Genomic DNA, 82,448 nt, shown 5'->3' with positions numbered 1-82,448 from the left:
GAGGCGAAGGGAAACCGAGTCTGAATAGGGCGAATAGTCTCTGGCAGTAGACCCGAAACCGAGTGATCTATCCTTGGCCAGGTTGAAGGTGCGGTAACACGCACTGGAGGACCGAACCCACATCTGTTGCAATAGATGGGGATGAGCTGAGGATAGGAGTGAAAGGCTAAACAAACTCGGAGATAGCTGGTTCTCCTCGAAAGCTATTTAGGTAGCGCCTCGTGCGAACACTGTTGGGGGTAGAGCACTGTTATGGCTAGGGGGTCATTGAGACTTACCAAACCATGGCAAACTCCGAATACCAACACGTGATACACGGGAGACACACGGCGGGTGCTAACGTCCGTCGTGAAAAGGGAAACAACCCAGACCCGCAGCTAAGGTCCCCAAGTTATAGCTAAGTGGAAAACGATGTGGAAAGGCATAGACAGCCAGGAGGTTGGCTTAGAAGCAGCCATCCTTTAAAGAAAGCGTAATAGCTCACTGGTCGAGTCGGTCTGCGCGGAAGATTTAACGGGGCTAAGCTATACACCGAAGCTCGGGGTGCACAACTTTTAAGATGTGCGCGGTAGAGGAGCGTTCCGTAGGCCTGTGAAGGTGGATTGTAAAGTCTGCTGGAGGTATCGGAAGTGCGAATGCTGACATGAGTAACGATAAGGGGGGTGAAAAGCCCCCCCGCCGAAAGCCCAAGGTTTCCTCGCGCAACGTTCATCGGCGCAGGGTGAGTCGGCCCCTAAGGCGAGGCAGAAATGCGTAGTCGATGGGAAGCAGGTTAATATTCCTGCACTTTTCTATAGTGCGATGTGGGGACGGAGAAGGTTAGGTCTACCAGGCGTTGGTTGTCCTGGGGAAAGGCGGTAGGCATGTATCTTAGGCAAATCCGGGATACTTTATGCCGAGCACCGAGACGAGTCCTATGAGGACGAAGTGACTGACACCACGCTTCCAGGAAAAGCCACTAAGCTTCAGCTATAGAAAAACCGTACCGCAAACCGACACAGGTAGGCAGGGTGAGAATCCCAAGGCGCTTGAGAGAACTCGGGTGAAGGAACTAGGCAAAATGGCACCGTAACTTCGGGAGAAGGTGCGCCTCTTGGTGTGGTCACGTGCGTGACTGAGCATCGAGGGGTCGCAGTAACCTGGCCGCTGCGACTGTTTATCAAAAACACAGCACTCTGCAAACACGAAAGTGGACGTATAGGGTGTGACGCCTGCCCGGTGCTGGAAGGTTAATTGATGGGGTCAGCCGCAAGGCGAAGCTCTTGATCGAAGCCCCAGTAAACGGCGGCCGTAACTATAACGGTCCTAAGGTAGCGAAATTCCTTGTCGGGTAAGTTCCGACCTGCACGAATGGCGTAACGACAGCGGCGCTGTCTCCACCCGAGACTCAGTGAAATTGAAATCGCTGTGAAGATGCAGCGTTCCCGCGGCAAGACGGAAAGACCCCGTGAACCTTTACTATAGCTTTACATTGAACGTTGAGTTCTTCTGTGTAGGATAGGTGGGAGGCTATGAAACCCGGACGCTAGTTCGGGTGGAGCCATCCTTGAAATACCACCCTGAAGTGCTTGACGTTCTAACCTAGGTCCGTAATCCGGATCGGGGACCATGTATGGTGGGTAGTTTGACTGGGGCGGTCTCCTCCCAAAGAGTAACGGAGGAGCACGAAGGTACGCTCAGCGCGGTCGGACATCGCGCACTGTGTGCAAAGGCATAAGCGTGCTTGACTGCGAGATCGACGGATCAAGCAGGTACGAAAGTAGGTCTTAGTGATCCGGTGGTTCTGTATGGAAGGGCCATCGCTCAACGGATAAAAGGTACTCCGGGGATAACAGGCTGATACCGCCCAAGAGTTCATATCGACGGCGGTGTTTGGCACCTCGATGTCGGCTCATCACATCCTGGGGCTGTAGCCGGTCCCAAGGGTATGGCTGTTCGCCATTTAAAGTGGTACGCGAGCTGGGTTCAGAACGTCGTGAGACAGTTCGGTCCCTATCTGTCGTGGGCGTTGGAGATTTGAGGGGGGCTGCTCCTAGTACGAGAGGACCGGAGTGGACGTTCCGCTGGTGTTCGGGTTGTCATGCCCATGGCATTGCCCGGTAGCTACGAACGGAAGTGATAACCGCTGAAAGCATCTAAGCGGGAAGCACGCCCCAAGATGAGATCTCCCGAGAGCTTGACTCTCCTAAAGGCACCATCAAGACTAGGTGGTTGATAGGCACGGTGTGGAAGTGCAGCAATGCATTGAGCTTACGTGTACTAATGAGCCGTGAGGCTTGACCATATAACCCCAAGACGCTTCGTTCGTCTTAGCCTTATCCCGAGACATTTCACCTCGACGCTTGTCACTCGTTTACACCCTATGTGGAGCCGGCGCTTACGCGCTGCTCCCACCCCTTCCCTGGCGGCCATAGCGGCGTGGTACCACCTGATCCCATCCCGAACTCAGCAGTGAAACGCGCATGCGCCGATGGTAGTGTGGCTTAAGCCATGCAAGAGTAGGTCACCGCCAGGGGCTTTATCTAGAAGGCCTCCCCAATCGGGGAGGCCTTCGTCTTTGCGGCTGTTGCCGGTGCGCGCTTCGCGCGCGACCCGCAACAGGTCACCGCCAGGGGCTTTATCCTGAAACACCCGCTACGAGCCATCGTGGCGGGTTTTTCTTTGCCTGCGTTTCCATCGGAAACGACCCGCAACAGGTCACCGCCAGGGGCTTTATCTTGAAACACCCGCTACGAGCCATCGTGGCGGGTTTTTCTTTGCCTGCGTTTCCACGGAGAACCGGTTTACCGCGTTGCTTCTCCACAATAAAACCGCAAGAATTTACGCTCACCCGTTATCATCAGAGATTACCCAGAAACACGAGATACCGAATGCAACGCTCCAACCGCCTAGGCCTGATGTCTTACCTGATCTTCTCTTCGCGCTGGCTGCAGCTGCCGCTCTATCTCGGATTGATCCTTGCTCAGGCCATCTACGTCGTGCAGTTCCTGCGTGAGCTCTGGCACCTGATCGAAACCTCGCTTCTGCATGGCGGTATCGATGCCGCGGTTGCCGACCAGAGCGCCGAAACGACGATCATGCTCACGGTCCTCGGCCTGATCAATGCCACCGTCCTGAAAGTAAAGTTGGCGATGGCGATCATCGGCATCTCCTCGATCCATCTCCTGGCCACATTCATCAAGGCGAAAAACCTCGATGGCAGCGTGATCATGTGACAGATTCTGCTACACCTGACCTTCGTGGTTTCCGCGCTTGCCCTCGGCTTCATCGATCGCGTCATGCAGCCAGCAGCGAGTCGCTCTGGCGCACCGCACTAAGTCCCGGGAATGACATGGCGAGCCGCAGCGGTCATGATGTCGCTGCGGTTCGCACCTATCTCTGAGAACGATGGATCCAACACTCAATCGCCGCCAGGAAGAACTGATTGCTCTCGTTCAACGCGAGGGCTTCGTTGCCGTCGAGCAACTGGCGGTGCATTTCGACGTAACGGCTCAGACGATCCGCCGCGACCTCGCGATGCTGTGCGACGCCGGGTTGCTACGTCGCTATCACGGCGGTGTAAGTCCGCCCTCGAGCGTCGAGAATCTGGCCTACAACGCACGAAAAGGCCTCCTGCAAGCCGAGAAGCAACGCATCGCCGCGCTACTTGCGCGGCACATTCCCGATGGCGCATCGCTCTTCATCAATCTCGGGACGACCAACGAAGACGTAGCGCGCGCATTGCTCGCGCACAAAGGTCTTCGCGTCATTACCAACAACCTCAATGTCGCGATCATGCTGAGCGACAACCCGTCGTTCGAGGTGATCGTCGCGGGCGGTGTCGTTCGGGGAAGGGACCATGGCGTGACGGGCGAAGCGACGATCGAGCTGATCCGTCAGTTCAAGGTGGACTTCGGCATCGTCGGCATTTCCGGTATCGACCTGGACGGAACGCTCCTCGATTTCGACTACCAGGAAGTTCGCGTGGCCCAGGCGATCATCGAGCATTCGCGCCAGGTCTATCTGGCCGCCGACCACACGAAGATAGGACGCAACGCCCTTGTGCGACTCGGATCGCTCTCGCGCGTGGACGCCTGGTTCACTGATCAGGCCCCGCCAGAACCGCTCGCGGCGTTTCTCGAGACCGCAGGAACGCACCTGTATATCGCCGACTGAAGTCGGCGCCTCTCCCTCTCCGCCAGCCATCCCGCCCGGCGCCACCCGTGGCTCCGCTGCACTGCAGCGTGCGATGTTTGTAAATGTTCGAATATGATCGATAACGTTCGGTCATGGCGAAATATGCGTGTCATACGCAAATATTGCCGCTTACAATTTTCATTTATCTCATAAATCGAACGTTCCCTGGCGTATGGTTCTCCCGGTCGACGGCCTTCTCCGTCGTAAGCCTTGCCTTCGGAGTGGTGAATGATCGAGCAGGTCGATGTACTGGTAGTCGGTGGCGGCATCAATGGCGCCGGCATCGCGCGCGATGCGGCGGGACGAGGGATGTCGGTCGTCCTTTGCGAGCGTGACGACCTCGCGTCGCATACGTCGAGCGCAAGCACCAAGCTGATCCACGGTGGTTTGCGCTACCTCGAACAGTTCGAGTTCGCACTGGTAGGCAAGGCCCTCGCCGAGCGCGAAGTATTGCTACGTGCGGCGCCACACATTATCTGGCCGCTGCGTTTCGTCCTGCCGCATCAGCCCCACCTGCGTCCGGCCTGGATGATTCGCATCGGCCTGTTCCTTTACGACCATCTCGGTCGTGGCCGCCGCACGTTGCCGGGTTCGCGGCGCATTCGCTTCAGTAAGCACGTCGCCGGCGAACCGCTGCGCGACGAGTTCCACGTGGGTTTTGTTTACTCCGATGCCTGGGTGCAGGATGCGCGGCTCGTGGTTCTCAACGCGATGGATGCCTCACGGCGTGGCGCCGAGATACTCACGCACACGCGTTGTGTCAGTGCGAAACGCGACGGTACGGAATGGATCGTCGAGCTCGAATCGGAGAAGGGAGGCCGGCGTATCGTTCGAGCGCGCGCGCTCGTCAATGCGACCGGTCCCTGGGCCTCGTCGTTTCTCGACGACGTGGCCCATGTAAAGCACGACCATGCACTGCGTTTGATCAAGGGCAGCCACATCGTGGTGCCGAAACTGTTCGAACATCGCTACGCGTATATTTTCCAGCAGCCCGATCGCCGCATCGTCTTCGCCATACCCTACGAGCGCGACTTCACCCTCATCGGCACCACCGATATCGAATACCGTGCCGATCCGGCGCATCCGGCCATCGACGCGGAAGAAACGTCCTATCTTTGCGAGGCGGCCAACCGCTATTTCAAGCGCAGTCTGACGCCTGCCGATGTGGTGTGGAGTTACAGCGGAGTGCGGCCACTGCTTGAAGACAAGAGCGGCAACGCGTCGGAAGTAACCCGCGATTACCACATCGAACTCGATCAAAACGGGCCGCCGTTGTTGAATGTGTTCGGCGGAAAGCTCACGACTTACCGGAAGCTTTCCGAGGAAGCCGTCGATCTTCTCGGCCCGGCGTTGGGGAATCCCCAACCGGCATGGACTGGCGCGGGACACGCTCTGCCTGGCGGCGGCGAGTTCGACATCGATGCGTTACTTGCCGACGTTCGCGCGGATCGCCCATGGTTACCGGAAGATCTGGCATGGCGACTGGTGCATAGCTACGGCACGCATGCGCGCGATCTCCTTGGCGAAGCATCGGGACTGGAAGCGCTCGGTCCGCACTTCGGCGGCGGCCTGTATCGGGCCGAAGTGGATTACCTCGTCAGACACGAATGGGCAACGCAGGTCGAAGACATTCTCTGGCGTCGAAGCAAGCTCGGTTTGCGTCTGGTTCCCGCCGAGGTCGAGCGTCTTGCGCGCTACCTCGACGAAAAGAAAATCGCCACGAGCGCGTGAGCGCCCCGTAGACAAGTTGAACGAAGAGGGCGCGCGTCGCTCCACGGGCGAAGCGCGTGCGTAGTGAGTGGATCCGGACGGCTGGCGTTCCGGGCCTTGGCCAGATGGCACAGTGCGATCGTGCCGTCTGAGTGGATACAGGAGAGTGCGTCCATGTCGGTCTATCTAAGTGAATTCCTCGGCACCATGATTATGATTTTGCTCGGCGACGGCGTGGTTGCCGGCGTGTTGTTGAAAGACTCCAAAGCAAAGGACGCCGGTTGGAGCGTCATTACCTGGGCATGGGGTCTGGCGGTGTTGATGGGCATCTACGTTGCCGCAGCGAGTGGCGCGCATCTGAATCCTGCGATTACGCTTGCGATGGCTTCCATCGGCAAACTGAGCTGGGCTCTCGTGCCCGGTTACATGGCCGCACAGTTCGCCGGTGCATTTACCGGAGCCGTCCTTGTCTATCTGACGTACCTTCCGCATTGGGCCGGCACGGCGGATCCAACGGTCAAACTCGGCGTCTTCTGCACCATTCCCGCCGTGCGTTCGTTGCCTTCCAACATCCTCACCGAAGTGATCGGCACGTTCGTTCTTGTCTACTGCGTACTCGCGATCGGCAGCAATAACCTTTCCGCGGGTCTCGCGCCGATCGGCGTCGCACTGCTGGTTGTCGTTATCGGCATGTCGCTCGGTGGACCGACTGGCTACGGCATCAATCCCGCCCGCGATTTCGGTCCCCGCCTCGCGCACGCGCTACTTCCCATTCCCGGCAAAGGCGGTTCCGACTGGGGGTATGCACCGGTGCCTATCGTGGGCTCCGTTATCGGTGCGTTGCTCGCCGCCTTCACCTATCGCGCCATTGCCGGCTAATTCGAGGACTTATCGTGACCAAGAAAAAATACATTCTCGCTATCGATCAGGGCACTACCAGTTCCCGTGCGATGCTTTTCGATCACGACGGGCGCGTCGCAGGTATGGCGCAACGCGAATTCACGCAGATATTTCCGCAGCCGGGCTGGGTCGAACACAATCCGCGCGAGATCATGACGAGCGTGTTGGTGACGCTTACGGAAGTGATCAACGAGGCAGGTGTCGATGCCGCATCCATCGTTGGCATTGGCATCACCAATCAACGCGAAACCGCTGTCGTATGGGACAAAGCGACGGGGCAGCCCATCTATAACGCGATCGTTTGGCAGTCCAGACAGACGCGTGATATCTGCGACAAGCTTCAGGCCGATGGCTACGAAGACATGGTTCGCGCGAAAACCGGATTGCTCATCGATGCCTATTTTTCAGGCACGAAAGTGAAATGGATACTCGATCACGTCGAGGGTGCCCGCGAGAGAGCCGAGAAGGGCGAACTGCTTTTCGGCACGATCGATACGTGGCTTATCTGGAACCTCACGGGTGGCAAGGCGCACGTGACGGACTATACCAACGCGTCCCGCACCCTGATGTTCAACATCCACACGAAGGAGTGGGACGACGAGCTACTGAAGATGCTCGATGTTCCGCGGGCGATGCTTCCGGAGGTGCGCTCGTCAAGCGAGGTATACGGAACGACGTTGCCGCAGCATTTCCTCGGTCGCGAAGTACCCATCGCCGGCGTCGCGGGCGATCAGCAGGCGGCGCTCTTCGGTCAGGCATGCTTCGAGCCGGGTCTTGCGAAGAACACGTATGGCACCGGTTGCTTCATGCTCATGAACACCGGCGAGAAAGCCGTCACGTCGAAGAACGGACTGTTGACGACCATCGCGTGGGGCATCGACGGAAAGGTCGAGTACGCGCTGGAAGGAAGCATCTTCGTCGCCGGTTCGGTGATCCAGTGGTTGCGCGATGGACTGCGCATGCTCGGCAAGGCCAGCGACTCCCAATCGTATGCCGAACGCGCGCGCGACAGCGACGGCGTGTACTTCGTGCCGGCATTCGTAGGACTGGGGGCGCCTTACTGGCGCAGCGACGTGCGCGGCGCGGTGTTCGGTCTGTCGCGCGGTACGACGAAGGAGCAGTTCATCCGGGCAGCGCTCGAGTCGATGGCTTACCAGACGCGCGACGTGCTCGCCGCCATGGAAACGGACTCGGGCATTCCGGTCAAGGAGCTGCGCGCGGACGGCGGCGCTATCGCCAACGACTTCATGGCGCAGTTCCAGGCGGACATCCTCAACATTCCCGTGCTGCGTCCCGAAGTGCAGGAAACGACAGCGCAGGGTGCTGCCTATCTTGCGGGTCTGGCGACGGGGTTCTGGTCCAGTCAGGAAGAAATCGCCAAGAAGTGGGCGGTGGACCGGCGCTTCAAGCCGACCATGCCGGAGCAACAGCGTGAGGAGTTGTATGCGGGTTGGAAGCAGGCGGTGGAAGCGACGATGGGCTTCCGGGTGAAGTAAGCCGCTTTACCGCTCCGTAGGCTTCGCGCCTGCGCGCGAAGCCTACGGAGCGAAGATGCAAAACCCATAAAAAAGGCGATGCCCGAAAGCATCGCCTTTTTCATCGCATCGCATCGAACCGACGCGTTACGCGAACGAATACCCGAACTGCTCGGTGAACTCGCTGGCGAACTGCTCGTACGTAAAGCTCTGGTTCTGTGTGCCCGGATGCTCGACTTTCAACGCACCCATCAACGACGCCATGCGGCCGACCGTCTTCCAGTCGTAGCCCTTCATAATGCCGAAGATCAGACCCGCGCGATAAGCATCGCCGCAGCCGGTGGGATCGACGACCTGGCGCTCGCGTGCCGGCGGGATTTCGATGACGTCGCCGGCGGTGTGGATCAGCGAACCGCGCGGCCCCTGCGTGACGATATACGCCGTGACGTGCGAAGCGATTTCCGTCGCGCTCCAGCCCGTGCGCTGCTGCAGCAGCTGCGACTCGTAATCGTTGACGATGACATACGTCGACTTCTCGATCATCGAGCGGAACTCGTCGCCGTTGAACAGCGGCATCGCCTGGCCCGGATCGAAGATGAAGGGCACGCCGCGCGCCGCAAATTCGTCCACGTGCTGGAGCATCGCATCGCGACTGTCCGGCGCAACGATGCCGAACTCGCAGTCGGCAATATCGCGCACGTGGTTTTCATGAGCACTGGACATCGCGCCCGGATGGAACGCGGTGATCTGGTTGTTATCCAGGTCGGTGGTGATGAAGCACTGCGGCGTGAACTGGTCGTCGTACTGACGGACGTTGTCCAGGCTGATGCCGCAGTTGACCAGATGCGTGCGGTACGGCGCGAAGTCCTGGCCAACGGTTGCCACCGGCATCGGATTGCCGCCGAGCAGTTTCAGATTGTAGGCAATGTTGCCCGCGCAGCCGCCGAACTCGCGACGCATGCGCGGCACGAGGAACGAAACATTCAGGATATGAACCTTGTCCGGAAGGATGTGATTCTTGAACTGATCCGGGAACACCATGATGGTGTCGTAAGCCAAGGAACCGCAGATAACGGCTGTCATGCGTAGGCGACCCAATATCGGTTGAGGCGGCGCAGACCCCTGCTGCCGCGGGTGGCGGGCTCGAAGGCCCGGCAAAGGTTCCAATCCTACCCGGAATGGCTCCATGTGGCGATATCGAAGTACGTACAGAATTACGCGAGCGACAGAGAACATGCTCGCATCATTCAGACTTACAAGGCTTTCTTAACTTCTTCGCCCTTGCGTGGGGAGGGGCGCCAAACTAGACTGCCACGCTTACTTTTTCCCGCTATTGGCGCCTGCCGCATCATGTTTAAGAAGTTTCGCGGACTCTTTTCCAACGACATTTCCATCGATCTCGGCACGGCCAATACGCTGATTTATGTGCGGGGCCAGGGGATCGTCCTTAACGAGCCATCCGTCGTCGCGATCCGCCAGGATCGTGGACCGGGCGGCCCGCGCACGGTTGCCGCCGTCGGCACCGATGCCAAACGCATGCTGGGTCGAACGCCGGGCAACATCGCCACCGTGCGTCCGATGAAGGACGGCGTCATCGCCGACTTCACTATGACCGAGGCGATGCTGCAGCACTTCATCAAGCAGGTTCACCGCTCGCGCATGCTGCGTCCCAGCCCGCGCGTGCTGGTCTGCGTGCCCTGCGGTTCCACCCAGGTGGAGCGCCGCGCCATCAAGGAATCGGCCGAAGGCGCCGGCGCCCGCGACGTGTTCCTGATCGAGGAACCGATGGCGGCCGCCATCGGCGCCGGCATTCCGGTGCACGAGGCGCGTGGCTCGATGGTGCTCGATATCGGTGGCGGTACGTCCGAAGTGGCGGTCATCTCGCTGAACGGCATCGTGTACTCGCAGTCGGTGCGCGTCGGTGGCGATCGCTTCGACGAGGCCATCATCAACTACGTGCGCCGCAACCACGGCACGCTGATCGGTGAATCCACGGCCGAGCGCATCAAGCTGGAAATCGGCTGCGCCTTCCCGCAGAGCGAAGTCCGCGAGATCGAAATCTCCGGCCGTAACCTCGCCGAAGGCGTGCCGCGCCAGTTCACCATCAATTCCAACGAAGTGCTGGAAGCGCTGCACGAGCCCCTGTCGGGCATCGTGGCGGCCGTCAAGGCCGCGCTGGAGCAGACGCCGCCGGAGCTGTGCTCCGACGTCGCCGAGCGCGGCATCGTCCTGACGGGCGGCGGCGCGCTGCTGCGTGACCTGGATCGTCTCATCTCCGAAGAAACCGGCCTGCACGTCATGGTGGCCGACGACCCGCTCACCTGCGTGGCGCGTGGCGGCGGCAAGGCGCTGGAGATGATCGACCAGCACGGCAGCGATTTCTTCGCGTTCGAGTGATCGGTGCTGACGACGGGGCTCATCGCGCGTCCCGTCGTCCTCGCCAAAGCCGGGTGTGCATCCGCATCCGCAATCCTTCGTAATACCGCGTTCGCCGTCCGGCGCCCGCCGGCCTGGGTACAGAGCCTACATGCATCCCACGCTTCCCGCCTCGTCGTCCACCGATCCGACGCGCCGCTTCGCGGCGGGCGTCGTGTCGTCCGGAGCGTGCTGACGTCATGGCACTGAACAGGGACGATTCCTCGCCGCTGTTTGCCGGGTCCGTCGCCGGTACGCTGAAGCTCATCGTGTACCTGGCGCTGGCCTGCATCCTGATGGTGCTCGACCATCGCGGCGGCTGGCTGGCCAACGTGCGCTACGGACTGTCGCTGGTCGTCGAGCCGGTTTATCGCATCGCGGGTCTGCCGTCGCAGGGCTTCCACGCTGCCACGGTGGCTTTCGCCGATCGCCAGCGCCTGACCGAGTCGAACCAGCGTCTGCGCGAGGATCTGCTGCTGGCCAATGCCAAGCTCAACCGCATGGCATCCGTCGCCGAGCAGAACACGCGCCTGAAGGAACTGCTGGACACCCAGCACAGCCTCAATCTCAACGTGCAGCTGGCACGCCTGATCGGCGTCGACCTCGGTACCTTCCGGCATCGCATTGTGTTGAACGTCGGTGCCCGCGACCAGGTGAAGCCCGGTCAGGTCGTCATCGACGCGCGCGGCGTGATGGGGCAGGTGGTCGATGTCATGCCCACCACATCCGTGGCCATGCTCATCACCGATCCGAACCACGCCATTCCCGTCACCATCGAGCGCACGGGGCTGCGGACTATCGCCTATGGCTCCCGCGCGGGCGACATGCTCGTGTTGCCCAATATTCCCGTGTCGTCCGATGTTCGGGAGGGCGACAAACTCGTCACCTCCGGCCTCGGCGGTCGCTTCCCGCCCGGATTTCCCGTCGGCGAAATCCGCGATGTGGCGCAGACGCCATCGGGCACGTTTCTCTCGGCGCAGGCTCGTCCCGCCGCCGATCTGGATCGCAGCGAGGACGTCCTGCTGCTGCACGATCTCGCCGAGCCCGCCGGTCCGCCGCCGCCCGCGCCTGTCGCAGGGCCGCCCGCGGACATGGCCATGCCAGTCGCGCCGCCGGCGGCGACCCTGCCCAGCGTGACATCGCCCACCACGACGCCCGTGCCGACGCGCGCGTCTACCGCCACGACAACCCAGCCGGCGGTGAATCCGTGAATCGTCAGCGCGTTCGTCTCCTGTGGTTCGTCGCGACCTTGCTCGCGTCGCTGTTCCTCATGCTCATTCCGCTGCCGTCGCCGCTGCCGCCGCTGAAACCGTACTGGCCCGCGCTGGTGCTGCTGTACTGGTGTCTGCAATCGGGCGACCGCGTGACGCTCGGGCTCGCTTTCTGCATCGGCGTGGGCGCCGATCTGTTCGACGGCGTGCTGCTCGGCGAACAGGCATTGCGCCTGACGGCGATGGTCTTCATCGCGCTGCGCTTCCGCTCGCGGCTGCGTTTCTTCCCGATGTGGCAGCAGTCGCTTGCCGTGCTCGCCTTCCTGCTCAATGATCGCGTGCTGCTGTTGCTGGTTCGAGTGTTGGGCGGCGACGCGCTGCCGCCCGCCGAATACTGGATATCGCCCTTCGTCGGCGCGGCGATCTGGCCGTTCCTGTTCCTTATCCTCGACGACCTCCGTGCGCGACTGCGCATCCACGAGGCATGAGCACGCGGCGCGCATCCATCAAGGAAATGCGCGGCGAAGTGGCGCTTTTCAGGCGCCGCGCGCTGGCCGGGTTCGGGCTGATCCTGCTCGGGCTTTCCGCACTGATCTGCCGTTACGTCTACCTGCAGGTGACGCACCACGACGAGTTCGCGGCGCGCTCGGAACAGAACCGCATCAAGCCGCGCGCCATTCCGCCCGCGCGCGGCCTGATCTACGACCGCAACGGTGTGCTGCTGGCCGATAACGTCCCGGCCTTCCGGCTGGAAGTCACGCCCGAGCAGATCAAGGACATGGACGGCATGCTCGCGCGGCTGGGCAACGTCGTGCCGATCAGCGACGACGACATCGAGACGTTCAAGAAGCAGGCGAAGGCTGGCCGGCGTTTCGACGGCATCCCTCTGAAGCTGAAGCTCACCGAGGACGAGATCGGCCGCTTCGCCGTGAATCGCTGGCGATTCCCCGGCGTGGACGTCGTGCCTTATCTCACGCGGCGCTATCCCCAGGGTGCGCGTATGGCGCATGTCGTGGGTTACGTCAGCCGCATCGACGCCGACGATCTCAACCGTCTGGACGAAGCGCGCTACAAAGGCACGACGCATGTCGGCCGCATCGGCATCGAGCGCTACTACGAAGACCTGCTGCACGGCACGCCGGGCTACGAGCTGGTCGAAGTGAATGCCGATGGCCGCACCCAGGCTGTGCTCGATACGACGCCGCCCACCCCTGGCAAGAACATCTACCTCAGCATCGACGTTCGGCTGCAGAAAGTCGCCGAGGAAGCGTTCGCGGGCCGATCGGGTGCCGCGATCGCCATCGATCCGCGCAACGGTCAGGTGCTGACCTTCGTCAGCGTGCCGGATTACGACCCCAATCTCTTCGTCAACGGCATCAGCCATGCCGACTACACCGCGCTGATGACTGCGCCGGAGAAGCCGCTGTACAACCGTGCATTGCGCGGCGTGTATCCGCCCGGCTCGACGGTGAAGCCGTTCATTGCCCTGGGCGGTCTGGAGCTTGGATTGCGCCGCCCTTCGGACACGGTGCTGTCGACGGGCGAGTTCTGTATTCCGGGACAGTCCCGTTGCTATCGCGACGATGTGCGCGGCGGCAACGGTGTCGTCAATATGGTCCGCGCCATCGAGAAGTCGACGAATACCTACTTCTACAGACTCGCGCTCGACATGGGCATCGATCGCTTCAGTGGCTGGATGAGCAAGTTCGGCTTTGGCAGCAAGACCGGTATCGATCTGGTAGGCGAGGTGGAAGGCATCCTGCCGTCGCGGGAGTGGAAGGCCACGCGCAGCAAAGCGGGTTGGTACCCGGGCGAAACCGTCATCGCCGGCATCGGCCAGGGTTACTGGTCCGTCACGCCGTTGCAACTGGCCCATGCCACGGCGACATTCGCGGGCAAGGGCATCCCGTATACCCCGCACCTGCTGCTAGATACCCAGGATGGCGTCGATAGTCCGCGCGTAGCGCAGAGCTTCCCGCCCGGCGAGTCGATCATCAAGAAACAGGCCGACTGGGACGCGGTCGACCAGGGCATGATCGCCGTGATCAACGGCACGGGTACCGGTAAGGGCCTGGGCAAGGGCTTTCCGTACGTGATCGCCGGCAAGAGCGGCACGGCGGAACGTTTCTCGCGTACCACCAACGCTTACAACGAAAACAAGAATCTCGCTTACCTGGCGACCCGTCACCGCGCGCTCTTTATCGCGTACACGCCAGCGGAAGATCCGCGCATCGCCGTGGCCGTCGTGCTCGAAGCGGGCGCGTGGGGTGCGAAAGATTCCGGCCCCATCGCGCGCAAAATTCTCGACGAATGGGTCGTGGAGCATGGCGGCCCGCGGCCGACCGATCCGGGCCCGATCGATGCCGTCACCACCGAACCGGTGCCCGACGCCGAGCGCGAACCCGCGCCCAGCAGTTCGTCCCCGTCCGATGCGCCGGGCGGTGCGCCCGCCGATGTGCCCGCCGACGCCGAATCCACCGGAGACACGCCATGATCGCCAGCATTCCGGCACGCATGCGCCGTTTCGGGCTTCGGTTGCTCAAGCGTCCGCGGCTTGACCTGCCGCTGTTGCTTGCCTTGTTTATGCTGGGCTGTGCGGGTCTGGCCACGCTGTACAGCGCGGGCAACGGCAACCTGTCGCTGGTGGGCGGTCAGGCCGCGCGTTTCGCCCTCGGCGGCGTCCTGCTCGCCATCATTTCCCGTATTCCTCCGCCGGTGCTGCGGTCGTGGACGCCGTGGCTCTATGTGGGCAGCACGGCCCTGCTCGTGGTGGTTGCCGTGCTGGGCGAAGGCCGCGGCGCGTACCGTTGGCTGGATCTGGGCTTCATGCGCTTCCAGCCGTCGGAGCTGCTCAAGCTGACGATGCCGATGATGGTCGCCTGGTACCTGCATCCCCGGCAGTTGCCGCCGCGCTGGAAGGACATCATCGTGGTCGGGCTGCTTATCGCTGTTCCCGCGGGCCTGATCGCCGAACAGCCCGACCTGGGTACGGCCCTGCTCGTTGCGGCGGCGGGCGCCTTCGCGCTGTTCCTGTCCGGCATGGCCTGGTGGCGCATCGGTGCGCTGCTCGCGGCCGTGGGCGCGGCCATTCCGGTGGCCTGGACCTTCCTGCACGAATACCAGCGCAATCGCGTGCGCACGCTGCTCGATCCCGAGTCCGATCCGCTGGGCAACGGCTGGCACATCATCCAGTCGAAGATCGCGGTCGGTTCCGGCGGCGTCTTCGGCAAGGGCTGGGGGCAGGGTACGCAGTCGCGTCTGGAATTCCTGCCCGAGCACACCACCGACTTCATTTTCGCGGTGTTTTCCGAAGAGTTCGGGTTGGTGGGCGTCTGCGCCATCGTCGTGCTCTACGCGTTCATCATCGGCCGCTGCCTGTGGATCGCCATGAACGCGCGCGACACGTATTCGCGGTTGCTCGCTGGCGCCATCGGCATGAGCTTTTTCGTATATGTCGTGGTCAACGGCGGCATGGTCGCGGGCATGTTGCCCGTCGTCGGCGTGCCAATGCCGCTGGTCAGTTACGGCGGTACGTCGGCCGTATCGCTGCTCGTCGGATTCGGCGTGCTGATGTCCATCCATGCGAACCGCAAGCTGCACGAGTGATGCCTGAACAAAGCCACATTCATGGCCCGGAAAGCGCGAGAACGCGTGCTACGCTTCGGCGCATGGATGATGTCTCGATAGCGCGCAGCGCACGCCCCGCCACGAACCGGATCCGCCGCCTCGCCGGCGCGATGTTCGTCTTTTCGTTGATTGCCGCCACCGCGCATGCCGAAACGCATCCGGGCGAAGCGCAACTGGTCAAGGAAGTGGCGAAGGAAACCGGCAAGAGTCCGGCAAAACTCACCGCGCTCCTGGATGGCGCGAAGAAGCAGCAGAGCATTCTGGATGCGATCAGCCGGCCCGCCGAAGGCAAGCCGTGGAAGGACTATCGCCCGATCTTCCTGACCGAGCAGCGCATCGCCGCCGGTGCGGATTTCTACCAGGAACACCGCGCGCTGCTCGACGGCATCGGTAAAAAGTACGGCGTGCCGCCCGAATACATCGTGGCCATCGTCGGCGTGGAAACCTTCTACGGCCGCAACACCGGCAAGTACAAGGTGCTGGACGCCCTGTCGACGCTGGCGTTCTATTACCCCAAGCGCGCGCCGTTCTTCCGCGAACAGCTGAAGGCCTTGCTGATCCTGCCGGACAACCATCTCGCCGGTCCGCTCGACACCCTCACCGGTTCGTATGCGGGCGCGCAGGGCTGGGGTCAGTTCATGCCGTCGAGCATCCGCGACTACGGTGTCGACGGCGACCACGACGGCCGCATCGACATGAAAGGCTCCATGCCCGACATTTTCGAAAGCGTCGCCAACTATTTCGCGAAGCACGGCTGGGAAGCGGGCGGCCCCGTCGCCGCGCGCGCCCAGCCGGATCGCAGCGCCATCGCACCCGATGTCCCCAAGGACTATCGTCCGACCGCACCGGTCGAGCGTTACATGGCCGAAGGCTACGCGCCGGTGCAGCACCTGGCACCGGGTCGCGATGCCGCGCTGGTCCGGCTCGACGGCGTGTCCGGCGACGAATACTGGTTCACCTTCCAGAACTTCTACGTCATCACCACCTATAACCGCAGTCCGCTCTACGCCATGGCCGTCGACCAGCTCGCACAGGCCATCCGCGAGCGCACCCATGGAGCGGATTCCGGACGATGACGCGATGCGGCGCGGGGAGGGAGCCAAACCAGTCACGGCGGATCGGCCGCGTCGCCGGTCTGTTACTGCTTTGCGCGCTGGTGGCACTACTCGCGGGCTGCGGTGGATCGCGTAACGCGCGGCCCTCGAAAGGCTCGCATGCCAGCGGTTCCTCGTCGCGTAGCGGATCGGGACGTAGCGACGACATCCGCAAATCGCAAAGCTCGCGCTACAGCGTCGACAACGACAGCGTGCCGACCGATGTCCCCGACGTCAGCAAGTTGCCCGAGCCGGTTCCCAAGGTCGAACCGCGCGCGCTGTACGGCAATAAGTCGCCCTATAGCGTGCTGGGCAAAAGCTATAACGTGCTGCCGTCGCCGCGCGGTTATGTCGAACGCGGCATCGCATCGTTTTACGGCAACAAATTCCATGGCTATAAAACCTCCAGTCTGGAGGAGTACGACATGTATCAGTTCTCGGCCGCGCATAAGACCCTGCCGCTGCCGAGCTACGCGCGCGTGACCAATCTCGAGAACGGGCGCAGCGTCATCGTTCGTATCAACGATCGCGGGCCCTTCCACGAGAATCGCATCATCGATCTGTCGTTCGCCGCCGCCGTGAAACTGGGCGTCTGGCCGAAGGGTACGGGTCTGGTCGAAGTGCGGGCCATCGATCCCCAGCATCCCGGCGACGACGCGCCTCCGGCCTTCGTCGCCGCGCCGCCTCCTCGCCCCGTGCCCGTCGCGCCGCCGCCGGTCGTTCCCCGTCCCGTGGTCAGTGCGCCGCCACCGTCCGCCGTTCAGACCATGCCGGCCACACTTTCGGGCACGGCCATCGTCGCTGGCCCGTCCACGGTGGGGCAGCCCGCGCGGGTTCCGGCTGGCCCGATGCCACCGGATGCGCCGGTCGTAGAGCCAAAACCCTCTATTTATCTGCAAGTTGGCGCATTTTCGGATATGTCCAACGCCGCCCGCGTTGCCGACCAGTTGAACCGGGCCGGCCTCGGGCCGGTCAGTGTGGTGGAGGCCAGCATCAACGGGCGCAGCGTGCGCCGGGTGCGGGTCGGACCTCTGGCCGACGTGGACACCGCCGATCGCGTGACCGACCAGATCGCCAATATGGGCCTGCCCAGGCCGCAGGTCGCGGTAGACTGACCCGCTTTGAGCGGCCTCGAAGAGCCGCACGATTTCTTCAGACTTCACTTGGATTGCCGAAACAATGACCCTGCTGCCCCGCTCACTTTTCGCCTTTGCCGCGGTCGCCCTGATCGCTGGCGTCACCGTCGCACAGACGCCGCCCCGTCCGACTGTCCCGCGCCCCGTGGTGCCGGAAGCGCCGGTGCCGCCGCCGCCGGATGTGGAAGGCAAGAGCTGGGTGCTGATGGACTACACCACTGGCCAGATCCTCGCTTCGAAAGAACCGGATATGCAGGTCGAGCCCGCCTCGATCACCAAGGTCATGACCGACTACGTCGTGTCGGCCGAAGTGGCCAACGGCAAGGTCCACATGGCCGACCCGGTCAACATCAGCGAAAACGCATGGCGTGGCGGCGGTGCGGGCACCGACGGTTCCACCAGCTTCCTGAAGCTCAACAGTCAGGTGCCACTGAAAGATCTGCTGTACGGCATGATCATCCAGTCGGGTAACGACGCCGCCATTGCGCTCGCCGAGCACACCGCCGGCTCCGAGCCCGCGTTCGCCAACCTGATGAACGCGTATGCGAAACAGCTGGGCATGGAACACAGCCAGTTCCAGAACGCATCGGGCTATCCGGTCGCCAATCACTTCACCACCGCGCGCGACATCGCGATCCTGTCCCGTGCGCTGATCCACGACTTCCCCGAGGACTACGCGATTTCCGCGGTCAAGGAATTCGAATGGAACGGCATCAAGCAGCACAACCGTAACCTGCTGCTGTGGCGCGACCAGACCGTCGACGGTATCAAGACCGGCCACACCGCCGCCGCCGGCTACTGCCTCGCCGCCTCGGCCAAGCAGGGCGACGCCCGCATGATCGCCATCGTCATGGGTGCCGGTAGCGAGAAGGGTCGCGCCGACGCTGCGCTGGCGCTGCTCAACTACGGTTTCCGTTTCTACGAAACCCACAAGCTGTACGAAGCCAACAAGCCGCTCGCCACGCCCAAGCTCTGGAAGGGCGCCGAAAACACCATCGCCCTGGGCGTGGCCGAAGACGCCATGGTGTCGGTCAAGCGCGGCGACTACGACAAGCTGAAGGCTAACCTCGATATCCCCGCCACGCTGATCGCCCCGTTCAAGAAGGGCCAGCAGGTCGGCACGCTGCGCGTGACCCTGGACGGCCAGCCCGTCATCACCGCGCCGCTGGTCGCCTTGGCCGATGCGCCCGAAGGTGGCTTCTTCTCGCGCCTGTGGGACACGATCATGCTGTGGTTCCACAGCGACGGCGACAAAGACAAAAAGTAAGAGGGCTCTCAGATGCAGCACATCGACCTGCACGCCATAAAGCGTCCGGACCAGGGCTTCCAGTTCCCCGGCGAATTCGAAATCACGGCCATCGGCGCTGCCGACAAGGGCCTGGATGTGCGCGTTCCGGAGATACTCGCCGGCATGGGGTTAAAGGTGCTGCACGAGACGCTGAGTACGAAGAAGACCCCGGCGGGCAACTACCAGTCGGTCACGGTCACCTTCGTGGCGCCCACGCGCGAGAAATACGACGAGGCGCACGCAGCTCTCAAGGCGGACGAAAACATCCGCTTTACGCTGTAATCCAGCCAATATGCCTGCGAAACCCCTGTGGGAGCGCGCCTGCGCGCGAAAGCCAACGGAGCGATGAAGTGGATAGCTTGCGTCGCGAGCCCGAACTCCGGGCTCGCGACGTCACTCTCGGCTTCACCGCTCCGCTGGCTTTCGCGCGCAAGCGCGCTCCCACAGAGAGCATCTGTCCTCTTGTATCGCACCCCCCAAGCCCGCAAATTCACACGTTGAGCACCCACCCAGGTCATTCCCCATGTCCTTACCCCTCAATGTGCGCCGGCTGGGCCGCGTTCCCTACGAGCCCATCTGGAAGGCGATGAGCGCCTTCACGGATAACCGCACGGACGACACCGTCGACGAGCTGTGGCTGCTGGAACACGATCCGGTCTTCACGCTGGGGCAGGCGGGAAAGATGGAGCACGTACTGACGCCGGGAGACATCCCGGTCGTGCCGGTCGATCGCGGTGGCCAGGTGACCTACCACGGTCCCGGTCAGATCGTGGCCTATCCCCTGATCGACCTGCGCCGCGTGGGCGTGGGCGTGCGCGAACTGGTTAATCGCATCGAACAGGCCATCATCGACACCCTCGGCGAATGGAATATCGGTGCCGAACGCATCGAAGGCGCCCCCGGCGTCTACGTGGCCGGCGCCAAGGTCGCAGCGCTCGGGCTGCGCGTCCGGCGCGGGTGCAGTTTCCACGGGCTGGCCTTCAACGTGAACATGGACCTCGAGCCCTATCACCGCATCAACCCCTGCGGCTACAAGGGTTTGGAAGTCACGCAGGTGCTAGACTTGGGCGGTCCGTCGCGACTGGCGGACGTGGAAGACGTGCTGGTGGAGCAGTTCTCCCGCCAGTTTGGCTTCGACGCCGTGCCGGCCGCCCCCACTCTTCCCGAACTCCCGGCCCGCATCGCGGTCTGAGGCTGGTAGACGTCATGAGCCAAACCATCCCATCCCCCTCCCGATCCATCCCTATCGCCGTGGTCGACAAGCCGGGCGAGAAAATGCTGGGCAACGACAAAATTGGCCTGAATCGCGCCAATTTCGACACCAACGTGCCGACGTTGCGCAAGCCAAGCTGGATCCGTGTTCGCCTGCCGCAGGGCAATGCCGTGCAGCAGCTGAAGTCGCGCCTGCGCGAGAACTCGCTGGTCACGGTGTGCGAGGAAGCCTCGTGCCCGAACATCCACGAGTGCTTCAGCAAAGGCACCGCCACGTTCATGATCCTGGGCGAGGTCTGCACGCGCCGCTGCTCGTTCTGCGACGTGGCCCACGGCCGTCCGCAGCCGCCCGATCCGCTGGAGCCGGCGCGCCTGGCCGAAACCATCAGCGACATGCGCCTGAAATACGTGGTCATCACTTCGGTGGACCGCGACGACCTGCGCGACGGCGGTGCGGAACATTTCGCGTCGTGCATCCGCGCGGTGCGCCATGCCAGCCCGAATATCCGTATCGAAATCCTTACGCCGGACTTCCGCGGAAAGGGCCGTATGGAGCGCGCGCTCGAAGTTATGAAAGACTTCCCGCCGGACGTCTTCAACCACAATCTGGAAACCGTGCCGCATCTGTATCGCGAAGTGCGTCCGGGCGCCGACTACCAGTGGTCGCTCGACCTCCTGAAGCGCTTCAAGGCGCAGCATCCCGACGTTCCGACCAAGTCCGGCATCATGCTCGGTCTCGGCGAAACCCTGGAACAGGTGCTGGAGACCATGCGGGATTTACGTGCCCATGACGTCGACATGATCACGATCGGTCAATACCTGCAGCCGACGGCGCATCACCATCCGGTGGTCCGTTACTGGACGCCGGACGAATTCGAGGCGCTGCGCGTCGCCGGTGAGCAGATGGGCTTCGGCCATGTCGCTTCCGGTCCGCTGGTGCGTTCTTCCTACCATGCCGACCTGATGGCTCACGCCGCCGGTGTCGTCGAATAAAGCGCAACGAGGCAATACACGTATGTCCTTTCGTCCCGCGTTAGTCCTGTTTCTGGCTCTTTCCGCCGCGGGCGCATACGCCCAGAACGCACCCGACGCGTCCCAGGCGGCCACGTCGCCGGAACCCGGGCGCAAGGTATCGACGCTGCCGTTGAAGCCGACCGTAGCGGAGGCGCAGGCCGCGCAGCTGTCGGCGCGCTTCCTGACGCGCTTCCATTACCAGGCACAGCCGCTCGACGACGCCATGTCGGCCAAAATCTATAAGGCCTACTTCGACGCGCTGGACAGCGAAAAGGTCTTCTTCACCCAGGCCGATATGGCGAAGTTCGAACCGCTGAAAACGCAGTTCGACGATGCCATCTGGAACCAGGACCTGACCGGGCCGTTTTCGGTGTTCAACCTGTACGTCGAACGCGCCGTCGACCGCATGAACTATGCCCGTGGCCTGCTGGCGAAGGGCTTCGACTTCAACGGTAACGACAGCTACAACTTCGACCGCAAGAAGGCCGCATGGCCGAAAGACCAGGCCGAGCTCGACGACGTGTGGCGCAAGCGCACGATGAACGACTGGTTGCGTCTGAAGCTCGCCGGCAAGAACGACGACGACATCCGCAAGACCCTCGACAAGCGCTACGCGAACTACATCACCCGCGTGCGTCAGCTCGACAACGAAGACGCCACGCAGGCGTTCATGACCGCGTACGCCGAATCCACCGATCCGCACACCGATTACCTCGGTCCCCGTGCGGCGGACAGCTTCGACATCGCGATGAAGCTCTCGCTGGAAGGCATCGGCGCGGTGCTTCAGGCGCGCGACGATTACACCCAGGTGCGCGAACTCGTGCCGGGCGGTCCCGCCAGCAAGTCGGGCAAGATCAAGCCGGGCGACCGCATCGTGGCGATCGGGCAGGGCGAAACCGGCCCGATGGTCGATGTCGTCGGCTGGCGCCAGGACGACGTGGTCAAGCTGATCCGCGGCAAGAAAGACACCACAGTCCGCCTCGAAATCCTTCCGGCGGATGCAGGCCTCGACGGCAAGCACGAGTTCATCGCGCTCGTCCGCAAGAAGGTCACGATGGAAGAGCAGGCGGCCAAGAAGAAGGTCATCGACGTCAAGGACGGCGATGTCGACCGCAAGATCGGCATCATCGAACTGCCCACCTTCTATCAGGACTTCGGCGCACGCCGCGCCGGCGACGCCAACTTCAAGAGCGCCACCCGCGACGTCGCGAAGCTGCTCACCGAACTGAAAGCCGACAAGGTCGAAGGCGTCGTCATCGATCTTCGCAACAACGGCGGCGGTTCGCTGAGCGAAGCGACCGAACTCACCGGTCTGTTCATCGACACTGGTCCGGTCGTGCAGGTGCGCGACGCGCGCGGTCAGGTCGAAGCGCAGGGCGACGATGCGCCGGGCATGGCATGGGATGGCCCGTTAGCTGTCCTGGTCAATCGCGGTTCGGCGTCGGCGTCCGAGATCTTCGCGGCGGCGATCCAGGATTACGGTCGCGGCCTCATCATCGGCGAACCCACGTTCGGCAAGGGCACCGTGCAGAATCTCGTCGACCTCGACAAATTCGGCCGCGGCAGCAGCTCCGAGAAGCCGCAGTACGGCGAACTGAAGATGACCATCGCCGAGTTCATCCGCATCAACGGCGACAGCACGCAGCTGCGCGGCGTTACGCCCGACATCAAGTTCCCCGAGAACGGCGACGCGAAGGACTTCGGCGAGTCGACCTACGACAACGCGCTGCCGTGGCGGCAGATTCCGCCGGCCGACTACAAGCCGGTCGCCGATCTGAAGCCGCTGTTCGTGCCGTTGACGCAGAAGCACGAGGCACGTGTGGCCACGTCGCCGGCGTGGAAGCTGATGCTCGACGAACTGGCGCAGTACAAGAAGCTGCGCGACAAGACCGACGTGTCGCTGAACTTCGCGGCGCGTCAGGCCGAACGCAAGCAATACGACGCGATGCAGACCGACTTCCGCAATCGTCGCAAGTCCATCTTCGGCGGCGACGGTTCGGATAACACCACCGACGACAACAGCGGCGACGATGGCCTGAATCCGAACGAGCGCAGCCTGAAGTCCGAACTGAAGTCCGAAAGCGCGGCGAAGAAAGCCAAGGACACGCCGCTCGACGAAGCCGCGCATATCGTCGGCGACGAAGTCGGCATGCTGAAGGCGGATAGCAAACTCGCCGCCACGGTACTTCCGTACGGCGGAAAGAAGATCGACATGGCTCCCGCGCAGACGGCGCAGGTTCCCCCGCCGCAACCGTCGAGCCCGCACTAAGAAGAAGGCGCCGAAAGGCGCCTTTTTTTACGTTCGGAAAACGTCGATCTCCTTAATGTCGGCGTTGGCTTTCCGCGGCCTTCGGCGGCTTTCCATGGCTTTCTGTGGGAGCACGCGTTCTGTGAGGCCACGCCTTCTGTGGGAGCGCGCCTGCGCGCGAAAGCCTACGGGGCGATGAAGCCCGATGCTCGCATCGCGAGCCCGCCGATCTGGCTGCGGATGCAACGTACGGCATCTACGCTCCGTAGGCTTTCGCGCGCAGGCGCGCTCCCACAGAAGGCGCCTCCCAACAAGCGCCTCCCAGCCAACCCATCATTCACCATCCCCCTGTTACCCTCCCCGCCGAATTCCACGACAGGGCAGCCCATGAACGATTTCTTCGCCTCCATCGGCTTCGAACATTTCTCACAGAACCTTTCCCGCTACGGCATCAAGATCGGCATTGCGCTGCTCGTTGTCGTCGTCGGCTTCTGGTTCGCCGCACGTTTAGCCAATTTCAGTCGCCGCGCGCTCGAACGGGCCAGTGTCGACGTCACGCTCGCGCTTTTCCTGCGCAATATCATCTACGGCATCCTGATCGCCTTGCTGATCGTCCAGGCCATGGGTGTCGCGGGCATTCCCACCGCGCCCTTCGTCGCCGCGCTGGGCGCCGCCGGCCTGGCCATCGGCCTGGCACTCAACAGTTCCCTGTCCAATCTGGCCTGGGGCGTCCTGCTGATCCTGTTCCGTCCGTTCCGGGTAGGCGATGTCGTTCTCATCGGCGGCGTCGAAGGCACGGTCCAGAGCGTCAACCTGATGCACACCTATCTCGTCATGCCCGATAACCGCGAGGCGGTCGTGCCGAATGCCAAGGTGGGCGGCGATGCCATCATCAACTACAACCGCCGTGGCACCCGCCGCTTCGAGATCAAGGTCGGTATCGGCTACGGCGACGACATCGGCAAAGCCATGGACACCGTCCGCCAGCTCTTCGCCGCCGATCCGCGCATCCTCAAGGACCCGGCACCCGGTGTCTGGACCGAAGCCCTGGGCGACAGCGCCGTCAACCTCGTCATCCGCGGCTGGACCGCCACCGGGGACCTGTGGGAGACCCAGACCAGCCTCCTGCGCAGCGTGAAAGAGCGCTTCGACGCCTCCGGCATCACCATTCCCTTTCCGCAGAGCGAGATCCGCGTGGTGAGCCAGCCAGGACCGGCAGAGGCGTCCGCGCACCCGCTGATGCCCTCGCCGCAGGCCCCGAAATGAGCCAAACAACCGTTTAAACCGTGGGAAATGTCTGAACAGGGATTATGATTAGAGGGTTGCGCCGTCACAGGCGCCCCTCATTCCCCCGTCGACGGGTTCGTCAGCCCGTCGGTGCATGTTTCAGGAGGTTCCATGGCCGACGTCAAAGAAGCGCTAGTTCCCGATATCGGCGGCACCGCCGTTCCCGTGATCGAAATCATGGTGAAGGTCGGCGACCGCGTCGAAAAAGACCAGAGTCTTGTCACGCTTGAGTCGGACAAGGCCACGATGGAAGTCCCCGCGCCGTTCGCGGGCACCATCAAGGAAGTGAAGGTGAAGGTCGGCGACGAGGTCAACGAAGGCTCGGTCATTGCCCTGGTGGAAGCCGACGGCGCCGCCGAGGCCAAGCCTGCCGCCGAAGCCCCGAAGGCCGAAGCCGCTGCGCCGGCCCCCGCGCCTGCCGCCGCTCCCGCGCCAGCCCCGGCCAGGGCTGCGGCGTCCGCCGGCGGCACGAAGGAAGTCCGCGTTCCCGATATCGGCGGCAGCGCCGTTCCGGTCATCGAGATCATGGTCAAGGTCGGCGACACCGTCGCCAAGGACCAGAGCCTGCTCACGCTGGAATCGGACAAGGCTACGATGGAAATTCCCGCGCCGTTCGCGGGTGTCGTCAAGGAACTGAAGGTCAAAGTCGGCGACGAAGTGTCCCAGGACGCGGTCATCGCCCTGATCGAAGCCGAAGGCGAGGCCGCTCCGGCCGCTGCGCCTGCCGCCGCCACTCCCGCTCCGGCCGTTTCCGAAGCGCCGAAGCGCGTCGAAGCCGCTGCTCCGGCCCCGGCCCGCGCCTCCACCGATGCCGGTGGTCCGCGCACGCCGCCGGTGTCCTTCGACGCCAGCGTCGTCATGCCGGAACAGGTGCCATATGCCAGCCCCGCCGTTCGTGCCTTCGCGCGCGAACTGGGTGTCGACGTGTCCCAGGTGAAGGGCACGGGTCGCGGTGGCCGCATCCAGCGCGACGATGTCGCCGGCTGGGTCAAGCATGCGCTTGCCTCGGGTGTGCGTCCGGTCGAGGGCGGCGCTATTGCCGGCGGCGGCGGGCTCAACCTGCTGCCATGGCCTAAGGTCGATTTCTCGAAGTTCGGCGAGATCGAAGAAAAGCCGCTCTCGCGCATCCAGAAGATTTCCGGCGCCAATCTCGCGCGCAACTGGGCGATGATCCCGCACGTCACGCAGCACGACGAAGCGGACATCACCGAGCTGGAAGCCTTCCGTAAGAAGCTCGGCGAAGAAAATAAAGACCTCAAGGTCACGCCGCTGGTCTTCCAGATCAAGGCCGTGGTCGCCGCACTGAAGAAATTCCCGCAGTTCAACGCATCGCTGGATGTCACCGGCGAGAAGCTTACGCTCAAGAAGTATTTCCACATCGGCATCGCCGTCGACACGCCGGACGGCCTCGTCGTCCCGGTCATCCGCGACGCCGACAAGAAGGGTCTGCTCGATCTTGCCGCCGAACTGGGCGAAATTTCGAAGAAGGCGCGCGACAAGAAGCTCACCGCCAACGACATGTCCGGCGGCTGCTTCTCGATCTCGTCGCTCGGCGGTATCGGCGGCACGGCGTTCACGCCGATCGTCAACGCGCCGGAAGTCGCGATCCTCGGTGTATCGAAGGCGCAGATGAAGCCCGTCTGGAACGGCAAGGAATTCGCACCGCGCCTGATGCTGCCGCTGTCGCTGTCCTACGACCATCGCGTCATCGACGGCGCGCTCGCCGCGCGTTTCGCCGTGTTCCTCGCCAACCAGCTCGGCGACATCCGTCGCCTGCTGCTCTGACCGGGGGATACACATGGCCAATACCATCGAACTGAAAGTCCCCGATCTCGGCGGCTCGCACGACGTGCCGGTCATCGAAATCCTGGTTAAGCCCGGCGATACCGTCATCAAGGAACAGAGCCTCATCACGCTCGAATCCGATAAGGCGACCATGGATATCCCCGCCAGCCAGGGCGGTGTCGTCACCGAGATCACGATCAAGCTCGGCGACGAAGTGAACGAAGGCACCGTCATCGCGCTCATCGAAGTGGCTGACGCTGTCGACACCGGCAAGCCGTCCGGCGACAAGGTCGTCGGTCAGTCGAAGACGCCCGAGGCACCGAAGCCGGTATCGGCTCCTGCGCCAGCGGCGGCCGCGGCACCGAAAGCCGCTGGCGCGTCGGGTCGTACCGCCGATATCGAATGCGAAATCGTCGTGCTGGGTTCCGGTCCGGGCGGCTATACGGCCGCGTTCCGCGCCGCCGATATCGGCATGGACGCTGTCCTCGTGGAACGTTACGAAACGCTCGGCGGCGTCTGCCTCAACGTGGGCTGCATTCCGTCGAAGGCGCTGCTGCACGCATCTGCCGTCATCGAGGAAGCCGAAGCGATCTCCGCGCACGGCATTACCTTCGGCAAGCCGAAGATCGATCTGGACAAGCTGCGCGAGTTCAAGACCAAGGTGGTCGGCAAGCTCACTGGCGGTCTCACCAGCATGGCCAAGCAGCGCAAGGTGCGTACGGTCACCGGCGTCGGCATGTTCGTTTCGCCGAACGAACTGGAAGTGACCACGTCCGAAGGCACGAAGCTCATCCGTTTCCAGAAGGCGATCATCGCCGCGGGTTCGCAGTCGGTGAAACTGCCGTCGTTCCCGTGGGACGACGAGCGCGTCATCGACTCGACCGGCGCGCTGGAACTGCGCGACGTGCCGAAGAAACTGCTCGTCGTCGGCGGCGGCATCATCGGTCTGGAAATGGCCACCGTGTATGCGTCGCTCGGCGCCGAAGTCACGGTTGTCGAACTCGCCGACCAGCTCATGCCGGGCGCCGATCTCGATCTTGTGAAACCGCTGCAACAGCGCATCGCGAAGCGTTACAAAGGCATCCATCTCAAGACCAAGGTCGTCGCGGCCAAGGCCGAGAAGAAGGGCATCGTCGTCACGTTCGAAGGCGAGAGCATCCCCGAGACCACCGTCTACGATCGCGTCCTCGTTTCCGTCGGCCGCTCGCCGAACGGCAACAAGGTCGGTGCGGACAAGGCCGGCGTCGAAGTCACCGATCGCGGCTTCATCCCCGTCGACAAGCAGATGCGCACCAACGTCCCGCACATCTTCGCTATCGGCGATCTCGTCGGTCAGCCGATGCTGGCGCATAAAGCGACGCACGAAGCGAAGGTTGCCGCCGAAGCGGCACACGGCGAGAAGAGCTTCTTCGACGCACGCGTGATTCCGTCGGTGGCATACACCGATCCGGAAATCGCCTGGGTCGGCGTCACCGAGCGCGAGGCAAAGGAAAAGGGCCTGAAGATCGGCGTGGGCAAGTTCCCCTGGGCCGCGTCCGGTCGCGCGATCGGTATCGATCGCACGGAAGGTTTCACCAAGCTCATCTTCGACGAAGCCACGCACCGCATCGTTGGCGCAGGCATCGTCGGCGTGCATGCAGGCGACCTCATCAGCGAACTCGCACTCGCGATCGAAATGGGCGCGGAAGCCGGCGACATCGGCCGCACCGTCCACCCGCACCCGACCCTCGGCGAATCGGTAGGCATGGCCGCCGAAGTGTACGAAGGCACGATCACCGATTTGTATATTCCGAAGAAGAAGTAAAAAACATCCGCGCGCTCCCGAGCGGAGCGCGCGGACACCACGTTGGCAGGAACCTTGTAGGAGCCCGCTTCGCGGGCGAAAGCCAGCGAAGGGAAGAAGGAGGACGCCCACTGAGAGCCTCTCTCCACACTCTCGCCAACGACCGCCGAAGGCCCATGGTCATTGGCTTGTGTGGGCTTCACGCTCTGGCGAATGAAAAATCTCCCCGGTAGCCGTTCTCTCCGTCGTGGGCGCGTTTCGCAGCCCGGACAGATCTATCTGATCACCACGTCGACGTGGGGTCGCGCAAAGATATTCTCCAACTATCGAACCGCCCGAACCATCTCCAGCGTGTGTCACGCCAGCACGACCTGGCCACATGCAGCCTGTCTTGCATGGGTTCTGATGCCAGATCACTGGCATGGCCTTATCGAACTGCACGAGGGAGAGTTGGCGAGAGCCGTAGGCAGGTTCAAAGCCCTCGCAACCCGTGCTGTCCGAGCGACGGGCAGGCGCTATCCGATCTGGCAGACAAGTTTTCATGACACCGCATTGCGTATCGAAGACGATGTCCGGGCTGCGGCACGGTATCTGGTTGCCAATCCAGTGAGAGCGGGCCTCGTCGATCATGTAGGCGACTATCCATACTGGAATGCTGTCTGGCTTTGAAGCAGTGAGTCGTCACCGTTCCATAGGCTTTCGCGGACGAAGTCCGCTCCCACGGGGCAAAAGCCAGGAGCTTCGTACGGTGTGGCACCTGGTGGGAGCGGACTTCGTCCGCGAAAGCCTACGAAGCGACGAAGCCGCATCCCATTTGTGGCATCGTAACCCCATGGCCCCCACCGCCCCGCCCCCGAGTCACTATCTCCGCCGCCTCGGCATCTGGGATGCCGCGATGATCGTTATCGGTGGCGTCATCGGCGCGGGAATCTTCCGCACGCCGGCCACCGTTGCAGAGCGCACGCAGTCCAGCACCGCGCTGCTCGCCTTATGGGTGATCGGCGGACTGCTGACGCTTACCGGCGTCCTCTGCTACGCCGAACTCGGCGCGCGACGCCCGCAGGCGGGCGGCACATACGTCTATCTGCGCGAAGCATTCGGGCAACTGCCGGCTTTTCTCTTCGGCTGGACGATGGCGCTGATCAACTACCCGGGCAGTGTCGCCGCCGTTGCGACCACGTTTGCCGACTACGCATGCGCTGCGACAGGTCTCCCGGTCGAATGGGTCAAACCCCTCGCGGTCGGGGCCATCGTCTTTATCGTCGCGGTGAACCTCTTCGGCATTCGCGCGGGTGCACTGATGCAGAACGTCTTCACGTTGCTGAAGCTCGGCGCCGTGGCACTGCTGATCGTCGTAGGACTGGTGCTGGCACGCGGTCATTACGGCATGGCCTTCGAACCGGGCCCGGCGCATGTCAGCTCGGGAACCTTTATCGGCGCATTGCTGCCGGTACTCTTCGCCTACGGCGGCTTTCACTACCTGAACGATCTTGCCGGCGAAGTCCGCGAACCGCAGCGCACGTTGCCCCGTGCGCTTGGCCTCGGCATGGGCAGCGTGGTCGTCTGCTACGTGCTGGTCAATTTTGCGTATCTGGCGGGCCTGGGCCACGCCGGCCTTGCGGCCAGCACAGCGCCCGCCGCCGAACTGATGCGCCGCATGTTCGGCGAGCACGGCGCCACGGTCATCGCGGTCGGCATCGCCTGTTCCACCTTCGGCTATTGCAGCATTGCCATTGCCGGCGGCGCGCGCGTACTCCAGGTCATGAGTGCCGACGGCATGTTCTTCCGTCCGATCGCGCGCATCGAACCGCGCACGCGTGCGCCGCAGTTCGCGCTGGCGGCGCTGGGCCTGTGGGCGATTTTTCTGATTCTTTCGGGAAGCTTCGGCGCGTTGCTCGACTTCACCACGGTGGGCGAATGGCTCTCGCATGCATTCGGTATCGCCACGATCTTCTGGTATCGCAGGAAACTCAAGAGCGAACCGTCGCCGTACCTGGTGCCGCTATACCCCGTGCTGCCGATGATTTTCGTTGTCACGGTGCTTGGCGTCATCGTCGCCACCGCCATCAACGATCCGCGTAACGCAGGCATGAGCCTGCTCGTCATCGCGTTGGGCATTCCCGTTTACTACCTGTGGCGGCGTCGACTGCGCACGGTCTGATCCCACGGAACCCTCATGCGTCTATCGAAGTTTTTCTTTGTCGGTGCTTGTTTCGCCAGTGCCTGTTCCCACGCCGCCGTTCCGCCACCGGGCGATACGGTCGTCGATCTGGCCCACCCGGGCGCGTCGATCCGCATCGACGCCAGCGACGCTTCGCTCGACGGCAAAGTGCAGCACGCCGCCGACGGAAGCGAGCAGGTCGCTGTTACCTTCCGGCCTGCGGCAGCGCCGTCCCTTAGCCTGAAGCCCGCGTCGGGGACATGGGACTGGTCGGCGAAAGGCAGCGTGACGCTTCGTGTGCAGAACGGTATGCCCTGGCCCGTGACCTTGATGGTCGATATCGCAGGGCAGGGCGATGCGCATCTGCGCACGACGGTGGGTATTCCGCCCGGGCCGCCGCAGACACTGGTCGTCCCGCTGTCGCCGACTTCGCCGCGTGCGTTCGGCATGCAGGTCGGACCGCCGATGCCGTTCGGCGACGATGCGCACAAGTTGATCGTCGCGACCTTCGTCGACGGTGGCATCGATACGCACGCGGTCACGTCGTTGCGTCTGTCGATGCCGCAGCCGGGTGCGCCGCAGACGCTGCTTTTCGGCAAACTCGATGCGGTAGCCGGCGATGCTGGCCTGAAAAGCGCATACACCGCCATCGTCGATCGCTATGGTCAGTTCACGCGGGCCACGTGGCCCGAGAAAATCGGTACGGATGCCGAGCTGAAAGAACGCGCGAACGCCGCGCCCGCTGCCTCGCCGCGTGACGATATCGATATCTATGGCGGCCGGAAAGACCTCGCCGGTCTGCAACGCACGGGCTGGTTCCACACGCAGAAACTTGGTGCCCGCTGGTATCTCGTCACGCCGGAAGGCCATGCATTCTTCTCGCTTGGCGTGAACGCGGTGAACGCTACCGATGGCCGCACCTACGTGGAAGGCCGCGAATACATGTTCACCGATACGAAGTGGACCGAAGAGGATCGGCTCGGCACTGGCGACAGTCGCAGTGACAAAGGTTCGCAACGCGACAACGGTCTGAACCATGGGCGCTGGTGGGACGTCTACGCCACGAACATCGCGCGTACGCTGGGCGCTAATGGAGCATCGGCATGGCGCAAGCGCAGCATCGATCGCCTGCTCGCGTGGCGATTCAATACGCTGGGTAACTGGAGCGATCCGGCGTTGGCGAAGGAAAAGCGCATCGCCTATACCGTGCCCATCCTCGTCCATGGCGACTACAACACCGTCGCCACCGGCTTCGATTACTGGGGCCGCATGCCCGACCCGTTCGATCCGCGTTTCGTGGTGGCGGTACGCGATGCCGTGACGCGTGCGACGCACGACGTGCGTGACGATCCCTGGTTGCTGGGTTACTTCGCCGACAACGAACTTGCATGGGCGGGCACGGGGCCACAAGGTCGCTGGGCGCTGGCCACCGGCACGCTGAAGCAGGGTCCGGATAGTCCGGCAAAGCAGGCGTTCATCGCCGCGCTGAAGAAAACCTATGGCGACGACGCTGGCCGGTTCGTGCAGGCGTGGGGCTTGCCATCGATGTCATGGAACCAGCTCGCCGCAGCGAACTTTGCAGCGCCCGATCCGTCCGAGGCGCATCCCGCGGTCGCCGTCGACTACATCGCGTTTCTTAATCTCTACGCGGACACCTATTTCCAGACCGTTGCGCAAGCGCTGAAGAAGACCGATCCGCATCATCTGTTCCTCGGCGGTCGTTTAGCCGTCCGTACGCCGGAAGTAGAAGCGGCCAGCGCGAAGTGGAGCGATGTCACCAGCATCAATACGTATGCGGATATCCCCGAGCACGGTTTCGATATCGCGGCCTTCCGCAAGATGGACAAGCCCGTGATGATTACCGAGTTCCATTTCGGCTCGGCGGATCGAGGCCCGTTCGGTAATGGTGTGGCTGCCGTGGCGAATGATGCCGAGCGCGGCAAAGCGTACGCCCGTTTTGTCGATGCGGCGGTGGCGTCGGGCGTCATCGTCGGCACGCACTGGTTCCAGTACGTGGATCAGCCTGTCACCGGAAGAATCCTCGACGGCGAGAACGCGCACATCGGGCTGGTTGGCATCACCGATATTCCGTTCGGGGAATTCACGAAGGCGGTGACGGAAGAAAACAAACGCGCGACAAGCCGCTAAAACCGCATGTAGGGGCCCGCAAGCGGGCTCCTACGCAGATCGGACAAACTCTCAGCCAGCGCAAACCTTCGCCGATTTCACCACCGCTTGCCTGCCCGCATCCTGACGAAACGCCCGCCGGCCGAACGCAAACGCGATCGGCTCGGCCACCCCGATAGCGGTACTGGCAAGCACGCTCTGGTTTACCGCGTAACTCATGGAAAATGCGATGCTGAAATGCGTCGCGGCGTATTTGATCGCCCGGGCCATGTTGGCGCCCTCATTGAGAATGACTCTCATTATGGGGGCGCATTGACCAGAGTCCAACGCATAGTCTCAATCGCCCCGATAGGGCGACCGAATGGCGTTCAGCGGCGAATCGTGGTCCCCACGATCATCGCCACCATCATCACGATGGCCACCGCCATGCAGGCGCTGGTCGGTTTCACGCGACGGGCATCGATCCGCGGTACCAGCCGCCATACGAGGAAAGCGCCCAGCACCATGTCGACGACCAGCGAGGCCCGCATCCAGGGCAGCTCGAAGATCGATACACCGGCTGCCTTGCCGTGCTGGGCGACGATGACCATACCGCTCATGGCCACGGCCGCCAGCGTCCAGAGCAGGCTGGCGAAGTACGCGCGATTGAAGACGACAGGCACTTTTTCCAGCCAGCGCAGCACCAGCCAGACCACCAGCGCGGGAAGGACCGCACCCGCGCTGCTATAGATAACCCACCAGATGGCGCCGCTTAAGAAGGTGAGCAGGGTTTGCGTCACGCAGGATCCTTTGAACTCAGTAAGACACGCCGAACCGGCGCATGGCCTTGCTCATCAGCCACGCGGGGCCGATCAGCAGGTATTGCAGGTCGGTGAAGAACGACGGGCGGCGGCCTTCGATGGCATGACCCACGAACTGGCCAATCCACGCGGCAACGAACACCCCGATAGCGAGCCACGCCAGTCCGGCCGGCCCAAGCGCGCGGTAAAGCCCTTCGGTCACCAGCGCAAGGACGATGAATACCAGCGCCATCGCCAGTCCGATCCGTCGCGACAGCCGGAAATAATAGAAGAGGAAGGCGAGAAACATGGCGACCACGGCCCAGAGCCCGGGCCGTCCGATCATCGGCGGCACGGGAATCAGCCAGATCAGTGCGATGGCGCACCAGGTAATCGCCGGCACGCAGATCCAGTGGATCAGGGTGTTGGTCGGATTCTGGTGGTCTTTGCTGTAATTGCCGAACCAGGTGGTTGCGTCGCGCATGTGATCCCCTCCAGCCAGTATTCGAACGGATCAGTCGATCCGGATGCCCGCGAGGCGCTGCAATGCCTCGGCGTATTTTGCCGCCGTACCCTCGATGACGTCGGCCGGCACGTTCGGGCCCGGCGCGCGCTTGTTCCAGCCCAGCGCTTCCAGATAGTCGCGCACGAATTGCTTGTCGTAGCTCGGCGGGCTGATGTCGACCTGATATTCGGACGCCGGCCAGAAGCGCGACGAATCGGGTGTCAGCATCTCGTCCATCACATACAGCGTGCCGTGTTCGTCCGTGCCGAACTCGAACTTGGTGTCCGCGATGATGATGCCGCGCTCGGCGGCATAGGCGGCGGCGAAGCGGTAGATGGACAGCGTCGCTTCCCGGACCGTATTCGCGAGTTCCTCGCCCACGGCCTCGATGACCGCGTCGAAGCTCACGTTCTGGTCGTGGTCGCCCACGGCGGCCTTGGTCGACGGCGTGAAAATCGGCTCGGGTAGTTTTTCCGCCTGGCGCAGGCCGGCGGGCAGGGCGATGCCGCAGATCGAGCCCGTGGCCCGATAATCCTTCCAGCCCGAACCGATGATGTAACCGCGGGCGATGGCCTCGACCGGTACCGGTTTCAGGCGTTTTGTAATGACCGCGCGCTTCTCGTACAGCGCCGGATCGACTCCGGCCGGCAGCACCGAGGCAATCGGCTCGTGCGTAAGATGATTCGGCACGATGTGCGCCGTTTTCCCGAACCAGAAATTGGATATCTGCGTCAGCATCTCGCCCTTGCCCGGAATCGGGTCGGGCAGCACCACGTCGAACGCGGACAGCCGGTCCGTCGCCACCATCAGCAGGCGGTTGCCGGGCAGGGCGTAGACGTCGCGGACCTTGCCGCGATGGATCAGGTCCAGACCAGGCAGTTCGGATTGCAGCAGGGTGGTGGGCACGGGCTTCAGGCTCCGGAAAACGAAGAATGCGGCCATTGTACCGTCCGGCATCCTGCTTGGCCCCCGTCGCATACGGCCACAGGCTAGAATTACCACCTGTTGCCCCCATTGCGTTCCGAATGCGTATTCCGACGACCGCGGCGCTTGCCCTGGCCCTGACCTTCCCTGTGTTCGCTGCCCCGCCGGTCAAACCGGCGCGGCTCGGCCTGTGCGCGGCGTGCCATGGCGCGGACGGCACGGCGACGATGCCCGGCGCGCCCAATCTGGCAGGGCAGAAGCTCGACTATCTGCGCGAAGCGCTGCGCCAGTACCGCGACGGCCGTCGCGACGTAGCCGTCATGCGCGCGGCTACCGGCCCCCTTTCCGATGCGGAACTCGACCAGCTGGCCCAGTGGTTCGCCGCCCAGACGCCCCACCCGCAGGCCGCTCCATGAATTTCACCGCTACGATGATCGGCGCCTTCGCCGGCTTCTGGGTCACGCATTACAGTCTGCTCGGCGCCCTGGTCGGCGCGGCGCTCGGCTTCATGTTCGATGCCAGCCGCCAGCAGCAGCGCTCCCGTGCCGCGCCCGCCGCCGGCGGCTACATCCATCCGCTGTTCGCGCTGATCGGCGCGGTAGCCAAGGCCGACGGGCGCATCTCCGAAGCCGAGATCGCCATCGCCGAACGCCTGATGAGCCGTTTCGGCCTGGATACCGAACAGCGCCGCGACGCCATCATCGCGTTCAACGAAGGCAAACAGCCCGAGTTCAATGCGACCGTCGTCATCAACGAACTGCGTGCGTGGGTCGGCCATCGGCGCGACCACAGTTTCACCGTCCTCGACGTCGTCATGGAGACGGTACTCGCCGAGGGCGAGCCCGCGCCCGAGAAAATGGCGATCCTGCGCCAGCTCGCCTTCGCCCTGCGCATCAGCGACATGGAGCTCATGGCCCTGATGGCCATGAAGGGTTATGCGTGGAACGCCACGGGCGGCGGTCAGCGCGGTCGCGCGTACGGCGGCGGCAACGGTGGCGGCTACGTGCCGCCCCATCGCAACACGCAAGGACCCGATCCCTACGCCATCCTGGGCATCCAGCGCGATGCCGACGATCGCGCCATCAAGCGCGCGTATCGCAAGCTGATTTCCGAACACCACCCCGACCGCCTTGGCGATCTGCCCGAAGACATGCGCCGCCGCGCCGAGTCGCGCGCCAGCGATATCAACGCGGCGTACGAACGGATCAAAGCGGAGCGGGGGTTCAAATAGACCGCTGCTGGCCGCAGAACTTGTAGGAGCCCGCTTGCGGGCGAAAGCCAACGGAGCGGTGATGCTGTGGGCCACATCCGCAGCCAGTAGAACGGGCTCGCGGAGGTGAGCATCCGTCTTCCTCGCCCCGTTGGCTTTCGCCCGCAAGCGGGCTCCTACAGATGAACGACCCACATCCGGCAAGCTTCATAAGCATTACGCTATCCGCATCAGCCCCACGCCAAAGGCCAACCCCATGTCCCGCCAGCCTCCCGTCATCGCTCCATCCATCCTCTCGGCCGACTTCGCCCGTCTCGGGGACGACACCCGCAAGGTGCTCGATGCCGGTGCCCAGTGGGTGCATTTCGATGTCATGGACAACCACTACGTGCCGAATCTGACGATCGGTCCGATGGTTCTGAAAGCGCTGCGCGACTACGGCATCAAGGAGCACATCGACGTGCACCTGATGGTCAAGCCCGTCGACCGCATCGTGCCGGACTTCGCCAAAGCCGGCGCCAACAGCATCAGTTTCCATCCCGAAGCCAGCGAGCATGTCGACCGCACCATCGGCCTGATCAAGGAACAAGGCTGCCAGGCGGGCCTGGTGTTCAATCCCGCCACGCCGCTCGACTACCTCGACTTCGTCATGGACAAGATCGATCTGGTGCTGATCATGTCGGTCAACCCCGGCTTCGGCGGTCAGAAATTCATCCCCATGGCGCTGGAGAAGATCCGCCAGGTGCGCGAGCGGATCGACCGCAGCGGCCGGGCCATTCGCCTCGAAGTCGACGGCGGTGTGAATACCGACAATATCGGGCAGATCGCGGCAGCGGGGGCCGATACCTTCGTCGCGGGTTCGGCCATCTTCAATGCGCCCGACTACGCGGACGTCATCGCCAGGATGCACGCGTCGATTCACGGCAAATGAGCGTTTAGGCGACTAAGATCGACCTCCGGGGCGGGAGTACCATCGGAGGATCGGCTCATGAGCGTACGCAGCAGTCTTACCGTTCTGGTCGTCGCACTGACCGCGACGTTTGCCGCGCAGTCGGCGGAACGTCCGGTACCGTTGCCGGATCAGGGCGCGGCCGTGGCCAAATCGCTGATGCCGTGTCCCGGCGGGCTGGAACGCTTCCTTCCCGGCGAATACTACTTCTGCGCCGCCGCCCGCGATTTCTGGGCAGGCCATCAGGGCATGGCCGTCGAGCGTCTGAAGGATGCCTCCCGCTGGGCCAGCAAGCCGGCGCAGTACGCGCTTGGCATCATGTACTTCAACGGCGATCGCGTTGCCGCCAACCGCCCGCTCGGACTGGCCTGGCTGGCGATCGCGGCGGAACGTCACGACGTGCAGTACGAGCCGGCCTTTATTTCGGCCTATCGCATCGCGACTCCGGCCGAACGCGACCAGGCAAATGCGTACTGGAATGAGTTGAAACCCGTCTACGGCGACAAGATCGCGGCGGTTCGCGCCAAGAAGCGCTTCGACCGCGAAATGAACCAGATCGCCTGGGCGGCCAATTTCGGCGGAAGCATCTTCGTCGACGGCCTCACCTCGCCGATGGGCGCGCAACCGGGCGATACCCGCTTCATGGCCAGCGGCTTCGGCTTCGGCCGCATGATGGAATATAAGGCGGCCAACTACTTCTACGGCTGGGAAGGCGAGGTCACGGTGGGCGAGGCTCAGCTGGTTCCGCTACGGACGCTGATTGCAAAGGGCGGTTAACCGCCCCGCAAAAAAAAACTCCCTCCGCCAGCAGGCGGAGGGAGCAAAAGTGCTCCACGGCGGAGCGGGGGTAGATCAGATCGGCTGCCAGTCGGGGTCGGGCTCACTGCGAACGTCCATCACAGATCGGTCCATCACGGGTCTCCTCTCAGTGCATGCCGAAGACGATGCCAAGCAGTAACGCGCCGACGGCCAGTGCCACGCGCAGCGGCTCGAAGTTGCGTTCCAGTTCGGTGTTGTTCGCTTCGGGTTTCATGAAAGTCCTCCAGTGGCTGCCAGTAAAGCGTTCCTGTCGGTACGCCGGACGACCATGAAGAGGCAAACTGCCGATGGTTTGTGGCGGTTCGCGGGCAGCGGAATCGATTTATCGTAGGTGTGACGAACGGGGCGATCTTGTTGCCTGTTCGACCAGACGTTCGAGCCGTTCATTCCCGATGACCGAGCCACGGCATTCGGACAGGCCTTCCGGTAATCGGTCATGGATCAGGTAATCGCCGATCTTTCCGAACGAGCAGGCATTGCCGCGTGCGATGACACCATGGCCAGTAGTCCCGGGTAGCACAACCATCGCTGCATTGGGCAATGCGTTGTATGTCGACATGGCACCCGGCAACGGCGTGCGCGAGTCGTGTTCGGTTTGCAGGATCAGGGCGCGCGGAATACGCGCATAGTCGTCGGGCGAGGGGCGCGAAGCGGCGTGCCGCATCCAGTACATGCATGGCTGATGCGTCATTGCCCCGCCACTGGCCATGCGATAAAGCGCTGCGTACGAGTCGCCTTTCCGGGTCCAGTACGTGGGATCCCGAATGGCTTGCGTGTCGTTGCAGGCCACTGCTTCATTGACCGAATCGCTTACGCCAAGGTCGAACGTATCCTCTATGGCCGGGGAATAAGCCGGATAGATGATGTTCGGCGCCATGAATCCAGCAAAGCCGCCGAGCTCCGGTGGAGCCTCGTTCCGATAGTAGTTCCGTACCAGATCCACCAATGTGGCGGCGTCCGCTTCCGGATGGAGTGTGGCAATCCTTCCGATGTCGTTGCCCATCGAGAGCACGAATGCCGCCTCCCTGACGTATCCCTGTGCGAGTTGAACTTCCAGGAATTCGCGTACGGATTTTTTCAGGACTTGCGGCATGGCTTCGAACGTCGCCCGGACCGCCTCGGGTGAGTCGCCCAGTCCGAATACCTCCGGCCTGGCAACGGCGAGGGGAATCACGAGGTCGTCGACGATGGCCTGGGTTTCGGGTGCCTGCGCAAGTCGGGCTACATCGAAATCCTGGGTAATATTCATGGCGCTATCCAGGACGAGCCGGTCTATGCGATCCGGGTATCTGGCCGCATACCACGAGGCCAGCCAGGTGCCGTACGACACGCCGTAAAAGCTGATCCGCGATTCACCCAGGGCCACGCGTATCGCGTCGATATCGCGCACGGTCATTTCCGTATCCACATAGCGAGACATCGGCTGGGATTCGCATGTCTGTGCCGTGAATGCCGCGCTGGCATGCATGCGCGCCACGTTGCCCTGGGTGCGATCCTCGTTGGGGTCTTCATAAGGCACGTCCGGGCGAGTGGAGGTGCAACGCAGTGCTCCCTCACTCTCCGGCGTGAGTACAGTCGGTTCGACGATGCCGGTTCCGCGGGGCAGAAAGCCGATGAAATCGTAGGTATTTGCCGCCTCGACCAGCAGGGAATCATCGTGACGGTTCCACGATTCCTGGGTGGTCATGGCGAACGCGAGGCCATTCGGCGCGCCGGGGCCGCCGGGGTTGAGAACGATGGCGCCGCGCCGGTGAGCGGTATCGCGCGCTGTCACCCGTACAACGGATATGCGCATGGTACCGGCCGTCGGATCGTTGTAATCGCGTGGCACGGTGAGCAATCCGCAACGGGTACGGTCGGCCAGTTCGCCCGGTGGCGGCGCGTAAATCGAATAGGCGTCGCACAACTCCCATTCAATCGCGTCGCGAGCGACGACGTCGGAGCAGCAGGCAAGAGCGCCCAGGCAGAACAAGGGTCGGAGCATGGGGTGGTTCCATGGGAGGGGGAGGCGAAAGTATGGGTCGCCGTCCACCTGCGGTCAGGGCAGTCTCGCCCGTGAAGGCGGGTACGCTCTGGCCGATAAATTGCTGGCCGCACCCTGTGCCGTTTGAGGCGAAACAGAGGCAATGTCGCCATGTCCCTTGCATGCGCGGCCGCCACATAGCACGCTGCGCACGCCGTTCAATCACCCGGAGTACCGCATGGCCCGCAGTATCGCCATCGTCGAAGACGAACCCATCATCCGTGCGAACTACGTCGAGGCGCTCAACCGCTTCGGCTACGAAACGCGCGGCTACGGTTCGCGGGGCGAGGCCTCGATCGCGTTTTCCATGCGTCTTCCCGAACTGGTCATCATCGACATCGGCCTGGGCGACGAGCCCGAAGGTGGGTTCGACCTGTGCCGCGAACTGCGGGCGAAATCAGCCACGTTGCCGATCATCTTCCTCACGGCGCGCGATTCCGATTTCGACGTCATTTCCGGACTGCGTCTTGGCGCGGATGACTATCTCAGCAAGGACACCAGCCTGCATCAGCTCGCCGCGCGCATCGCGGCGCTGTTCCGGCGTATCGAATCGCTGAAGGCCCCGGCCGCTAGCGAAACGGTGATCGAACATGGGCCGCTGAAGCTCGAATCCGAGCGTATGCGCGTGCTGTGGAACGGCATCGAGATCCCGCTGACGGTGACGGAATTCTGGATGGTGCACACGCTCGTGCGCTTTCCGGGGCATGTGAAGAATCGCGACCAGCTGATGCGCGAGGCGGAGCTGGTGGTCGATGACGCGACCATCACTTCGCACATCAAGCGCATCCGCAAGAAGTTCATCGCGCTGGCGCCGGATTTCGACGCGATCGAAACCGTGCACGGCGTGGGGTATCGCTGGACGTCGTGAAGAGCGCGGTCGTGTGCGTAGCCGCCCGTTCCGGTGCCTTCGCCCTGGGTTCCTGCCTGCGCAGGAACGACGATGAGGGTTGCAGAAACGTCGTTATAACCTGTTTCAAGGGCTGCAGAAACCTCGCTATAACCTGTTTCAAGGGTTGCGGAAACGTCGCTATAACGTGGTTCGATGGTTGCAGGATCGTTGCTATAAGGTGTTTTGAGGATTGCAGGATCGTCGCTAGAAGCTCTCCTGCGGGTTACGGAAACATCGCTATAACCTCACCGTCGCCCCTGCGCAGGCAGGGGCCCAGCGCGGTGCAACCGGATGTCGCGATGAAACCCCTACGCGCTCTTCGACAGCACCGATAATCCCCCCATGACCCTCCGCCGCAAACTCCTCCTCGTCGCCCTCTGCACGCTGGCCCTTCCCGTCGCCGGCTGGCTCTACGTGCGGCAAATGGAAACGTTGCTGCGCGAAGGCCAGGCCCAGGCACTAGTCGCCTCCGCCCGCGCGCTGGCACGGAGTCTCGTCGTCGTCGACGCCCCGTTACCGCCGGGCGGACCCGCCTGGTACGTCCAGCACGCCAGCGTCCCCATCACGGTCGACGGTTACGCCGACGACTGGGCGTCGCTCACGCCGTGGTCGCAGCCGGCCGGCAAGAGCGGCAAGGTCCTGCTGGCCGAAGACGAGCACTGGCTCTACCTCTACATCGACGTGCGCGCCACGCGCAGGCATCGCGCGGACGCCGACGAGCGGCTGGCGCTGAACGCCGATCACATCATCCTGGCCGTCGCCAGCAGCGACGAGGCGCAGCGCTATCTCATCGCCAGCGCCGCGCCCGGCGCCACGACCGCTATCGCCCTCGACCCCGCCACGGGCATTCTGCCCGACCGCATCAACGCGCAATGGCAGGAGGACGGCAGCGGCTTCCGCGTCGAACTGCGCCTGCCGCGCGGTCTTGCCATCGAAAAGCTCGGCGTCGGCGTACACATGCCGGGCGACGGCGGCGATCCGCAGTCCGTCGATACACGTCCGCTGCTAGCCTTCTCGCCGTCCCTGTCGAAGGAACTCGCACTGCTGGCGCCCGACGGTATGCGCGTGCGGGTCCTCACGCCGCAAGCGTGGCTGCTGGCGCAGAGCGGACGACTGGATCTGCCCGACCTCCCGGCCGCCGAGCGCCCCGGCTGGTTCGCCTCGCTGGTGTATCGCTCGCTGCTGGCCACTCGGCTGGACGAAGAAGGCGGATGGGCCGACGACGCGCCTCGCGTCGACCTGCCCGAAGTGACCGAAGCGCTGCACGGCAAGCCGGCCACGGCGTGGCGTGCGGGTGAATCGCGCGGCAGCGTGGTCCTCGCCGCCGCGATGCCGATCGAAGTAAAGGGAGAATCGCGCGGCGTTGTCCTGCTCGAACAACCGAGCCGCGCCGTGCCGCTGCTCGCCAATCGCGCGCTGTTCGGCCTGCTGCTGACCAGCTTCGCCGTATTGCTGATTGCCGGCGGCGTCCTGCTGCTGTTCGCCACGCGCCTGACGATCCGGCTGCGCCGCCTGCGCAATGCCGCCGAACGCGCGCAGGACAACGACGGCAAGCTGGACGGTCCTTTCCCGCTGATCGACGCCGAAGACGAACTGGGCGACCTGGCTCGCAGCTTCGCGCGGCTGTTCGATGTGGTTGGCAGTTACACCGACTACCTGCGCACGCTGGCATCCAAACTTTCCCACGAACTCAATACGCCGCTGGCCATCGTGAAGTCGTCGCTGGACAACCTCGATCACGCCGGCCTGACGCCCGAGGCACAGCCGTATCTGTTGCGCGCACGCGATGGCGTCGCCCGGCTCGGCGCCCTGGTCCGCGCCATGAGCGAAGCCAGCCGCATGGAGCGCGCCATCGCCTCCGCCGAGGCGGAAGACGTGAACATGGCCGACATCGTGCGCGGCTGCGCCGAGGGTTACCGCTCGGTAGCCGGCGCGCGCCACATCGAATGCATCCTGCCGCCGGGGCCGGTATCCATGCACGTCTCGCCCGAGCTCATCGCGCAGGCGCTCGACAAGCTATTCGACAACGCACTCTCGTTCACCCCGGCCGACGGCTGGCTCCGTATTGCCCTGAAGCCGACCACGGACGGGGCGGATATCGAACTGGCCAATCAGGGGCCGTCCCTGCCCACTGCCATGCAGGGCCGCCTCTTCGATTCCCTGGTCAGCCTGCGCGACAAAGCCACCCCCGGCGACGCGCCGCATCTGGGCCTGGGCCTCTACGTGGTGCGCCTCGTCGCCGAACGGCATCAGGGCAGTGCCAGCGCACGAAATCTCGAGGACGGGTCCGGCGTCGTGTTTACGCTGCATTTAAGAGGGTTGCCGCGGCAGAGGCTGGGATAAGCGGGGAGTGGTATTGGGTGCAAGCACGTGCGTCCGAGGGCAAGTGCTAGGTGACAAGCTTGCTTTTGCGCGGACCTGACAACCTGCCCGGTCCTCAGTCATGCGCCCCCACTACCCACCCCCCATCCCCACAACGCGCCGTCCGCCCCCTACAATCCAAGACCCACCCGCCATCCGAACGCCCCCATGCTGTCCCGAACCGAATTCGACGCGCTGGCCGCCCAGGGCAATACGCGCATTCCGCTGGTGCGCGAGGTCTTCTCCGACCTCGACACGCCACTGTCGGTGTACCTGAAACTGGCCGATGGCCCGTACACCTTCCTGTTCGAATCGGTCGAAGGCGGCGCCACTTGGGGGCGCTATTCCATCATCGGCCTGCCCGCGCGGCGTGTGTATCGCCTGCGCGGTCACGAGCTGGAAGTGGAGGAAAGCGGCGAAGTCGTCGAGCGGCGTCATCTCGACGACCCGCTGGGCGAGATCGAAACGTTGCGCAAACAATATGAAGTGCCGAAGCTGCCGGGTCTGCCGGACTTCACGGGCGGCCTCGTCGGCTACTTCGGTTTCGAGACGATCGGGTACATCGAAAAACGGCTGGCGCAGTGGGACAAGCGCGACGAACTCGGCACCCCCGATGTCCTGTTGATGCTGGCCGAGGAAGTCGCCGTTTTCGACAACCTCAAGGGCCGCCTGTATCTCATCGTGCATGCCGACCCGGCGCAGCCGCAGGCCTACGCCGAAGCATCGCGACGTCTCGACGCGCTGGCGTTCCGCCTGCGCCAGAGCGGGGCATCGTACCCGCAGATGCTGCAACCCGCCGTGCTTGACGAAGCCGACTTCAAGTCCTCGTTTACCCGCGAGGAATACGAAGCCATGGTCCGCACGGCGCAGGAATACATCCGCGCTGGCGACATCTTTCAGGTCGTGCCCTCGCAACGCCTGAGCGTCGGCTTCCATGCGCGTCCGGTGGACGTCTATCGCGCCTTGCGCGCGATGAATCCCTCGCCTTACATGTTCTTCATCGACATCGGCACGACACAGATCGTTGGTTCGTCGCCCGAAATCCTCGTGCGGCTGAAGGACGGTCGCGTCGTCCTGCGCCCCATCGCCGGCACGCGCAAGCGCGGCGCCGACGAAGCCGAGGACAATGCGCTCGAAGCCGAACTGCTGGCCGATCCGAAAGAGCGTGCCGAACACCTGATGCTGATCGACCTCGGTCGCAACGATGTCGGCCGTGTCAGCAAAACGGGTACGGTCGAGCTCGCCGAATCGTTCGTCGTCGAACGCTATTCGCATGTCATGCATATCGTGTCGCAGGTCGAAGGCGATATCCGCGACAACCTGTCGTACATGGACGTTATCAAGGCGACGTTCCCCGCCGGCACGGTCAGCGGCGCGCCAAAAATCCGCGCGCTGGAAATCATCCAGGAGCTGGAGCCCTTCAAGCGGAATATCTACGCGGGCGCCATCGGCTGGCTGAACTGGTGGGGCGACGCCGACACGGCTATCGCCATTCGTACCGCCGTTATCCAGGATGGCCGACTGCACGTGCAGGCTGGTGGCGGCATCGTGTACGACTCTGATCCCGCCGCAGAGTGGGAAGAGACGATGAACAAGGGCCGGGCCCTCTTCCGCGCGGTAGCTCAGGCAGCGAAGGGACTATGAAACACCTGTCGTCGGTAGCTGCACTCGCCGCCATGCTCGCCGTAGGCGCAGCCGATGCGCGCGGACCGCAGGAACCGTGGACCGACGACTTCGATTCGCGCGTCCAGGCGCTGGCGCTGCTGGAATCGCTCAATGCCGACCTGCTCAGCCATGCCAGCGCCACGCTGACGCTGGAGCGCTGGTGCGGCGATCACCGTATGGCCGATGCGCCGAAGATCGTGGCCAACCGCGTGCAGGGTGCCGATAAGCCGTTGCCCGAAGGCGCGCGTGCCGAGCTGGGCATCGGTGCCGACGAACCCGTGCGATACCGGCGCGTGCAGCTCGCCTGCGGCGGCCATGTGCTGTCCGAAGCCGACAACTGGTACGTGCCGTCGCGCCTTACGCCGGAGATGAACCGCATCCTCGACACCACCGATCAGCCTTTCGGCAAGGTGGTGCAGGCGCTGGGTTTCCGCCGTCAGACCAAGAGTGCCGACCTGTTGTGGTCGCCGTTGCCCAAGGGCTGGGAAATCGGCGCGGTATTGCCTCCGCCGAAGAAGACCCCGCTGATCATCCCGCACGAAGTACTCCAGCACCGCGCCGTCCTCTATACCGCCGAAAACCAGCCCTTCAGCCTGGTGGTGGAAACCTACACGGCCGAAGTGCTGACCTTCCCGCGCAGCCGGTAAGAGCTGAGCCTAGCCAGCTCTCCAGCTCTCCAGCTCGCCAGCTCTCCAGCTCTCCCAGCTCTCCCAGCTCTCCCAGCTCTCCCAGCTCTCCGGCTCTCTGTGGGAGCGCGCTTGCGCGCGAAAGCCAACGGAGCAGCGATGCGATGCACAACACTTCTAGCCGGAAACTCGGGCTTGCGATGTAAGCCACGGCGTCTTCGCTCCGTTGGCTTTCGCGCGCAAGCGCGCTCCCACAGAGAGCCGGAGAGCCGGAGAGCTGGGAGAGCTGGAAAAGTAGAACAGGCCACGGCGAGCGAGGGTTTGCCAATGTACGGGGCATACCCCATCCAGCCGGGTTGACCTCACCCCCCGCCTGGGAGGAACCTGCCAGCGCAGGGTGCGGAGGAGGCACACATGGCAAGCACGCCATCCCGCGGGTACGCCGCGGTCGACAACCTGGGCAAGCTGCGGGCGATGGCGGAATTCCTCACCATCGGTCCGGGCGCCGATACACCCGTGCGCAGCATCGACGGCGCCATCGGCGCGGCCACGCGCTGGGTCGAACTGTCCGACACGCACCAGGCCGAAGCCATGTGGCAGGCCGCCGACGACATGATGCGTCAGCTCGTACCGCTGGCCGACTGGGTTCGTTACCTCATCGGGGTGCGCGCACAACTGGGCGGGCTTCGCTCGCGCGACTGGTTCGAAATCGTCCGCGTATGCAATCCCAATGGGCTACCCGCCGGCGATTACCTCAACGTTGTCTTCCACGCAAGCTACCGACAGGGCGTGGTCTACGAAACGATCTCGCTGGCACCCACACCGGCCGGCTGGTCGCCCGTCGGCTACGTCATTCGCCCGGTACAGCCGGACACCATGGGCTACAACGCCTCATCCAACGCCGTATAGAAACGCTCCGGCGCTTCCAGCATCGGCGAATGGCCAAGTCCTTCGAGCGGAATCAACTTCGCTCCCGGAATACGCGACGCGGCCTCCTTGCCCAGCGCGGGATAGTCGCCAAGCTTCGCCGCCACATCGGCTGGCGCCAGATCCCTGCCGACAGCCGTACGGTCGCGCTGCCCGATGATCAGCACCGTCGGCACGCGGATATCGGGGAATTCGTAAACCACCGGCTGCGTAAACACCATGTCGTACGTCAGCGCACCGGCCCATGCGGCCGTCTCGCGCCCGTCGCCCTCGTACATGCCCGCCTGCAGCGCTACCCAGCGGCTGTACTCAGGCCTCCAGTTCCCACCGTAATAACTCTTCAGCTGATAGGTTTTGATGCTCGCGAAACTGGTTTTCAGTTCGTTCGCATACCAGTCGTCCACGCTGCGCCAGGGCACGCCCTTCGCCTTCCAGTCTTCCAGCCCGATCGGGTCCACCAGTACGAGCTTCTCGACACCTTGCGGGAACATCAGCGCGTATCGGGCTCCGATCATGCCGCCCATCGAGTGAGCGATCACCGTCACTTTGTCCGCGCCCAGACTCGCCAGTAGCGCGTGCGTATTCGCGGCAAGCTGGTGGATGCTGTACTGATAACCGCGCGGCTTGGACGACTTGCAGAAGCCGATCTGATCCGGCACCACGACGCGATAGCCTTTGTCGCGTAGCCGTTCGGCTGTCGCCGTCCAGTACGGCGCGCAGAAATTCTTTCCATGCAGTAGTACGGCGGTGCGCCCGTTCGGGTGTGCGGGTTTCATATCCATATACGCCATCTGCAACGTCTGCCCCTGGCTACGCACGTCGAAGAACTGCGCAGGGTAGGGATAGTCGTACTTCTCCAGCCGGGCGCCGAGAGCGGTGATGCTGGGTGTTTCGTCGGCGAAAGCGGGGCAGGCGAGGAGCAGGGAGGTGGCGAGAAGAAGGCGGCGCATGACGTGTTCTCCAGCGAAAGCCCACAGCCTACTGCGGGTGAGAGTCAACGGCGCGCGATGCGTGTCTGGCTTTCCGAAGGAGCCTGTGCGTGTGAGCTGACCTGTTGTGGGAGCGCGCCTGCGCGCGAAAGCCAACGGAGCGAAGATGCTATGCGTGACATTCGCAGCCCGAAACGCGGGCTCGCGAAGGAGCTCATCCCGTTTCTCCGCCCTGTTGGCTTTCGCGCGCAGGCACGCTCCCACAGAAAGCGAATCGTGGACGATTCGCACAGAAAATCGCGGCACAACCTCACGTATTTTCGATGCGATAATCGCGCCCCGTCGGCACGCCATCAGGAGGACAACGCCCCGATGAATACCTCGAGCGAATACACGCGCCCACCCATGACGCGCGGCGTCGATCCACAGCGCATGAACTGGCTCTGGCAACTGGTGTTGCAGTCGACGCACCTGGACCCGCAGCGCGTACGCGAAGCACTAAACGCGGTTGGCATTCCTGCGACCGACGCACGCATCGAAAGCTGGTCGGTCCCCGACCGCGCCGACAATTATTTCCCGCTGACTCTCGCGGAGATGGAACGCAATCTTCGCGCGCTGGTGGCGCTGGAAATCGCCGAAGCGCGTCGTGCGGAAGCGGCATCGGACGAATCGCCTGGCGATTCGTCCGATGCCGCTTAACCGATCAGGCGTAGCGTTCGGACAGGAAGCGGAAGAATGCGCGCAGCCCCTGCGCTTCGCCGCCACGCGGATGACCGGGCCGGTCGCTGTCGTTCCACGAATACGTGTCCAGGTGCATCCAGTCGACGTTGTCCGGCACGAAACGCTCGAGGTAGAGTGCGGCCGTCACAGCGCCGGCATGGCGCGACGGTCCCGCATTCGCGAAGTCGGCAATAGACGACTCCAGCATGCGGCGATACGGACGCCACAGCGGCAAACGCCATAACGGATCGGCCACGAGGTTGCCCGCGGCGATAACCTCGTTCGCCAGCCCGTCGCGATTGGTGAACAGCGCGGGCAATTCGGGTCCCAGCGCGACACGTGCGGCGCCCGTCAGCGTGGCGAAGTCCACGATCAGATCGGGCTCCTGTTCGGCGGCGTAGGTCAGCGCGTCGCACAGCACCAGTCGGCCTTCGGCGTCCGTGTTGTCGATCTCGACCGAATAACCGGCGCGCGTCACGACGACTTCGCCGGGGCGCATGGCATTGCCCGCAACAGCGTTTTCCACGGCGGGGATCAGCAGCGTCAGCCGCACCGGCAGCTTCGCCTGCATGATCAGGCCGGCGAGCGCGATGGCATGCGCGGCGCCGCCCATGTCCTTCTTCATCCAGCGCATACCGTCGGCCGGTTTCAGGTCGAGGCCGCCCGTATCGAAGCACACGCCCTTGCCGATGACGATCAGCTTCGGATGCGTTGTCTTGCCCCAGGTCAGTTCGATCAGACGCGGCGGTCGATGGCTTGCGCGGCCCACGGCATGGATCGTCGGAAAGTTCTCTGTCAGCAACTCGTCGCCGACCCACTCGCGGAATGTCGCCTTGTGCGCGGTCGCGTGCGCCTTCACCGTGGCAGCCAGATGCTCCGGCCCCATATCTTCGGTGGGCGTATTCACCAGATCGCGCACCTGCGCGGTAGCATCGATCAAGGGCGCGAGTGTCTTCAGCGTTGCGGTATCCACCGCCAGCTGTGCCGGCGCACGCGGCGCCTTGCGATAGCGGTCGAAGCCGTAGGCACCCAGTGCCCAGCCCAGGGCGGCCAGTAGTCGATCGTCGACGACGCCCTCGTCCGCCAGTTCGTAGTTGCCGACCGGAAGTCGATAGGGCAGGCCGGCGATGGCCGATAGCGGATCGGCGCGATCCACGGCGACCAGCACGCGGGCGAGGCCGCCCTTTGCATCCGGTAGCAGCGCCACGTTGCCCGCGGTCGGACGAAATCCGATGGTTTCCAGCCAATGTTTCTGCGTCGCATCCAGCCGCCGCTCGGTGGCGGGCATGCCGGCCGTATCGACGGTTTCGACAGGAATAAAGGCATGCTTTCCGGATTTACGTTCGATCAGCGACGACATGTGGCCTCCAGATGCCTGCGGTGCGCTCACCGCGCGTTGGGATGGGTGTGGATGGACGGGTCCGAAGCACGCAACGCGTCCAGCCAGTCGGCCAGTGCGGTCATGTCGGTGAACTCGAGATCGGGCGCGGGGCCGTGCGACCAGCGTTCGCCCGTGCGATTGAGCCAGGCCGTCGCCAGTCCCGCTTCGCGGGCGCCGACCACGTCCAGCAGCGGGTCGTCGCCGACATGCAGGATGTGCTGGGGCGCGATACCGAGACGTTCGGCGGCGGCGCGAAAAATCCGCGGATGCGGTTTGGCCACGCCTTCGCCGCTGGCGCTCAGGCGCTCGCGGAAGAAATGGTCCAGCCCGATGACTTCGAGATCCGCATTGCCGTTGCTGATGCTGGCGATCGGCAAATGCGCCGCGATGCGTTCCAGCGCGGCAAGCGAATCGGGATAAAGCTCCACGCGGTTGCGCGCGGCGAAATAGATCGACCACAGCTCGTCGACCGGCGCATCGTCGATGCCGCAGGCCGCGAACGCGTGCCGGATGGTCAGGCGACGCTGCTCGCTGAAGTCGTGGGAAAGGTGGGTGTTTTCCAGCGCGATGCGATCGCGCAATTCGCGCATGGCCTCGATGGGCCATGCCGTCGCCACTGTCGGATGGTATTCGCGCAGCCAGGCATCCACGCAGCGCTCGGCCTCGATCAGGGCCGGCAGAACCGGCCACAGGGTGTCATCGAGGTCGAGCGATACCGCGTGGATTTGCATCGATGGGCTCAGCGAGCCGAGCCGATCTTCAGCACCTGGCCCGGGTGTACGTTGTTGTCTTTGATGCCGTTCATGGCGCGAAGCTGGTTCACGTCCACCGCATTCTTCTTCGCGATGGAGTACAGCGTATCGCCCGTCGACACCTTATAGGTACGCGAGGCAACCGCCGCCGGCTTCTTCGCCGGAGCTTCCTTCGCGACGACCTTCTTCGGCTCGGCCTTCGTGGCTTCGGCCTTCGCGATCGGCTTCAGGGGCAGCGCGGGTGTAGCCTTCTCGGGCACTTCGTTCGCCGGAACCGGCTTGGCGACGGGCTTGCCGCGAACCGTCATGGCATCGGCCGTGACCTTCGCGAAGCGACCGCCACGCTTGGCCTGATCGGACACGGTGATGGCTTCGGCATGGACGCCACCGAAGGCCTTGCGTGCCGTCGTCGTCACGCTTGCCACGACGGTGGCGAACTGCGACGGCTCGGCGGCCGGTGCCTTGGTCTTGGCCGGCTTGCCAGCCTTCGCGACCGTGCCCTTGGCGGCAGCCACGGCGGCCTGCGTCGCTTCGGCGCCGGCTGCGGCGGCAGCCACGGTCGGCGTCGTCATCGCGGAGCCAACGTTGGCACGTGTGCCGACCGTCGAGGCAATGCGTGCACGACGCGCGGCGTCGCCCGAGGCCAGCGTCGCGCCATCGGCATACGGCACCAGGCTATGCGCCCGCAGCAGGGAACTGCCCTGGCTGCTGGTCACGAACTGGATGAATTCCTTCGTCTCGGCAGCCTTCGGGCTGGCGTCGTTCGTGACGAGATACAGCTCGGTGTACAGCGCATACGAGCCGTTGGCGATCGTCGACGCCGAGGGCGCGACGCCGTCGATCGAGATGATCTTGACCTTCTTGTTGCCGGTGACGCCCGCCAGGGTGGTCGCGCCGAGGCCGCGCTTGTCCAGTGTCACGCCTTCTTCGAGCTTGGCGACGTTGACGTACAGACGCGGAGCGGCCACCGGCTGGTTGCCGCGTCCGAACAGCAGCTTGCGCATGCTGAATTCCACGCCGTCGCCCGGGCTGGCCACCGCGTACAGGTTGATCGGCTCGTCGTTGCCGCCGACGTCCTTCCAGTTCGTGATGCGGCCGAAGTAGATCTCGTGCAGCTGCATCAGCGTGATGTTGCTGACCGGATTGGCCGGGGAGGTGATCATCACCAGCGCGTCCCATGCGACCGGCGTGAAGGTCAGCGACTGTTCGGCGCCACCGAAACCCGGGCGGGCGCTACCGGCCAGATCGGCCGTGCCCTTGACCACGGCATCGATACCCGACGCCGTATTGAACGGCTGCAACTCGATCTTGCCCTTGCCGGACTTTTCCCACGCCTTGGCGACGTCGGTAACCACGCCGCGCGCGGTGGTGATATCGCCACGCCAGACCAGGGGAGGCTCCGCGGCCAGGATAGTTGCGGACGCACAAACGCTAATAAGCGTGGCGGAAATCAGTCGCGCGAGACGTAAGGACATGGACGGCAAAAACCTCAGAGGGCGAAGCGGTGAAGTAATGGTCGGCAATTATGGCCATGTAGGCCCTCGCCTGCACCTGCGGCGTCGTTCAGCATCCTGCCGGGGGGAAACCGAACGGGGGCTGAGGGGCGTGAAGGTCACCGCGTCGCCGCTCCATTGGTTATCGCGGACGAAGTCCACTCCCACCCGCCTTGCAAGGTAATGCCTACATTTTGCGAGTGTGCACTCCTGATCGGTGGGAGCGGACTTCGTCCGCGATAACCAACGAAGCGATGAAGCCGTGCCCCACCTCAGAACCCCGCCTTACAAAACCGCGTAATAAACCCCATCCCCCCGCACCACAGTCAACAACAACTGCCGCGGCTGCTGCCCCCCAATCCCCTGCAACGCCTTCACACTTGTGACGCGCCGCTGCCCGACCCCGATAACAATGTCGCCATCCTGCAACCCGGCGGACGCCGCCGCCGTCCCGCGCCGCACGCCACTCAATACCGCGCCATACAGTCCCTGCGCCCGCTGCTCTCCATCCACATCCGTCAACGTCACCCCCGTCAGCCGCGGATCGACACGCCCGCCATCCAGCGTCGCCAGCTTCGCTGCCTCGATCTTCGCCTCCACCTCCCGCGGCGAACCCTCTCGCTGGACGGTGAGATGCACCGACGTGCCCAACGGCAACAACCCTTCGGCATTACGCACATCCTGCGCACTACGCACGGGCTTCCCGTCGACCGCCGTCAATACGTCGCCGATCTGCAGCCCGGCGCCATCCGCGGGCGACCCCTCGTTGATCCGGGTGACCACCGCGCCGGTTGTGTCCTTCAGCTTCAGCGCCTGCGCCACGCGCGGCGTCACGTCCTGCACGTCCACGCCGAGATTCCCGCGCCGCACCTTCCCGTAAGCCAGCAACTGCTTCATCACCTGTCCGGCAAGGTCCACGGGAATGGCGAAGCCGATACCGACATTCCCACCCGAGGGCGAGAAGATCATCGAGTTGATACCCACCAGCTCGCCGCGCAGATTCACCAGCGCACCGCCGGAGTTGCCGGGATTAATCGACGCGTCGGTCTGGATGAAACTCTGATAGCCCTTGCCCAACCCCGACCGACCCAGCGCCGAGACAATGCCCGACGTCACCGTCTGACCCAGCCCGAACGGATCGCCCACTGCCACCACGAAGTCGCCCACGCGCAGTTGCGACGCATCGGCCAGGGGTAATGCCTGCAACCGGTCCGCGTCGATCTGCAGTACCGCGATATCGGTATCGGCGTCGCTACCGACCAGCGTCGCCTTGAAGTCGCGTCCGTCCTGCAAGGTGACCGTGATGTCGTCCGCGCTACCCACCACATGGTGGTTCGTCAGCACATAGCCCTTGGCCGCATCCACCACCACGCCTGACCCCAGACTCTGCTCCACGCGCTCGCGCGGTACGCCCTGTCCGCCGAACAGTTGCCGGAAAAGCGGATCGTCGAAATACGGATCGCGGGCACGCACGCGCGTCTTCGTGGAGATATTCACCACGGCGGGCGTGACCTTCGTAAGCATAGGTGCCAGCGAGGGCAGGGCCTCGCCGCCCACGACCGGAGGCAGCGCTGCGTGGGCGGCGAACGCGGTGGAGGCGAACAATAACGCAGCAAGCATCCGGCCAGCGATACGTCGAAAACGAAACATAGTGATTCTCCCTTAAGCAGTTCTGATCGATGGACGCCCGAGGCCGCCTACTCCTGTGGGAGCGCGCCTGCGCGCGAAAGCCAACGAAGCGAAGAAGCACAATGCCCACCTTCGCCAGCCCAATTTCCAGGCTGCGGATGCGACGCACGGCACCTCCGCTCCGTTGGCTTTCGCGCGCAGGCACGCTCCCACAAGAGAACAAACGCAGCGAGCGAAAAACCTCCATTTCGACCGCAACAAAATACCCAGGTTTCCCAGCTCTCAAAAACCGCTCCACGACCCTTTACATCGTCCATGCCCAGCAGTACTGTTCCCACCTGCGGCAACCACAACATCTTGTGTTCTCTTCTTCACACATCACCTAGTGCTGGTGATACGGTTCGGAAGAACAAAGCTGGAAACGCATATCGGCAGGCTTGGGCCGGGGGCCGGATCGCGAGGTCGGACAAGGATGGTTTCGAAGTGTCCGGGGGCGGCGCTTCGAGGTTGTGCCACGACGACAATAAAGGCCTGGTCATGGCCGAGAACGAGGACGACACATTCATGAGCACAGCACGTGCGCAAGCCATCGGGCTTGAGACCGCGGCGATTCCGCTCCAGCCCGCTTCCTACGACATCTGGGACAAGAAGTACCGTCTGAAGGCGAAGTCCGGCGAGCCCGTCGATGGCAGCGTGGACGAAACCTACTCGCGCGTCGCTCGCGCCCTTGCCGATGTCGAGATCACCGAAGAGCTTCGCGCCCACTGGTTCGAGCGCTTCCTCTGGGCCCTGCGCCGCGGTGCCATTCCCGCCGGCCGCATCACGTCCAACGCTGGCGCGCTGGCGCACAAGCCGGCCACGTCCACCATCAACTGCACGGTGTCGGGAACCATCCACGACTCGATGGACGACATCCTCGAGAAAGTGCACGAAGCAGGCCTCACCCTGAAAGCCGGCTGCGGCATCGGCTATGAATTCTCGACGCTGCGTCCGCGCGGCGCGTACGTCTCCGGCGCCGGCGCACACACGTCTGGCCCGCTGTCGTTCATGGATATCTACGACAAGATGTGTTTCACCGTCTCGTCCGCCGGCGGTCGCCGTGGCGCGCAGATGGGTACGTTCGACATCAGCCATCCGGACGCCAAGGAATTCATCCGCGCCAAGCGCGAGGATGGCCGGCTGCGCCAGTTCAACCTGTCGCTGCTGATCACCGACGGCTTCATGGACGCTGTGGAGAACGACCAGGACTGGCCGACCGTCTTCCCGATACACGTCAAAGAGCAGGACGAAATCGACCTGACCGACCCCACCAAGGTCGTCTGGCGCGAATGGCCCACCACGCAGAACTACGTCGTCCGCGAAGACGGTCTGGTCGCCTGCAAGATCTACGGCCACATCCGCGCGCGGCACCTGTGGGACATGATCATGGTCTCGACGTACGACTACGCCGAACCCGGTTTCATCCTGATCGACCGCGTGAACGAGATGAACAACAACTGGTGGTGCGAGCACATCCGCGCGACCAACCCCTGCGTCACGGCCGATACCTGGGTGCAGACGTCGGAAGGTCCGCGCCAGGTCGCCGACCTCATCGGCGCGCCGTTCGCCGCCCGCGTCGACGGCAAGGACCACGCCACCGGTCCGGAAGGCTTCTTCCTTACCGCACGCAAAGACGTCGTGAAGCTCGCGACCGATCAGGGCTATCAGCTTCGCCTGACCGCCGATCACCGCGTGCGCAAGGTCGTTCGCAAGACGCGCTGGGCGCTGGACACCGACTGGTGTGCCGCTGGCGACCTGCGTCCGGGCGACGAGGTCTTGCTGAATAACCATCGCAGTGGCAACGCGTGGGCTGGCAAGTACACCTTCGAACAGGGTTTCCTGCTCGGCCTGCTGGTTGGCGACGGCACGCTGAAGAACGACAAGGCCGTGCTGTCCGTTTTCCATACCGCCATGGCGGCCAACGGCGGCATCGCCGAGCCTTCGCCAGGTGCCTATGCGCTGATGGACGCGGCCGAAACGGCCGCCCGCACGTTGCCGCACCGCGCGGACTTCGCTGGTTGGCAGTCGGTCGGCAACCGTAATGAATTTCGTCTGTCGCTGGGCGCGCTGAAAGAGCTGGCGCTTGAAGTCGGCATGACGCCCGGCAACAAGTGCATCGGTCCGGCAGTCGAGCAGGCGTCCAGCGATTTCAGTCGCGGTTTCCTCCGCGGTCTGTTCGATGCCGACGGTTCGGTGCAGGGCAGCCAGCTGAAGGGCGTCAGCGTCCGTCTGGCCCAGTCCGACCTGCCGCGCCTTGAAGCCGCGCAGCGCATGCTGCTGCGTCTGGGCATCGCCTCGACGATTTACGCCAATCGTCGCGACGCGGGCACGGCACGGTTGCCCGACGGTCGTGGCGGCATGGCCGACTACGCGACGCAGGCTCAGCACGAGCTGGTGATCGCAGGCGACAACCTTGCCACCTTCGCCGAACAGATCGGCTTCGCCGACACGGACAAGCAGGGCAACCTCGAACGCCTGCTTGCCGCCTATGTCCGTACGCCGAACCGCGAGCGCTTCACTGCCACCGTCGCTTCCATCGAGGCCGACGGTACCGAAGCCGTCTACGACGTGCAGGTGCCGGGCATCAACACGTTCGACGCCAATGGCCTGCACGCACACAACTGCGGCGAACAGCCGCTTCCGCCGTACGGCTCCTGCCTGCTGGGCTCGGTGAACCTCACCACCTTCGTGCGCGATCCGTTCGGTCCGAAAGCCCGCTTCGACTGGGACGAGTACCGCGAGGTGGTGAAAATCTTCACCCGCATGCTCGACAACGTCGTTGAGATCAACGGCCTGCCGCTGGAGCGGCAACGCCAGGAAATCCTGGGCAAGCGCCGTCACGGCATGGGCTTCCTGGGCCTGGGTTCGACCCTGACCATGCTGAAAATGCGTTACGGCAGCGCCGACGCCGTCGGGTTCACCGACGAAGTCTCCCGCGAAATGGCCGTCGCCGGCTGGGAAGTGGCACTGGAGCTGGCGAAGGAAAAAGGTCCGGCGCCCGTCCTGGCAGCCACCTATGAAGTCACCGGCGACATGCTGCGCAAGCGCCCCGAAATGGCGCGTGACGGCTACAAGATCGGCGACGCCATCCCTGGCCGCATCCTGCACGCGAAGTATTCGCGCTATATGCAGCGCGTGGCCGAAGTGGCTCCGAACCTGATCGAAGCCCTGGCCGAAACCGGCGCGCGCTTCACCCATCACTCGTCGATCGCGCCTACCGGCACCATCTCGCTGAGTCTGGCCAACAATGCCTCCAACGGCATCGAGCCCAGCTTCGCGCATCACTATTCGCGCAATGTGATCCGCGAAGGCAAGAAGTCGAAAGAGAAGGTCGAGGTCTTCAGCTACGAGCTGCTGGCCTACCGGGCGCTGATCAACGGAGAGGCCATGCCGTACTCCGACGATCCGAAGGCGAAGCTGCCCGATTACTTCGTTGCAGCCGACGACATCAGCCCGAAAGAGCATGTCGACATCCAGGCCGCCTCCCAGAAATGGATCGATTCGTCGATTTCCAAAACCGCGAATGTCCCGACGGACTATCCGTACGAAGACTTCAAGGACATCTATTTTTACGCTTATAAACAGGGTTTAAAGGGATGTACGACATTCCGTTTCAACCCCGCTGCGTTCCAGGGTGTGCTGGTCAAGGAAACCGATCTTGAGAACACCCTCTACCGCTTCGAGTTACAAGACGGTAGCTTTGTCGAACTGAAAGGCAACGAGCAGGTCGAATACGACGGTGAAATGCATACCGCCGCGAACCTTTTCGATGCTTTGAAGGAAGGCTATTACGGCAAGTTCTGACCCCGCGGAGAGGGATAAAAATGTCTGAAGAAAACCAGGTCGTCGAAAGCGAAGCTTTCGAATTCGACACGATTACCACCGAAGTCACGCCGGTAAACGAAGCGCCCGTCGCTTCCGAAGCCCCCGTGGCCAAGAAGGTCGTGAAGCGCAAGCCGCGCAAACCGAAGGTCGTCGCACCGGTCGCAGCACCGGTCGTCGAAGAGCCGGTTGCCGCCACCCCGGCGAAGAAGGCCGTGCGCAAAGCTACGAAGAAGGCAGTCGCGAAGAAGGCAGCGCCGGCCAAGAAGGCCGCTGCCAAGAAGGCGTCCGTCAAGAAGACCGCCAAGAAGGCAACGGCTAAGAAGCCGACGGCCAAGAAGGCTGCGGCCAAGAAAGCCGGCGTCAAGAAGGCTGTGAAGAAGCCGGCAGCGAAGAAGGCCGCCGTCAAGAAAGCTCCGGCCAAGAAAGCCGCAGCCAAGAAAGCGGTGAAGAAGACCGTCAAGAAAGCTGTCGTGAAGAAGTCGGCAGCGAAGAAAGCACCGGCCAGGAAGATCAGCGCCAAGAAGGCTGTGAAGAAGTCGGTCGCCAAGAAGGTTTCGGCCAAGAAGGCGTCGGTCAAGAAGGTCATCAAGAAAGCTGTAAAGAAAGTCGCCAAGAAGGCGGGCGCCCGCAAGGTCGCCGTCAAGAAGGGCGTCCGCAAGGCAGCCACCACCGCACGCAAGGCCGTCAAGAAAGTCGCCGGTCGCGTCGCGAAGAAAGCTTCCACCGCCCGCAAGGCGGCGAAGAAAGCTGTGACCAAGCTGGGCCGTAAGGCCGGCGTTCGCAGCAGCACGGCCAAGAAGACGGTCCGCAAGGCCGCCAGCACGAAGACGGCGCGTAAGCCCGTTGCGAAGAAAGCCGCCCGCAAAGCGGTGAAGAGGCCCACTGCCAGCAAGAAGACGGGTCGTACCGCGGCACGCAAGTCCGCCGCACGTGGCGTCCGTCGCAAGTAAGTAGTACCCGTGCGGCCCGGCTAGCCCGGGCCGCACTCCCTCCGGGCCGCGCCGTCGTCACCGATACACAGAGTAAAAAGTCATGGCGATCAAGATCGACAAGAAGATCACGGGCTACCAGGTAGTCAAGCCCGAAGACAAAGCCGCCCCGGCACCCGCTGCGGCACAGGCCAAAGACATCGCGCCGATGGCCGAAGTCATCCAGATGCACGAAAGCGTCGAGCGTCCCGAGACCCTCGTCGGCAGCACGTACAAAATCAAGTCGCCGCTCTTCGAGCACGCGCTGTACGTCACCCTGAACGACATCGTCCTCAACGCCGGCACCCAGCACGAACAGCGTCGTCCCTTCGAAATCTTCATCAACTCGAAGAACATGGACCACTTCCAGTGGATCGTGGCGCTCACCCGAATTCTGTCCGCCGTCTTCCGCAAGGGCGGCGACGTGACGTTCATCGTCGAAGAACTGAAAGCCGTCTTCGACCCGCGCGGAGGCTACTTCAAAGCCGGCGGCGTCTACATGCCCAGCATCGTCGCCGAAATCGGCGCGGTCATCGAAACCCACATGAAGTCCATCGGCCTCATCCACGACCCCGAAATGAGCGACGCCACCCGCGCGCTGATCGCGGAGAAGCGTGCGGCTTATGAGGCGGCGAGCAAGAAGCCGGCAGCGAGCGCCGCTGCCGCATCTTCGCTGTCCACCAGCTCGGTGGGAGCGGGCTCCGCCCGCGATACGGGCGCCAAAGGCGCCGCGACCGACGAAGCTGCTCCGGTCCAGAGCGAAGCCTCAGGCTTCCCACCCGGCGCGACCCTCTGCGTCAAGTGCAATACCCAGGCGCTGGTTCTGATGGACGGGTGTCAGACTTGTTTGAATTGTGGGTATTCGAAGTGCGGGTGAGGCCCTGACGATCTCAGGCATGCCATGATCGGTAAGCTTGTCGAGTAATCGCAGAGTTCCGCCGCAGATGATCGATACAGTAAACAAGGCTCGTCGCTCTGAGATCATGGCTTCCGTTCGGGCGAAGGACACTAAGCCTGAAATGGCGTTGAGGAGGATGATTCATGCGTTGGGATATCGTTACCGACTCCATCGGCGCGACCTTCCGGGGACACCCGATCTAACGTTCCCATCGTTACGAAAAGTAATCTTCCTCCACGGTTGTTTTTGGCACAGGCACGACCGCTGTCCCTTAGCTAGAATTCCAAAGACGAGGTCGGACTTCTGGCTTTCGAAGCTGAGCGGTAACAAAACTCGTGACGCTCGTTCCGAGAAGCAACTTCGAGTACTAGGGTGGGAGATTCTCGTCGTATGGGAATGCGAGACGAAACATATGGATGCTGTCGAGCGGCAAGTGGTGGCATTCTTAGCTGATACGAATCCTAAGAATTGAGACGACGCTGGTCACAATGGCGTACGCAGACACCCGATAGGCTCCAATGTGAAGACGATAGCAGCTCGACCCGAATCAATCGAATTGTTCACAGGCGCAGGCGGCTTGGCGCTCGCTACCCATATGGAGGGTTTTCGCCATCGAGGCCTGTTTGAGTGGAATGCTGAGGCATGCCAAACATTGCGGGCGAATGCAGAGGAGCGTGCTGTTGCAGGATTGGCGCGCTGGAAAGGGCACGTACACGAAGGAGACGTCAGTCACGTTTCCTTTGATGCATACGACGGCATTGACTTGGTTGCGGGCGGTCCGCCATGTCAGCCCTTCTCTTTGGGAGGGAAGCACCAAGGGATGGAAGATGGGCGTGACATGATTCCCCAGTTCATTCGGGCGGTTCGCGAGGCGCGTCCGAAGGCGTTCGTGATGGAAAACGTCAAAGGGCTTACTCGCGCCGCATTCGCTACGTATCTCGAACACTCGAGACTTCAGCTGCAATATCCCGAAATTACGCGGCGCGGCGGCGAAGAGTGGCAGGACCACCTCGCGCGACTGCAGCAGCACCATACGTCGAGCCCGAAATCTGAGGGATTGTCCTATAACGTTCTCGGTTCTGTCCTCAATGCCGCCAACTACGGTGTGCCACAGTGTCGCGAACGTCTTTTTATCGTGGGATTCCGTTCGGATATCGACGCGCATTGGAGCTTTCCCGACGCGACGCACTCTCAGCAGCGTTTACTGCACGATCAATGGGTATCGCGAGAATATTGGAAAGGCGTACGAGGAGCGCCAGTCAATGTTCCGGCTGTTTTGCAGCGGCGCATTGAGGCAATCCGGGCTGGAGGTATGCCGGAGCTCAAGGCTTGGAAAACGATACGACAGGCTACTGCGGGGTTGCCAAAGCCATTCTTGCGCGCGGAAAGCAACGGCAGCATCTTCAATCATCGATTGCAGCTAGGCGCACGACCTTATCCTGGTCACACCGGTAGTCCTTTCGACGCTCCCGCCAAAACATTGAAGGCCGGTGCTCATGGCGTACCAGGGGGCGAGAACATGATTGCCTACAACGACGGTACTTGTCGCTATCTAACAGTTCGCGAAGCCGCTCGTGTGCAGACATTTCCTGACGCCTGGCATTTTAAGGGCGCTTGGAGTGAAGCTATGAGGCAATTGGGTAATGCCGTCCCGGTAGAGTTGGCGCGTGTTGTTGTGTCAAGCGTGGCAAAAAAATTAGCAAGTCACCGTCCTCGCTGAAATGCAGGACGATTTTTGGATGGGTGAAGGGGGGGGCGTGGCGCAAAAAGGTGATATCCGCGATGTGGCGAGGGATCTGCGAGCATTGTTGTCGCGTATCGATGAAATTCCCGAGGATACGCCTAAGGCTGCGATGAAAAGACTGCGGGATGAGCTGGAGATCGCTTCTACAGATCTTCGTTCCCGTTTGGCTGCTTTTGATCCAATCAAGCTACCATCCTCATTTTTTGATCCATCGGATCCGCGCCTTTTTGGAACGTTCGCTGCGGTGGCATTGCTTGGCCAGGACAAAATTCCTCTCTCCCAGATCGGCGAGAGAAAATTCTATGGGTCGGGTGTCTATGCCATCTATTACAGGGGTGAGTTTCCCTTGTATGGGCCTATTTCCCGTTCTGAAACGCCAATTTACGTTGGTAAAGCTGATCCGTCTGACAGGGCTGCAAAGACACCTCAAGAGCAGGGGGTTCAGCTTGCCAATCGGCTGGAAGAGCACCGAAAAAATATTGAGCGCGCAAAAAACCTGGACGTTGCCGACTTCGATTGCAGGTATTTGGCGATTGCTAGCGGCTGGCAAGCCGTAGCTGAAAACGCATTGATTGAGCTATTTAAGCCTCTTTGGAATAAAGAGACAAAGATTTTGCTGGGCTTTGGAAAGCATGGCGATAGCGCTGAAACTCGACGCAACAAGCGATCTCCATGGGATGTTCTACATCCAGGAAGAAATTGGGCGGTGGCATCTGAGATTGGTGACGCCAAAACTCCCGCCGAAATAGATGTGGCTGTTTGGAGGCACTTTACGGCACACCATCCTATTGCGGACTTGGAAGAGGTCCTTCATGCATTGTTGGGCCATTTGAAGATTGGATAGTGAAGAATCTATTCGGTCAATCGGCGGGTGCTATGAATCTAAATCGAAGCGAAGGCCGAACAGCTTTCCGAGTAAATTTTCAATCAGATTTCGGTAGTTCTCTATGTCGTTGTTTGTAACTGTCGTCGTCGCACGTTCGTGTATCAATTTATTTCGTAGATTGTAATAGTGATTGGCCCTGCGGACGAGTTCAGGCTCAATGTTTAGTTTCTCTTTGATGGCGGAAACGACGTCGCGTCTGTCCTTAAACAGCTTTGATAGTTGATCATCCGAGGAGCTCTCCCTTGGGAATTGCTCGGGGTTGTGCACTATGTATTCCTTGAGTGCAATTTCAAAATTGCTATCTAGTAGGACCAATGCAATTCGATTGCTTGTGTCATAGCGCTGCTTTCGAATGACATCCGCCGCCGCGATCGCCTCAATGAAGCCAAGGGTCCATGGTTTTTCTGTCACTAAGTCCGTGTTTCGTTCAAGCACATCGTCTCGCCAGTTTCTTCGCCCTCGCGGCAGTGGAGGAAGTGCGAGTCGTCTTACATTTAAGAGGTCATCTAGCTCTCGTATTTGTATTGTGCCGGCAGTGTGTTTCAGTACCTTTTCTTGCCAGACCCCTTTCAATCGGCGCGACAGTGCCGTGAATTGAGTCACCAAGCGAATGAGTGACGGGCGAAGCGATTTGAAAGCTGCTGCTTCAGGATTAAGAGCATTTTTACTACTGTTCCACGGCATTAGTCTTGCTGGACCACTTATGCGTACGATTACGCGACAGAGTGAGGCGTCTGGATGCGGGACACCAGCTTCGCCGCTGTTGAAGTAGCCAACATCTCTGCTCTTCAGGTCCTTTGCTATGAGTCGGTCATTGCAGTAAACATAGATACCGTAATTGCTTGCTTCAGGATCTCTGTCGAGAATCAATCCCCCCGTTACGCTGAAATGAACAAGTCCATATTCTGTAAATTCTTGTATGTACTCAAATGATTCCGGTTGATATTCGGGAGGATATGCCCAGTTCTCAAATTTCGTTGGTAATATTGGTTTGTCGTTTAGCTTTATGCTTATTTGTTTTGACTCTAGAAAAGTGCCATAGGTGGCGCTCAGATGGATTTGGAGGAGATCTGCGTCATCGGTTCGTAACGGTGTTCTTAAGTGAGACAGTTCAATGATTGTCGTGTCTTGTGCAATGGACGGGATTTCATACGTGGGAATTTCCCAGGTTTCTAATTCAAGCCAATCGTCCGTTACATCAATCTGATAGCTTTTGCCCGCCCCGTATCGCGTCTTAATTGATGACTGACCTGCCAGGGCAACGACGGCTCTTTTGTTGCCTACACCGAATACGCCTATGGTGGCACCATTCGGATCGTTCGAGCTGCTTCCTGGTGATACTAGAAAGTTAAGTTCACTACTTCTGACGCCTGAGGCATTATCTTCGATTCGGATTATTTGACGATCAGCATCAATTTCAATGTTAATTTGTAGTGGGCGGCCGCGTTTCGCCTTTCCCCAAACGTCGATCGCGTTATCGATAAGTTCGCAGATGGCTGTTTTGAAATCGTAGTCGTTGATTATTGACCAAAATATTCGCTTTTGCGGAATCGCATTGACGAAAGACACTTCGATTTTACCGTTGATTTGACTCATTTTAAGGCCTTCGCTGGTGCGGAGTCACCGGATCGGAGTTATTTTGGAAGCATTCTCGAGTAGCACGTTACGAGTCAATAACGTCCGCCAAATCACATCGCCGAATCGCTGCCGCAATACGTAGGGCGAACTCAGACTCGTCATCGCAAACAATCGATAGCCGCTCCGTCGCACGAGTCATGGCGACGTAGAGCAACCTAGCTTCCGAACTGGTATCGTCCTTCGGGCTAGGCAGCTGCCCAACTCGTGGAATTAGCACGACAGGAAACTCCAGTCCCTTGCTGCTGTGCATGCTGACGATCTTTACCGAAGGCTCTCCTAGGAACAGGGCTGCCTTGCCTTTATCGTCGGCGATTCGACTGGCTATACGTGCGTATCTCGACATGCGAGAACTCGAGTTTCAGGGAAAGTCCTTCGTCAAGTCGAACTACTACAAGCAACTTGCCGAGGGTTCCGCTCGTAGTCCCAATGCCTACGAGCGTCGAATGCAGAACATCTCCGCCGTGCTATCCCTAAGCGGTAGGAGATGGATAAGAGGTCTGCTTCCCGCCAAGAACATCGGTGCGAACATAGCTCGAAGACTCGAAGGCTTGCTCGCGGAGGCGGAGGGGCGTGTGCCGGAAGAATTGGTTCTTCCCAGTCCATTGACCTCGAAAGCCAAAGCGCCGCCGGTAGGCGTGCAAGCGCCACGGAAAGAAGTGGTTTCCGTGATGCGTTACGTTCGTGACCCCGAGGTTCGTAACTGGGTGCTTGCGGAGGCCAAAGGTGTTTGCGAATGCTGCGAGCAACCTGCCCCCTTTCAGGGGGTGGCTGGCCCGTTCCTCGAAGTGCATCACGTACGACGATTAGCCGACGATGGATCGGACGGTGTTTCAAATGCCGTCGCGCTGTGTCCGAATTGCCATCGTCGGTTGCATCACGGTTTAGATGCCCCGCAGTTGATCGATCGGCTTTATGTGACGATTTCCCGCTTACGACGCGATAGGCCTACGTAGGCGATTGTATCGATCAAGTGGTGGGAGTGCGTCTGAACGCCGTGGATGCATTCAAGGCTGCGGACTCCCACATAGGTGTGCTTGAGTCGTACTTAGGGTGCCATCGTTGTATCCGGGTGCGACCTAATGAGTCCGAGGTTCATGATGCGATAAATCTCCCTCGCCTCATCAATCATTCCCCTCAACGCATATCCAGCTTGGGCGACCGACCCTTGTTCCGCATCGATCATAGGCACGTCGATCAGAAGATCGGCCACGCCGCGCATATGCGAGAGCTTGTCGTTCATGGCGGCATGGATATCGCCCAGCTTCATCCGTGCCGCGCCTTTGCAAAGAGGGCAGGGAATGTAGTGGTCGTGGGCACAAAGGGTTTGATTCGATTCGGGCGCCTCTGGCCCGACTTGCTTGCTGCTCAATGCGGCATCCTCCTTGGTGCCGCCACCTGCAGGGCGCAGGTGGCGGGCGTGCCAGGTTAGTAGCCGGTCGCGATGGAACCCGGTCGGACCGAAGCCCGCCCGACACGCCCGCCGTAAGTCGCCGGGACATAAGAATACGCAACGCAGGAATGCGTCGTTTGAGACGACGCGTTCCGGCGCCACCGCGAAAAATCAACAGGCTACTAAACCCGGTCACCGGTAAGCGGCGACCGGGAGAGGATCGTTTCGATGGCTCGGCACGTCAATCCACATTCGAATTAAAAGCCAATTTTTCAGAATAGTCGTACTTCTCGATGCGCTTCTTCCTCAGGTCCAATATCGGTGAAGCCGAAGGTGAGCGGAGAAGAGAAATGACCAGGATCGAAGAAATAGGCGGCAATGTCTACACCGCGCTTGAAGTCACCAATGCCGACGAGATGCTCGTCAAAGCCTGCCTCGCGATGAAGATTGGCGAAATTATCAATGGTAGGAAATGGACACGGCAGCGGGCTGCGGACGCCTTAGGTCTGACCCAGCCCAAGCTATCTAAGATGCTTCGCGGCCAATTTCGCGGCATGAGCGAAGCAGGGATGACAGAGTGTCTGGCGTTGCTCGATCGTGACAGCTTGCGAAGAAAGACAGATTCGGCCAGAAAGTCTACGAGAGCGCTCGGCGACCTGTGAGTTTGGCGGTTACGCGGTCGCATCGGTAGTTCGGATGGCATGTTACTCACCATATCGAAACCAGACGACACGATCTTGGCGACATTTGGGAAGTCATCGTTCTTGCCAATCCACTTGCTTGCAGTGTCGTCCGTATTTGCCTAGGCTGCGATCAGCTCCGTCGGTACTTTGGGGTGGCAGGTGCGGCTAAGGGGCTTGCATATATCCGTAAGGGGGATTGGTATGAGGAAGCCTATTGTTGGTTTCTGGAGGGTGGGGGCGACGGCCGCCATCTTTGTGGTGGGTGGCTTGTCGGACGCATTTGCTGGCGAAGTCGTTACGTATTACCTGACTGACCCGCAAGGATCGGTCTTGGCAACGACCAATGCATTGGGGGTCATGAGTGCGACGTCAGACTATCGTCCATACGGAGCCGCCGCGCTTGGCGGAACAACTGCCGGTGTGGGATATGTCGGACATGTTTTCGACGATGATTCCAGCCTCGTTTATATGCAGCAACGCTACTACGATCCGCAGATAGGGCGCTTTCTTAGCATTGATCCGGTCGCACCTGATGGAAGTGCGCGAGCGAACTTCAATAGATACAAATATGCGACTAATAATCCGTATAAGTTTGTCGATCTAGACGGCCGATACGACAGATTGGTCTGGACGAGCAATAACACCGTGAATGTGGTTATCCCCTATGCGATATCCGATCCGAATGGTGTCGCGCGCTTTACTTCCGCGCAAGTGGACGCGGATATCACTAAGCGGCTATCGGGTAGTGTCATCGTGAACGGTGTGACGGTTGCCGTGATCGCAGTTCCTGTAAACGTCTCACTCGATTCGCCGGAAGTTGCGAGCGGGAAGGCTAACGTAATCAATGTCGACCCCGCTGTTACCCGATCGTCCACGAACAAGATAGGCGGTGACAAGATTGCGCTAAATGCCAATGCGCTCCCGGGTGAGGTCTCTCATGAGATAACGCATACGGCTGGTGGGGGCGACCAATATCCGGGAGGTGTGGACGTGTCCGGTCATTGGATTCCTGCTTCGTCGCCAGCATCGGTCGGTACGCTGATGGGCGATATGCAGGGTGTTGCGAATCCCCAAACGCTTAAGGAGGTCGTTACCTCGCCCACAGCAGAAGTTCACTGCCTGAGTGGCGCCGCTGCACCCACTGGAGCATGCCAGTGATCAGGCGATTGTTTCGATGGATTCTACTGGCGCTCATCGTTTGCTCGTCGCCAGTAGTTGGTGCGATGGAGAAAGATTCCTCTCCCAGCCCCGGTGCACCTCCGGCCAAATGCCAGATTTCGCGCGGATCATGGTGCATTCTGCGTGGCCCTTACGAGATAACCTTTTCGCCGATCCAGGATGCGCCCTGGTACCAGTGGCAAATATCTGAACCTCAGTGGCGTGACGAGGCTGGGGTGATTCTTGAAAGCGCAGGTTGTGCCGACACTATTGCCGACATGACCGAAGTTGTCGGTGAGCCGAAACGGGTCATCTGGAATGGTCTTTCCTGGCGAGAGGTTGTTGTCCAGTTGACAAAAAATGGTGAGTGCCGGCTACGTCTGTTGGCACCTACGCGTGAGCGGGCTCGACTGGATATGGCGGCATCTGTGCTGAGTGGCGGTTTGGCGGCTTGTTTCCATGGAAAGCGCTGTGAAGATAAGGTATTTCCGTTGGATATCTACAAGGCGTTCGGCAAGGTGAAATGATAGTCACCGATATATCTATTTGATTCGAGGCGACTCCATGAATGCAGCGAAATGGATGGTTGTCGCTTCGGCGATTCTTCTGGTTTGTGGATTCGCAAATGTCGGGGCACAGGTTGGTGGGCAGCGGTGGCAACGGCCGGCGGCCGCTCCGAATCCTGTCGCGCCTCCTAGGAAATGCCAAATAACGCATGGCGCATGGTGCATTCTCGGCAGCGATGCACAGATTACGTTCTCGCCGCGGTCCGATCTGGGCTCTTACCAGTGGACCATCTCCGCCAGCGACTGGCGGAGCGAGCCGGCGATCATCCTGGAAAGCACTCTCTGTTTCGATGCTAAAGCCGACTCGATGGATATCGTCGGCACACCTAGGACAATCACGTTCGAAGGTAAGTCTTGGCGCGAAGTGGATATTCAGCTGACGCGGGATGCAAAGTGCAGGCTTCGGCTATTGGCACCGACGTCCGACCGTGCACCGCTGGATGCTGCGGTATCGATGCTTGGCACGGGCCTTGCGGCTTGCTTCGAAGGGCAGCCATGCGAAGCGCATAGATTCGGCCAGAAAGTCTACGGTGCCTTCGGTAGCATTCATTGATTACATGCATCAAGGTGACTAATGCGCTATCTGGACGGTCAGGAAGTCATGCTTAGCGATGTGGTCGATCTTGGTAGCGACTGGACGGGATTGGTCGTGGCTGTGATGGATACGAAGCAGTACTCAGCGGAGCATCCAGAGTTACAGTGGGGATACCTCAAGGAGGGCGCTATGGTTGAGTGCCCTCAGGCTGGTCTTATTCACTACGCCGTTGCCGACGAGGACCTGGTCCTCATTCGACGAAGCGAATCGCCGAGCTAGACGATGTGACATCTGGCTTCATCGTGTCCGTATAGCCCGCATCGCGACACTTCATGCACGCGATGCCTCCACCAGCTCCGGATGAATGTCGATGATGTGTCGAGCCTGAAACCAGACTTCCAGTCCGGGCTTGATCTCATCGGTGCAGTAAGGCTGATTATCCAGTTCGCCGCGATACCACTGATCGACCTTGCCGGTCACCTTCACCCACATCCGTTCGCCTTCGTCGATTAACTCACCGTCGTCGGTTTCTACACGGATGTAGAAACGAAGCTTGACGAGGTTGCGTGGTTTCATAGACTCGCGCTCAGCCAGAGGCGGAATCCAGAACTTGTCTGGCGACTCCGCGTGGGCTATTTCACCGTCGTCGACCATCCAGCCATCATGTTCCAGCGTGGTCAGTCGCGGCGCGCTCATGCACGCGGCTCCTTCAGCCCCCGCCCCTTCCACGCATACCCAATCGCCAACAAAGCAAACCAAACCGGGCTAGCCATCAATGCCTGCCGCGTATCGCTTTCCAGTGACAACAACACCAGCACGAACGCGAAGAACACCAGGCACGCCCAACACATAAACACGCCACCCGGCATCTTGTACTCCGACACCGCATGCAGCTCCGGCCGCTTCTTCCGATACGCCATATACGCGACAAGAATCAGCGACCACACGAACATAAACAGCACGGCGGCCAGCGTCGTCACCAGCGTAAACGCGGTGACCAGATTCGGGATGATGTAGACCAGCGTCGCGCCGGCCAGCAGGCAGATGCACGAGAACAGCAACCCGCGCGAAGGCACGGCGGCTTTCGACAGTTGCGCGAAGGTCTTCGGCGCGTGCTTCTCCTGCGCCAGGCCGTAGAGCATGCGGCTGGTGGAGAAGATGCCGCTGTTGGCGGACGAGGTGGCGGAGGTCAGTACGACGAAGTTGATCAGGCTGGCGGCGGCGGGGATGCCGGCCAGTACGAACAGTTCGACGAACGGGCTGCGGCCGGGCTGTACCTGGCGCCATGGGGTGACGGCCATGATGACGACCAGGGCCAGCACGTAGAACAGAATGATGCGGACGGGGATGGAGTTGATGGCTTTGGGCAGGTTGCGTTTCGGGTCGGCGGTTTCGGCGGCGGTGGTGCCGACCAGTTCGATGCCGACGAAGGCGAATACCGCAATCTGGAATCCCGCGAAGAAGCCGGTCAGTCCCATGGGGAACATGCCGCCGTCGCTCCACAGGTTGGTCAGCGACGCCTTGTGTCCCGACGGCGAGGTGAAGCCCCAGGCGACCATGCCGAAGCCGACGATGATCAGCACCACGATGGCGACGATCTTGATCAGCGCGAACCAGAATTCCATTTCGCCGAAGAGTTTTACCGTTGCCAGATTCAGGCACAGCAACAGCAGCACGCAGAGTAGGGCGGGTACCCATGGCGCCAGTCCCGGCCACCAGAATTGCGCGTACGACGCGATAGCGATCACGTCGGCGATGGCGGTGATGATCCAGCAGAACCAGTACGTCCAGCCGCAGTAGAAACCAGCCCATGGCCCGAGCAGGTCGGTGCAGAAGTCGATGAACGACTTGTATTCCAGGTTGGATAGCAGCAGCTCGCCCATCGCGCGCATGACGAAGAACAGCATCACGCCGATGATCAGATACACCAGCAGGATGGACGGGCCGGCCAGGCTGATGGTCTTGCCCGAGCCCATGAACAGCCCGGTACCGATGGCTCCGCCAATGGCGATCAGCTGCAGGTGGCGGTTGGACAGGCTGCGCCTGAGGTGATCCGGGTGCTGCTCCAGCGAAGAGGTCATCTGGCGGGCCGTCGGTGAAGGAAGCCGACAACATAGAAGAAATGGGAGGGGCTGGCTATGGGCCTGATTTCTTCGAATAATCGGGTGGCGTGCCGGACCCGGTTCCCCATACCCTGCCGGCGGCCCCTCGATGAAGGACAGATGTGCGCCAGTTCACCGCCACCCGCAGCGGCACCGTCCTGATCGCCACGACCTTGTTCGTGCTGATTTTGGTCGGCGTGGCCGGTGCGGTGGCTTACCGGATGCAGGCGGCCTCGTTCGAGGTACTGGCGATCGGGGGTCTCGCGATCGTCGCCTTCCTCGGCATGTCGCTGGTTACCACGCAGGGCTACGAGGTGGGGGAGGGAATGCTCGTCATTCGGCGCGCCCTTATCTCACGTCGCTTTCCGTTACGCGGGGCGCTGGCCCGCGCGGACGATCTGGCGATGAGAGGCGCCATCCGCGTCTTCGGCAACGGCGGCCTGTTGGCGGTCGACGGGCTGTTCTACAACCGACGACTCGGCTGGTTCCGTGCATATATAAGGAATAGCGACCATCTGGTCGTCGTCACGCTGGTCGACGGCCGGACGGTGGTGGTGTCGCCGGACGACCCGTCGGGTTTTGTCGAGGCGGCGATGCGCGAATCGGGTATCCAGCAACGAACAGGGGATCGATCATGAAGACGGGGCTCGCGACACTGATGCTGATTGTGGCTTTGCCATGGTCGGCGATGGCGACCAACGCACCGGATCCGTCCGCGCCGAGGAAGGTCCTGTTCATCGGCAACAGCATCACGTACACCAATAATCTTCCCTCTGCTTTCGCCGCACTGGTTAACGGGCAACGACCCGGCAGTACGGTGTCGGTCGACATGTATGTAAAAGGCGCGGCGGCACTGGCCGACTTCGTGCGCGACGAATCGCTGCGCGGCGCGTTGCACGACAACCACTACACCGACGTCATCGTGCAAGAGAGGGGCGGCAATGCGATATGCGCCGCCACCAGCAGCAGCGATATCGGCGAGGCATGCCGTGCTGTTCTAAAGGCGCACGAGGCGATATCGCGAATGGTCAGGCGTTCCGGTGCCACCGTTTATTACTTAGGGACGTATCAGCAGTCGGACACGGCGAATCAACTCCTGGTCAAAGGCGAACGACGCCTCGCCGATGCGATGAGCGCCCGCTATATCGACATCGCTGACGGCTTGACCGAAGTACGCCAACGTCACCCCGATCTTCCGTGGATATATGACGACGGCTCCCACCCCGGCGTAGCGACGGTGGGATTCATGGCGGCACAAATTTATGTGACGGTGTTCGGCAGTAAGCCCGGTGCGCAGGAAATCTGCACGACAGATCCGCTCTACCATCCATACACGACCTTCGACGGGATGGTGCACATCGGGCAGAACGACAAGCCCGCACCTCGCCAATGCCTGTTGTCAGAAGCGGAAATGCGCACCGTTCTGAACTGACCGCGCCACACCCATACCCTCACCGTCGCCCCTGCGCAGGCAGGGGCCCAGTGCGATGAAATGAGTTGTCGCGAAACGCCCGATCAGCTCTTAAAGCGAATCCCTCAACCATATCGCCCAGCCAGGCGCGTTCGCCCTGGGCCCCTGCCTGCGCAGGGGCGACGGTGAGGGGATTTGGCCGGAATTGCATAGTGAAGAGTCTCTTCACACAAGAAACCATCGAAAGTAAGAACCACGACACGCGCCTACGTCGAACTACGTATTGCACTTGGCCGTCCATATGGTCTACTTCCTTGTCTGAAAACCGGCAAACCCCGGCCGGCTGCGAGGATCCCACCATGGCCCGAATCCCCCGTTCAACCGGCCGCGCACTCGCACTGACCGCGGCACTTCTTCTACCCGTCACGCTGACGCTCCCGGCAACCGCCGCCGACACGCCGGAACCGCGCGCCGCGCACACCTGCGTCGACCCTTCCGACAGCGGCGCCATCAGCCTCGAGGCCGTTCCGTGTCGTGATCTCGGTCTGGCCAGTCCGCTTGAGCCCGGCGCCACGTTCGACGCCGAGATCGACTGGAACGGCACCGTGCTAAGCGGCGCCGACTGGATCGATCACGTCGAACGCAGCGCGTCCGATTCGGGCTATCGCGTGGTGTTCGCGGAGTATTTCCCGCGCAGACCCGTCTGCACCGAAGCACTGTCCGACCATGTGTTCACCGATGGCGGAACGCAGGTGCATCGCGACGATGTCGCCATGGTCGACGGCGATTCCGAAGCGGCGCATCAGCTGACGGTTTCCACGTCGCCCGTGGTGCGCGTCAAGGCAACTGGCGCGGCGCTCGGTGCACGCTGGAAACTGAAGTGCACCGTTCCCTAGCGACCCGCTTTGACGACCGTTGCGCCGGCGGGAACATGCGGACCCCAACTGGGCGCAAGCACCGTCAGGCCATCGACGTCGAACACCGCATCGGATGGCTGGGCTGCCGCCGCTACGCCAGCGACGCTGGTGGGATCCAGCACATATAACGTCTGGTCTTCGGGCGTACCGGCCATCAGCAGCGCTTGCTGTCTTGCACCGGTGGCACCGAACGTTCTCCAGTTGACTCGCGCGACCTTCACCGCGTCGGTCGCCATGCGATGTTCCTCGGCATACATCGCCACACGCACCCAGTCCGGCGCCATGATGCGGGTGGGATACATGCGGACGCGCGTGTAACGTGTCGCAGCTTCCGTCCAGAACGGACCGCGAAGATGCGGAACGTCGGTGGCCTGGGCACGCGTGAGCAAAAGTGTGCGCATATTGTCCAGGCCGGGGTGCAGATCGGTCAGCTGAATCGCAAGCACGACAGCCATCACGGCGATCATGATGCGAGCCGGCAGAGCGCGTGCAAGAACGAAGATCGCACCGAGCAATAGCGCGTAGTAGGGCAACCAGAAGAGTCGCCCGGTGGACTGGATCGACGAGCGCGACAGTTTGCGTTGCAGGAAATCCGGCAGTGAAATATGAAATTGCGTCGCACCGATGCCGACGTTATTGGTGACAGCGAGCGCGGTAAGTACGACACCGGCAGCGACCAGCGGCCAGAGCAACGTGCTGCGCGACGCATCCCGCCGCGTGCGTATCCAGGCAATGGCACCCAGCCCAAGCAACACCAATCCGCCCATGCCGAAGTAGTTAAAGCCTTCGTACTCGCCGTCCGCCTCTGGCGTGTGCAGGCCGAACCACGACCAGCCGGCGCCGTTGAAAGGAGCCAGCAGGTTCATTTTGTAGAAGCCGAAACCATCCGCCTTCTGGCCGCTGCCTGGCACCATGAATAGTCCTGCCATCCATGCGACGACCGCCGTCACAAGTAGCACCTGCACGACTTCCAGAAGCAGCGGCTTCCACATGTCGCGCGGCTGTTTAATGCCGCGACGCAGAACGTCGGCCGCCCAGACCGCGGCCACTATCAGGAAGATATAGGCGTGGATCAGCATCGCGACGGCAACCAGCACCGTCCACCATGTGCGTTGCGAGCGCTGTTCGGGGCGCAGGTACAGATACACGGCGGCCAGCACCGCCCATTGCCCGAACAGCGCCATATGGCCGCCCAGCCGCATCAGCAGCGGCGGCGCCAGGATGAAGAACACACAGCCCAGTGCACGCACCAAAAAGTTCGGCGTAGCCAGTGCCAGCAACTTCCATGCGAACCATGCCTGCAATACGAAGCACAGCAGGACCCACAGGCCGAAGTACTGGAAGGGATCGGGCAACAGCGGCGACAGCGGTTTCAGCGCCATGGCCAGCAGGGGAACAGAGTCGGAGTAGTACACCGACGAGTGCAGCTCCAGACCGTACGAGGGGTTCGCGCCGAAAGGCAGCATCCACGGGTCGTGTCGATAGAAAGCCCAGCCGAGGTAGCTCTGCGCAAGATCGGTATCCTGCAGCCAGGCGACATTCGACGGCCATACCATCGCGCCACCCGTCACCAGGACGAACGCGGCGATGCCAAGCATCAGCGGCAGCAGCACATGCGCTGCATGGTGTGTGCGGCGATAGTCGGATAACCGCATTCGTGGGCCTGTCGATTCGTGGATGGTGACGGGGCATTGTATGTCACTTGCCGGCACGGCCCTCCTGCCTGCCAGGTCCGTTCCGACGTGGTCAATGCTAAAGATCCGTCAGCGAATGCCGTTATGCTTCCGTCATGCCGGCCTCCGGCACGAACTATTGATGGAGCAGAAAGTCATGGCGACTAGCGATACCGACCGAATTCTGGACTATTGGCACAGCGTTGAATTTTTCAATGCCTACGACCTCGACGATCAGCTGGAGGAGGCCAGGCGAAGCCGCCATCCGACGCAGCTCATCGATGAAGAAAGGTTGGTAGACGGTACCTGGGCCACCTTTTCGCAGCGGCCCCGCACGATTTATCTGCTCCCATTCGACGTCTCACACGTCACGCGTGTCGTCGAGGCCTGTATCGCTACCGCGCCGGATGCCATGGTCGAGCAACGCGATGCCGAGGCCGCTGCGGAAGGACTGACGTGTTTCGCAAAACTGACCGTCAGTCATGAAGGCAAGCCCGATTTCGACGGTATCAGCCTCTCGGCACTTCCCTGGGCACTCGGCCGTTTGCAGCATGGCGACATGACCGACCTCTGCGCGGATGCTTTCGAGGCAAGTGCGCGGGACCTGAAGCAGGGTTTATTGGACGATCTGTCCGATAGCGAGGATGGAATCTTCGATCCGGACATACTGCTGAAAACCATCGATCGTCTGAGAAAGTGGTCGCGTTTCGATGTGAGTACCAAAGGTCTCGCATGGCTCGATATCGGCAACGCACCCCAGGCACAGAAAATTTCGAAGAAAGTGCCAGCCGACGAGCCGGAGGAGTCCGACGACGCTGCTGCCAATGCCGCTGAAGTTGCCGCGGCACGCGACATGCCGATACTCAACAGTTTCTACGTCCACGACCTTACCCAGGCGAAGCGAGAACTGAAAGGAAAGCGATTTCCAAGGGCGCTGGCTGCATATCTCGCGGTAATCGACGCGGCAAAGACCGATCTCGACAGCGAAGACGGGCAGCGCGATATAAGAGAAACACTACGTCCGCGCAACGGTATCGCAGGCCGGTGGCCGTCCGAACCGCAGCACGTGCAGTCGCTTATGCAGCAGTACGCTCTGAATAAGATGAAGGCGATGAGCGAGGGTGAGGTGCTGGCTGTGAACGGTCCGCCCGGCACAGGAAAAACCACGTTGTTGCGCGATCTCATTGCGCACCTCGTTACCGCACGAGCGGACATCCTGGCATCGTTGAATAGCGCGAAGGACGGGCTGGCAGGGGGTACCGTCGACGCTGTTTTCTCGAAGCAGACGCGGACTATTCCGTTACTCATTCCTGCACTGACAGGATTCGAAATCGTTGTCGCCTCCACGAACAATGGCGCGGTAGAGAATCTTTCGCTGGAGCTTCCGCAGTGCAAAGGCATCGATCCGGCTCGTAAGGACTCGCTTAAGTACTTCACGGATGTTGCCACGAAGTATGCGGGAACCCGGCCGAGCAAGCCCTGGGCCGAGCCACCCGAGCCGGTTTGGGGACTGGTATCCGCGGCCCTCGGCAAAAGCGCCAATCGTTCGCGGTTTGGTGAAGTGTTCGGATACAAGTCGTCTCGCCCAGGCGAAAAGCCCGGGCAATCGGGACGATTCCTCGCTCGTCACAGCGTCGATACGGAAAAGTGGAAAGAGTTGGGCGCGATGGACTATTGGCTATATGCCAAGGAGAAACCCGGCAAGCCCACGTTTTCGGGTGCGCGTCAGGACTACCTCCGGGCCCGTCGTGTCTATGATGCCGAGCAGGCGCGCCTTGCACGTCTGGACGATGCTATCGCTCATGTACAGAAGGCGTGGCCAGTTATCGAGTCGTTATGGCCCACGGCACCAGCCTTCGATCTGAAAGACCTGCAGCCAGTCGTCGATGCTTTGCCTCGTCTGATCGAGAGGTTGGAAGGCGAGGCGCAATCGGTTGGACGACGGCTGGGGCCATCCTTCCTGCACTGGCTAACGGCTCTCTTTCGCAGGGATATATATAGCCAGTGGTGCGACGCGCGCGATCGGGTGGCCTTTGTCAGGGCAACACGGAATGCACTCATCGATCTGAAAGCGCTGACAGGAACATTCGATGTCGCGCTATGGGATGGGCAGCCGCTGGATAGCGAGGGGAATCAGCGGCGGGCGTTCTGGCAGGGCCGGGGCCTGAATGTCCTGCGCAGTGACTTATTCGCGGCGGCGATGACTCTGCATGAGGCCTTCTTTTTGGAGGCTGCATCTAACGATGTCGTTATAGCTCTTTCGTCGATGCTGTCGTCACCGCCCCTTCCTTCCGCTCGTACGGCTTTGTGGCAGTGGTTCTTCATGCTGACGCCTGTTGTCTCCAGTACGTTTGCCTCGGTTCGGCGACAGTTCGCGGGCGTTGGCGTGGAAGGGCTTGGTTGGCTGGTCATTGATGAGGCGGGGCAGGCTGTGCCGCAAGCCGCGGTCGGGGCCATGATGCGTGCACGAAGGGTCGTGGTGGTGGGCGATCCTTTGCAGATTCCACCCGTGGTGACCCAGTCGACGCGGCTGCTCGCGCGGCTCGGGCAGCATTGGCTGACGGATAGCCGCGCCCGTTACGCTGTGGACAGTCACTCGGTGCAGGCGCTGGCCGATCGTATTTACCCGATGGGGGTGCGGCACCCTGTCGACGACAGCCGGTTCATCGGTATCCCGCTGGTGATGCATCGTCGTTGCGACAATCCCATGTTCGATATCGCGAACGCCATTGCATACGGCGGTCGCATGAAGCACGCAAAAGATGGTTCGGCTACTGCCCATCCGGTGCTCCGCAGGAGCTCGTGGTGGAATGTCGGCGGCGAGACGGAGGGTGACACTAAGTACGTGTCCGCCCAGGGCGAGCACTTGCTGCAAGCTCTATTCGCGCTCTATCGGCACGACATCGCAACGCGAGGTCCGACGATGCCGAAGGTCTTCGTTATCACGCCATTTCGACAGGTCAAGAGCGGCCTGCTGGCATTGCTTGGCAATCATGACGTCTGGCAGCAAGGGCTCGCGGGATGGGACGTGCCCGTTCCCACCGATCTCCAGGACTGGGCCCGAATTTCCATCGGTACGGTCCATACCTTCCAGGGGAAGGAGAACGATGTGGTGTTCTTCGTGCTGGGCTGCGATCCGACACGCGGCGGTGCCGTCGACTGGGCATGTGCCGAACCGAATCTACTGAACGTGGCGCTGACTCGCGCAAAGAGTCACGTATATATCATTGGCGACCGCGATGTCTGGGCACATAAAAGATACTTCAGTGTCGCGGCGGGCATGCTCGATATCGATACGTGGACGCCGGCTCTTCGCGATGAATTGATGGTCGAGGTTCCGTAGAGGCGCCGCCGCATCAGCCAGTCCACGATCATTGTCATCACGTCGATGGCCGCTACTTCGCCATCGCCGACATTTTTCCCGGCGTGTTTGGCGACGATGAAGGGTAGGTATCCTGTCGAAGCCGGAGACGCTTCGAGCTACGATATCGCCTTACCATTCATCGTCGTTCCTGCGGTGGTGTATGGACCGGGGACATAGTCCACAGGCGTGCGGGGACAGGGCGATGCAGTCGGTCGTAGCCTACGGCTCGAACCCAAGATTTACCGGGGCATCCGGAAGATTCGCATGCGCCGGCGCCGTTACCGGTACATCGAGGCTAACGACACCGAACTTGAAATCGTCCGCCCAGACAGTGCCACTCCCCGCGAGCAGGAAACCAAACGAAATGCTCGCCGCCTCGGTCGGTACATCGACCACGATGTCATAGCTCTGCCACGCATTCGTACCATGCAGTGCGCGTTGCTCCATGTTGTCGAAGGCCAGCGATTTCATGGCGTTCGTGCCGTCTACCCGTACCCACAGCTGCGCCTTGAGGGCGTCTTCCGTGCGCAGGAATCCCGTCAGTTTCACGCGCTTGCCGCGGTATGCCTTCGCGTCGAAGGTTTGCATCAGCGTGCCGAACCCGCTGCTCTTGGTCTTGGCACGAAGATAGGCATTGCTGTCGTTTGCATGTCGCTGGCCGGGATCGGCGCCGACATCGAAGTCTTGCGGTGCATTGCCCGCGACAAACCAGCCGCGTGGTGGGGTGGCGTATGCGCTTCCGGCCAGAAGGCAGCCGAGCAGCGTCGCGATGGCGACGGTCTTTTTCATGGCGTCTCCTTAGTGAGGATGGTGCGTAAGAAATTCGGCAATAGGTGATGCGGGTGGCGTGGTGTCCATGCCCATCAGCCATGCGCGTGTGGAACCTTCCATGTAACCGGGCGGTGCGTTGCCGTGGAGCGGTGTGGGCTGCGGTGCAGGGCGTTGCAGGCCGATCCAGAGTAGTAAGGCTGCGGCGAGGGCTACGGCAACACGTGGCCAATGCCCTCTCATTCCATCCCGGCGTGTGGCCATACGCCGGACATATCTGTCCGTTCTATCGGCGGGCGCTTCACGCGCATTCGCCCGGTAGATGGCGATAAGGTCGTCGATCGAGTCGTCGTTCATCGCCATGCCTCCAGCGCGTCGCGCAGTCGTGCCTGTGCATATCGCAGGCGACTCTTGACCGTTTCGCGGGGTACGCCTGTCGCGATCGCGATCTCTTCAAGTGTCAGGTCGCCTTCGGCTTTCATCAGGAAGGCTTCGCGCTGTGGTAACGGTAGTGCCGCCACGGCATCCAGTAATGCCTGACCGAGCGCATCGTCATGCGCGTAGCGTTCCGGTGACGAAGCCATGGCGATTTGCTCGGACATCTCGTCGCCGTCGCCTTGCCAGTCGGGTGCGTGTCGGCTCAGCGTCCGCCAGCGATCCGCGGCACGTCGATGGGCGATGGCGAAGAGCCATGCCGCAAACGATGTCTTCGTGTCGTAGCCCTGCCGTCCGCGAATCACCGCGCCCCATACTTCCTGAAATACTTCTTCGGCTTCGCTGGGTCTGCCTGCGAGGCGGAGTGCATAGCGGTGCAGCTTTTCCCGGTAACGCTGATAAAGAACGCCGAAGGCAGCACCGTCGCCGTCGCGGTAACGCGTCATGCAGGTTTCGTCGCTTTCGTGGGTCAGCGGCGGGTGAGCGAATCGACCTTCGATGACCGATAGCGCCTCGGCGAATACATCGGTCCAGCTGGCGGCAAGGGTATGCATCGGTGGCCTGGCTTCCAATCCGGGGTGGGTTACATCGTATTCGCTGGAAAGGGCGGTTTGGGGTTAGGCTGGATAGCTGGCCGATGGCGGATCGCAATTAGTTACGTTGACAAGATTCTACGAATGGGCATAGATTCATGCGCTATCGACGCAAAGTCGATACTCAGGGGAAAGGGAATGTTCTGTTGCTTCGCTGTGGTGGGGTTAGCGTATCCGTCCGTTCGTTCCAGCGATTTGCGCGTAACCGCGCGAAGTCCGTTACGAACTTAAGCTCCACCGACGCGTAACGGCGGAATATCCGCGTTCGCATTCGTCAGAAACGCGGCCCTTGGGTCGGCGTAATCAGTTCCAGGGGAATCCATCGATGTCGCCTACGTATCGTCGTGCGCGTGTGATCGCGCGCGTGCTCATCTGCCTGCTTGCCGCGGCTGCGCTGAGTCAGGGGGCTTTTGCCCAGACCGCCACGTCCTCGCCCGAAGACGAGTACAAGAAACTCATCAAGGTCGACGAAGAGATTCAGCCGTTGGGCGAGAATCCCTTCGGCGAATCGGTGAATGTGTATGACGGCTCGCTGTCGTTTCACGTTACCGACATCAGCATTCCCGGTACGGGCCCGACGATAACGATCGGCCGTACGTTCCAGGCGGACGGCGATGCCGAGATACGCAAGGACAATGCGGCGTTCGGCGACTGGGATATCGATATTCCGCGACTCTCGACGCTGACCAGCGCTGCGGGCACGATTCAGCAGGGGCCGAATCAGATCGGTTGGTTGGTCAATTCCATCGCCCGAACCGACCGCTGCACGAATTTTCGCGAACCGCCCGATTTGCGTATAGGGCGTCCGGGGACCGAGGATCTTCCTCCCGACAAATGGTGGAACCAGGGGTACTTACTGCGCATTCCGGGTATGCCCGATCAGGACATTCTCGCGCGCGGCCCTACCAGTCAGTCCGCTCCGCAGATGTCGGGCATCAATTTCGTGGGCGTGTCGAAAGGCAACTGGAATGTCGGTTGTCTGTCGGCTACGGCTAACGGCGAGGCTGGCGAAGCGTTCCTTGCGGTGGGGCCCGATGGCAGCAAGTACTGGCTGAACTACCTCGTGTACCGTTCGACGCGTCCCTTTAAGGTCGCGCGCGACATCGGCTTCATGATGGCCACGCGTGTCGAAGACCGCTTCGGCAACTGGCTTACCTATTCGTACGATGCCGGAAAGCTCAGCAGCATCGATGCGAACGACGGCCGCCGGGTGACATTCGGATATACCGCCGACGGTAAGCAGATCGCGCAGGTGAACGTTGTCGCGGGCGGTGCGACGCGAACGTGGACCTATAGTTACGTGCCGAGCGCGTCGGGTGCCTCGTTGACGCATGTCGGCCTGCCCGATGGAACTGCCTGGGACTATGCGTTCCAGGACCTGACCTTCAATGTCAAGACGTTTACGAAATATCGGCACTGCGTCGATCCGGATCTCCCGGATGGTTCGCTGGTGAAGACGGGAACTGTCTCTGGACCCTCGGGGGTACAGGGTACGTTTGAGGCGCGTCCGACACGTCATGGACGATCGGGCGTCACGGAACAGTGCGATATCCCGAACGGTCAGCCAACCGCGAACGCTTATGAACTGATCCCACGTTATTACAACAACCTTGCACTGACTCGTAAGGTGATTACGGGTGCGCAGCTGGGTAGCCAGCAGTGGACCTATAGCTATCCGGTCGCAAATGCGACCTGGGCGTCGCAATGCACCGGTGGCTGCGATTACACCACTTATAGCGACGTTACCGATCCATCCGGAAATACCACACGCTACGTCTTCAGCAACCGCTTCGATGCGACCGAAGGCAAGCCGCAGCGCACGGACTATTACGCTGGCGCCGTCGCTGGAAGCCCCGTTCGTACGGAGGCATACACCTATGCGAACCCCACGCAGGGACCGTGGCCGACCAGCTACGGCTATAACTTCAGCATCTATGCCAACAGTGGGAAGGTTCAGCAGGAAATCCCCCTCGTGAACCGCGTCATCCATCAGGATGACGACAACTACAGCTGGCAGGCGCAGGCATTCGACAGCTTCGCGCGCGTGACGCAAGTGACACGATGGAGCAACGCCAGCCCTTCGATTACCGAACGCACGACCTACTACGACGACCTCTCGCATTGGGTGATCGGACTGCCGTTGCAGACGGACAACCTGACTACGGGCGAGACGGTCAGTCGCAACGTCTACAACCCGGCGAATGCCACGCTGACGGATCGTTATCGTTTCGGTCAGCACCTGATGAGTTACTCGTTCGACGGGCAAGGTCAACTCGGTACTTTCACCGACGACAATGGTCACACCACGTGGCTGCAAGACTACAAGCGCGGCATTCCGCAGACGATTAAATACCAGGACGGTACGACGCAGGCGCTGGGTGTGGACGACTTCGGCCAGATTGCCTGGATCAGGAATCAGCAGGGAAGCATGACGTCCTACGGTTACGACGCCATCGGCCGGGTGAGTCGCATCGATTATCCGGGTGGCGATACGGTGGCATGGGCGCCGAAGACTTTCAGCTATGAGTACGTCGGTGCCGAGCGTGGTATTTCGGGCAACCACTGGCGCCGTACCGTCCGGCAGGGCGACAAGGCGCAGGTAACCTACTTCGACGCCATGTTGCGCCCGATTCTGAGCGGTACCTATCGCAATAGTGACGGTGCCTGGCATGTCGCAGCTCGTACCGATTACGACTGGCAAGGTCACAAGACCTTCCAGTCCTCTCCGGTCAATGGCGCACAAGACCTGGTCAACATCGGCGCAGGCGTGCTGACGTGGTACGACGTCATCGGTCGACCAGTCCAGTCGTTGCAGCATTCCGAGCTGGGCGATCTGGTCAGCCATACGGCGTACCTGTCGGGTTCGCGCAAGCGGGTGACCGACCCGAAAGGCAACGTCACGACCACGGCGTATCAGGTCTTCGACCAGCCGTCCTACGACAACGTCATCCGCGTCGACGCACCGGAAGGCATCGTCCAGACTATCGACCGCGATCTCTACGGCAACCCGCGCTGGATCGATCAGGGCGGCGTACGCAAGTACATGTACTACGACGGCTACCACCGTCTGTGTCGTACGTTGGAACCGGAAAGCGGCAGCGAGGTGATGGATTACGACGCGGCGAACAATCTGGCCTGGAGCGCTTCGGGTCTGGCCATCACCGATGGCGGGGCCGATGGTTGCGGGCGCGGGCAGGTGAGTGCCGCTGCAAAAACCATCCGCGGTTATGACGTAATGAACCGCGTGACCTCGGTGGTGTATCCCAGCGGCACCGACAGCAGCAGCTTCACCTATGACGTTCTCGGCAACCCCGCGACGGCGACCTCCGGGTTTACCTCGTGGACCTTTGGCCGCAACAAGCTCGGCCTGCTGACCGCGGAAGTCCTGAACGTCGATGGTTATCAGTGGTCGCTGGGCTACGGCTACGATGCGAATGGTGCGCTCAGCACGGTACTCTACCCGGACGGCAAGATCGTGCCGTACAGCCCGGATGCACTCGGCCGGCCGACCCAGGTCGGCGGTTACGCCAACAGCATCAGCTACTTCCCCGATGGCGACCTCCAGTCGTTCAACCTGGGCAGCGGGGCGAGCTATCTGGCGCAGAAGAATCTGCGGTACATGATC

The 82,448-nt window shown here is 61.9% G+C and carries 70 protein-coding genes and 2 rRNA genes (2 of these 72 running past the window's edge); 52 read left to right on the top strand and 20 right to left on the bottom strand.

The window, feature by feature from the left end; genetic code table 11:
• The 7 genes from AC3IR3_RS17805 to glpK all read left to right on the top strand — a co-directional run.
• Positions 1-2,284 (top strand): 23S ribosomal RNA (locus tag AC3IR3_RS17805); it begins 601 nt to the left of the window's first position.
• 116 nt (positions 2,285-2,400) lie between these two features.
• Positions 2,401-2,515, top strand: a 5S ribosomal RNA gene (gene rrf, locus AC3IR3_RS17800).
• Between the two features lie 355 nt (positions 2,516-2,870).
• Positions 2,871-3,215 (top strand): YqhA family protein, encoded by a 345-nt coding sequence (locus tag AC3IR3_RS17795; RefSeq protein WP_489194105.1) that lies wholly within the window; start codon positions 2,871-2,873, stop codon positions 3,213-3,215.
• Positions 3,216-3,387: 172 nt separating this feature from the next.
• Entirely contained in the window at positions 3,388-4,155 is a 768-nt protein-coding gene (locus AC3IR3_RS17790) for a DeoR/GlpR family DNA-binding transcription regulator (RefSeq protein WP_132146924.1), read from the top strand.
• Between the two features lie 249 nt (positions 4,156-4,404).
• Positions 4,405-5,907 carry a glycerol-3-phosphate dehydrogenase gene (glpD, locus tag AC3IR3_RS17785; protein ID WP_489194103.1) on the top strand — a complete coding sequence of 501 codons (1,503 nt, stop codon included), beginning with the start codon at positions 4,405-4,407 and terminating at the stop codon, positions 5,905-5,907.
• Positions 5,908-6,060: 153 nt separating this feature from the next.
• Positions 6,061-6,765 (top strand): MIP/aquaporin family protein, encoded by a 705-nt coding sequence (locus tag AC3IR3_RS17780; RefSeq protein ID WP_489194101.1) that lies wholly within the window; start codon positions 6,061-6,063, stop codon positions 6,763-6,765.
• Positions 6,766-6,836: 71 nt separating this feature from the next.
• Entirely contained in the window at positions 6,837-8,282 is a 1,446-nt protein-coding gene (gene glpK / locus AC3IR3_RS17775) for a glycerol kinase GlpK (protein WP_489196960.1), read from the top strand.
• Between the two features lie 126 nt (positions 8,283-8,408).
• Here the strand turns inward: glpK and AC3IR3_RS17770 are convergent, their stop codons facing one another.
• Positions 8,409-9,344, bottom strand: coding sequence for a carbohydrate kinase family protein (locus AC3IR3_RS17770; RefSeq protein ID WP_489194099.1), 936 nt, complete (start codon positions 9,342-9,344; stop codon positions 8,409-8,411).
• A 267-nt stretch (positions 9,345-9,611) separates the two neighbouring features.
• On the opposite strand from AC3IR3_RS17770, the gene AC3IR3_RS17765 reads away from it, so the two are divergent.
• The 18 genes from AC3IR3_RS17765 (at position 9,612) to AC3IR3_RS17680 (ending at position 32,670) form a co-directional block, all read left to right on the top strand.
• Positions 9,612-10,658 (top strand): rod shape-determining protein, encoded by a 1,047-nt coding sequence (locus tag AC3IR3_RS17765; RefSeq protein WP_132146939.1) that lies wholly within the window; start codon positions 9,612-9,614, stop codon positions 10,656-10,658.
• A gap of 218 nt (positions 10,659-10,876) precedes the next feature.
• Complete coding sequence (gene mreC / locus AC3IR3_RS17760) at positions 10,877-11,887, top strand: rod shape-determining protein MreC (RefSeq protein WP_489194097.1); 1,011 nt, start codon at positions 10,877-10,879, stop codon at positions 11,885-11,887.
• 59 nt (positions 11,888-11,946) lie between these two features.
• Complete coding sequence (gene mreD, locus AC3IR3_RS17755; RefSeq protein ID WP_489196959.1) at positions 11,947-12,375, top strand: rod shape-determining protein MreD; 429 nt, start codon at positions 11,947-11,949, stop codon at positions 12,373-12,375.
• Complete coding sequence (mrdA, locus tag AC3IR3_RS17750; RefSeq protein ID WP_489194096.1) at positions 12,372-14,381, top strand: penicillin-binding protein 2; 2,010 nt, start codon at positions 12,372-12,374, stop codon at positions 14,379-14,381. Before mreD ends, mrdA begins: the two co-directional genes overlap by 4 nt.
• Positions 14,378-15,493, top strand: coding sequence for a rod shape-determining protein RodA (gene rodA, locus AC3IR3_RS17745; protein ID WP_489194095.1), 1,116 nt, complete (start codon positions 14,378-14,380; stop codon positions 15,491-15,493). The genes mrdA and rodA overlap by 4 nt, the downstream gene beginning before the upstream one ends.
• 62 nt (positions 15,494-15,555) lie before the next feature.
• A complete protein-coding gene (gene mltB, locus AC3IR3_RS17740) occupies positions 15,556-16,590 on the top strand; it encodes a lytic murein transglycosylase B (protein ID WP_489194093.1) in 1,035 nt (344 codons plus the stop codon).
• Entirely contained in the window at positions 16,587-17,723 is a 1,137-nt protein-coding gene (locus AC3IR3_RS17735) for a septal ring lytic transglycosylase RlpA family protein (RefSeq protein WP_489194092.1), read from the top strand. The genes mltB and AC3IR3_RS17735 overlap by 4 nt, the downstream gene beginning before the upstream one ends.
• Positions 17,724-17,787: 64 nt before the next feature.
• Positions 17,788-19,011 (top strand): D-alanyl-D-alanine carboxypeptidase family protein, encoded by a 1,224-nt coding sequence (locus tag AC3IR3_RS17730; RefSeq protein WP_489194090.1) that lies wholly within the window; start codon positions 17,788-17,790, stop codon positions 19,009-19,011.
• A gap of 12 nt (positions 19,012-19,023) precedes the next feature.
• Positions 19,024-19,314: a DUF493 family protein gene (locus tag AC3IR3_RS17725; RefSeq protein ID WP_489194088.1), complete on the top strand. Its 291-nt coding sequence runs from the start codon at positions 19,024-19,026 to the stop codon at positions 19,312-19,314.
• 241 nt (positions 19,315-19,555) lie between these two features.
• Positions 19,556-20,224, top strand: a complete 669-nt coding sequence (lipB, locus tag AC3IR3_RS17720; protein WP_132146966.1) for a lipoyl(octanoyl) transferase LipB — start codon at positions 19,556-19,558, stop codon at positions 20,222-20,224.
• Between the two features lie 14 nt (positions 20,225-20,238).
• The gene (gene lipA, locus AC3IR3_RS17715) at positions 20,239-21,237 is read left to right on the top strand and encodes a lipoyl synthase (protein WP_489194086.1); all 999 of its coding nucleotides are present in this window, start codon (positions 20,239-20,241) and stop codon (positions 21,235-21,237) included.
• A gap of 22 nt (positions 21,238-21,259) precedes the next feature.
• On the top strand, positions 21,260-23,527 hold the full coding sequence (locus AC3IR3_RS17710) for a carboxy terminal-processing peptidase (protein ID WP_489194085.1): 2,268 nt from the start codon (positions 21,260-21,262) through the stop codon (positions 23,525-23,527).
• Between the two features lie 366 nt (positions 23,528-23,893).
• A complete protein-coding gene (locus tag AC3IR3_RS17705; RefSeq protein WP_489194083.1) occupies positions 23,894-24,772 on the top strand; it encodes a mechanosensitive ion channel family protein in 879 nt (292 codons plus the stop codon).
• A gap of 132 nt (positions 24,773-24,904) precedes the next feature.
• Complete coding sequence (aceF, locus tag AC3IR3_RS17700) at positions 24,905-26,578, top strand: dihydrolipoyllysine-residue acetyltransferase (RefSeq protein ID WP_489194081.1); 1,674 nt, start codon at positions 24,905-24,907, stop codon at positions 26,576-26,578.
• A gap of 13 nt (positions 26,579-26,591) precedes the next feature.
• Positions 26,592-28,382 (top strand): dihydrolipoyl dehydrogenase, encoded by a 1,791-nt coding sequence (gene lpdA / locus AC3IR3_RS17695; RefSeq protein ID WP_489194079.1) that lies wholly within the window; start codon positions 26,592-26,594, stop codon positions 28,380-28,382.
• Positions 28,383-28,574: 192 nt separating this feature from the next.
• Positions 28,575-29,030 carry an REP-associated tyrosine transposase gene (locus AC3IR3_RS17690; protein WP_489194077.1) on the top strand — a complete coding sequence of 152 codons (456 nt, stop codon included), beginning with the start codon at positions 28,575-28,577 and terminating at the stop codon, positions 29,028-29,030.
• Positions 29,031-29,193: 163 nt separating this feature from the next.
• A complete protein-coding gene (locus tag AC3IR3_RS17685) occupies positions 29,194-30,522 on the top strand; it encodes an APC family permease (protein WP_489194075.1) in 1,329 nt (442 codons plus the stop codon).
• 15 nt (positions 30,523-30,537) lie between these two features.
• Positions 30,538-32,670: a beta-agarase gene (locus AC3IR3_RS17680; protein ID WP_489194073.1), complete on the top strand. Its 2,133-nt coding sequence runs from the start codon at positions 30,538-30,540 to the stop codon at positions 32,668-32,670.
• Positions 32,671-32,721: 51 nt separating this feature from the next.
• On the opposite strand, the gene AC3IR3_RS17675 is transcribed toward AC3IR3_RS17680, so the two are convergent.
• From AC3IR3_RS17675 to AC3IR3_RS17660, 4 genes are all read right to left on the bottom strand, one after another.
• On the bottom strand, positions 32,722-32,949 hold the full coding sequence (locus AC3IR3_RS17675) for a DUF2061 domain-containing protein (RefSeq protein ID WP_489194071.1): 228 nt from the start codon (positions 32,947-32,949) through the stop codon (positions 32,722-32,724).
• A 68-nt stretch (positions 32,950-33,017) separates the two neighbouring features.
• Complete coding sequence (locus AC3IR3_RS17670) at positions 33,018-33,428, bottom strand: hypothetical protein (protein WP_489194070.1); 411 nt, start codon at positions 33,426-33,428, stop codon at positions 33,018-33,020.
• Between the two features lie 16 nt (positions 33,429-33,444).
• Positions 33,445-33,912: an Mpo1 family 2-hydroxy fatty acid dioxygenase gene (locus AC3IR3_RS17665; protein WP_489194068.1), complete on the bottom strand. Its 468-nt coding sequence runs from the start codon at positions 33,910-33,912 to the stop codon at positions 33,445-33,447.
• A gap of 30 nt (positions 33,913-33,942) precedes the next feature.
• Positions 33,943-34,839, bottom strand: a complete 897-nt coding sequence (locus tag AC3IR3_RS17660; RefSeq protein WP_489196958.1) for a phosphoribosylaminoimidazolesuccinocarboxamide synthase — start codon at positions 34,837-34,839, stop codon at positions 33,943-33,945.
• A 119-nt stretch (positions 34,840-34,958) separates the two neighbouring features.
• Here AC3IR3_RS17660 and AC3IR3_RS17655 point away from each other — a divergent pair, with 119 nt between their 5' ends.
• The 4 genes from AC3IR3_RS17655 to AC3IR3_RS17640 all read left to right on the top strand — a co-directional run bounded on the left by AC3IR3_RS17655 (position 34,959) and on the right by AC3IR3_RS17640 (position 37,793).
• Positions 34,959-35,273, top strand: a complete 315-nt coding sequence (locus AC3IR3_RS17655) for a c-type cytochrome (RefSeq protein WP_489194066.1) — start codon at positions 34,959-34,961, stop codon at positions 35,271-35,273.
• Positions 35,270-36,088, top strand: coding sequence for a co-chaperone DjlA (djlA, locus tag AC3IR3_RS17650; RefSeq protein ID WP_489194064.1), 819 nt, complete (start codon positions 35,270-35,272; stop codon positions 36,086-36,088). Before AC3IR3_RS17655 ends, djlA begins: the two co-directional genes overlap by 4 nt.
• A 235-nt stretch (positions 36,089-36,323) precedes the next feature.
• Complete coding sequence (gene rpe / locus AC3IR3_RS17645) at positions 36,324-36,998, top strand: ribulose-phosphate 3-epimerase (protein WP_489194062.1); 675 nt, start codon at positions 36,324-36,326, stop codon at positions 36,996-36,998.
• A gap of 57 nt (positions 36,999-37,055) precedes the next feature.
• A complete protein-coding gene (locus AC3IR3_RS17640) occupies positions 37,056-37,793 on the top strand; it encodes a hypothetical protein (protein ID WP_489194060.1) in 738 nt (245 codons plus the stop codon).
• 364 nt (positions 37,794-38,157) lie between these two features.
• Here AC3IR3_RS17640 and AC3IR3_RS17635 read toward each other — a convergent pair whose 3' ends face one another.
• A complete protein-coding gene (locus AC3IR3_RS17635) occupies positions 38,158-39,819 on the bottom strand; it encodes an alpha/beta fold hydrolase (RefSeq protein WP_489194058.1) in 1,662 nt (553 codons plus the stop codon).
• A 217-nt stretch (positions 39,820-40,036) separates the two neighbouring features.
• Between AC3IR3_RS17635 and pdsR the strand changes: the two genes are divergently transcribed.
• The 5 genes from pdsR (at position 40,037) to AC3IR3_RS17610 (ending at position 46,308) form a co-directional block, all read left to right on the top strand.
• Positions 40,037-40,726, top strand: coding sequence for a proteobacterial dedicated sortase system response regulator (gene pdsR / locus AC3IR3_RS17630; RefSeq protein ID WP_489194056.1), 690 nt, complete (start codon positions 40,037-40,039; stop codon positions 40,724-40,726).
• 363 nt (positions 40,727-41,089) lie between these two features.
• Positions 41,090-43,090, top strand: a complete 2,001-nt coding sequence (locus AC3IR3_RS17625; RefSeq protein WP_489194054.1) for an ATP-binding protein — start codon at positions 41,090-41,092, stop codon at positions 43,088-43,090.
• 186 nt (positions 43,091-43,276) lie between these two features.
• Complete coding sequence (gene trpE / locus AC3IR3_RS17620) at positions 43,277-44,752, top strand: anthranilate synthase component I (protein ID WP_489194053.1); 1,476 nt, start codon at positions 43,277-43,279, stop codon at positions 44,750-44,752.
• Positions 44,749-45,420 (top strand): hypothetical protein, encoded by a 672-nt coding sequence (locus AC3IR3_RS17615; RefSeq protein WP_489194051.1) that lies wholly within the window; start codon positions 44,749-44,751, stop codon positions 45,418-45,420. Before trpE ends, AC3IR3_RS17615 begins: the two co-directional genes overlap by 4 nt.
• A gap of 393 nt (positions 45,421-45,813) precedes the next feature.
• Positions 45,814-46,308: a DUF4019 domain-containing protein gene (locus tag AC3IR3_RS17610; protein WP_489194049.1), complete on the top strand. Its 495-nt coding sequence runs from the start codon at positions 45,814-45,816 to the stop codon at positions 46,306-46,308.
• Here the strand turns inward: AC3IR3_RS17610 and AC3IR3_RS17605 are convergent.
• Positions 46,281-47,276, bottom strand: coding sequence for an alpha/beta fold hydrolase (locus tag AC3IR3_RS17605; RefSeq protein WP_489194047.1), 996 nt, complete (start codon positions 47,274-47,276; stop codon positions 46,281-46,283). The genes AC3IR3_RS17610 and AC3IR3_RS17605 overlap by 28 nt on opposite strands.
• Before the next feature lie 351 nt (positions 47,277-47,627).
• On the opposite strand from AC3IR3_RS17605, the gene AC3IR3_RS17600 reads away from it, so the two are divergent.
• Positions 47,628-47,954 (top strand): hypothetical protein, encoded by a 327-nt coding sequence (locus AC3IR3_RS17600; RefSeq protein WP_489194046.1) that lies wholly within the window; start codon positions 47,628-47,630, stop codon positions 47,952-47,954.
• A 4-nt stretch (positions 47,955-47,958) separates the two neighbouring features.
• Here AC3IR3_RS17600 and AC3IR3_RS17595 read toward each other — a convergent pair whose 3' ends face one another.
• The 4 genes from AC3IR3_RS17595 to AC3IR3_RS17580 form a co-directional block, all read right to left on the bottom strand.
• Positions 47,959-49,335 (bottom strand): leucyl aminopeptidase family protein, encoded by a 1,377-nt coding sequence (locus AC3IR3_RS17595; RefSeq protein ID WP_489194044.1) that lies wholly within the window; start codon positions 49,333-49,335, stop codon positions 47,959-47,961.
• 26 nt (positions 49,336-49,361) lie between these two features.
• Positions 49,362-50,087: an HAD family hydrolase gene (locus AC3IR3_RS17590; RefSeq protein WP_489194042.1), complete on the bottom strand. Its 726-nt coding sequence runs from the start codon at positions 50,085-50,087 to the stop codon at positions 49,362-49,364.
• An 8-nt stretch (positions 50,088-50,095) separates the two neighbouring features.
• Complete coding sequence (locus AC3IR3_RS17585; protein WP_489194040.1) at positions 50,096-51,583, bottom strand: LysM peptidoglycan-binding domain-containing protein; 1,488 nt, start codon at positions 51,581-51,583, stop codon at positions 50,096-50,098.
• 303 nt (positions 51,584-51,886) lie between these two features.
• Positions 51,887-53,251 carry a DegQ family serine endoprotease gene (locus AC3IR3_RS17580; protein ID WP_489194039.1) on the bottom strand — a complete coding sequence of 455 codons (1,365 nt, stop codon included), beginning with the start codon at positions 53,249-53,251 and terminating at the stop codon, positions 51,887-51,889.
• 543 nt (positions 53,252-53,794) lie between these two features.
• On the opposite strand from AC3IR3_RS17580, the gene AC3IR3_RS17575 reads away from it, so the two are divergent.
• The 6 genes from AC3IR3_RS17575 to AC3IR3_RS17550 all read left to right on the top strand — a co-directional run bounded on the left by AC3IR3_RS17575 (position 53,795) and on the right by AC3IR3_RS17550 (position 61,548).
• Positions 53,795-57,073: an LAGLIDADG family homing endonuclease gene (locus AC3IR3_RS17575; RefSeq protein ID WP_489194037.1), complete on the top strand. Its 3,279-nt coding sequence runs from the start codon at positions 53,795-53,797 to the stop codon at positions 57,071-57,073.
• A gap of 20 nt (positions 57,074-57,093) precedes the next feature.
• Positions 57,094-58,044, top strand: coding sequence for a histone (locus AC3IR3_RS17570; RefSeq protein WP_489194035.1), 951 nt, complete (start codon positions 57,094-57,096; stop codon positions 58,042-58,044).
• An 82-nt stretch (positions 58,045-58,126) separates the two neighbouring features.
• The gene (locus AC3IR3_RS17565; RefSeq protein ID WP_489194033.1) at positions 58,127-58,939 is read left to right on the top strand and encodes a TSCPD domain-containing protein; all 813 of its coding nucleotides are present in this window, start codon (positions 58,127-58,129) and stop codon (positions 58,937-58,939) included.
• Positions 58,940-59,006: 67 nt separating this feature from the next.
• Positions 59,007-59,432, top strand: a complete 426-nt coding sequence (locus tag AC3IR3_RS17560) for a very short patch repair endonuclease (RefSeq protein ID WP_489194031.1) — start codon at positions 59,007-59,009, stop codon at positions 59,430-59,432.
• 105 nt (positions 59,433-59,537) lie between these two features.
• Entirely contained in the window at positions 59,538-60,680 is a 1,143-nt protein-coding gene (locus tag AC3IR3_RS17555) for a DNA cytosine methyltransferase (RefSeq protein WP_489194030.1), read from the top strand.
• A gap of 1 nt (position 60,681) precedes the next feature.
• Positions 60,682-61,548: an Eco29kI family restriction endonuclease gene (locus tag AC3IR3_RS17550; RefSeq protein WP_489194028.1), complete on the top strand. Its 867-nt coding sequence runs from the start codon at positions 60,682-60,684 to the stop codon at positions 61,546-61,548.
• Positions 61,549-61,578: 30 nt separating this feature from the next.
• On the opposite strand, the gene AC3IR3_RS17545 is transcribed toward AC3IR3_RS17550, so the two are convergent.
• Positions 61,579-63,186 (bottom strand): ATP-binding protein, encoded by a 1,608-nt coding sequence (locus AC3IR3_RS17545; RefSeq protein WP_489194026.1) that lies wholly within the window; start codon positions 63,184-63,186, stop codon positions 61,579-61,581.
• A 67-nt stretch (positions 63,187-63,253) separates the two neighbouring features.
• Positions 63,254-63,478: a 3'-5' exonuclease gene (locus tag AC3IR3_RS17540; protein ID WP_489194024.1), complete on the bottom strand. Its 225-nt coding sequence runs from the start codon at positions 63,476-63,478 to the stop codon at positions 63,254-63,256.
• Between AC3IR3_RS17540 and AC3IR3_RS17535 the strand changes: the two genes are divergently transcribed.
• A complete protein-coding gene (locus tag AC3IR3_RS17535; RefSeq protein ID WP_489194023.1) occupies positions 63,465-64,181 on the top strand; it encodes an HNH endonuclease in 717 nt (238 codons plus the stop codon). The genes AC3IR3_RS17540 and AC3IR3_RS17535 overlap by 14 nt on opposite strands.
• 92 nt (positions 64,182-64,273) lie before the next feature.
• Here AC3IR3_RS17535 and AC3IR3_RS17530 read toward each other — a convergent pair whose 3' ends face one another.
• Positions 64,274-64,597: a hypothetical protein gene (locus AC3IR3_RS17530; RefSeq protein WP_489194021.1), complete on the bottom strand. Its 324-nt coding sequence runs from the start codon at positions 64,595-64,597 to the stop codon at positions 64,274-64,276.
• A gap of 371 nt (positions 64,598-64,968) precedes the next feature.
• Here AC3IR3_RS17530 and AC3IR3_RS17525 point away from each other — a divergent pair, with 371 nt between their 5' ends.
• From AC3IR3_RS17525 to AC3IR3_RS17505, 5 genes are all read left to right on the top strand, one after another.
• Entirely contained in the window at positions 64,969-65,280 is a 312-nt protein-coding gene (locus tag AC3IR3_RS17525; protein WP_489194019.1) for a helix-turn-helix domain-containing protein, read from the top strand.
• Positions 65,281-65,502: 222 nt separating this feature from the next.
• Positions 65,503-66,459, top strand: a complete 957-nt coding sequence (locus AC3IR3_RS17520) for an RHS repeat-associated core domain-containing protein (RefSeq protein ID WP_489194018.1) — start codon at positions 65,503-65,505, stop codon at positions 66,457-66,459.
• Between the two features lie 65 nt (positions 66,460-66,524).
• Positions 66,525-66,986: a hypothetical protein gene (locus tag AC3IR3_RS17515; protein WP_489194016.1), complete on the top strand. Its 462-nt coding sequence runs from the start codon at positions 66,525-66,527 to the stop codon at positions 66,984-66,986.
• Between the two features lie 37 nt (positions 66,987-67,023).
• Positions 67,024-67,578, top strand: coding sequence for a hypothetical protein (locus AC3IR3_RS17510; protein WP_489194014.1), 555 nt, complete (start codon positions 67,024-67,026; stop codon positions 67,576-67,578).
• Between the two features lie 21 nt (positions 67,579-67,599).
• Positions 67,600-67,839: a hypothetical protein gene (locus tag AC3IR3_RS17505; RefSeq protein ID WP_489194013.1), complete on the top strand. Its 240-nt coding sequence runs from the start codon at positions 67,600-67,602 to the stop codon at positions 67,837-67,839.
• Positions 67,840-67,890: 51 nt separating this feature from the next.
• Here the strand turns inward: AC3IR3_RS17505 and AC3IR3_RS17500 are convergent, their stop codons facing one another.
• Both AC3IR3_RS17500 and cycA read right to left on the bottom strand, forming a co-directional pair.
• Positions 67,891-68,256: a hypothetical protein gene (locus tag AC3IR3_RS17500; protein WP_489194012.1), complete on the bottom strand. Its 366-nt coding sequence runs from the start codon at positions 68,254-68,256 to the stop codon at positions 67,891-67,893.
• On the bottom strand, positions 68,253-69,641 hold the full coding sequence (gene cycA / locus AC3IR3_RS17495; RefSeq protein ID WP_489194011.1) for a D-serine/D-alanine/glycine transporter: 1,389 nt from the start codon (positions 69,639-69,641) through the stop codon (positions 68,253-68,255). The genes AC3IR3_RS17500 and cycA overlap by 4 nt, the downstream gene beginning before the upstream one ends.
• A 143-nt stretch (positions 69,642-69,784) precedes the next feature.
• Here cycA and AC3IR3_RS17490 point away from each other — a divergent pair, with 143 nt between their 5' ends.
• The 3 genes from AC3IR3_RS17490 to AC3IR3_RS17480 all read left to right on the top strand — a co-directional run bounded on the left by AC3IR3_RS17490 (position 69,785) and on the right by AC3IR3_RS17480 (position 71,969).
• Positions 69,785-70,300, top strand: a complete 516-nt coding sequence (locus AC3IR3_RS17490; protein WP_489194009.1) for a PH domain-containing protein — start codon at positions 69,785-69,787, stop codon at positions 70,298-70,300.
• Positions 70,297-71,094 carry an SGNH/GDSL hydrolase family protein gene (locus tag AC3IR3_RS17485; protein ID WP_489194007.1) on the top strand — a complete coding sequence of 266 codons (798 nt, stop codon included), beginning with the start codon at positions 70,297-70,299 and terminating at the stop codon, positions 71,092-71,094. The genes AC3IR3_RS17490 and AC3IR3_RS17485 overlap by 4 nt, the downstream gene beginning before the upstream one ends.
• Before the next feature lie 338 nt (positions 71,095-71,432).
• A complete protein-coding gene (locus AC3IR3_RS17480; RefSeq protein ID WP_489194005.1) occupies positions 71,433-71,969 on the top strand; it encodes a hypothetical protein in 537 nt (178 codons plus the stop codon).
• Here the strand turns inward: AC3IR3_RS17480 and AC3IR3_RS17475 are convergent.
• A complete protein-coding gene (locus AC3IR3_RS17475; RefSeq protein WP_489194004.1) occupies positions 71,966-73,645 on the bottom strand; it encodes a DUF6311 domain-containing protein in 1,680 nt (559 codons plus the stop codon). The two genes, AC3IR3_RS17480 and AC3IR3_RS17475, sit on opposite strands and share 4 nt — an antisense overlap.
• A 175-nt stretch (positions 73,646-73,820) precedes the next feature.
• On the opposite strand from AC3IR3_RS17475, the gene AC3IR3_RS17470 reads away from it, so the two are divergent.
• Positions 73,821-77,006 carry a DEAD/DEAH box helicase gene (locus AC3IR3_RS17470; protein ID WP_489194003.1) on the top strand — a complete coding sequence of 1,062 codons (3,186 nt, stop codon included), beginning with the start codon at positions 73,821-73,823 and terminating at the stop codon, positions 77,004-77,006.
• 240 nt (positions 77,007-77,246) lie between these two features.
• Here the strand turns inward: AC3IR3_RS17470 and AC3IR3_RS17465 are convergent, their stop codons facing one another.
• Genes AC3IR3_RS17465 through AC3IR3_RS17455 form a run of 3 tightly spaced genes read right to left on the bottom strand, consistent with a single transcriptional unit; the run spans position 77,247 to position 78,784 of the window.
• The gene (locus AC3IR3_RS17465) at positions 77,247-77,816 is read right to left on the bottom strand and encodes a hypothetical protein (RefSeq protein ID WP_489194001.1); all 570 of its coding nucleotides are present in this window, start codon (positions 77,814-77,816) and stop codon (positions 77,247-77,249) included.
• 9 nt (positions 77,817-77,825) lie between these two features.
• Positions 77,826-78,152, bottom strand: a complete 327-nt coding sequence (locus AC3IR3_RS17460) for a hypothetical protein (RefSeq protein WP_489193999.1) — start codon at positions 78,150-78,152, stop codon at positions 77,826-77,828.
• The gene (locus AC3IR3_RS17455) at positions 78,149-78,784 is read right to left on the bottom strand and encodes a sigma-70 family RNA polymerase sigma factor (RefSeq protein WP_489193998.1); all 636 of its coding nucleotides are present in this window, start codon (positions 78,782-78,784) and stop codon (positions 78,149-78,151) included. The genes AC3IR3_RS17460 and AC3IR3_RS17455 overlap by 4 nt, the downstream gene beginning before the upstream one ends.
• 364 nt (positions 78,785-79,148) lie before the next feature.
• On the opposite strand from AC3IR3_RS17455, the gene AC3IR3_RS17450 reads away from it, so the two are divergent.
• On the top strand, positions 79,149-82,448 hold the 5' portion of the coding sequence (locus AC3IR3_RS17450; protein ID WP_489193996.1) for a hypothetical protein. It continues 2,442 nt past the right edge of the window; 3,300 of the gene's 5,742 nt are visible here — the first part of the coding sequence; the start codon lies at positions 79,149-79,151; the stop codon falls past the right edge of the window.

Source organism: Luteibacter sp. GL_149, from assembly GCF_057834065.1.
Note: the sequence above shows the minus strand (reverse complement) of the source record. Positions and strands in the feature narration are given on the sequence as shown.

Coding starts and splice junctions, on each gene's coding strand:
- AC3IR3_RS17795 (WP_489194105.1), top strand. CDS start 2,871: ATGCAACGCTCCAACCGCCTAGGCCTGATGTCTTACCTGATCTTCTCT.
- AC3IR3_RS17790 (WP_132146924.1), top strand. CDS start 3,388: ATGGATCCAACACTCAATCGCCGCCAGGAAGAACTGATTGCTCTCGTT.
- glpD (WP_489194103.1), top strand. CDS start 4,405: ATGATCGAGCAGGTCGATGTACTGGTAGTCGGTGGCGGCATCAATGGC.
- AC3IR3_RS17780 (WP_489194101.1), top strand. CDS start 6,061: ATGTCGGTCTATCTAAGTGAATTCCTCGGCACCATGATTATGATTTTG.
- glpK (WP_489196960.1), top strand. CDS start 6,837: ATGCTTTTCGATCACGACGGGCGCGTCGCAGGTATGGCGCAACGCGAA.
- AC3IR3_RS17770 (WP_489194099.1), bottom strand. CDS start 9,344: ATGACAGCCGTTATCTGCGGTTCCTTGGCTTACGACACCATCATGGTG.
- AC3IR3_RS17765 (WP_132146939.1), top strand. CDS start 9,612: ATGTTTAAGAAGTTTCGCGGACTCTTTTCCAACGACATTTCCATCGAT.
- mreC (WP_489194097.1), top strand. CDS start 10,877: ATGGCACTGAACAGGGACGATTCCTCGCCGCTGTTTGCCGGGTCCGTC.
- mreD (WP_489196959.1), top strand. CDS start 11,947: ATGCTCATTCCGCTGCCGTCGCCGCTGCCGCCGCTGAAACCGTACTGG.
- mrdA (WP_489194096.1), top strand. CDS start 12,372: ATGAGCACGCGGCGCGCATCCATCAAGGAAATGCGCGGCGAAGTGGCG.
- rodA (WP_489194095.1), top strand. CDS start 14,378: ATGATCGCCAGCATTCCGGCACGCATGCGCCGTTTCGGGCTTCGGTTG.
- mltB (WP_489194093.1), top strand. CDS start 15,556: ATGGATGATGTCTCGATAGCGCGCAGCGCACGCCCCGCCACGAACCGG.
- AC3IR3_RS17735 (WP_489194092.1), top strand. CDS start 16,587: ATGACGCGATGCGGCGCGGGGAGGGAGCCAAACCAGTCACGGCGGATC.
- AC3IR3_RS17730 (WP_489194090.1), top strand. CDS start 17,788: ATGACCCTGCTGCCCCGCTCACTTTTCGCCTTTGCCGCGGTCGCCCTG.
- AC3IR3_RS17725 (WP_489194088.1), top strand. CDS start 19,024: ATGCAGCACATCGACCTGCACGCCATAAAGCGTCCGGACCAGGGCTTC.
- lipB (WP_132146966.1), top strand. CDS start 19,556: ATGTCCTTACCCCTCAATGTGCGCCGGCTGGGCCGCGTTCCCTACGAG.
- lipA (WP_489194086.1), top strand. CDS start 20,239: ATGAGCCAAACCATCCCATCCCCCTCCCGATCCATCCCTATCGCCGTG.
- AC3IR3_RS17710 (WP_489194085.1), top strand. CDS start 21,260: ATGTCCTTTCGTCCCGCGTTAGTCCTGTTTCTGGCTCTTTCCGCCGCG.
- AC3IR3_RS17705 (WP_489194083.1), top strand. CDS start 23,894: ATGAACGATTTCTTCGCCTCCATCGGCTTCGAACATTTCTCACAGAAC.
- aceF (WP_489194081.1), top strand. CDS start 24,905: ATGGCCGACGTCAAAGAAGCGCTAGTTCCCGATATCGGCGGCACCGCC.
- lpdA (WP_489194079.1), top strand. CDS start 26,592: ATGGCCAATACCATCGAACTGAAAGTCCCCGATCTCGGCGGCTCGCAC.
- AC3IR3_RS17690 (WP_489194077.1), top strand. CDS start 28,575: ATGAAAAATCTCCCCGGTAGCCGTTCTCTCCGTCGTGGGCGCGTTTCG.
- AC3IR3_RS17685 (WP_489194075.1), top strand. CDS start 29,194: ATGGCCCCCACCGCCCCGCCCCCGAGTCACTATCTCCGCCGCCTCGGC.
- AC3IR3_RS17680 (WP_489194073.1), top strand. CDS start 30,538: ATGCGTCTATCGAAGTTTTTCTTTGTCGGTGCTTGTTTCGCCAGTGCC.
- AC3IR3_RS17675 (WP_489194071.1), bottom strand. CDS start 32,949: ATGAGAGTCATTCTCAATGAGGGCGCCAACATGGCCCGGGCGATCAAA.
- AC3IR3_RS17665 (WP_489194068.1), bottom strand. CDS start 33,912: ATGCGCGACGCAACCACCTGGTTCGGCAATTACAGCAAAGACCACCAG.
- AC3IR3_RS17655 (WP_489194066.1), top strand. CDS start 34,959: ATGCGTATTCCGACGACCGCGGCGCTTGCCCTGGCCCTGACCTTCCCT.
- djlA (WP_489194064.1), top strand. CDS start 35,270: ATGAATTTCACCGCTACGATGATCGGCGCCTTCGCCGGCTTCTGGGTC.
- rpe (WP_489194062.1), top strand. CDS start 36,324: ATGTCCCGCCAGCCTCCCGTCATCGCTCCATCCATCCTCTCGGCCGAC.
- AC3IR3_RS17640 (WP_489194060.1), top strand. CDS start 37,056: ATGAGCGTACGCAGCAGTCTTACCGTTCTGGTCGTCGCACTGACCGCG.
- AC3IR3_RS17635 (WP_489194058.1), bottom strand. CDS start 39,819: ATGCTCCGACCCTTGTTCTGCCTGGGCGCTCTTGCCTGCTGCTCCGAC.
- pdsR (WP_489194056.1), top strand. CDS start 40,037: ATGGCCCGCAGTATCGCCATCGTCGAAGACGAACCCATCATCCGTGCG.
- AC3IR3_RS17625 (WP_489194054.1), top strand. CDS start 41,090: ATGACCCTCCGCCGCAAACTCCTCCTCGTCGCCCTCTGCACGCTGGCC.
- trpE (WP_489194053.1), top strand. CDS start 43,277: ATGCTGTCCCGAACCGAATTCGACGCGCTGGCCGCCCAGGGCAATACG.
- AC3IR3_RS17615 (WP_489194051.1), top strand. CDS start 44,749: ATGAAACACCTGTCGTCGGTAGCTGCACTCGCCGCCATGCTCGCCGTA.
- AC3IR3_RS17610 (WP_489194049.1), top strand. CDS start 45,814: ATGGCAAGCACGCCATCCCGCGGGTACGCCGCGGTCGACAACCTGGGC.
- AC3IR3_RS17605 (WP_489194047.1), bottom strand. CDS start 47,276: ATGCGCCGCCTTCTTCTCGCCACCTCCCTGCTCCTCGCCTGCCCCGCT.
- AC3IR3_RS17600 (WP_489194046.1), top strand. CDS start 47,628: ATGAATACCTCGAGCGAATACACGCGCCCACCCATGACGCGCGGCGTC.
- AC3IR3_RS17595 (WP_489194044.1), bottom strand. CDS start 49,335: ATGTCGTCGCTGATCGAACGTAAATCCGGAAAGCATGCCTTTATTCCT.
- AC3IR3_RS17590 (WP_489194042.1), bottom strand. CDS start 50,087: ATGCAAATCCACGCGGTATCGCTCGACCTCGATGACACCCTGTGGCCG.
- AC3IR3_RS17585 (WP_489194040.1), bottom strand. CDS start 51,583: ATGTCCTTACGTCTCGCGCGACTGATTTCCGCCACGCTTATTAGCGTT.
- AC3IR3_RS17580 (WP_489194039.1), bottom strand. CDS start 53,251: ATGTTTCGTTTTCGACGTATCGCTGGCCGGATGCTTGCTGCGTTATTG.
- AC3IR3_RS17575 (WP_489194037.1), top strand. CDS start 53,795: ATGAGCACAGCACGTGCGCAAGCCATCGGGCTTGAGACCGCGGCGATT.
- AC3IR3_RS17570 (WP_489194035.1), top strand. CDS start 57,094: ATGTCTGAAGAAAACCAGGTCGTCGAAAGCGAAGCTTTCGAATTCGAC.
- AC3IR3_RS17565 (WP_489194033.1), top strand. CDS start 58,127: ATGGCGATCAAGATCGACAAGAAGATCACGGGCTACCAGGTAGTCAAG.
- AC3IR3_RS17560 (WP_489194031.1), top strand. CDS start 59,007: ATGATCGATACAGTAAACAAGGCTCGTCGCTCTGAGATCATGGCTTCC.
- AC3IR3_RS17550 (WP_489194028.1), top strand. CDS start 60,682: ATGCAGGACGATTTTTGGATGGGTGAAGGGGGGGGCGTGGCGCAAAAA.
- AC3IR3_RS17545 (WP_489194026.1), bottom strand. CDS start 63,186: ATGAGTCAAATCAACGGTAAAATCGAAGTGTCTTTCGTCAATGCGATT.
- AC3IR3_RS17540 (WP_489194024.1), bottom strand. CDS start 63,478: ATGCACAGCAGCAAGGGACTGGAGTTTCCTGTCGTGCTAATTCCACGA.
- AC3IR3_RS17525 (WP_489194019.1), top strand. CDS start 64,969: ATGACCAGGATCGAAGAAATAGGCGGCAATGTCTACACCGCGCTTGAA.
- AC3IR3_RS17520 (WP_489194018.1), top strand. CDS start 65,503: ATGAGGAAGCCTATTGTTGGTTTCTGGAGGGTGGGGGCGACGGCCGCC.
- AC3IR3_RS17515 (WP_489194016.1), top strand. CDS start 66,525: ATGGAGAAAGATTCCTCTCCCAGCCCCGGTGCACCTCCGGCCAAATGC.
- AC3IR3_RS17510 (WP_489194014.1), top strand. CDS start 67,024: ATGAATGCAGCGAAATGGATGGTTGTCGCTTCGGCGATTCTTCTGGTT.
- AC3IR3_RS17505 (WP_489194013.1), top strand. CDS start 67,600: ATGCGCTATCTGGACGGTCAGGAAGTCATGCTTAGCGATGTGGTCGAT.
- AC3IR3_RS17500 (WP_489194012.1), bottom strand. CDS start 68,256: ATGAGCGCGCCGCGACTGACCACGCTGGAACATGATGGCTGGATGGTC.
- cycA (WP_489194011.1), bottom strand. CDS start 69,641: ATGACCTCTTCGCTGGAGCAGCACCCGGATCACCTCAGGCGCAGCCTG.
- AC3IR3_RS17485 (WP_489194007.1), top strand. CDS start 70,297: ATGAAGACGGGGCTCGCGACACTGATGCTGATTGTGGCTTTGCCATGG.
- AC3IR3_RS17480 (WP_489194005.1), top strand. CDS start 71,433: ATGGCCCGAATCCCCCGTTCAACCGGCCGCGCACTCGCACTGACCGCG.
- AC3IR3_RS17475 (WP_489194004.1), bottom strand. CDS start 73,645: ATGCGGTTATCCGACTATCGCCGCACACACCATGCAGCGCATGTGCTG.
- AC3IR3_RS17470 (WP_489194003.1), top strand. CDS start 73,821: ATGGCGACTAGCGATACCGACCGAATTCTGGACTATTGGCACAGCGTT.
- AC3IR3_RS17465 (WP_489194001.1), bottom strand. CDS start 77,816: ATGAAAAAGACCGTCGCCATCGCGACGCTGCTCGGCTGCCTTCTGGCC.
- AC3IR3_RS17460 (WP_489193999.1), bottom strand. CDS start 78,152: ATGAACGACGACTCGATCGACGACCTTATCGCCATCTACCGGGCGAAT.
- AC3IR3_RS17455 (WP_489193998.1), bottom strand. CDS start 78,784: ATGCATACCCTTGCCGCCAGCTGGACCGATGTATTCGCCGAGGCGCTA.